Genomic DNA, 112,332 nt, shown 5'->3' with positions numbered 1-112,332 from the left:
ATGAAGGCGTCGAGCCCGGCCAGCGGCAGGCCCGGCAAGGCCAGCGCCGGCTGGGGCTGGGCCAGCCCGGCCAGCAGCAGGGCGGCGCCGTGGCAGCCGATGGCCTGGTCGTCGAGCGACGGCAAGGCCGCCAGCCCGCTCACCAGCGCCCCCAGCGCCGGCGTCAGCGCCCGCGTTCCCGGGGTGTCGAGCAGGCGGCGCGCGGCGTCGGCGCCGCTGCCCAGCAGCCGCGCCAGCGCCTCGGCATCGCACGGCACGTCCAGCACCAGGCAGGAGCTGGCGCCGTCGCCGGCGAAGGCGTGACGGCAGGCAGAGGGGATCACCGCCAGCTGTTGCGCCGCGATGCGCCCGGCGCGTCCTTCCACGTCCACCTGCAACGCGCCGTCCAGCCCGAACACCAGCTGGGCGTGGTCGTGGCTGTGGGCCTGCGTTTCGGGCAGGTAATGGCGGACGGACAGCGAGGGATTCATCAGGCGAACGGCGTAGCGATGGCGGATAGACGCTAGTCTGCCTGACAAGCGCGCCGAGGAGAACCGCGACGGCATCAGGAACGTGGCCGCCGCCGCGGCCAAGGCGTCAGCGCGGGTGAAACAACTCGCCGCACGCTGCCCTCGGCGGGGAAAAGAGCAGCGCAGCAACCGCAATGGACAGGGCGTACATGAAGATCAAGTCCGAGCGAATCTCCACCGGAGACTCGCCCGTACAGGGCAGCGCATGCGCCCCGATCAGGGACGCGCGGCCGATTGATTCACGCATGCTCGGGCCGGCTGATCCGCCCACTGCAACAGGCTCGCCAGCAGCGCGCGCAGCACCGGCTGCACGCGCGCCGCTCGCACCTCGTCGTAGGCGTACGGCGCCTGCTCTTCCATGTAGGCGGCGAGCGACAGCTCGAGCTGGATCGCGTGCACGCCGTCGCCCGGCTGGCCGTAGGCACGGGTGATGTAGCCGCCCTTGAAGCGGCCGTTCAGCACCGCGCTGTAGGCCGGGAAACCCTGCGCCACCGCCAGCAGGCGCTCGCCCAGGCCCGCGCCGCACGAGGCGCCGCCGGCGCTGCCCAGGTTGAAGTCGGGCAGGCGGCCCTCGAAGAAGCGCGGCACCTCGGAGCGGATCGAGTGCGCCTCCCACAACAGCGCCACGCCGTGCTCGGCCTTGATGCGTGCCAGCTCGTCCTGCAGCGCCTGATGGTAGGGGCGCCAGTAGTGCTCGACGCGGCGCTCGATCTCGGCGCTGTCCGGCTCTTCGCCGGCGCGGTACAGCGGCACCTTGGCGAAGGTGTCGACCGGGCACAGTCCGGTGGTGTCCTGGCCCGGGTAGAGGTTGGCGTTGTCCGGCGGGCGGTTGAGGTCGACGACGTAGCGCGAGTAGCGCGGGATCAGGATCGACGCGCCCAGCGCGGCGGCGAAGTCGTACAGCCGCGGCAGGTGCCAGTCGGTGTCGTCCAGCTCGGCCGCCACCGGCGCCAGTGCGCCCGGCGAGTTCGGCCGGCAGCTCGGTGCCGACGTGCGGCATCGAGATCAGGAGCGGCGCGCTGCCGCGCTGCAGGGTGTAGATCGGGGTATCCATTATTCGAATTCCGTCCCAAATGGTTGAGGATCAGAACCTGTTCACGATCTGTCGCGAGCGGCTCGCAGCGGGGTGAAGAGCCGCACAGAAACCGGAATGGACATGACGTCCATGAGGGTTTCGCATCGCTGAGCAAATCACTGCGTGCCAATCTTCGATTGGCTCAGCGATAGATTTGCACGAAGAGCACATGAACTCCGATCAGAGATCGCGCAGCAAGATCGTGGCAGGTTCTCAGCCCAAGAGTTCGGCCAGGGCTTCCTGATAGCCCCGCGCCGCGGCCGCCTCGGAAACGTGGCGCCGCTCGGTGACGATGCGCCGCCCGCCGGCGTAGACGTCGCGGATCGGCGTCTCGCCGTGCTGGCAGAACACCAGCCCGGCCAACAGCTGCGACTCCGCGCGCTGTGCCAGGTTGGGGTGCTCGGCGTCGAGCACCAGCAGGTCGGCACGCTGCCCTAGCGCCAGACCGGCCACCGGCCGGCCGGTCGCCAGCGCGCCGCCGGCCACCGCCTGGGCGTAGAGCCGGTCCGCCACCAGCGGGGCGTCGGCGCTGGCGAGCGCGTTGCGGCGCCGGTCGCGCAGGCGCTGGCTGTATTCCAAGAGGCGCAGTTCCTCGACCAGCGACACGCTGACGTGGCTGTCCGAGCCGATGCCCCAGTTACCGCCGGCGGCGAGGTAGGCCACGCCGTCGAAGATGCCGTCGCCGAGGTTGGCCTCGGTGGTCGGGCAGATGCCGGCCACCGCACCGCTCGCCGCCAGGTCGGCGGTTTCGTCCGGCGTCATGTGGGTGGCGTGCACCGTGCACCAGCGCTCGTCGAGCGGCTGGTTGTCGAGCAGCCAGCGCACCGGACGCTTGCCCAGCTCGGCGACGCAGTCGTCGACCTCCTTGGTCTGCTCGGCGATGTGGATGTGGATCGGTGCGCCCGGGTCGGCGCCGTGCAGGCCGCTGCGCAGCGCCTCCAGCGTGGCCGGCGTGACGGCGCGCAGCGAATGCGGCGCCACGCCGTAGCGCAGGCCGGCGTGCTGCGGATGGTCGCGGCGCAGGCGAGCCAGCAGATCGAGCATCCAGTCGGTGCTGGCGATGAAGCGTGCCTGCTCCGGCAGCGGCGGCTTGGCGCCAAAGCCGCTTTGCTGGTACAGCACCGGCAGCAGCGTGAGGCCGATGCCTGCGTCGGCGGCGGCGGCGATCAGGCGCTCGCCATGCTCGGCCGGGTTGGCGTAGGGCTTGCCGTTGGCGTCGTGGTGCACGTAGTGGAACTCGCACACCGAGGTGTAGCCGGCCTTGGCCATCTCGACGTAGAGCTGGCGCGCCACCGCCTCCAGCGTGTCCGGCGTCAGCCGCGCGGCGAAACGGTACATCAGGCTGCGCCAGCTCCAGAAGCTGTCCTGCGGGTGGCCGAGGTACTCGGTCAAGCCCGCCATGGCGCGCTGGAAGGCGTGCGAGTGCAGGTTCGGCATGCCGGCGATCACCGGCCCGGCGGCGCGCTCGACCCCGGCGGGCAGGGCCGCGTCCGGCTCGACGGCGGTCAACAAGCCGTGCGCGTCCCAGGAGAGCAGCACGTTACGGCGCCAGCCCTCGGGCAGCAGCGCGCGTTCGGCAAACAGGGAGTGGGTGGAAAGTGTCATCGGCCAACCTCAAGAACGGTCTGAAGGGGTGTGCGGCAGCAGGCGGATGCTGACGGCGAGCAGCGCGCCGTCGCCTTCCACGCGGCAGGCGCGCGCGGCGGCGGTGTCGAGGCGCAGGGTGTCGTCGGCGTCCAGCGCAATCGGCGCGTCATCGCCGAGCGATACCTCGACCCGCCCCTGCGCGCAGAACAGCAGCGCCAGGTCGCCGTCGAGCACGTGCCGGCCGGCCCCCTGCCATACCTCGACACGGCCCCGGGCGGCGTCGCGGCGCAGCATCAGGTTGAAGTCGCGCGTAGCGCCGCCGGGCAGGGTGGCGTCGATCGGCGTCTCGCCGGCAAAGGCGGCCAGCTCGAGCGGGCGGCGTAGCGCGTGCCGCGTGCCGTCGTCCTGCTGCAACACCATGCCGTCGCCGGAGAGCAGCACCAAGGTGCGGTCGACGCCGGGAAAACGCGAGAACGGCCCGGCCGCCGCGACGTCGGCCAGGCTCACGCGCCAGACGAAATCGTCCATGCCGGCCCCCTCGGGGAACACGGCGATCTCGCGCGTCACCCCGCCGCCGTTCTTCCACGGCCGCGCCTGCAGCGCCGCAGCGCGGATCAGCGTGTAGCGAGGGGGCGACCCGGCACCGTCGCCGTGTCGCCGGCGTCGTGCTGCGGCTTGCTCATCTGGCTTCTCCCGTCGGGCAACCGCCAGGGCGCCCTAATGTCTATACAAGTTCAGCCAGTGTAGCGCAGCTCTATTGTCTATACAAGTACGCCACCACCGTGCCGGTGCGCCGGCAGCCAGACCGGGAAAAGCCGCCTCAGAAGCGCCCGCTGAACTGGAAGCGCGAGCCCGGGTGCCACAGCATGACGTCGGTCGCCACCTGATCGTGCGCCCAGGTGCGGCGGTGCAGCACCAGGCAGGGGTCGCCGATCTCCATCTGCAGGCGATGGCGCGCCACGGCGTCCGGCAGACGCGCGGTGATGACGTACTCGGCGCGCTGCAGTGCCGCCTCGCGCGTCATGTATTCGTTGGGGGTGATGGTGTGGAAGTCCTGCTCGAGGTAGTGCGGGTACAGACGCGGATTGACGAAACGGTCTTCCAGCTGGATCGGCACGCCGTTCTCGAAATGCACGATGCGCGAGTGGAAGGCGTAGGCGTCGGCCGGCAGTTCCAGCGCCGCCAGCGCCTTGGTGTCGCTGGTGCGCTCCAGGATCAGCACCTCGCTGCTGTGCTGGTCGCCGCGGCCCTTGATCTCCTCGGCGATGCTCTTGATCTCGATCAGCGTCGACTGGTACTTCTGCCCGGTGACGAAGGTGCCCGCCCCCTGCACCCGGTTGAGCACCTGCTCGGCGGTCAGCTCGCGCAGCGCGCGGTGCACCGTCATGCGCGACACCCCGAACTGCTTGACCAGCTCGTGCTCGGACGGGATCAGGCTGTCCATCGGCCAGGCGCCGCTCTCGATCTGGCGGCGGACGTAGTCCTTGATTTGCGCGTAGGCGGGAACGGGTTTGGTAGCGGTGCTGGACATGGAGGCGCGCTCTCGGCGTAAGGAAACGATGTCCGACACTATAGCACGCGTCCAACTTGTCTAGACATACCCGCCCCCGGCCGCCGGGCTTCGGCCAACCCGGCGCGCCGCTAGTCGCGGCGGCGCAGCTTGATCGTCAGCGTCAACCCGCCCTCGCCGTCGTCCAGCGAGTGGAAATTCTGCAGACCGAGCGAGGACGGCAGCAGCATGCTCACGCCGTGCCCCACCCCCACCTTGCTCAGGGTACGCTCCAGGCGCCGCGCCATGCCCTGCGCCGGCACCGCCGCCTCGTCGTCGAGCGCGAAGCCGTACGACTCGGCCGCGCTGTCGAAAGCCCGGTCGACCTGCTGGCGCGGCACGAAGCGCTCCGCCACCTCGCTCACCTGGCCCGCCGACACCGCCTCTTCCGCCTCGGCACAGCGCCAGGCATTCGTCCTTGAAGCGCGCCTGCGCCAGCGGGTCGTCGATCTCGCCGGAGATCTGCTCCAGCACCTCGGCCACCATGCGGCTGCGCGAGGCTGTATCCGGCACGCGCAGCGCCTGCAGGAAGTCGTCGAGCCAGAACTTGGCCTGCTGACCCAGGCGGTCCACGGCGTACACCGTCGGCCCGTGTTCCAACAGCAGCGCGCCCTTGTCGATCAGGCGCGGGTTGATGCCGGAGGCGTGGCCGAGATCGAACACCGCCCCCGACTCGATCACGGTCAGGAAATCGTCGCGAATCTCCGACTTGAACACCCCCAGCGCGCGCTGCGGCTCGTCGCCGTCGGCGAGCCCGGAAAACAGCACCACCAGGAGGTCGCCGGCGCTGATGTTGGGATGCTGCGAGCGCGCGTAGAGGTGGCGCGCGATGCGCCGCGACAGCTCGAGAAAATCCAGCTCGCCGCGGAAGAACTGGCGCGAGTAGTGATAGAGCTCGTTGAGGTTGAGGTCGGACTCGTGCACGAACTGGTACTTCTTCTTATCCGACACGATGCCCTTGAGGTAGCCGTCGAGGATCAGCGCCGACACCCCGTCGTCGGCCGCGGTGGTGCGCTCCGACAGCTGCAGCGGCTCGCCGCGCGCCGGATTACCCACGCGATGCACCACCAGCCGCTCCACCCTCGCCTCACCGATCACCATGCCCGTCTCCCTGTTCGCCAACGAGCCGCGATTATTGCCGCCGCCTCCGCCCGTGGCAAGCGGCGCGCTCACGCGGCACGGGGCGACGGGCGGTATCGCGTCATGGCCGCGAGCAGGCCGAAACTCAGCACCGCCGAACAGTAGAAATAGCCTGCCGGCCCGAGTCCGTCCATGAACAGCGACACCAGCAGCGGGCCGGCGATGCCGCCGGCGGCAAACGCCAGCAGCAGCACCGAACTGGTATCGATGCGCGACTCCGGCGGCATCACGTCGTTGACGATGGCACTGGCGACGCCGTACAGGGTGAAGGTGACGCTGACGTAGGCCAGAATCAGCCACAGCATCCACGCTGTCTTGCCGCTCAGCGCAATCGCCAGGGCGATGGCGCCGATGGCCAGGCACAGCCGCGCCAGCAGCGTGCGCCGGTCCACCTTGTCGGACAAGCGCCCCACCGGCCACTGCAGCGACAGCGCCGCCAGCATCGACAAGCCCATGAACTCGGCGATGTCCGCCTCGCCGTAACCGTGACGCGCGAAGAACACCGGGATCATGGTGTAGAACGCCCCGCTCAGGCAGCCCGCCACCAGCGTCGCGCCGAGCCCGATCGGCGCCAGCCGTGCCATCTGACGCACCGTGGCAAGCAGGCGGAGGATGGTTTCGAGCAGATTGGGCGATACCCCCAGATGCGTCCCCGGCGTGGTCAGCGTCACCGGAATCGCCGACAGCGCGAACAGGATGCCCACCACGCTGAACAGGCTGCCGCTGGCCGACAACGGCACGTTCAGCAGCCACTGCCCGGCGCTGATGCCGAGATAGCCCGTGATCATGTACACCGACATCACCTGGCCGCGCAGATGGTTGGCGGCGCAGCCGTTGAGCCAGCTCTCCATCACCATGAAGATGCCTACCAGCGCCATCCCGGTCAGCAGGCGGCACAAGGCCCACAACCAGGGGCTGACCCCGAGCGACTGCGCCAGCGCCACGCAGGTGATGGTCGCCGCCATCACGGCGAAGGCGCGATGATGACCCACCTGGCGGATCAAGCCGCCGCAGGCGAAGGTGCCGGCGAAGAAGCCGACGTAATACAGCGACTGGATCAGGCCGGTCAGCGTGGTGGACAGACCGCTGCCGATCAGGCGCAAGGCGGTCAGCGTGGTGAACAGGCCGTTGCCGGCCATCAGGATGGTATAGCCCAGCAGCAACGCCGCCACCGAGCGCAAGACGGTGCGCCAGCCACCCACGGCCGACGCCTGTACAGGAAAAGTCGTCATCAGGAATACAAACCAAAAGCCCCCGCCCGGGCGGGGACGCATTGCAAAGACGCGCACGCCCATCCCGCCCGCGGCCACCCTCGGGCCAGCGGCGGCCGGACAGGCGTAGACATGCCCTCATCATGGCCCTTGTTTCGCCAAAGACATGTCTCAAAACGACGACTTATTGCCTTGCGCCGACCTTCGTTCCCCCGCCGCGTTCACCGCCAGCGCTGCCGCAGGCGGCGCCAAAGGCCGAACGCCACCACCAGGGCGGCGATCAGCAGCAACGCCCCCTCCTCGTAACGCTTGATGTCGGCAAACAACCATTGCAGCGCGTGCCCGAACAGGAAACCGGCACCGGCGACCAGCAGCGCCCAGAGCGCCGCGCCGATCAGGTTGAGCACGGCAAAACGCCACACCGGCACCCCGCTCATGCCGATCGCCATCGGCCCGACCACGCGCAGCCCGTACAGGAAACGCACGCCGATGATCAGCGCGGCGTGAAACCGCTGCAGCAACCGGCTCGCCCGCTGCGCCCCCGGCTTCCAGCGCGGGAAACGCTCCAGCAGCGCCGTACCGTAGCGCCGCCCCAGCAAAAAGAAGGTCTGGTCGCCGAGCGTGCCGCCGCACAAGGCGAACGCGACCACCCAGAAAAACGACAGATAACCCTGGTGCGCGGCAAAGCCCGCCAGCACCAGCACGGTCTCGCCTTCCAGCAGCGCCCCGACGAACACCGCCAGGTAACCGTACTGCGCGAGCAACTGGGTCAATGTCATCGCCTATCCCCCGCCTGGCCACCATCCGGCCCCGGCACCGGAAAAGTCACCCCGGCCGGACCCGCCGTCCGCGCCGGCCGCCCAGCAGCAGCAAGGCCGACAGCGCGAACACCGCCCCGGCGTAGAAGGTCGTGGCCGAGCCGTGCACCTGCCACAGCCAGCCCGCGATCACGCTGGCAAACAACATGCAGCCTCCGCTCACCAGGTTGAATACGCCGAACGCCGTGCCCTTCAGCCCGCCCGGCGTGGTGTCGGCCACCAGCGTGGCCAGGATGCCCTGGCTGAACCCCATGTGCAGCCCCCACAGCGCCACGCCGGCCAGCAGCCCCGCGACCGAGCCCGCCCGGGCCAGCACCAGGTCCGCCAGCACCAAGAACAGCAGGCCCACGCCCAGCAAGGCGGTGCGGCTCATGCGGTCCGACAGCCGGCCCACCGGATAGGCCGCCAGGCTGTAGACCAGCGACATCACCACCATCACCGCCGGCACCCAGGTGGCCGACAAGCCCAACTGCTGGGCGCGCAGCACCAGGAACGCCTCGCTGAAGCGGGCCAGCGTGAACACCGCGCCGATCCCCACCACCCACCAGTACGATGCCGGAAACTCGCGCAGCACGCGCCAGTGGATCGGCGAGCGGAAACGATGCGCCGACGGGCCGTGCCCGGGCTCGTCCACCCCGGCCACGATCAGCGCCACCGCCACGGCGGCGGGCGCCACCGCGAACCACAACACCAGCGGAATATTGCCGGCGAAAGCCGCCATCAGCGCGATCGCCAGCAAGGGGCCGAGAAACGCTCCCACCGTGTCCATCGACTGGCGCAGGCCGAAACAGGCGCCGCGAATCTCAGCCGGCGCGATATCGGCCACCAGCGCATCGCGCGGCGCCCCCCGGATACCCTTGCCGATGCGGTCGAGAAAGCGCGCGACGAACACCGTTTCGGCCGAGGTGGCGAGCGGAAACAGCGGCTTGGTCAGCGCCGCCAGCCCGTAGCCCGCCAGCAGCAGACCCTTGCGCCGGCCGATGAAATCGCTGATGGCCCCGGAGAAGATCTTGACGATCAGGGCGGTCGCCTCGGCGATGCCTTCGATCACCCCGATGGTCAGCGCACTGGCGCCGAGCGTCCCGGCCAGGAACAGCGGCAGCAGGCTGTGGGTCAGCTCCGACGACACGTCCATGAACAGGCTGACAAAGCCCAGCGCCCACACCGTGCGGGGTATCGCGGGCGTCGCCACGGGCATTTTCAGCGCGCCGGGCTGGCGCGAGGGTTGGGTCGACATGCGAGGCGCCTCGAAAAAGAAGTGGCTGTCCGGTCCGGCCACGGAAGGCCCGCCGGCCCTGGCGCAGCGGCCCTCCCCGGGGCGTTCGCGGCAGCCAGCCGTTGCAGGCGAAGTGTAGGCAAGACGCGAAACGAACTCAAACACGGAAGGCAGGTGCCTGGCCACGCGGCGGCGCCCAGGCGCTCACCGTCCCTGTCCTGCCAGCTGCTGTCCCAGGAAATCCAGGAAACAGCCAATGCGCGCCGCCAGCCCGGTGTTGCGGTAGTACACCGCGTGGATCGCCTGCCAGGTCTCGATCGTGGCGTCGGCCAGCACCTCGACCAGCGCGCCACGGCGGCGGTCCTCACCGGTCATGAAATCGGACAGGCAGGCGATGCCCTGCCCTGCCAGCGCGAGCTGACGCACGGTCTCGCCGCTCGATGCCGACAACGCCGGGGTGATGACATAGCCCGACGACTCCTGCCGCCGCAGCGGCCAGGTGTTGAGCGACGACGGCGTGGTGAAGCCGATCAGCGCATGCCGCGCCAGCTCGTCGACCTGCTGCGGCACGCCGTGCCGTTCCAGATAGGCCGGCGCCGCCACCAGCCTCAGCCGGAACTGCCCGAGCGGCCGCGCGTGCAGCGAGGAGTCCTGCAACGTGCCGATGCGGATCGCCACGTCGGTGCGCTGCTCCAGCAGGTCGATGATCTCGTCGCTGGTATTCAGCTCCAGCTCGATCTCCGGGTAGCGGGCACGAAACGCCCCCACCAGCGGCACCACCGCGTGCAGCATGAACGGCGAGGCGGCGTTCACGCGCAGCCGCCCGGACGGCCGCTCGCGGCGGATCGCCATCTGCTCCTCGGCCTCGTCGATGGCGCCGAGGATGCCGCGGACGTGGGACAGGAACAGCCGCCCCTCCTCGGTCAGCTCCAGCCGGCGCGTGGTGCGGTTGAGCAAGGTGGTGGCGAGCTTGCCTTCCAGCCGGCTCAAGGCCCGGCTCACCCCGGACGTGGTCTGCCCCAACTGCTCGGCCGCCGCCGTGATCGAACCGGCATCGACCACACGGACAAAGGCCAGCAGCTCTTCGGTCGTGCTCTTCATCGTTGACTTTCAGTCAAATATCTTCTGCATCAGACCGTATTTTTCTGCAAGAGTAAAGCCGCGACACTCTGCACTCCTCATCCAACCGGAGTGCTCATCATGCCGATCGCCCTCTTGGCGCTGACCATCAGCGCCTTCGCCATCGGGACCACCGAATTCGTCATCGTCGGGCTGATTCCGACCATCGCCGCCGACCTCAAGGTCAGCCTGCCCTCGGCCGGCCTCTTGGTCAGCCTCTACGCGCTCGGCGTCGCCGTCGGCGCCCCGCTCTTGACCGCGCTCACCGGCCGGCTGCCGCGCAAGCAACTGCTGCTGGCGCTGATGGCGCTGTTCACCATCGGCAACCTGCTGGCCTGGCAAGCGCCGGGCTATGCCTCGCTGATCGTCGCCCGCGTGCTGACCGGGCTGGCGCACGGCGTGTTCTTCTCCATCGGCTCCACCATCGCCACCGGCCTGGTGCCCAAGGACAAGGCCGCCAGCGCCATCGCCACCATGTTCACCGGCCTCACCGTGGCGCTGGTCAGCGGCGTGCCGCTGGGCACCTTCATCGGCCAGCACTTCGGCTGGCGCGAAACCTTCCTCGCGGTCTCCGCGCTGGGTGTGATCGCCTTCGTCGGCAGCCTGCTGTTCGTGCCCGCCACCATCCGCCACAGCCCGCCGGCCTCGCTGCTGCAACAGCTCGGCGTGCTGCGCCAGCCGCGCCTGTTGATGGTGTACGCCAAGACCGCGCTCGGCTACGGCGGCTCCTTCGTCGCCTTCACCTTCCTCGCCCCCATCCTGCAGCAGGTCTCCGGCTTCAGCGCCGGCGCGGTCAGCCTGGTGATGCTGGTCTACGGCGTCTCGGTCGCCATCGGCAACATTTGGGGTGGCCGCCTCGCCGACCGCCACGGCCCGATCCACGCCCTGCAGCGCATCTTCCTGCTGCTGGCCGGCGTGCTGTTGCTGCTGACCTTCACCGCCCCCCACCCCTGGCTGGCGCTGGCCACGGTGCTGCTGTGGGGCGCGGTGGCCTTCGGCAACGTGCCCGGCCTGCAGCTCTACGTGGTGCAACAGGCCGAACGCCACGCCCCGCACGCGGTGGACGTCGCCTCCGGTCTCAACATTGCCGCCTTCAACCTGGGCATCGCCGGCGGCGCCTGGGGCGGCGGGCTGATCGTGGCACACGCCGGCCTGATGACCACACCCTGGGTCGGCGCGCTGGTGGTGGTGCTGGCGCTCGCCATCACCCACTGGAGCGGCCGCCTGGACCGCCGCGCCGGCCAGACCACCAGTGTCACCGCCTCGTGATACCGGCGGCATCACGCCTAGCCTTCCCTTGACCGCTCACTACTTAAGGAGATTGTTCATGACCCTTCCCGCCCTCGGACTCGGCACCTTCCGCCTGCAAGGCCAGCACGTCATCGACTCGGTGTCGATGGGCCTCGAGCTGGGTTACCGCCACATCGACACCGCCCAGATCTACGGCAACGAGGCCGAGGTCGGCCAGGCGCTGGCGCACAGCGGCGTGCCGCGCGACGAGGTCTTCGTCACCACCAAGGTGTGGACCGAGCACCTCGGCCGCGACCAACTGATCCCCAGCCTGAAGCAAAGCCTCGACAAGCTGCGCCTCGACCAGCTTGACCTGGCGCTGATCCACTGGCCGTCGCCCGACGACGCCATCCCGGTGGCCGCGTACATGGAAACGTTGGCCGAAGCCAAGTCGCAGGGGCTGACGCGGCAGATCGGCGTCTCCAACTTCACCATCCGCCACCTCGAGCAGGCCATCGCCGCGGTCGGCGCCGAAGAGATCGCCACCCAGCAGATCGAGCTCCACCCCTTCCTGCAAAACCGCCAGGTGGCGGCGTTCTGCCGCGAACACGGCCTGCACCTCACCGCCTACATGCCGCTGGCCTACGGCAAGGTGATGCAGGAGCCGGTGCTGCAGCGCATCGCCGCCCGGCACGGCGCCACCCCGGCACAGATTGCCCTCGCCTGGCTGCTGCAACAGGGCTGCTCCGTGATTCCCTCCTCGACCCAGCGCGCCAATCTGGCGGCCAACCTGCAGGCGCAGGCCCTTACCCTGAGCGAGGACGAGCAGCGGGAAATCGCCACGCTGGAGCGCGGCGAGCGCCTCGCCAATCCGGACTTCGCCCCGCGCTGGGACTAGCCGGCACGCCCCCGGGCCGGGCGATCACGCCCGGCTTGCCCTGTCCGTATCTCGCCCTCCCGTAAGCGGCGCGCCGGGCAAACCCGGCGCACCGGCTAGAGCGTCGTCGCCAACTGGTGCAGCTCGGCCACGGTCATCGTGAACACCAGCGGGGTATCGCCCTCGTTCGCATAGTGATGGGGAACGTCCGTCCTCGCCACCGCCGAGCACCCCGCCGGGACGATCAGGTCGGTTTTATCCACCCTCATCGTCAATTGCCCCTGCTCCACATGGAACAGCTCGAAGGTTCCCTGCGGATGCCCGGGCGATTCAAACACCTCCCCCGGCTGCAGCTCCCAGCGCCACAGCTCGATCATGTTGGGCCCCGTGGTGCCCGCCAGCAGGCGGGCCGAGCCCCCCTTGGGGCCCGTCCACAGCGTCGGGATGTCCTGGCCCTCGATCAGTCGTGCCGCAGGAGCGCTGGCCACGTCCACGATATCCGCCACCGAAACGCCGAGCGCCGCCGCGATCTTGCAGAGAATGGCGATGCTGGGATTGGCGATGCATTTCTCGATCTCCACCAGCATGCCCTTGCTCACGCCCGCGCGCCGCGAGAGTTCGTCCAGCGACAGTTTCTGTTTTTTTCGATGTTGTTTGAGCTTGGCGGCGACCGCCTGGCTGACGGAGTGGACATCGGCACCCGAGTCGGTCGATATATTGACTTTTTTGGTCATTGGTCGGCAAAATGGAATAAATCGGTCACTAAAGGATTCTCCGATGTTCCCCGTCACGCCGTCAATCGATCCCGCCATCGCCACCCTGGCCCCCGGGTTCCGCGCCCTCAGCATCAGCGTCGAAGCGGCTCCCATCGTCAATCCAGGGCTGGCGGCCGAGGCCCTGAGCCGTGCCTGCCGCTCGCTGGCAGCCACCAGACCAGCCTGGGCCGAGGCGCATCTATCGGCCTGGGCCGAGATGTTCCGGCAGTTCGGCGCCAAGCCGCAGCGCACCCCGTGCTCGGCCGAAGCCTTGTGCAAGCGGGTGCTGCGTGACGGCAGCCTGCCGAGCATCGACCCGGTGGTCGACCTGTACAACGCCATCAGCATCGACTACGCCGTCCCGGTCGGCGGCGAAAACTTCGCCGCCTACGTCGGGGCACCCCGGCTGGTCATCGCGGATGGCACGGAACGCTTCGACACCCTGAAAGACGGCGCGCCGGCCCATGACTCCCCCGAGGCCGGGGAAGTCGTGTGGCGTGACGACGTCGGGGTGACGTGCCGGCGCTGGAACTGGCGCCAAGGCGTCAGAACCCGGCTGAGCACGGAGGCAAAACAGATGTGGTTCATTCTGGAGAGCTTGCCGGCGATGCCGCTGGAAGCACTGCACGAGGCGGGCGATCGCTTGACCCAGGGGCTGCAACTCATGATGCCCGGCGCCGCCATCGAATCGACGCTGATCGGCGTCGAGCCCCGCTAACCGACACAGGAAGCCGACCATGCTGCCATCCCTCACCTTCCTGCTCGCCGCCACCCTGCTCGCCATCACGCCGGGGCCCGGCATCGCCTATGTCGTCGCCCGCACCGCGGCCGGCGGCCGGGCCGAAGGCATCGCTTCTTCGCTGGGCACCGCCGTCGGCGGCATGGTGCATGTCCTCGCGGGCGCGCTGGGCTTGTCGTTGCTGATCGCCCAGTCGGCATGGGCCTACGCGGTGGTGAAATACCTTGGGGCGGCTTATCTGATGTATCTCGGCATCCGCCTGCTGGCCTCCCGAGCAGCAAGCCCGGAAGCACCGCTCGTGCAGCGGGCCGGAGCGGGCAAGGCGTTGCGGGACGGCATCATCGTCGAAGTGTTCAACGTGAAGACCGCCCTGTTCTTCCTGGCCTTCATTCCGCAGTTCGTCTCCGCCCGGCAGCCGCTGGCCCCTCAGTTCATCCTGCACGGCACCCTCTGCGTACTGCTCAACAGCCTGGTGGACCTGATCGCCGTTGCTGCCGCCAGCCTCATTCTCGCCTCCGGCACGGCCAAGGCCGCCAAGGCGCGGCTGCTGTCCCGCCTGTCCGGCGCCACCATGCTGACGCTCGGCGTTCTGGTCGCCGTAGCGAACCGGAACGGTTAGCCCACGTCGTCCTTCTCACCCTATCGAATACAGGGCGGCGCGAGGCCGGCAGTGCGCCCGCTCGCTCAGCCCGCCATGGAGCCGATACATGTACCTGCCCGCCCATTTCAACGAGTCCCGCACCGACGCCCTGCACCAATGCATCGCACAGCACCCGTTCGGCGCCCTGATCACGCATGGCAAGAACGGACTGGATGCCAACCATATCCCGTTCGAACTGGCGGCGAATGAAGGCGAGCTGGGCGTGCTCAAAGCCCATATCGCTCGGGCCAACCCGCTCTGGCAGGACGTCGCAAACGGCGCCGAAGTGCTGGTGGTGTTTCGGGCCGGCGAAGCGTATATCTCGCCAAACTGGTATCCAACCAAACACGAGTCGCACCGACAGGTGCCGACCTGGAACTACATCGTCGTCCACGCCTATGGACGAATCCATTTCCACGATGACGAGAAGTACGTGCGCGGCGTGGTCGCCCGGCTGACCCGCAGGCACGAAGCCACGCAATCCACCCCATGGAAGATGACCGACGCGCCCAGGGACTACATTGACTCCTTGCTGCAGCGGATCATCGGGCTGCAGATCGACATCACCCGCCTCGTTGGCAAGAGCAAGCTTGGCCAAGATGAAGAAGCGCGCGACATCCTGGGGGCCGCCCATGCACTCAAAGGATGTGGAAACCATGACATGGGAGACGCGATGCTCGCCGCCATGGCCGGAAACGGGGTTAGCGTCTCCCATCCCACGGGTCTGCACGCCATGTCTCACGCATCGACTCGCAACAAAGCGTACCCAAACGTGCTCACGTCCGGAGTCTCAGCACGTCCGCCAACCTGAAAAGTAAAAAGGGGCCAATGGCCCCTTCTTTTTGGTCAGACTCCGACGAACTTTATTCGGATCCGACAGACTTTATTTGCTCCAGTCAAATAAAATATGACAAAGTCATTCTACCGTTACGGATTTGGCTAGATTGCGTGGCTTGTCCACGTCGGTGCCGCGCGCCAGCGCCGCGTGGTAGGCCAGCAGCTGCACGGGGATGGCGTGCACCACCGGGCTCAGCACGCCGACGTGACGCGGGGTACGGATCACGTGTACGCCCTCCGACTCGCTGAAGTGGCTGTCGAGGTCGGCGAACACGAACAGTTCGCCGCCGCGTGCGCGCACTTCCTGCATATTGGACTTCACCTTTTCCAGCAGGCTGTCGTTGGGCGCAATCACCACCACCGGCATGTTGCTGTCGACCAGCGCCAGCGGACCGTGCTTGAGCTCGCCCGCCGGGTAGGCTTCAGCGTGGATGTAGGAGATTTCCTTGAGCTTGAGCGCGCCTTCGAGGGCGATCGGGTAGTGCAGACCGCGGCCGAGGAACAGCGCGTCGTTCTTGGCGGCGAACTTGTCGGCCCAGGTCTTGATCTGCGGCTCGAGGTTGAGGGCGTGCTGCACGCTGCCCGGCAGGTGGCGCAACTCGTCCAGGTATTGTGCCTGCTGCTCGTCGCTGACGCGGCCGCGCACCTTGCCCAGCGTCACCGCCAGCGCGAACAGGGCGACCAGCTGAGTGGTGAAGGCCTTGGTCGAGGCGACGCCGATCTCGGCGCCGGCGCGGGTGTAGAACACCAGTTCGGAGGCGCGCGGGATGGCCGATTCACGCACGTTGCAAATAGACAGGGCAGCTGTGTGGCCGAGCGACTTGGCGTACTTCAGCGCCTCCATGGTGTCGAGCGTTTCACCCGACTGCGAGATGGTGACGACCAGGTGCTTGGGGTTGGCCCAGGCGTCGCGGTAGCGGTATTCGCTGGCGATCTCGACATCGCACGGCACGCCGGCGATGCTCTCGATCCAGTATTTGGCGGTCAGGCCAGCGTAATAGCTGGTGCCGCAGGCAAGAATCTTGACGCCTTCCAGCGTCGGCAGCAGCGCGGCAGCGTTGGGGCCGAACAACGCAGCGGTAAAGCCGGCGTCGAGTACCGCTTCGATGGTGTCCGACAAGGCCTTGGGCTGCTCGTGGATTTCCTTCTGCATGAAGTGGCTGTACGGGCCTAGCTCGAGCGAGGCCAGCGAGACGTCGGAGACGTGCACGGCGCGCTCCACCGGCTGGTCGTCCTTGTCGATCAGCTTGACGCCGTCGCGGGTGATATAGCCCAAATCGCCCTCTTCCAGGAAAATCACGCGGCGTGTGGCGGACAGGATCGCCGAGACGTCGGAGGCGATGAAGTTCTCACCGTCGCCCAGGCCCACCAGCAGCGGACAGCCCATGCGCGCGCAGATCAGCTCGTCCGGACGGTCCAGCGCGATCACGCCGATGGCGTAGGCGCCGGTCAGTTCGCGCACGGTACTGCGCACCGCCTCGAACAGGTTGGCCGAAGCCTGGTAATAGTGATGCACCAGGTGGGCGATGACCTCGGTGTCGGTCTGCGATTCGAAGCGGTAACCCAGCCCCTTGAGCCGTTCGCGCTGCGCCTCGTGGTTTTCGATGATGCCGTTGTGGACCACGGCGATCTGGCCGTGCGAAATATGCGGGTGAGCATTGGGTTCGGTCACGCCGCCGTGCGTCGCCCAACGGGTATGGCCAATGCCAAGCTGACCATCGAGGCCTTCGGCCAGGGTCGCGCTTTCCATTTCGGCGACGCGGCCGACACGGCGCACGCGGCGGATCTCGTTCCCCGCCAGCACGGCAACCCCGGCCGAGTCGTAACCACGGTATTCGAGGCGCTTCAGGCCTTCGACCAGAACCGGAACCACATTACGCGCTGCAATCGCGCCGACAATGCCACACATATCAGTCTTCCTTGCGGGGTCGCACCCCAAGCCTCCTCCGGCCATTCCCGGCCGAAGGTTACAGTTATCGCGATGTCTTCACTACCCGGGCTGCACGGTGCCGTGCCTCAGCCCTTCTTCGGCGGGCGCTGCCAGCCGGCGACCGTGGTCTGGCGCGCCCGCGCCACGGTCAGCGCCTCGGCCGGCGCGGTCTTGCTGATCACCGAACCGGCGCCGATGGTGGCGCCGTCCTCCACCGTCACCGGCGCTACCAGCATGGTGCCGGAGCCGATGAAGGCGTTGTCGCCGATCACGGTCTTGAATTTGTTGACGCCGTCGTAGTTACAGGTCACCGTGCCGGCACCGATGTTGCTGCCGCTGCCGATTTCGGCGTCACCGATGTAGGTCAGATGATTGACCTTGGAACCGACGCCGATGCGGCTCTTCTTCACCTCGACAAAATTGCCGATGTGCACCTGCTCGGCGAGTTCCGCCCCCGGACGCAGACGGGCGTAGGGACCGATCTTGCAGCCGGCGCCGACCACCGCGTCTTCCAGGTGCGAGAACGGCGCGATCTTGCTGCCGGCCGCCACCTTGACGTTCTTCAGCACGCAGAGGGCGCCGATCGAGACGCCCTCGCCCAGTTCGACCTCCCCCTCGAACACGCAGCCGACGTCGATGCTGACGTCCTGGCCGTGGCGCAGCACGCCGCGGATGTCGATGCGCGCCGGGTCGGCCAGCGTGACGCCGGCTTCCAGCAGGGCACGCGCCTGGTTCTGCTGCAGGATGCGTTCCAGTTCGGCCAGCTGCACCTTGTTGTTGACGCCGGCGGCCTGCCACGACGCCGGTACTTTCACACCATGCACGCGCACACCGTCACGCACGGCCAGTTCGATCACGTCGGTCAGATAATATTCGCCCTGGGCGTTGCCGTTGGACAACGCGCTGAGCCAGCCGGCCAGACGGGCATTCGGCAGCACCAGCATGCCGGTGTTGATCTCGCGGATGGCCTGCTGCTCGGGCGCACAGTCCTTGTCTTCGACGATGGCGCGGATGCTGCCATCATTATCGCGCACGATGCGGCCGTAGCCGGAAGGGTTGTCGAGAACATCGGTCAGCAGGGCAACCTCGTCACCGGCGGCTGCCACCAGATCCAGCAGCGTCGACTGGGTAATCAACGGAACGTCGCCGTACAGTACCAGCGTCTTGCCGTCGGCCGGCAAGGCCGGCAAGGCCATCTTCAGTGCGTGCCCGGTGCCCAACTGCTCGGCCTGCTCGGCCCAGCTCACCGCCGTTTCGCCAATCACCGCCCGTACCTTGTCGCCGCCGTGGCCGTACACCACCACCAGTGTTTCCGGGTCGAGTGAGCGGGCGGTGCGGATTACCCGCGCCAGCATCGGTTCGCCCCCGATCGGATGCAGCACCTTGGGCAGGGAGGAGTACATGCGCTTGCCTTTGCCGGCAGCGAGAATGACGATACTGAGTCGGGCCATGAGCGTTGACTATGCGTTAAACAATGAAAAAAGGCTGCCACAGATGTGGCAGCCTTGCACTATACACGATTTGCTCGCGTGCTTTTAGTGGACACGCTTTCTGAGGTAGTCGAGCGCCTTCAGCTCGGCAATCGCCACCGCCAGCGCGGCGTGGGCTTTTGCCGTGTCGAGGTCGTCGACCGACTTCTTCAACGTTTCCTCGGCGGCACGCTTGGCCTCGTTGGCACGAGCCTCGTCGATATCCTCACCGCGAATCGCCGTATCGGCCAGAACAGTGATGTGGGTCGGTTGCACTTCCATCATGCCGCCCGACACCGCCACCAATACCTCGTCCTTGGAGCCCGGCACTGTCAGACGCAGTACGCCGGGCTTGATACGGGTCAGCAGCGGCACGTGTCGCGGATACACACCGATCTCGCCTTCCTGGGCCGGAGCCACGAGGAATTCTGCCTCACCCGAGTAGATGAGCTGTTCGGTGCTGACCACTTCCACATGCATCTTGGCCATGAGCCCTCTCCTTGGTTACAGGGACTTGGCTTTCTCAGCAGCTTCGTCGATGGAGCCAACCATGTAGAACGCTTGTTCCGGCAGGTGGTCGTACTCACCGCTGAGAATGGCCTTGAAGCCCTTGATGGTGTCACGAAGCGACACGTACTTGCCCGGCGAACCGGTAAATACTTCGGCCACGTGGAACGGCTGGGAGAGGAAGCGCTGAATCTTACGAGCACGCGCCACGACCAGCTTGTCCTCTTCGGACAGTTCATCCATACCCAGAATCGCGATGATGTCGCGCAGTTCCTTGTACTTCTGCAGGGTGGTTTGTACACCACGCGCCACAGAGTAGTGCTCGTCACCTACCACCAGCGGATCCAGCTGGCGGGAAGTGGAGTCGAGCGGATCCACCGCCGGGTAGATACCCAGCGAAGCGATGTCACGCGACAGTACCACGGTCGCATCCAGGTGGGCGAAGGTGGTCGCCGGGGACGGGTCGGTCAAGTCATCGGCAGGGACGTAAACGGCCTGGATGGAAGTAATGGAACCTTCCTTGGTCGAGGTAATACGTTCCTGCAGGCGGCCCATTTCCTCGGCCAGCGTCGGCTGGTAACCCACCGCGGACGGCATACGACCCAGCAGGGCGGATACTTCGGTACCGGCCAGGGTGTAACGGTAGATGTTGTCCACGAAGAACAGCACGTCGCGGCCCTTGCCGCTTTCGTCCTTCTCGTCACGGAAATGCTCGGCCATGGTCAGACCGGTCAGCGCTACGCGCAGACGGTTGCCCGGCGGCTCGTTCATCTGGCCGTAAACCATCGCCACTTTGTCGAGGACGTTGGAGTCCTTCATTTCGTGGTAGAAGTCGTTACCTTCACGGGTACGCTCACCCACGCCGGCGAACACGGACAAGCCCGAGTGCGCCTTGGCGATGTTGTTGATGAGCTCCATCATGTTCACGGTCTTGCCCACACCGGCACCGCCGAACAGACCCACTTTACCGCCCTTGGCGAACGGACACAGCAGGTCGATCACCTTGATGCCGGTTTCCAGCAGTTCGGTCGCGCTCGACAGTTCGTCGAACTTCGGGGCCGGCTGGTGGATGGCGCGACGGGCGTCGGTGGCGACCGGACCGGCTTCGTCCACCGGGTTACCCAGCACGTCCATGATACGACCCAGGGTGGCGGCACCTACCGGCACGGAAATCCCTGCGCCGGTGTTGACTACTGCCATGCCACGCTTCAGGCCGTCCGAGCTGCCCATCGCAATGGTCCGCACCACGCCGTCGCCCAGCTGCTGCTGGACTTCAAGCGTCAGATCGGTGTCGACCAGCTTCAGGGCATCATAAACCCTTGGCATGGCATCGCGCGGAAACTCCACGTCGAGTACCGGGCCAATGATTTGTACGATTTTGCCTTGGCTCATTATCGGTTCCTAACTCAATAAACTTTTACAGTCTGTTACCGGCTTACACCGCTGCGGCACCGGACACGATTTCGGACAATTCCTTGGTAATCGCTGCCTGGCGCGACTTGTTGTACACGAGTCGCAGCTGCTTGATGGCGTTACCCGCGTTGTCGGTGGCGGACTTCATCGCCACCATACGGGCTGCCTGTTCGGAGGCCATGTTTTCGGCCACCGACTGGTACACCACCGATTCGATGTAACGCTTCACCAGGAACTCCATGACGTCTACCGCATTCGGCTCGTAGAGGTAATCCCACGAGTGCGTGTGCTCGACCACCATGTTGTCCGGGGACAGCGGAAGCAGCTGTTCCAGGGCCGGCTCCTGCTTCATCGTGTTGATGAAGCGGGAATACACGATGTAGACCGCGTCCAGTTCGCCTTCGGCGTACTGCTTCAACATCACTGTAAGCGGGCCAATCAGTTTGTCCATCTTGGGCACATCGCCCAGATGGACCGCGCTCGCCGTCACATTCAGGCGCGTGCGCTGGGCGGCAGAAAGACCTTTCTGCCCCAGGCAGCACACGTCGACCTTGATGTCGGCATCGTGCAACTCCTTCACCTTGGAGAAGAAGCGCTTGAGGATGTTGGCGTTCAAGCCACCACACAAGCCCTTGTCCGAGGTAACGACGATGATGCCGGCACGCTGGATGACGTCGCGACGGGCAAGCAGTGGATGCTCAAGATCCGCATTCGCCTGAGCGAGGTGCGCCATGACGGTACGCACCTTCTCGGCGTAAGGACGGGCAGCACGCATACGCTCTTGCGTTTTGCGCATCTTGGAGGTTGCCACCATCTGCATCGCGCGGGTGATCTTCTGCGTGTTCTGCACGCTTCGGATCTTGGTGAGAATCTCTTTTCCGACTGCCATTTCCTGAACCTTTCAGTTGACTACAACGTTGGCCGAAAGGCTCAGTTGAAGCTGTAGCCAGCCTTGAACGATTCGATCGCCTTGGCCAGTACCTTCTCGTGGTCGTCAGTCAGGTTACCGGAGGCGTCGGTCGCCTTCAGAACGTCGGCGTGGTTAGCACGGACGTAGGCCAGGAACGCGGCTTCGAATGCCAGCGCCTTCTTGACCGGTACGTCTTCGTAGTAACCCTTGTTCACCGCCCACAGCGTCAGCGCCATTTCGGCGGTCGACAGGGTGGCGAACTGCTTCTGTTTCATCAGTTCGGTAACGATCTCACCGTGCTGCAGCTGCTTGCGGGTGGCTTCGTCCAGGTCGGAAGCAAACTGCGAGAACGCAGCCAGTTCGCGGTACTGGGCCAGCGCCAGACGGATACCGCCGCCGAGCTTCTTGATCACCTTGGTCTGAGCCGCACCACCGACGCGCGATACCGAGATACCGGCGTTGATGGCCGGACGGATACCCGCGTTGAACAGGTCGGTTTCCAGGAAGATCTGACCGTCGGTAATCGAAATCACGTTGGTCGGAACGAAGGCGGACACGTCACCGGCCTGGGTTTCGATGATCGGCAGAGCGGTCAGCGAACCGGTCTTGCCCTTCACGGCACCCTTAGTCAGCTTCTCTACTTCGTCTTCGTTGATACGCGAAGCGCGTTCCAGCAGACGGGAGTGGAGGTAGAACACGTCGCCCGGGTAGGCTTCGCGGCCCGGCGGGCGGCGCAACAGCAGCGAAATCTGACGGTAGGCAACGGCCTGCTTGGACAGATCGTCGTATACGATCAGCGCGTCTTCGCCGATGTCGCGGAAGTATTCGCCCATGGTGCAGCCGGAGTACGGTGCGATGAACTGCAGCGCGGCGGCTTCGGAAGCGGCAGCGGCCACCACGATGGTGTGACCCATGGCGCCGTGCTCTTCCAGCTTGCGCACCACGTTGGCGATCGATGAAGCCTTCTGGCCGACGGCGACGTAGATACAAATGACGCCGGTGCCCTTCTGGTTGACGATCGCGTCCAGTGCCACGGCGGTCTTGCCGGTCTGGCGGTCGCCAATGATCAGCTCACGCTGACCGCGGCCGACCGGAACCATGGAGTCGATCGACTTCAGGCCGGTCTGCATCGGCTGGTCGACCGATTTACGGGCGATCACGCCCGGGGCGATCTTTTCGATCGGGGAGGACAGCTTGGCGTTCAGCGGGCCCTTGCCATCGATCGGCTGACCCAGCGCGTTCACCACGCGACCTACCAGTTCCGGACCTACCGGGACTTCCAGGATGCGGCCGGTACACTTGACTTCGTTGCCCTCGGAGATGTGCTCGTATTCGCCGAGAATAACGGCGCCCACGGAGTCACGCTCCAGGTTCATGGCGAGGCCAAAGGTGTTGCCCGGGAATTCGAGCATTTCGCCCTGCATCACGTCTGCCAGGCCATGGACGCGAACAATGCCGTCGGTCACGGAGATCACGGTACCTTTGGTACGGGTCTCGGAGCCTTCGGCCAGGTTCTGGATCTTGGCTTTGATCAGATCGCTGATCTCAGAGGGGTTCAACTGCATGATCTCTCCTAATTCTTGAGGCTTGCTGCCATGGTGTGCAGTTTGCCGCGCACGGACGCGTCGATGACGTCGTCGCCGATCAGCACCCGCACCCCGCCAAGCAGCTCGGGGGCCACATGCACGTCAAGACGTACGGACTTACCGTATTTCTTGGAAAGCATGCTGGTGAGTTCGGCCGTTTGCTCGTCGGTGAGAGGGAAAGCGCTTTCGACAGTCGCGTCGATGGCACCTTCAGCCTCGGCCTTGAGCAGCTCGAACTGGTCGGCGATGAACGGCAGCAACGTCAGGCGATGGTTCTCGACCAGCGTGCCGACGAAGCGTTTGACATCTTCGCTGGCGCGCTCACCGAGTACGCCCAGCATCAGCGCCTCAACCTCTTGTGCGGTATGTTTCGGATTGGTAACCACCTGGGCTACGTCCGGGTTGCTCACCATGGCAGCCAGCCAACCGAGCGCCTCGGACCAGGCATCCAGTCGCTGCTGCTCGGTGGCAAGGCTGTATACCGCTTGGGCGTAGGGCCTTGCTACGGTAATGAGTTCTGCCATGAGTTAATTAAAACTCCGCTTTGATGGAGGCAAGCAGTTCAGCGTGCTTGGCCTTGTCGATCTCATGGCGCAGAATCTTCTCCGCACCGGCTACGGCCAGCGAAGCCACATGCTCGCGCAAGGTCTCCTTGGCACGCAGCACTTCCTGATCGATATCGGACTTGGCATCGGCAACCAGACGGGCACCCTCGGTGCGGGCCGTTTCTTTCGCCTCTTCCACGATCTGGGAGGCACGCTTTTCAGCGGCCATCACGATTTCGGTCGCTTGCTGCTTGGCTTTGCGCAGCTCGTCGCCGGCACGCTTTTCAGCTGCTTCCAGATCCTGTTTGCCACGCTCTGCCGCGGCCAAGCCATCAGCGATACGCTTGGCACGCTCTTCCATCATGTTGGTCAGCGGAGGCCAAACAAACTTCATGGTGAACCATACCAGGATGGCGAAGGTAATCGCCTGGCCCAGTAGTGTCGCGTTGAATTCCACGCTTGTTTTCCTCCAGTGTGGTGACTACAACAACCGTTTACGCTTAAGAATTAAGCGCCAGCTTTCAGGGCAGCAACAGCAGCGGCCAGGAACGGGTTGTTGAAGGTGTACAGCATGGCAACACCCACACCGATCATGGAGATCGCATCCAGCAGACCAGCGATGATGAACAGCTTGGTTTGCAGAACCGGGATCATTTCCGGCTGGCGAGCGGAGGACTCCAGGAACTTACCGCCGAGGATGGCGAAGCCCAGAGCAGTGCCGATAGCGCCGAAGCCAATGATCAGGGCAGCAGCCAGAACGGTCATCGACTGGATCTGAGAAACGAGAGCTTCCATTTATATATCTCCTAAAAGGTATTACAAGGATGGTTGGTAAAAGGGTTTGAAAAATCGTTTAGTGGGCTTCGACCGCCAGGCTCAGGTACACCGTGGTCAGCATCATGAACACAAAGGCCTGCAGCGTGATCACCAGGATGTGGAAGATGGCCCACGGTGCGCCGAGCAGCCACTGGGCGCCCCACGGCAGCAGCGCGATCAGGATGAAGATCAGTTCGCCGGCGTACATGTTGCCGAACAGACGCAGAGAGAGCGAAATCGGCTTGGCGGCCAGTTCGACCATCTGGAAGGCGAAGTTGATCGGCGCCAGCACCAGCGCCAATACCGGGTTGTGTGCGTGGAACGGTGCGGTCAGCAGTTCCTTGCCCCAGCCGCCCAAGCCCTTGGCTTTGATCGAGAAGCCGATGATGTAGAGCACCACCGACAGCGACATGGCAAACGTGGCGTTGACGTCGGCGGACGGCACCACGCGCAGGTAGACGTGATGCGGATCGTGACCGAGGGCGGCGCCGATGTTGGCGGCGATCCACGGCAGCAGGTCGACCGGCAGCATGTCCATGGCGTTCATCAGGAACACCCAGCAGAAGATGGTCAGCGCGAGCGGCGCCACCACTTTGCTCTTGCCATGGAAGATTTCCTTGACCTGGGTATCGACCATCTCGATCAGCGCTTCGACGAACAACTGCAGACGGCCCGGATTCTCCAGCTTGGCGTTGCGGGCCACCGAGGCGAACACGCCGAGGAAGACGAAGCCGAGCAGCAGCGAGATGGAGAAGGTATCAACGTGAATGCTCCAGAAGCCGCCTTCATGCGACGAGTTCCAGAACGTCAGGTGGTGCTTGATGTACTCTGTTGCGTTGCTTGCCATTGCGCTTTCTCAATTTTTGATTAGAAGCCCGAACCAGTAGCCGGAAGTGGCTGTCATATATCCACCAAACAGTCCGACTACGGATAAATCCTTGAAAAACACCAGGGCCGCCCCAAACATCAGGAGTGTGGTGAAAAACTTCACCGCCTCGGCCTTGAAGTGCGCCTTCATCAGCACCGCCGGAGGCTCATGCCGGCGCGCGAAGGCGATCTTGCCGTAGAGCAGGGCCGGAATAATGGCACACAGCCCGCCGATCACGACCGAAACCGGGAGAATCGGGGCAAAACCGCCGATCACCGCTGCCACCAGTACCGCCACCAGGGTCAGCACCACCTGCAGGCGCACGACTCGCTTTACTTCCCGATTGATCATGTCAGCAATGCAAAAAAATCGACCGATTATAGGCTTGGGGCTTGATGCCAGTCAACAAAATCCCCAATTGACATACCCGCGCCGTTGCGAATCAGGCGCTTGATTTTGCTTGCAGTTTTGCCAGCACGACGTCGAGCTCGTCGAGACTGGCGTATTCGATCGTCAACTTGCCGTGGCCACGCGCGCCATGGCGGATGCTGACGGCGGCGCCGAGCGACTCGGACAGGGTTTCGGCGAGACGCTGGATGTCGGGGTCGAGGCGGGGTTGCGGCCTGCCCTCGGGGCGAGGCGCGTTGAGGCGCTGGATGCGGCGCTCGACTTCGCGCACCGACCAGCCCTGCTCCACCACCTGCTGCGCCAGCGCGATCTGGTCGATCACCTCGAGCGGCAACAGGGCGCGGGCGTGCCCCATTTCCAGCTGCCCCTGGTGCACCAGGGTCTGCACCGGTTCCGGTAGCGCCAAGAGGCGCAGCAGGTTGGACACGGCGCTGCGCGAGCGGCCGACGGCGTCGGCGGCGGCTTCGTGGGTCAGGCCGAATTCGTCGATCAGGCGCTGCAGGCCGCGCGCCTCCTCGATCGGGTCGAGTTCCTGACGCTGGATGTTCTCGATCAGCGCCATCGCCAGCGCGGCTTCGTCCGGCACCGACTTGATCACCGCCGGTACCTCGCTGAGGCCGGCCTTGCGCGAGGCGCGCCAGCGCCGCTCGCCGGCGATCAGTTCGTAATCGCCAAGCCCGATCTCGCGCACCACCACCGGCTGGATCACGCCCTGCACGCGGATCGAGGCCGCCAGTTCGTCCAGCGCGTCTTCGCTCATGTGCGTGCGCGGCTGGTATTTGCCCGGGCGGATGCTGTCGATGGGCAGGGTTTGCAGGCGGTCGTCCGCGCCGTCAACGGTGGCTAGGAGCGCGTCCAAGCCGCGCCCGAGTCCTTTGAGTTTGGCCATGTGTCAGTGCGAGAGTGAGGGGGTTGCGGATTCTAGCCGAGCCGTCAGCTCGGCGGCCAGCGTCAGATAGGCCTGGGCGCCGCGCGAGTTGCGGTCGTAGATCAGCCCGGGCAGGCCGTGGCTGGGCGCTTCGGCCAACCTGACGTTGCGTGGGATGACGGCGTCGAACACCTTGTCGCCGAAATGGCGCGCCAGTTGTTGCGACACCTGCTGCGACAGGTTGCTGCGCGCGTCGAACATGGTGCGCAACAGGCCGAGGATTTCGATCTTGGGATTGACCGCGACGCGCACCTTGCGCAGCGTGGTGACCAGGTCGGACAGGCCTTCCAGCGCATAGTATTCGCACACCATCGGGATCAGCACGCTCTCGGCGGCCACCAATCCGTTCAGGGTGAGCAGGTTAAGCGACGGCGGGCAGTCGACGAAGATGTAGTCGTACTCGCCCAGCACCTCGCTCAGGGCGTTCTTCAGCCGCGCCTCGCGCGCCAGTTCGTGCACCAGTTCCAGCTCGGCACCGCCGACGTCTCGGTTGGCCGGCAGCACGTGGTAACCGCCTTCCTTGGCCGGCTGGCGCGCCTCGGCGACGCCGACGTCGCCCAACAGCACCTGGTAGACCGAGGTGGCGAGCGAGCCCTTGGCGATGCCGCTGCCCATGGTGGCGTTGCCCTGCGGGTCGAGGTCGACGATCAGCACACGCCGCCCCATCTCCGCCAGGCCGGCGGCCAGGTTGACCACGGTGGTGGTCTTGCCGACGCCGCCTTTCTGGTTGGCGACTGCGATCACGCGGCAGGTCATTGCGCCACGATCCTCACCAGATGACGCTCGGCGTCGAGACCCGGCACGGTGAGCGGCAGTACTTCCGCCACGGCGAAGCCTTCCGGCAACAGCGCGATTTCCTCGTAGGGGTAGACGCCCTTCATCGCCACGTACTGGCCGCCCGGAGCCAGCAGGTGGCGGGTGAGCTTGACGAACTCGGCCAGCTCGGCGAAGGCGCGACTGGTGATGCGGTCGAATTTCTGTTCCGGCTGGTAGGCTTCGACGCGGTTGGTCACCACCTCGACGTTGTCGAGCTTGAGCTCGATCACCGCCTGACGCAGGAAGGTGGTCTTCTTGTGGTTGGAATCAAGCAGCACCACCTGGAGGTCAGGGCGGGCGATCGCCGCCGGGATGCCCGGCATGCCGCCGCCGGAACCGACGTCCAGCAGGCGCGTGCCGCCGGCCAGCTGCGGCACCAGCGTCAGGCTGTCGAGCAGGTGGTAGCTGACCATGCGCTCTTCTTCGCGCACCGCGGTCAGGTTGTAGGTCTGGTTCCACTTGGCCAGCAGCGCGAGATAGGACTCGAGCCGGGCGATTTGTTCTTGGGTCAGGTCGAGCTTCAGCTCGGCCAGGCCGTGAGTCAGTTCTGCAGTATGTGTCATGCGGTTTTTTTCGCGTCGGCAAAGCCGCGTTTAAGGTGAACCATGAGGAGGGCGACCGCGGCCGGGGTGATGCCCTGGATGCGCGAGGCCTGGCCCAGGGTTTCCGGGCGCTGGCTGTTGAGCTTCTGCTGCACCTCCTTCGACAGCCCCTTGACCAGGCTGTAGTCGATGTCGGCCGGCAGGCGCACGTCCTCGAGATTGTCGCGGCGGGCCAGCTCGTCGTTCTGGCGGTCGATATAGCCCTGATATTTGACCTGAATTTCCACCTGCTCGGCAACCGCGCCGTCATCCACGCCGCCACCGGCTTCGGCCAACGTCATCAGCGCGGTGTAGCTGACGTCGGGGCGCTTGAGCAGGTCGTGCAGGTTGTATTCGCGTTCGATCGGCTTGCCGAGCAACTGCGCCACGGCGGCCATGTCGACCTTGGCCGGGTGCAGGTAGGTGGTTTTCAGGCGTGTCTTTTCCGCCTCGACCGCGTCGCGCTTGCGGCAGAAGGCGTCCCATTGCGCATCGCCGACCAGGCCCAGCCGGCGGCCGGCCTCGGTCAGGCGCAGGTCGGCGTTGTCTTCACGCAGCTGCAGGCGGAACTCGGCGCGGCTGGTAAACATGCGGTAGGGCTCGGACACGCCCTTGGTGATGAGGTCGTCGACCAGCACGCCGAGGTAGGCTTCGTCGCGGCGCGGGCACCAGCCGTCCTGGTCGCGGCTGTACAGCGCGGCGTTGAGGCCGGCCAGCAGACCTTGCGCCGCGGCCTCTTCGTAGCCGGTGGTGCCGTTGATCTGACCGGCGAAGAACAGGCCCTGGATGCTCTTGGTTTCGAGCGTGGACTTCAGTCCGCGCGGGTCGAAGTAGTCGTATTCGATGGCGTAGCCGGGACGCAGGATGTGGGCGTTCTCCATGCCGCGGATCGAGCGCACCGCCGCCAGTTGGATGTCGAACGGCAGGCTGGTCGAGATACCGTTGGGGTAGAGCTCGTGAGTGGTGAGCCCTTCCGGCTCCAGGAACACCTGGTGGCTGTCCTTGTCGGCGAAGCGGTTGATCTTATCTTCGATCGACGGGCAGTAGCGCGGGCCGACGCCTTCGATCACCCCGGTGAACATCGGGCTGCGCTCGAAGCCCGAGCGGATGATGTCGTGGGTGCGCTCGTTGGTGTGGGTGATCCAGCACGGCAGCTGCAGGGGATGCAGGCTGCGGCTGCCGCGGTAGGAAAACACCGGTTCCGGGGTATCGCCCGGCTGCTCTTCCATCACGGAAAAGTCGACCGTGCGGCCGTCGATGCGCGGCGGCGTGCCGGTCTTGAGGCGGCCCACCGGCAGGTCGAGCTCGCGCAGGCGCGCGCCCAGCGTCGAGGCCGCGGCATCGCCGGCGCGGCCACCGGTGTAGTTTTCCAGCCCGACGTGAATCTTGCCGGAGAGGAAGGTGCCGGCGGTGAGCACCACGGTCTTGGCGCGGAAGGTGATGCCGATCGCGGTGATGGCGCCGGCGACACGGTCGCCCTCGATCAAGAGGTCGTCCACCGGCTGCTGGAACAGCGTCAGGTTGTCCTGGTTTTCCAGCACGTGGCGGATCGCCGCCTTGTACAGCACGCGGTCGGCCTGGGCACGGGTAGCGCGCACCGCTGGGCCCTTGGAGGCGTTCAGGGTACGGAACTGGATGCCGCCGATATCGGTGGCCAGCGCCATGGCGCCGCCCAGCGCGTCGACTTCCTTGACCAGGTGGCCCTTGCCGATGCCGCCGATCGACGGGTTGCACGACATCTGGCCCAGCGTCTCGATATTGTGGGTCAGCAGCAGCGTGCTGCACCCCATGCGGGCCGCCGCCAGGGCCGCCTCGGTACCGGCGTGGCCGCCGCCTACCACTATTACATCGAAGGTTGTCGGATAAATCATGGCTGGTGAGCGCGCTGCGAACGAAAAACGGCGTATTTTACGTCAAAACCGCTGTTCTGATAAGTGATTGATTTGCTTGATTCTCCCTGTCACGGCGGCGACCACGCACCGTCACGCCACTGTCATCGCGACGACACGGCTTCGTCAAACAGGCGCTTTAGCATGGTCCTCACGTCACGAGGGAGACCACCCCATGCTGCTCAACGAAAGCCTCGCCACCCGCAGCAAGCCACGCCTGAGCGTGCGGCTTGCCGATAACCCGCAGGACATCCGCCGCGCCCAGAAGCTGCGCTTCGACGTGTTCGCCGGCGAAATGGGCGCTCGCCTGAGCTCCCGCCACCTCGGCATCGATTGCGACGACTACGATGCGTTGTGCGCCCACCTGATCGTCGAGGACGCCACTAGCGGCATGGTGGTCGGCACCTACCGCATGCTGCCGCCGGCGGCGGCGCGGCGCGCCCCCGCCTCTACTCCGAACACGAGTTCGATCTCGGCCGGCTGGCGCATGTGCGCGACCGCCTGCTCGAAGTCGGCCGCTCCTGCGTGCACCCGGACTTCCGCTCCGGCGCGGTGATCGCTTTGCTGTGGGCCGGACTCGCCGACTACGTGCAGCAGCAGGGCTGCGATTACCTGGCCGGCTGCGCCAGCGTCAGCCCGGCCGACGGCGGCCACCAGGCGGTCAGCCTGTACCGGCAGATCGAGGCCAAGCACCTGGCGCCGGCGGAATGGCGCGTCACCCCGCACCTGGCGCTGCCGCTCGACCGCGTGCGCGACGACGCCGCACCGGCGCCGCTGCCGCCGCTGATCAAGGGCTACCTGCGCGCCGGTGCCTTCGTCTGCGGCGAGCCGGCCTGGGACCCGGACTTCAACTGCGCCGACTTTTTCATGCTGCTGCCGATGGATCGTCTCAACGGCCGCCACAGCCGCCACTTCGTCGGCTGAGACCGCCACATCGCTCCCACAGGTTGGCCGAAGCCGCTTCGGCCAACCTTTTGCGCTTGGAGCGGTGAAAGCGCGCGCGCCAGGGCCTACAATGGCGCCATGCAGCCCTACACCTTCACCCCCATCGGCCTGATCCGCTCGCCGTTCAAGGAAAAATTCGGCATCCCGCGCCAGCCGGCGCTGGCCAAGTCGGCCCGCATGACGCTCCAGCTGCTGCCTCCGTTCGACCAGCCCGACACCGTGCGCGGCCTCGAGGCGTTTTCCCACGTCTGGCTGCAGTTCGTGTTCCACGACACACTGGCGCGCGGCTGGTCGCCGCTGGTACGCCCGCCACGCCTGGGCGGCAACGCCAAGGTCGGCGTCTTCGCCAGCCGTTCCACCCACCGCCCCAACCCGCTCGGGCTGTCGCTGGTGCCCTTGCTCGGCATCGACACCACCGACGGCGTGACACTGCAGCTGGCCGGCGCCGACCTGCTCGACGGCACGCCGGTGCTCGACATCAAGCCCTACATCCCCTTCGTCGAGGCGGTGCCCGACGCCCTCGGCGGCTTCGTCGACGGCCCGCCGCCGACGCTGACGGTGCGCTGGAGCGACACCGCACGGCAGCAGCTCGCCAGCCAGCCGGCCGCGCCCGAACTGGCCGCCCTGATCGAGGAGGTGCTGGCGCAAGACCCGCGCCCGGCCTACCAGGACGACCCGGAGCGGGTCTACGGCGTGCGCCTCTACCATAGCAACGTGCGCTTCCGCATTGCCGCGGGCGTCGCCGAAGTACTTGAAATCGCCACCGTCGCCCCGAACTAACCGATGTTGCATTGATCATATCGAGGCAACACACCCCCTCTCACTGGAGAAACAGACATGACACCGCGTGCGAAGACGACCGTACTCGCCTTCACCCTGGTTACCCTGCTGGCGGCCCCGTTCAGCGAAGCCGCCCGCCTCGGCAAGAGCCGCAGCTCCGGCATGATGCGCTCGGCGCCGACCCCGTCCTACCAAGCCCCCGCGCCACGCCCGCTGCCGAGCGCACCGGCGCCAGCCCCGGTCAAGAAAGGCCCGGGTATCGGCACCGCCATCGCCGCCGGTGCCGCCGGCGCCGCCGCCGGCTACATGCTCGGCTCGGCCATGCACAACAACAACGCCCCCGCCTCGGCGCCGGCCACGCAACCGGCCGGCTCGAGCATTCCGTGGGGCACCATCGCCCTGCTCGGCCTGCTGCTGGTCGGTGGCCTGATGCTGTTCCGCCGCAAGGCCGGCAATCCGGCCGGCCAGCTGCCGCAAGCGGCCGGCGTGCCGAATGGCATGGCCCATGAAGCGGCCCGCTTCGAGCCGATTCCGAAGATCGGCTCCGGTTTTGGCACGACGCCGTCGTACGGCGGCGCGCCGCTGGCGGCTTCCAGCCTGGCCCGCCTGCCGGACGGCACTGAAACGCCGAACTTCCTGCGCCAGGCCAAGGCCACCTTCCTGCACCTGCAGAGCCTGAACACGCCGGACAGCCTGGAAGAAATCCGCAAGTACCTGACCCCGGACCTGTTCGAGGCCCTGCGCGCCGACATCGCCGGCAACGACGACGTGGCCGACTTCCCGCAGCTCGATTGCCAACTGATCGAGGCGGTCGAAGAAGGCGGCCGCTACATCGCCAGCGTGCGCTTCTCCGGCAGCGTCAGCGAGACGGTCAACGCCGCCGCGGTGCCGTTCGGCGAAACCTGGCACTACGTCAAGGACAAGAGCGGCAGCCGCTGGCTGCTGGCCGGCATCCAGCAAGACTGAGCGGTCTGAATCGCCAAGCAGAACGGGCGCCATGCGGCGCCCGTTTTTCATTTGCCCCCCGACTGGGCTAGACTGGAATACCGTTTGCTTGATAGCGCAGACAGGAACCAAGGATAGTGCTCGATGACCCTCTCTGCCCCCCCGACACCCAGCTTTGCCGGCCTGACCCTCGGCAGCCACTTCCAGCCGATCTACAGCTTGCCGCACCGCCGTACCGTGGGCATGGAGGCGCTGCTGCGCGCCAGCCGCGACGACAAGCCGCTCAACCCGATTGACGCCTACCAGGGACTCGACTCGTTAGAGCAGCGCCACCAGCTGGACCTGGCCGTGTGCCAGCACCACATCCGCGGCTTCAACACTTTCCCGCACGAAAACCGCTGGCTGTTCCTCAACATGGACGCGGCCTCGCTGGCGCAGCCGGCCCATGCCGAAGCGCTGGCCAGCCGCATCATCCAGGCCGGCCTGCCACCCTCCAGCGTGGTGCTGGAAGTCCCCGAGCACGCGCTGGAATCGCAGGAGCGGCTGATCGACTGCGTCAAGCTGCTGCGCCAGGCCGGCTTTCTGATCGCCATCGACGACTTCGGCGTCAACCACTCCAACCTGGACCGGGTGTGCATGCTCGAGCCCGACCTGGTGAAGTTCGACCGCAACCTGCTCAGGAGCGCGGCCAACCAGTCGCGCACGCGCAACCTGCTGCCCCGTCTAGTCCACTTGATGCACGAAATTGGTGCACTGGTGGTCGAGGAAGGCATCGAAACCGAGAAGGACGTGCTGATCGCGCTGGAATCCGGCTGCGACCTGGTCCAGGGCTACTACATCTCGCGCCCGCACGACCAGCCGGAAAACGATAGCGTGATCACCCCGCGCATCGATGCGCGCTGGGACGAACTGATGGTGCGCGAGCTGCTCAAGCGCAAGCTGACGCGGCGACAACTGGAGCTGGCACGGCAATCCTTCGTGCAGACCGCCATCGCGCTGATGCAGGGCACGCCGTTCCTGCACGCCGCCACGCCGATGCTGAACATGCCGGACGTGATCCGCTGCTTCCTGCTCGACAGCGCCGGCCGCCAGATCGGCCAGAACCTCAACTCGCTGCAGCCGCCGGCGCCGGAAGACCCCAAGCTGGCCCCGCTGACCGACACCACCGGGGCGATCTGGTCTCGCCGCGCCTACTTCCAGCACGCCATCGACCAGCCCGGTGTGCTGTACATGAGCGATCCCTACCTGTCGATGACCGACACCCGCAACTGCGTGACGCTGTCGATGGCGATCGAGATCGACGAGGCGATGCACGTGCTGTGCGCCGACGTGCTGGTGGCGCGCAACTGAACGGATCGGCCCTGCCGACGCAAAAACGGACCGCCACGCGGTCCGTTTTTCATGGTGAAACCGTGCCGCCTCAGGGCTGCACTTCGCTGATGTATTCGAACAGCGTCACCACTTTCTGTACCCCGGAGGTCTGGCTCACCACCTTGGCAGCGGCCTCGCCCTCGGCCTGGGTGACCAGGCCCATCATGTAGACCACGCCGCGCTCGGTCACGATCTTGATGGTCTGCGGCGAGAAGCCCTTGCCGTCGAACAGGCGGGTACGAACCTTGGTGGTGATCCAGGTGTCGTTGTTGCGCTCGGACAGTGCCGAGGAACCTGCCACCACGGTATGGTTGTAGACCTTGCGCACGTTGGGCGTGCCGCGCACGATCAGCTCGGCCTGCTCGCGTGCCGCTTCCGAGGGCACTTCGCCGCTCATCAGCACGGCACGGTTGTAGCTGGCGATGTTGACGTGGGCCGAGGGCAGCTTGGCGTTCACCTGGTCCGAGGCCTTCAGCTCGATGGCCTGGTCATCGATATAGGCCCCGCTGGTACGGCGATCGGTCGCCACCGCCGCCCCCGCCGCTGCGCCGCCCACCACGAGCGGCACGCAGGCGCTCATCCCCACGCTCAGCAGGGCAACGCTGGCCAGCAGCACGAGTTTGCGTCGCATGTCATTCTCCTCCCAGCAGCATGTAGTCGATGGCGTCGCACAGGGCGTGGATCAGCAGGATGTGAACTTCCTGGATACGCGCAGTACGCGAAACCGGCACGTTGAGCTGGATGTCGTCGGCGCTGAGAATCTCGCCGATCTTGCCGCCGTCCTTGCCGGTCAGCGCGATCACCCCCATGCCACGCTCGTGGGCGGCGTAGATGGCCTCGATGACGTTGGCCGAATTGCCGGAGGTGGAAATCGCCAGCAGCAGGTCGTTGGTATGGCCCAGCGCGCGCACCTGCTTGGAGAACACCATGTCGAAGTCGTAATCGTTGCCGATGGCGGTCAACGCCGAGCTGTCGGTGGCCAGCGACAAGGCCGCCAGACCCGGGCGCTCCTTCTCGAAGCGGCCGACCATCTCGGCGGCAAAGTGCTGGGCGTCGGCCGCGGAACCGCCATTACCGCAGGCCAGAATCTTGCCTTCGTTCATCAGGCAGGCCACCATCCGTTCCGCCGCGGCGGCGACGGCCGGCGACAGCTGCTCCATCGTCTCCTGCTTGGCCGCGATGCTTTCCAGAAAGTGTCCGTTGACGCGTTCGATCAGGTCCATGTCCATCCTTTTGTATCCGACGTAGCTTACGCCAGTATGTTCTTGAGCCATTCGGGGGCTCCGTTACCGTGCGACAGCACGGCGTCAAAGCGGCAGGGGGCGTCGATACCCCTGGAACTGAGGTAGACCCCTGCCGCCAGCGTGAGTTTCCGCAATTTGGCCGGCGTGATGCTGGCGCCGGCGCCGCCGAAGCGCTGATCGGCACGGTGACGCACCTCGACGAATACCCAGTATTCGCCCTCGCGCATCACGAGGTCGATCTCACCGCCCTTGCACTGCCAGTTGCGTTCGACCAGCCGCAGCCCCTGCTGCTGCAGGAAAGCCAGCGCCCGGTCTTCTGCCTGCCGGCCCAGTTCGTTCATTGCAGGCCACCCGCGCCGAGCACCGCCAGCGGCAGCTGGCGGGTGAACTGGCGGTCGCGCCCGAGCTGGAGGTCGCCGGTCACGCCGTCCAGACGCAGCGCAGCCGGACTCGCCTTGGGGTTGGCCAGCAACACTGCCAGCCGGTAGGCGTCGATGCCCAGCGCGTAGAGGCGCTCGGTCTGCATCGTCAGCGCGCCCTCGGGACGCGGGTAGCGTCTGACCGCCTCATGCTGCGGCAACAGGAACCACGGCATGTCGATCAGACGCACGTTGTTGAGCGCCGCCGACGGATGGCGGCTGTTCAGCTGCGAGGTGGCATACACCGGCAGATCGGCAGGCAACGCCTGCTTGACTCCCGCCGCCTCGCTATCGTCGACGGCGAGAAATACCGCGTCACCCTGCGCCGCGGCGGCCGATAGTGTCGCCTGATCGGCACCGGCCAGCTCCACCACCCGTGGGCTCTTGCCACCCAGCGCCTGCCAGCGCTCGGCGAAGGCCTTGCGCAGCCGTGCCGACAAGGCATCTTGCGACGCCACCAGCAGCGGGTTGCGCCGTCCGTCGTCGTACATCACCCCGGCCATCTGCTGTGCCTCGCCCTCGACGACCAAGGCCAGGCTGTAGAGCTTGGGATTGGCCGGCATGCCGCGATCCAGCGCGTTGAGCGCCAGCGTCGGCACTTTCACCAGCGGCGCCACGGCGGCAATAGCGGGCCGCGTCAGCGGGCCGATCACGACGTTGACGCCGTCGGCCAATGCCGTCTGGTAGCGTGCGGCCACGTTGTCCTCGTCCGCGGCCACCACCACCACGTCGGCCTTGTCGTCGACCGCGGCGGCGGCTTCGATGCCCTGGCGCACCACCTCGGCGGCTTCGCCGAGACGGGCGGACCCGAGCGGCAGCAGCACGCCGATGCGCGGCCCGGTACGCGGCGCCGGCGCGACGACGGGCTTGGCCGCGGGGACGGCCACCGGGTGCGGTGCGCTGGCAGCGGCTCTGGCCTTGAGCGGCGCCGCGTTGAGTTGGATGATATAGTCCGGTACCTGTGCTTGGGCCACGCCCAGCCAGGCCGTCAACACGCCAACCAACAGCGAGGCCATTCTTTGCATACGTCGTTTGCTCACTTGCTTGAATCTGCTCGGGAAAGTTTTACTCGCGGCACATTATATGTGGTGGCCACGCCCATTGGAAATCTGGCCGACATCACCGCCCGCGCCCTGGCCGCCTTCAGCGTGGCGGATGTGATCTGCGCCGAGGATACCCGTGTGACCGGCCACCTGCTGTCGGCCTACGGCATCAGTGCCAAGCTGGTGAGCCTGCGCGAGCATAACGAGCGCGCCATGGCCGAGCAGGTGATCCGCTGGCTCGGCGAAGACAAGATCGTGGTGCAGGTGTCCGATGCGGGCACCCCGGCGGTGTCCGACCCCGGCGCCGGGTTGGCCGAAGCGGTGCACCACGCCGGGCGGCGCGTGTGCCCGATTCCCGGTCCGTCGGCAGTGGTGGCGGCGCTGTCGGCCAGCGGTCTCTCCGCGACTTCCTTCCTGTTTCACGGCTTTTTGCCGCCCAAATCGGGCGAGCGGCGCCGGGTGCTGGCGGGCTGGCGCAACGCGCCATTCTGCGTGGCCTGCTACGAGGCGCCGCACCGCCTGCTCGACACGCTGGAGGACATCGTCGTCGAACTGGGACCGGAGCGGAGGCTGATGCTGGCACGCGAACTGACCAAGACCTTCGAAACCATACGCCATCTGCCGGCCGGGGAGATGCGGGACTGGGTGGCTTCCGACAGCAACCAGCAGCGTGGCGAGATCGTGCTGATCATCGATGCCGCGCCGCCGCGGGAAGAACCGGAAGCCCTGGACGAACAGACCCTGCACACGCTGGCGGTGCTGGCCGCCGAGCTGCCCACCAAGCAGGCGGCGACGCTGGCGGCGCAGATCACCGGCGCCAACCGCAAATTGCTGTACGACCGCGCCCTTGCGCTGAAGAACGCGGACAAGGACTGACGCGCCACGCATTTACAAGCTCGATGGCATTGGGTAAACTGCCTTCTCTTTCCTGCCCGGGTGGCGAAATTGGTAGACGCAGGGGACTCAAAATCCCCCGCCGCAAGGTGTGCCGGTTCGAGTCCGGCCCCGGGCACCAGGCCTTACCAGATAAGGCTCGCAGGAAAACACGATCAAGCGCCGCAAGGCGCTTTTTTGTTGCCTGCCGCCTGCCGGTTCCGACACCCTGCCCTCTGCCAGCCGCCCTGCCCGGACCGCTAGAGATGCCCGGCATCGCCGGGGACACCGGCCCAACCGATCCTCTTTCCAGCCGCCCGGCGCCGCCCATGTGCGCCGGTTGCGCAGGCGCTCACCCCTCGCGTCGTGCCGCCGGCGGTGCCTGCATCTCCGACAAGCCGGCGGCCGCCTGTTGCACGTCCGCCGGGAAGTCCTCGAACTCCTGCACCTGGCGGATTTCGATTACCTCGTTGGCCGAAGCCGGGCAGCGCTTGGCCCAGTCGATGGCTTCTTGTCGCGACGCCACCTGGATCATCCAGTAGCCTCCGATCACCTCCTTCACCTCGGCAAAGGGTCCGTCGGTGACCGTGGGCTGGCCGCCTTCGAACGAGACGCGCGCGCCCATCGAGGGCGGGTGCAGGCCGTCGAGGGCGAGCAACACACCGGCTGTTTGCAGCGCCTCGTTGTACTTCATCATTGCCGCCACGGCCTCGGCACTCGGCATGGCGCCCGGTTCGGCGCTCTCGTAGCCCTTGGGAATCATCAGCATCATGAATCGCATCGCGTTGCTCCTTGGATGGGTTGCACAGGGAGCACGCCGCCAACGGGGTCAACCGGTCGGGTCAGCGCTCCCCGGCATGGCGATGGGGGTACGACAGAATCGACACTCACGCCGGCACGATGATCATCCACGACACGCCGAAGCGGTCGGCGACCATGCCGAAGCACGGCGAGAAGAAGGTCGGGCCCAGCGGCATCTGCACCTGGCCGCCTTCGCTCAGGGCCGCGAAGCGCTGCTCGGCCTCGCGCTGATCGACCACCGACAACGACAGGGCAAATCCCTGGAAATTCGGCTGCCCCTGGCAACGGCCGTCGGAGGCCATCACCACGCTGTCGCCGATGCGGAAGCTGGCGTGCATCACCTTGTCCTCCGACCCCGGCGGCACCCTGCCCGGTGGCAGTGGCTCGGGGCTGTCCTTGATGCGCATCAGCATCTCCACTTCAGCACCCAGGGTGCGGCGATAGAACTCGACCGCTTCTTCGCAGCGGCCATCGAAAAACAGATAGGACTGGATTTGCATGACGTCTCCTTAGGGAGAGATCGAAACGATACGGGGATGTGCCGGGGCGGGGGATACCCGGCAAGCGGCACCACGGACTGGCATGGTAGCGACGGGCAAGCTCGACCCGGATCAGGCCAGCTCGAAGCGCTCGACTCACGGCTCGCCGGCGAGAGGTCAGCGCCGTGCGACCTGTGCCAGGCACTAACTATAGACGGTGAAAATGACAGTTGGCTGACTGAATTCAGGCGGAGCAAACGGCGACCCTACTCACATGGCACGGCCGCGCATGGAACGCTTGCCCGGCAGAGCGCCCCGTATTCAGTTGCGGGCGGGTGCCATGCTGAAACTTTGGACACCGTCGAAACGCGATAATTCTTCCGCCAGTTCCGACAGCGAAGCGCCCTCGTTCTTGTTCAGCACCGTGGCGGTGAAGTGCCACTCCGGCTGACCGTCCTGGTAGCTGATCGACAGGCTGCTGCCGGCGATCTCGTAGCCGCGCTCCAGCGCGGCTCGGCGCAGGGCGTGTTCCTGCGGCACGAAGTCCTTCTGGAAGCGCAGCACCACGCCAATGGCGGGATGCGAGGGCAGCCATTGTTCCAGGCGCGAGACCAGGATCATCGACAGCGCGCAGATCACGGTGAGCAGGATGGCGGCGGCGTAGAAGCCGATGCCCACCAGCACCCCGATGGCGGAGCAGGCCCAGATCGAGGCGGCGGTGGTCAGGCCGCTGATGTTCAGGCCGTCCTTCATGATGACCCCGGCACCGAGAAAACCGATGCCGGTGACGATGCCCTGGATCACCCGGGTGGGGTCGCCGCTGCTGCTCATCATATGCCCGCCGTACCAATACCCCGGATAGCCAACCACCACGGTCAAGGCCGCCGAGGCCATGCACACCAGACCGTAGGTGCGCATGCCGGCGGCACGGCCGCGATAGGCCCGCTCGTAGCCGACGACGATGCCGAGCAACAGCGCGCCGACCAGGTTGAGCACAATCACGACGTTGACGTCGACCGAGGTTTCGGTCCAATAACCGGCAAACAGCGGGAGGGAGAGGAGATTCATGGCGATCAGCGGGCACCGTGGTGTGAAGAGTCGAATTGTATACTGCCCGCCGCCGCTCCCGGCGCCGGCCAAGTCGAGTCGTGCACCTCACACGATTTTGCAGTGCACCCAGGCGTCTTCATCGACGCCATAGAGGGCGCACAGCCGGTGGTAGCCGTCGGCGATCACCACCTTGCCGTTTGCCTCGTCGCGCACCAGCAGCAATGGCGAGAGACCCTCCCCCTTGCGAATCTTGGACCGGTCCTTTTCAACATGGGAATTACTGATGCCGAGCAGGGAGAGCTGAGAGGCACGGAAGATGTCCTTGGCCCTGAACTGCACCAGGGGCGCCGCCTGCAGGTGTTCCACCACCTCGGCCACGCGGTCTTCACGCCACAGCAAGGCAAGATAGGATGCGGCGGCGGCATAGTCATGCTCTTCCACATCGGTCAGCCAGATGATGTCGGCAGTCGAAGGTTTTGCCATTGGGGACTCCGTTTGCGCCCGGTCTGGTGATGCGCCTGTGCATGCCCGTCTTGGCAAGGCACGGGCGGGCCTTGTAGGCTGATACTCTACACACTCCCTATCCTGGTTCTGCGCGCCATGTTCCGCATCCTGCCCGACGACGATTGCCTGATCGATTCGCACTGCCACCTCGACGCGGCGGAGTTCGACGGCGTGCGTGACGAGGTCGTGGCCGAGGCGGTCGGGCTCGGCATCGGCCAGATTCTGGTGCCGGCCGTCAACCAGGCCACGTTCGCCCAGACGCTGGCGATGCGCGAACGCTACGGCTGCTGGCTGGCTTTCGGGCTGCATCCGGTCTACCTGTCGCAGCACGTGGATTCGCACCTGGCCGAACTGGAACACAGGTTGGCCGAAGACCGGCCGCTGGCGGTGGGCGAAATCGGGCTCGACTTCTACCTGCCAGACCTCGACCCGGCGCGCCAGGAAGCGCTGTTCGTGGAACAGCTCAAGCTGGCACGCAAGTATGGCCTGCCGGTGGTGCTGCACGCGCGCCGCTCGCAGGACCGGCTGCTGAAATACCTGCGCCAAGTGCCGGTCGTCGGCGGCATCGTCCACGCCTTCAACGGCAGCGAGCAGCAGGCGGCGGCCTTTCTGGCGCAGGGGTTCAAGCTGGGCTTCGGCGGCGCCATGAGCTTTCGCGGCTCCCAGCGCATTCGTCGGCTGGCCGCCACCCTGCCCTTGTCCGCGCTGGTACTGGAAACCGACGCGCCGGACATGCGCCCGGAATGGGCGCAAGAGGAACCCAACCGGCCCGCCAACATCGCGCGCTACGCCGGGCTACTGGCCGAACTGCGCGACACCACCACAGAGGCGGTACGCTCGGCAACCCGTCGCAACACGCTGGAGGCGCTCGGGCTCGGCTAACCGCGATGGCCCGGCCGCGTCCGGCCAGGGAGACGGCCTGCGGTCACACCGGCCACCCGACAAAAAAAACGCCCCCGGTGTGAAGTGCGTGCAACACGGGGGTGTCCAGAGAAAACAGCAGGAGGAAATCAGCCGCTCTTCTTGGTCGTGCTTTTCTTGGCGGGCGCTTTCTGCGGTTTGGTGGCTTCGGGCACGATGGCCGGCGGTGCATCCATCGTGGTGGAGGCCCCCAGCGTCACCGGCTGGATGGCATTCTTGTCGATGGTCGCACTCGGCACCAGCGAGGTATCGCAGGCCTGCCACTCGTCGGACGGGCTTCCGTCGAACGTGAGCGATTCCTTCGGCTTGACCTCCAGCGTTTCCAGCAGCAGGCCGGAGCTGGCCAGTTGCCGCGCTTGCGCCAACAGCAGGTCGCTCTCGGCATTGACCACGGCGCGCTTGGCGTCGTACAGCTCGTTCTCGCTGTCCAACAGGTCGAGCAGGGTACGCTGGCCGATCTCGAACTGGCTGCGGTAGGCGTCGCGCGCTTTCTCGGTGGAGAGCGAATGCAGGCGCAGTGGGTCGATCTGCTCGCCGATGCGACGGATGTCGTTGTAGGCGATCTGGACCGTCTGGTGGATGTCGCGACAGGCCTTCAGCTGCAGGTCGCGGGTTGCCTCGCGGCGCTCGGCGGAGGCCCGCAGACGGGCGCGATCGGCACCGCCACGGAACAGGTTCATGTTGAGCACCACCTCGATCACGCCGATCTTGTGCACGCCCCCCACGCCATCCAGATTGTTGGTGCGTTCATACTGGGCGCGCAGGTCGGCGGTAGGCGAGAAGGCGCCCTTGCGCACGTCCACCTCGGCCGTGGCGGCACGCACGCTCTCCACGGCGGAGAGGTATTGCGGGTTGCGCTGGAAGGCCTGCTTGAACATGTCGCTCGGTTCCTGCTTCGCGATCGTGAACGGCGCCGGCTTGCTCAGACTCATCGGCGGCGGCATGCCAACGATGCGGGTGAAACGTACCGTCACGTCGTGCAGGTTGGCTTCTTCGGTGATGAGGTTCGATTCTGCCAGCGCCAGACGACCGGTAGCCTGTTCCAGGTCGACGCGCCGCCCCACCCCGGCCGCGACCTTCTGCATCAGCTGCTGGTGAATCCCCTTGTGCACGGCGTAGTTGTACTGGGCCAGCTCGAGCAACTGGCGGTAGCGCAGCACATCGAGGTAGGCGCGCGTCGCTTCCAGTGCCTGGTTCTCCGACTCGGAGAGGAAGTCGAAATAGCTGGCACGCCGGGTATGGTCGAGCTGGCGCACCAGGTTCACGGTGGAGAAGCCCTTGAACAGGTTCTGCTGCAGCGCCGCCGACCAGCCGTAACGGTCAAAATCCTGGTTGCCCCCCGACAGCGGCGGCTCGTTGTGGTCTTCATGGGCGTACTTGTAGTTCACGTCGACGATCGGGAAGAACTCGGAACGGCCGATGCCGATTTCCTCGGTAGACTGGCGGAAAGTGCGCCACTTCACCTGGACCTCAGGATTGTTCACCACGGTATTCTCTACGGCGCTTCTTAAATCGGTCACTTCGGCACACAATGCTCCACTAGCAAAGCCCAGGCCGAGCAACGCAAGGCATATTTTTCGCAGTTTCATGGCTACGTCCTATTATGAAGATCAGTTAAGTGCTGCAAGCTCGTCTACGCCACATGCCCATTGCAACCAGGACAACGCCAAATGGCACTTTGTCATAGCCGACACCGCCGCAACGCCCAGCCAGGTCCTCGAACATGGAGAGCGCGGTCGACCCTGCTGATCTGGGCAATCATCAGTCTGGTCTCGGCTTGCGCAACGCCGAAAAGTGACGCTGCACTGGATTTTTCCCGGCAATTCCAGGCCATCCAGAAATTTGGCCCACGTGGAATCGAGAACTACGAAGCATGGCGATCGCTTATCTCTGTTTTAGGAAATCGTACTGAAAATGCCAAGGTAATTGAGGTCAACGGTTTTTTTAATCGCCGCATCCTGTTCCGCGACGACACAATCGTCTGGCATCAGGACGACTACTGGGCCACGCCGATCGAGACCCTGGGCAAGGGGGCCGGCGACTGCGAGGATTTCGTCATCGCCAAGTACATGACGCTGACCCTGCTGGGCATCCCCGCCGCCAAGTTCCGGCTGACCTACGTGCGCGCCTTGCTGGGCGGACCCGGCAGCACCCTCAGCCAGGCGCACATGGTGCTGGCCTACTACCCCACCCCGGAGGGGGAGCCGCTGGTGCTGGATAACCTGATTACCGACATCAAGCCCGCCTCGCAGCGCCCCGACCTGGTGCCGGTCTTCAGTTTCAACAATGATGGCGTCTGGATGCCCGGCAACAACGCTCGCCCGGCCGGCAACGTGCAGCGTCTGACGCGCTGGATGAACCTGCAGGAACGGATGCGGGCGGAAGGTTTTTGACATGGCGGCGAGACCGGAGGGAGGACGATGAAACGAGCCCACATGACGCTGATCGAACAGGTCTGGCTGCTGGTGGCGATGACGCTGTTCACCACCGTCCTCGCCAGCCTCACGGTCAGCCTGCTCACCGCGCGCGACTACCTGTCGCAGCAGCTGTACGCCCAGAGTGTCAGCGGCGCCAATGCCTTGGCGTTGTCGATCAACCAGTACCAGGCCGACCCGGCGATGAGCGAAACGCTGATCAACGCCACCTTCGACAACGCCCACTACCGCCTCATCCGCTGGACCGGGGTCGACGGCAAGACCCGCCTGGAACGGGTCAACCAGCAGCTGGAGGAACAGGTGCCCCGCTGGTTCCAGCAACTGCTGCCGCTCAACCCCCGCCCGGCTTCGGCCAACCTCTCCAAGGGCTGGCTGCAGGCCGGCACCATCACCGTCGAGGCGCAAACCAGCTACGCCTGGATCGCGTTGTGGCAGGGTTCGCTGCGCATGCTGGCCTGGCTGTCGCTGGCGGCGCTGCTGACCGGCGCGCTGGCCACCGTGGGCATCCGCTACATTCGCCGCCAGCTCCACCAGGTGGTCCAGCAGGCCGAGGCGATCAGCGAGCGCCGCTTCGTCACCATGGCGGAGCCCGGCACCCCCGAGCTGTCGGCCGTGGCGCGCGCCATGAATACGCTCTCCGGACGCATCAAGTCGATGCTGGACGAGGCTGCACGCCATATCGACCAGCTGCGTGCCGCCACCCTGTCCGACCCGCTGACCGGCCTGGCCAACCGTTCGCGCTTCGAAGAGCGCATGATCGGTGAACTGGCCGACCCCCAGGCCGCCGCCGAAGGCGAACTGATGCTGGTGCGGCTGCCCGACCTGGCCGAAGCCAACAAGCGGCTCGGCGGCGACGCGGTCAACCGCCGGCTCAAGCACGTGGCATCGGAGCTACAGCGGTCTGCCAGCGGCCAGAACGGCTGGCAGGCCGCCCGCCTGCGCGGCGCCGAGTTCGTGTTGCTGATGCCGGGAGCCGAACCACAAGCGGCGGAACGACTGGCCACCGAGCTGGGGGAGCGCTGGCAAGAGGCCAGCGACCCCGCCGCCGCCGGCTGGCGCGCCGCGCTCGGCCTCACCCGCTATGCGCAGCACGACACCTTGCCGGCGATCCTGCTGCGCGCCAACGAGGCCGTGACCCTGGCGGAACAACAAAGCGGCAAGAGCTGGTGCCGCTACGACCCGGATGGCGGCACGCTGCCGAGCAGCGATTTCGACTGGAACAAGCGGCTGCGCGAAGCGCTGGCCGGTCATGCCTTCCGCCTCGCCTTCTACCCGGTGGTGAATGGCGAGGGCGCCGTGATCCATCAGGAAGGCATGATCACGCTGCCACAGCACGGGGCCAGCACGCTGCGTGCCGGCACCCTCACCGCCCACGCCGCCCGTCTCGGCCTGAGCCCGGCGCTGGATCAGGAAGCCATCGAGCAAGCCCTGCTCTCGCTGGCCGGGCAGCGTGTCATCGCCGTCAACCTGAGCGCGCCCTCGCTGGATGTCCCCTACGCCTTCACCGAGACGGTACGTGACCGGCTGCAGGCCAGCCTGCCCCAGGGCAAGCTGGCGCTGGAATGGCTGGAGCCCGGCCTGGCCGAACGCTGGCCCGCGTTCCAGGGCTTCTGCCGCTCGATTCGGCCGCTGGGCGTGCGCATCGGGCTGGAGATGACCGGCGAGCACTTCAACCTGCTGGCCCGCTTGCACGAGGTGTCACTCGACTACCTGGTGATCGACGGCGCGCTGATCCGCGGTGCCGAGAGCGACCCCGGAGCGCAACTGCTGCTGTCCAACCTGCTGCAGGTGGCACGCATGCTCGACCTCGAGGTGTACGCCAAGGGCGTGACGACCTCGGCGGAGGGCAGCCAGTTGCTGCGCGCCGGCGTGGACGGCATCACCGGGCCGGGGGTGAGCGCGGCCTGAGCCGCCAGTCGTCCTCCCGGCAAAGAAAACGGGCCTCCGCAGGGAGGCCCGTGACGATGAGGCTGAATCGTCTCAGATGAAGTGGGTTTGCACGGTGTTTTCGACGTTGATCGTCACCGTCGAGCCGCTGACATCGAGGTGGAACTGGACATAATCCACCCCACCGATGTTGACCGTCGTTCCCGCCGGGGCCGTGGCCGGGTCGACAACGTCGATGTTCACCGCATCACCGCTCTGGCCACGCACAAACAGCGTGTGATCGGCGTTGTTGGTGAAGTTGAGCACATCCTCCGGCCGCAGCTGCAGTGTGGTATTGGTTGCCGCCCCGTTCATCTGCAACTGTTCGACATCGCTCAGCTTGGCGCCGGTCAGGTCCACCAGCCCGGCGGTGTCGAAGCGCACGGTATCCACCCCCTGGCCGCCATCGATGGTATCGCCGATACCGTAGATCAACAGATCGTTGCCATCGCCCCCCACCAGCACCGCATGGCCGATCGAGCCGTCCAGGGTATCGTCGCCACCGTAGCCGAAGACGTAGGGATGGCTCGACGTGGCCGTCAGGGTGTTGGCGCTACCATCTCCAAGCAGACTGACGTCGGACGGATAGAGCGTGGCGTCGATCTGGCTCGCCACGGTGTCGCCGTCGCCATCGCTCGCGGTAATCCCGAACGACAGGTCGATCGGCTGTGACGGCACCGTTTCGGAGTAGGAGAAGGCGCCCAGCGAGAAGGTGTGGGTGTCGGTGGCGCCGGCCACGTTCACCGCGCTGAAGGTATCGGTGGAGGTGATCTGGTAGCTCCAGCCATCGTGCATGCCGGTGATCAGGACGCTATTGCCGATATCGGTGATGGTCAGCCCCTGCGTGCCGTTGGCCACGACGTTGTGGTTGGCGTCGTAGATCGTGATGTTGGACACGCTGAGATCAAGCTGGCTTTCCCCGCTGTCCGTCGTGCCGTACGTCTGGTCGTTATCGGCCACGATCGCCGTCAGCGTCAGGTTGGCGGTCGCCGATGCGCTGCCGGTGATGTACACCAACTGCTCGAAGCCGGACACCGTATTGTGGTCGGTGTAGCTATAGCCGTTCTTGTCGACAACCAGCCCGTTGACGAAATCCAGCCGCACATTGTCGGTGCTGCTGAGGCTCTGGCCGCCGCCGACCCCGATGTCATCCTGGTCGGTATTGACCGTGCCCGAGGTCGACGACAGGATCACGTCCTGCGTCGTCCCGCCGACATCCAGCAACCCCTTGATCGTGACGTTGCCGCCGCCGACGCTGGACAGGCTGGTGACTTCCACCGCCGCCGGGCCGCTCGACAGGATACCGAAGGTGGTCAGGGAGTAGCTGTCGGTGAGCGGATCGATATCGACGGTAAAGCCGATATCGCCCGTCGCCGTCTTGGCCACCAGGATGGTCTGGTCGGCCCCATAGAAGAGGAACAGATCCGCCCCGTCCAGCCGCAACTGATTGCCGTGCGCATCCAGCGCCGCCATGCCCTCGGTGATATTGAACACCACGTTGCCCAGACCGTCGGCACCGGTGTGGCCGGCAAAATTCAGCTCATCGGTGACGCTATGGCTGGTAGCGGTCTGGTCGACCATATGGGCGGTGTCCGGGGTGAAAACGGACGGCACGTCGTCGACGATGGTGATGCTGAGGGTGTCGGTCGCGCTGCTGCCGTCGACGTCCCGTACCACCACACTGGTGTTGTCCAGCAGGGTATTGTTGCCGTCGCCGCTGGCGTGCGTTTCCGCCGTGTTCAGCGTGTAGGTGTAGCTCACCACCCCGGTGGCCGGGTCGAACCCGGTGATGGTGATGGTGCTGCCCAGCGCCGTGGTGATGGTGGTGTTCGCCGTCAGCGCGTTGTTGTCGACCACCTTCACCCCGCCGATGACGATTTCGTCCAGGCCGTCGGCCGCCGTCACCTTGAAGGTGCCGCTCACGCTTTCGGTGGTCGCGCTCGGGTCGCTGCCGATGCTCAGCGCCGCTTCGTAGACCGTGCCTTCGCCGCCCTGCGCCGCCGGCGTCAGGTCGCTGATGGTGACGCCGTCGTCGGTGCCGTTGATGGTGATGGTGAGCGTGCTGGCCGACGGGTCGCCGTCGGCGTCCTGCATGCCGTAGCTGAAGCTGTCGGTGAGGTGCTCGCCGGCACTCAACCCCTGCACCGTGGCGTTGCTGTTGTTCAGGGTGTAGGTGTAGCTGCCGTCGGCGTTCAGTGTCAGCGTGCCGTACAGCCCGGCAATCGCCACGCCCACGTTGGCCGAAGCGCCGTTCACGCTGGTCACCGTGGCCGGGCTGTCGGCGCCCAGCGTGTCGTTGGTCAGCACGTTGGCGCTGGCCGTTAGCGTGCCGTCTTCGGTCACGCTCGCCGTGTCCGGATGCGCCGTCGGCACGTCGTCGACGATGTTCACGCTCAGCGTGCCGTTGGTGCTGCTGCCGTCCACATCGGTGGCGGTGACCGCCACGTTGTCGAACAGGCTGTTGTTGCCGTCGCCGCTGGCGTGCGTTTCCGCCGTGTTCAGCGTGTAGGTGTAGCTCACCACCCCGGTGGCCGGGTCGAACCCGGTGATGGTGATGGTGCTCCCCAGCGCCGTGGTGATGGTGGTGTTCGCCGTCAGCGCGTTGTTGTCGACCACCTTCACCCCGCCGATGACGATTTCGTCCAGGCCGTCGGCCGCCGTCACCTTGAAGGTGCCGCTCACGCTTTCGGTGGTCGCGCTCGGGTCGCTGCCGATGCTCAGCGCCGCTTCGTAGACCGTGCCTTCGCCGCCCTGCGCCGCCGGCGTCAGGTCGCTGATGGTGACGCCGTCGTCGGTGCCGTTGATGGTGATGGTGAGCGTGCTGGCCGACGGGTCGCCGTCGGCGTCCTGCATGCCGTAGCTGAAGCTGTCGGTGAGGTGCTCGCCGGCACTCAACCCCTGCACCGTGGCGTTGCTGTTGTTCAGGGTGTAGGTGTAGCTGCCGTCGGCGTTCAGTGTCAGCGTGCCGTACAGCCCGGCAATCGCCACGCCCACGTTGGCCGAAGCGCCGTTCACGCTGGTCACCGTGGCCGGGCTGTCGGCGCCCAGCGTGTCGTTGGTCAGCACGTTGGCGCTGGCCGTTAGCGTGCCGTCTTCGGTCACGCTCGCCGTGTCCGGATGCGCCGTCGGCACGTCGTCGACGATGTTCACGCTCAGCGTGCCGTTGGTGCTGCTGCCGTCCACATCGGTGGCGGTGACCGCCACGTTGTCGAACAGGCTGTTGTTGCCGTCGCCGCTGGCGTGCGTTTCCGCCGTGTTCAGCGTGTAGGTGTAGCTCACCACCCCGGTGGCCGGATCGAACCCGGTGATGGTGATGGTGCTCCCCAGCGCCGTGGTGATGGTGGTGTTCGCCGTCAGCGCGTTGTTGTCGACCACCTTCACCCCGCCGATGACGATTTCGTCCAGGCCGTCGGCCGCCGTCACCTTGAAGGTGCCGCTCATGCTTTCGGTGGTCGCGCTCGGGTCGCTGCCGATGCTCAGCGCCGCTTCGTAGACCGTGCCTTCGCCGCCCTGCGCCGCCGGCGTCAGGTCGCTGATGGTGACGCCGTCGTCGGTGCCGTTGATGGTGATGGTGAGCGTGCTGGCCGACGAGTCGCCGTCGGCGTCCTGCATGCCGTAGCTGAAGCTGTCGGTGAGGTGCTCGCCGGCACTCAACCCCTGCACCGTGGCGTTGCTGTTGTTCAGGGTGTAGGTGTAGCTGCCGTCGGCGTGCAGTGTCAGCGTGCCGTACAGCCCGGCAATCGCCACGCCCACGTTGGCCGAAGCGCCGTTCACGCTGGTCACCGTGGCCGGGCTGTCGGCGCCCAGCGTGTCGTTGGTCAGCACGTTGGCGCTGGCCGTCAGCGTGCCGTCTTCGGTCACGCTCGCCGTGTCCGGATGGGCCGTCGGCACGTCGTCGACGATGTTCACACTCAGCGTGCCGTTGGTGCTGCTGCCGTCCTTGTCCGTCGCCGTGACCGCCACGTTGTCGAACAGGCTGTTGTTGCCGTCGCCGCTGGCGTGCGTTTCCGCCGTGTTCAGCGTGTAGGTGTAGCTCACCACCCCGGTGGCCGGATCGAACCCGGTGATGGTGATGGTGCTCCCCAGCGCCGTGGTGATGGTGGTGTTCGCCGTCAGCGCGTTGTTGTCGACCACCTTCACCCCGCCGATGACGATTTCGTCCAGGCCGTCGGCCGCCGTCACCTTGAAGGTGCCGCTCATGCTTTCGGTGGTCGCGCTCGGGTCGCTGCCGATGCTCAGCGCCGCTTCGTAGACCGTGCCTTCGCCGCCCTGCGCCGCCGGCGTCAGGTCGCTGATGGTGACGCCGTCGTCGGTGCCGTTGATGGTGATGGTGAGCGTGCTGGCCGACGAGTCGCCGTCGGCGTCCTGCATGCCGTAGCTGAAGCTGTCGGTGAGGTGCTCGCCGGCGCTCAACCCCTGCACCGTGGCGTTGCTGTTGTTCAGGGTGTAGGTGTAGCTGCCGTCGGCGTGCAGTGTCAGCGTGCCGTACAGCCCGGCAATCGCCACGCCCACGTTGGCCGAAGCGCCGTTCACGCTGGTCACCGTGGCCGGGCTGTCGGCGCCCAGCGTGTCGTTGGTCAGCACGTTGGCGCTGGCCGTCAGCGTGCCGTCTTCGGTCACGCTCGCCGTGTCCGGATGGGCCGTCGGCACGTCGTCGACGATGTTCACGCTCAGCGTGCTGGTCGAGTTGCTGCCATCCACATCGGTGGCGGTGACCGCCACGTTGTCGAGCAGGCCATTGTTGCCGTCGCCGCTGGCGTGCGTTTCCGCCGTGTTCAGCGTGTAGGTGTAGCTCACCACCCCGGTGGCCGGGTCGAACCCGGTGATGGTGATGGTGCTCCCCAGCGCCGTGGTGATGGTGGTGTTCGCCGTCAGCGCGTTACCCGAGACGATCGTGACCCCGCCCACCGTAATGGTGTTGAGTCCATCGAGGGCGGTCACTGCGAAGGTGCCCGTGAAGCTGGTCGCAGCCCCCGGCGTGCTGCCGCCCGCCAGACCGGCCTCAAACACCGTACCCTCGCCACCCTGCGCCGCCGGGGTCAGGTCGCTGATGGTGACACCATTGTTCACCGAGAGGGCCGGCAAGGTGCCGCCCAGATCGTTCTGCTGTACGTTCGCGATATCGAAACTACCCACCAGTCCGATATCGGTCAGCCCCTCGGTGATGCGTGCCAGGCGGATGAAGGTGAGCCCGCCATCCTCGCCACCGGCCCCGCTCAAGCCGGCTGCGGCTGGCGCCAAGGCCGCGAAGGGGTCCTGGCCAGACTCGAGCGCCTGCAGAATGGCATTGGTATCCGCGGCGGCCTGCTGATCCACCGACGGCGCCTGCAGCGCCGCTTCATGGGTATCGGGAACGGCTTGGGGATTGAGGATGGACTCGTCCAGGCCGACCAGCCGCCCTCCTTCGATGACCAGAGAGTCGCCGCTGGCCGTGAGCAGAACGGCGGAACCATCGGCATCCGCCACGATCCGCTCACCAACATGGACGATGTCACCCGCCTTGAGCAGGCGTACTTCACCCTGGCCATTGATGACTCTGACGGAGCCGTGGACACTATCGACCTTGGCTTCGCCCGACACGGCGATTTCGCTGGAAACATGCGTCGTGATGGCCATGGTGCTTCTCCCTATACTCGATGAATGGATACCGTAAGCATAGGAGGCCGATCAACAAGTTCTTATTGTACTGAAGGGCAATCACCCGACTAACTTCGCACCTTCAGCAGCAATTGCAAACGGTCGGAAACATCGAGCTTTTCAAACACCGCGCTCAGGTGCGCCTTGACGGTGCGCTCACTGATGCCCATTTCTCGGGCGATGAGCTTGTTGCTGGCACCGGTCAGCAGTTGCTCCACGACCTCCTGCTCCCGCACGCTGAGCGCATCGCGCCAGCCATCCACCGTCGGCTTCTCCGGGATGACACGGGACAGGGTGCCGATCATCTGCGCCATCAGCGCCGCGCCGACCCACACCCCGTCATTGAGGACGGTATCGACCATCAGCCGCAGCATGACCGCCGGCGACAGCGTATGCCCGTAGCCGCGCACGCCAAGTCCGAACAGGTGCAGGCCCTGTTGCTCCTGCGGGGCATCGGCCAGCACCAACGGCCGGCATCGCCGGGCGAGCGCTTGCCAGTCCGCATCGCTACGCGGTGCATGCGGCCATGCCAGGTCCAGCAACAGGGGAACGGTCGGCGCCTCTCCGACCAGTTGCCGGCCCAGGTGGTCGCTATCGTCCACTATCACCGGGTCGTCGTCGGCCAGTGCCTCCGTCCAGCGTTGGCACAAATACAGACTCGAGGTCGCGAGCAGGATCGTCACGGCCTTACCTCTCGGTCATGGCATAGCTATGGGCACGCAGCACCGGTTTGAGCAGATAGGACAGGATGCTCTTCTTGCCGGTCATGATGTCCACCTCGGCCACCATGCCCGGAATGATCGGGCGCGACACACTCCCCAAATAAGACTTGCGCGTCCGCACCCGCACCAGATAGAAGGCGTTGCCCTTGTCGTCGGTGACGGTATCGGCGCCGATCTGCTCCAGCGTGGCGTCGAGCCCTCCGTAGATCGCGAAATCATAGGCCGTGAAGCGGACGAAGGCTTTCTGCCCCGGGTGCAGGAAGGCGATGTCACGCGGCAGGATGCGAGCCTCCAGCAACAGCGTGTCTTCCGTCGGCACGATTTCGACGATGTCCTTGCCCGGCTGCACCACGCCACCGATGGTGTTCACCAGCAGCTGTTTCACCGTGCCGTTGACCGGAGAGCGCAACTCGGCCAGCTTCACCCGGTCGTTCAGCGCCACCCGGGTTTCGGTCAGGCTGCTCAGCTTCCCCAGGGTCTCGGACAACTCGGCGCTGGCCTGGTTGCGGAACGACAGCTCCACCTCCTCGATCTTGCGCTGCGCTTCGGCGATGGCCGCCTGGATCTTGGGAATCTGCGCCGCCGCCATGTCGCGCTCACCGCGGAAGCGACTGACATCACGTTCCAGCCGCAGCAGGTCGACATCGGACACGGCCCCGCTGTCCTTGAGCGGGCGGGTCACCTGCAGCTCCTTGGTGGTGTAGCCGAGCCCCTGCTCGGCCTGTTCCCGCCGCGCCCGCACTTCCACCAGCTCCTGGTTGCGCTGCGCCAGCTGCTCGCGGGCGATCGACACGTTGGCCTCGAGCTCGCGCCGTTTCGAGCCGTACAGCTCCAGCTCGTGCGCCCCGATGTCGGGTGCTTCGCGTTGTACCTCGGGCGGCACCACGAAGGCCCGTCCGTCGGTGATAGCGCGCAGCCGCGCCGCCTTGGCCAACAGTGACAGATACTGTGCGCGGTTCTCGTTGAGCGATGATTCGAAACGGGTGCTGTCGATCTTCAATAACAGCTGGTTCTTCTGCACCCGATTCCCCTCGCGCACCAGGATCTCCGACACCACCCCGCCGTCCAGGCTCTGGATGCGCTGAATCTGGCTGGAGGGCACCACCTTGCCCTCGCCGCGCGCCACTTCGTCCACCTGGGCCAACGACGCCCACACCAAACCGGCAAACACGATCGCCAGCAGCAGCCAGACAAAGAAGCGCGGCCGCACCGGCTGCTGCTCCAGAATCGCCCAATCGGCATCGGCGGCAAAATCCTGCCGCTCCCGCAGATCACGCGCACTGATCCAGTCTAGCCAGCACTCCAACCAGGCCGGCCCCAGCCCCCCTCCGCGCCCGACAGCCGCACCCGCAGCCAATGACGCCAACCGCGACCCTCGCTCATAGCCCTCTCCCCAGCCGCCCTTCCTTGAGCGCCTCCAGCACCTGCTGCTTCGGACCATCCGCCACCACCTGCCCCTGATCCAGCACGATGAGACGATCGACCAGATCGAGCAGCCCCGCGTGATGCGTTACCAGCACCATGGTCCGTCCCTGCGCCAGCTTGGCCAGCGACTGCTTCACCTTGGTCTCGCTGGCGCTGTCCATATTGCTGGTCGGCTCATCCAGCAGCAGGATGCGCGGCGCGTTGACCAGTGCCCGCGCCAGGCACACCGCCTTGCGCTGTCCCCCGGACAGCGACTCGCCACGCTCGCCGATCAGCATGTCGTAGCCTTGCGGATGATGGTTGACGAAATCGCTCAGCCCGACCATCTCGGTGGCGGCAACCACGCTGGCATCGTGGACGAAGCTCGACCCCATGGTGATGTTCTGCCGCAGCGAGCCATAGAACAGCAACGGATCCTGCGCCGCATAGCCGACGTGGCGCCGCAATTCGGCTGGGTCGAGCTGCTGGATATCGATGCCATCGACCCGTACCGCCCCCTCGGTCGGCGAGTACAGCCCCATCATCAACTTCTGCAGCGAGCTCTTGCCCGAACCCACCCGGCCCAGCAAGGCCACCCGCTCGCCAGCCTTGATGCGGAACGACACATCCTTCAGCACCGCCTGCTGCGTGCCCGGGTAGACGAAACTGACGTTGTTGAACTCGATCTCACCGACAAACTGCACGCGATGGAAGAAAGGGGTGTCACTGTCGCGCTCCACCGGCATCTTCATCAAGCCCTCCAGCGACGTCAGGGCGTTGCGTGCGTTGTGGTATTGCGTCAAGAGCCCAGCCACCTGCCCCATCGGCGACAGCGCACGGCTGCTGAGCATCATCGCCGCGATCAGTGCCCCCAGGCTGGCGTCCCCATTGATGATGGCGTACACCCCGACGATCAGGATGCCGACCACGATCACCTGCTGCTGAAACGAAGCAAAGTGACTCGCCAGCGACGACAGCACCTTGAGCCGGGTACCGATCTGGGCCAGGAACAACGTGGCCGCCTCCCAGCGCCGCTGCTGCTCGCCCTCGGCACACTGCGTCTTGATCGCCTCGAGCCCGACCAGGGCCTCCACCAGGTAGGCGTTGCGCTGCGCCGCCGCCTTGAAGCTGTCCTGCGTCAGCGACTGCATGCGCGGCTGAATCAACAGCGCCGCGCCGAGAATCAGCACCATCGCCAGAGACAGGGGCAGCAGGAACCACGGGGATATCCAGGCGATCACCGCCATGAACAGCAACACGAAAGGCAGATCGACGAAGGCCGTCACGGTGGCTGAAGCGATGAAATCGCGCACCTGCTCGAAGGCGCGCAGATTGGCGGCAAACGCGCCGACCGAAGCCGGCCGGGCATCGAAGCGCAGACCGACGACTTTTTCGAAGATCAGGGAAGACAGCATGACATCGACCCGCTTGCCGGCGATATCGATCAGGTAGCTGCGCGTCATGCGCAGCAGGAAGTCGAACAGCAGCACCAGCCCCAAGCCGAGCGCGAGCACCCACAGGGTATCGGTGGCCCGGTTCGGCACGACGCGGTCGTAGACGTTCATGGTCACCACCGGCGTCGCCAGCGCGAACAGATTCAGCAAGGTGGCCGCCACCAAGGCATCGCGGTACAGCGGACGGCACTCCAGCAGCGCCTGCCAGAACCAGTGGCGCGTGCGCACCCGGCCCAGTTCGGGAGCACGCGGTTCGAAGCGGAAACGGGGACGAACGAAGATGGCATAGCCGAGATACCGCCCATCGAGCTCTTCGCGCGCCATGGTCATCTCGCCGTCGCTCAAGGCACCCAGGCTGATACGGGCAGAGCCGTCATCGTTCCAGCCCCACAGCAGGCAGGCATCGTCATCCTTGAGCAGCAATACCGCTGGGAGCAGATGCTGGTCTATCGTGTCGAGCGGGCGCCGGCTCACGCGCGAGGCGAGGCCGGTGCGCCGCGCGGCGCGACCGAACAAGGCCGGCGTCAGCCGATTGTTGGAGAGCGGGATGCCCGCCACCAACGCCTCGTGCGTGGTCGTCACGCCATGAATGCGCGTCAGCTGGAACAGGCATTCCAGCAGCGGATCCACATGCACGGACCTCGGGGATATCCCGATGTCCTTGATGGAAGCGCTATCCATCTCCTACCCCCTATTGGCCACATTACCTGACTGAATCGTTATTACTGTTTCAGTCAGTTATAGGACATTCCAGAAGGGTAAGGCAGGACAATTATGTATTTTTTTGGGATTGGCTGGAGCGAACGAAAAAGATGACGAAGCCGAAGAACAACACCGTCAGCATGACCTCCACGCCGGCCAGCTGTTGCGAGAGCCCGGCGTCGGCCCAGGCCCGCATCACGCCTTCGGCGAAGAAGGCGAGGATGAACATGCTCGACCACTGGTAAGTGTAGATGCGCCCCTTGAGCACCCCCATCAGCGGCGCCAGCAGCACCACGGCCTTCAAGGCCAGCAGCGAGCCGCCCGGACGCAAGGGAGCCAGCCACAGCTCCCAGCCCAGGGTCAGCAGGATCAGGGCGATCAGACTGACGATCGCCCCCCAATGAAAGAAACGTACACTCATGCGGTCTCGCGCTTGGGCTGACGCCCGAAGAAAATGGCCATGATAATGCCGAACTCGTACAGCAACCACAGAGGCAGCGCCAGCATGATCTGCGACAACACGTCGGGCGGCGTCACCACGGCGGCGACGACAAAAGCTCCGACGATGACGTAGGGGCGGCCGGCCCGCAGTTTCTCCACCGTCACGATGCCCATGCGCGTCAGGAGGATCACCACGATCGGCACCTCGAAGGTGACGCCGAAGGCGACGAACATGCCGAGTACGAAGGACAGGTACTTGTCGATGTCGGTCATCATCGCCACCCCTTGCGGGGTCACCGAAGACATGAAGCCGAACACCACCGGGAACACCAGGAAGTAGGCAAAGGCCATGCCGGTGAAAAACAGCACCACGCTGGACACCACCAGCGGCAGAATCAGCCTTTTCTCGTGGGCGTACAGGCCCGGGGCGACGAAGGCCCAGATCTGATACAGGGTATTGGGCAGCGAGATCAGGAACGCCACCAGCATGGTCACCTTGACCGGCACGAAGAACGGCGCAGTGACGTCGGTGGCGATCATGTTGCTGCCGCTGGGCAGCACGTCAAGCAAAGGCTTGGCCAGCAGGTGGTAAATGTCGCCGGACCAGTGAAACAGGGCCAGAAACACAATCAGCAGACCGGCGGCGGCACGCACCAGGCGCGTGCGCAGTTCGATCAGATGCGCCAGGAGAGGCTGTTCGTTCATTCGCGCGTTTCGGCAGGAGGGGTGGCGGGTTTCACCGGAGGACTGTCGAACAGATCCAGCTGGTTTTCATCGTGGACCACGGCAGGCGCGGCGCCCGGCTCGGTGCTGTCACCTTCGCGAGCGGCCGCAAACAGATCGGCGCCCAGCGCCGCATCCGGCTCGGGAGAGTGCGGAGCAATCGAGGAGTGGGCGGAATCGAGCACTGCGGTGGCCTCGTCACCGACTGCACGCACGGCCGCGACATTCTCCTGCATCACACCTTCAACCTCCTTCATCTCGGTCTCGATGCTCTGCCGGAACGAAGCAGCCGCGTTCTGTACCTCCTGCTGCAGCGAGGCGAGGCCGGTCAGGTCGGCCTGCTGGTGGATGTCGGCCTTGACGCTGGCGACGAAGCGCTGCGCCCGGCCGATCAGGGCCCCCAGGGTGCGCGCCACCGTCGGCAGCTTTTCCGGCCCCAGGACGACCAGCGCCACCACGCCAATCAGCAGCAGCTCGCCAAAACTGATCTCAAACACCGCGCAGTCCGCCGCTTACTTCTTCTCGGACTCGCCGTCGATAACGCGGCCAGCCGGTTTGTCATCCTTCTCGGTCTCGCCCTTCATGCCTTCCTTGAAACCGCGCACGGCGCCGCCGAGATCCTCGCCGACGTTACGCAGCTTCTTGGTGCCGAAGATCAGGACCACGACCACCAACACGATGAGCCAGTGCCAAATGCTGAAAGAACCCATGATGACTTCCCTTTACTTAATACGATCGTTCAGGCCGCGCGCGCTGGACGGCGCCGCGGTCATGTTGCTCAGGCCTTGTGGCCGAACACATGGATATGCAGGTGAAACACTTCCTGGCCGCCGGCGCGGCCGGTGTTGATGCCGGTCTTGAAACCGGCGGCCAGCCCCTGCTCGCGCGCCAGCTTGGGAACGTGCGCCAGCAGGCGGCCCAGCATGGCCTCGTGCTCCGGGCCACACTCGGAGAGCGACGCCACGTGCTGCTTCGGAATGATCAGGAAGTGCACCGGGGCGATTGGCCGGATGTCGTGGAAGGCGAGCACGTCGTCGTCTTCGTATACCTTGTCGCAGGGAATCTCGCCGGCAGCAATCTTGCAGAAAAGGCAGTCACTCATGTCCACAAATCCTTGGATATCAGGCGGTCGGGGTACGGGAGGCTTTTTCGTCGATGCCGGAAATGCCCTCGCGGCGCTTCAACTCCATCAGCACGTCCTCGGCACGCAGGCCATGATAGGTGAGCAGCACCATCGAGTGGAACCACAGATCGGCCACTTCGCGCACCAGGTGCAGCTTGTCCTTGTCCTTCGACGCCATCAGGGTTTCGGCGGCCTCTTCGGCGACCTTCTTCAGGATGGCATCCTCGCCCTTGTGGAACAGCGAAGCCACGTAGGAGGACTGCGGACTGGCTTCGCGCCGGGCTTCCAGCGTGTCGCCGATCGTTTTCAGCACGTCAATGCTCATGGTGTCGGGGTTCCTGTGCGGTTAATCCGGCAAGTATATGTCGATTCTGTTACCGGCCGTTAACAAAGGTCGAGCAGGGTTATCCTAGGTCAAACATCGGCCGGGAAGCCCGGTTCAATGCTGGTGGTAGATGGCGTCGGGGTCTTTCAGCACCTCGTCCACCACCACCCAGCCGCCATTCTCGTAGCGGCGGTAGAAGCAGCTTTCCCTGCCGGTATGACAGGCAATGCCGCCGGCCTGCTCCACCTGCATGGTGACCACGTCGCCGTCGCAGTCGAGGCGCAGTTCCTTGACGCTTTGCAGATGGCCCGACTCCTCGCCTTTCTTCCACAGGCGCTGACGCGAGCGGCTCCAGTAATGGGCGATACCGGTATCGGCGGTGAGCTGCAGCGACTCGCGGTTCATCCACGCCACCATCAGCACACGGCCGCTGCGGGCGTCCTGGGCGATGGCCGGCACCAGGCCGTCCTCGTCCCACTTCACTTCATCAAGCCAGTTCATCTTTGCTTCCATTCTTTCGGTCTGGCTTACAGCCGCACTTCGATACCGGCGGCCTGCATCGCTTCCTTGGCCTCGCGCACGGTGTATTCGCCAAAGTGGAAGATGCTGGCGGCCAGTACCGCATCGGCCTTGCCTTGCTTGATGCCGTCGACCAGATGCTGCAGGTTGCCGACACCGCCCGAGGCGATCACCGGAATGTTCACGCCCTCGGACACGGCGCGGGTCAGAGGCAGGTTGAAGCCGATCTTGGTACCGTCACGGTCCATGCTGGTGAGCAGAATCTCGCCGGCGCCCAGCTCCTGCATCTTCTGCGCCCACTCCACCGCGTCGAGCCCGGTGCGGTTGCGTCCACCGTGGGTGAACACTTCCCAGCGGTCGTTCTCAGGCGTCACCGCCTTGGCGTCGATGGCGACCACGATGCATTGGCTGCCGAACTTGTCTGCGGCCTCTTTCACCAGTTCCGGGTTGGTCACGGCGGCGGTGTTGATGCTGACCTTGTCGGCGCCGGCGTTGAGCAGGCGGCGAATGTCCTCGACCTTGCGCACGCCCCCGCCCACTGTCAGCGGGATGAACACCTGTTCGGCGACCGACTCGATCACGTGCAGGATGATGTCGCGATCGTCGGAACTGGCGGTGATGTCGAGGAAGGTCAGTTCGTCGGCACCCTGTTCGTTGTAACGACGGGCAATTTCCACCGGGTCGCCGGCGTCACGCAGTCCGACGAAGTTGACCCCTTTCACCACGCGGCCGGCAGTGACGTCGAGGCAGGGAATGAGGCGTTTGGCTAAAGGCATGGGCGAGTGCTACCACGGCAAGACGGGACACCCCGTCACCAGCCACATGACTGGTGCGGCAGTGCCCCGCAAATCAATTAGACGCTCAACTCGTCGGCCAGGTTCTGGGCCTGGGCGAAGTCGATGCTGCCTTCGTAAATGGCGCGGCCGGTGATGGCACCTTCGATGCCTTCGCCTTCCACCGCGCACAGCTGCTTGATGTCGTCGAGGTTGGTCAGGCCGCCGGAGGCGATCACCGGAATGGTCAACGCCTGCGCCAGCTTGACGGTAGCCTCGATGTTGACGCCGTTGAGCATGCCGTCGCGACCGATATCGGTGTAGATCACCGAGGCCACGCCGTAATCCTCGAAGCGCTTGGCCAGATCGATCACATTGTGCTGGGTGATCTTGGCCCAGCCGTCGATGGCGACCATGCCGTCCTTGGCGTCGAGGCCGACGATGACCTGTCCGGGGAAGGCATCGCAGGCATCGTGCAGGAAGCCAGGGTTCTTCACCGCGGCGGTGCCGATGATGACGTACTTGAGACCCATGCCGAGATAGGCATCGATGGTGTCGAGATCACGGATGCCGCCGCCGAGCTGTACCGGCAAATCCTCGCCTACCTCGGCGAGAATGTCGCGGATCACCGCCAGGTTCTTCGGCTTGCCGGCGAAGGCGCCGTTGAGATCCACCAGATGCAGGCGGCGGGCGCCCTGATCACGCCAGTGCACGGCCACCTGGACCGGGTCGTCCGAGAACACGGTGGCATCTTCCATCACGCCTTGCTTGAGGCGGACACACTGACCATCCTTGAGGTCGATTGCGGGTATGAGCAACATGGTGCTGAGTGATTTGTCGGTAAGTTAGACACTGCCGTCCCAGGCGAGGAAGTTCTTCATCATCTGAAGTCCCGCGCGGTGGCTCTTTTCGGTGTGAAACTGGGTCGCGAACACGTTGTCGCGCCCCACGATGCAGGAAAACCGGCCGGGGTATTCGCTCTCGGCCAGGGTCAGGCCGGGGTCGGCCGGGGCAAAATGGTAGCTGTGCACGAAGTAGAAGCGCTCGCCGTCGTCGATGCCGGCGAACAGCGGGTGCGACCGGGTTTGGAACACCCGGTTCCAGCCCATGTGCGGCACCTTGAGGCGATCGCCGTTGGCGTCGACCATACCGTCGGCAAAACGCACCACGTTGCCGGCAAACAGCCCGAGACCGGGGGTATTCCCCTCCTCGCTGTGCTCGAACAACAGCTGGGCGCCAACGCAGATGCCAAAGAACGGCTTGCTCTTGGTGGTTTCGATCACCGCTTCGGCCAAGCCGTAGCTGTTCAGTTCGCGCATGCAATCGGGCATGGCGCCCTGCCCCGGAAACACCACCTTGTCGGCCTTGACGATGGCCTCGGGATCGCGCGTCAGAAACACCTCGGCGCCGACCTCGTTGACGGCCTCGACGGATTTCAGCACGGAATGCAGGTTGCCCATGCCATAGTCGATAACGGCGACTTTCATGCGGTCAATGTCCCCTTGGTGGACGGCGTCACGCCGGCCATGCGTTCGTCGAACTCGACCGCCATCCTGAGCGCCCGGCCAAAGGCCTTGAACACGGTCTCGGCCTGGTGGTGGCTGTTGACGCCGCGCAGGTTGTCGATGTGCAGCGTCACCATCGAGTGGTTGACGAAGCCGTGGAAGAATTCGGAGAACAGGTCGACGTCGAAACCGCCGATGGCGGCGCGGGTGAAGTCGATGTGGTACTGCAGGCCGGGACGGCCGGACAGATCGATCACCACGCGCGAGAGCGCCTCGTCGAGCGGCACGTAGGCGTGGCCGTAGCGGCGGATGCCCTTCTTGTCGCCGATGGCCTTGGCGAAGGCCTGGCCGAAGGTGATGCCGATGTCCTCGACGGTGTGATGGGCATCGATGTGCAGATCGCCCTTGGCGACGATTTCGATGTCGATCAGGCCGTGGCGGGCGATCTGGTCCAGCATGTGGTCGAGGAACGGCACGCCGGTATCGAAATGGGAGTGGCCGGTGCCGTCCAGGTTGAGGCTGACGGTGATCTGGGTTTCCAGCGTATTACGGGTAACGGTAGCGGTGCGCATGGTCATTCGAAATAGGCGTTAAGCGCGGCAAGTACCGCGGAATTCTCGTCCGGCGAGCCGACGGTGAAGCGCAGGCAATGCGCGAGCAAGGGATGGGCGCCGTGCAGGTTCTTGATCAGGATGCCCTGCTGACGCAGGTAGTCGAACAGGGCCAGGGCGTCCGGGACGCGGACCGTGAGGAAATTGGCCTCGCTCGGGAATACGGTGCAGGCTGGCCACTGTGCCAGCGCTTCGGCCAACCTGGCGCGCTCGCGGCGCAGTTCGCTGGCCTGGGCGTTGAACACGTCCATGTGCTTGAGCGCCACCTTGGCGGCCACCTGGGTCAGCACGTTGACGTTGTACGGGGGGCGCACCTTGTCGAGTTCGGCGATCCAGTCCGGGGAACCGGCGGCGTAGCCGAGGCGGATGCCGGCCAAACCGAGCTTGGACAGCGTGCGCATCACCAGCAGGTTGTCGACGCGGCCGGCGAGATCCATGAAGCTGTCGTCGGCGAAGGCCTGGTAGGCCTCGTCGACCACCACCAGCCCCGGCGCGGCGTCCAATACCGCCAACACGTCTTCACGCGGGAAGCGGTTGCCGGTCGGGTTGTTGGGGTAGGACAGGAACACCACGGCAGGCTGGTGCCGTTCGATTGCGGCCAGCATCGCCGGCAGGTCGAGGGCAAAGTCGGCTTTGAGCGGCACGCCGACGTACTCCAGCCGGGAGAACAGCGCGTTCATCTTGTACATGACGAACGACGGCTCGGCGGCCAGCATCACCGCGCCGGGCTTGGCCAAGGCCTGTGCCACCATCGTGATGATTTCATCGGAGCCGTTGCCGAGCAGCACCTCGGCCGCCGCCGGGATGGCGAAGGCGTGCTTGAGCTGCTGCTTCAAGCCGCCCCCATGCGGATCGGGATAGCGGTTGATCAGCGCGTCGGCCAGCGCCTGCCCCAGTTCCGCGCGCAGCGGTTGCGGCAGGCGGTAGGGGTTTTCCATGGCGTCGAGCTTGATCAGGCCCGAGGCATCGGCGACATGATAGGCCCCCATCGCGGCGATTTCAGGGCGGACCAGGTGTTGTGCAGACAGTTTCATCTCGATTCCACGAACCGGCCGATCACGGCCGGGACGCTGCGGCCCGGCATGGGGCCGGCTCAGGGTGGCGACAAGTCGTCATCGTACCGCGTTCGTTCCGATTGGGCTACTCGGGGACGGCCTTGCCCGCCTCATTTATCCAGCCGGAATTCGGCGGCGCGGGCGTGGGCGGTCAGGCCTTCGCCGTGGGCCAGCACGCTGGCGATCTGGCCGAGCTGCTGCGCGCCGGCGTGCGAGACGCGGATCAGGCTGGTGCGCTTCTGGAAGTCGTACACCCCGAGCGGGCTGGCGAAGCGCGCGGTGCGGCTGGTCGGCAGCACGTGGTTGGGGCCGGCGCAGTAGTCGCCCAGGCTCTCGGAGGTGAAGCGGCCCATGAAGATGGCGCCGGCGTGCTTGAGGCCGGGCAGCCAGGTTTCCGGCTCGGCCACCGACAACTCCAGGTGTTCCGGGGCGATGTAGTTGGCGATGGCGCAGGCCTCGGCCAGGTCCATCACCTCGATCAGCGCGCCGCGGTTGCCGAGGCTGGCCTCGATGATGGCGCGGCGCGGCATGGTCGGCAGCAGCTTCGCGATGCTGGCCTCGACCTGGGCGATGTAGTCCGCCGACGGACACAGCAGGATGGCCTGGGCGATCTCATCGTGTTCGGCCTGGCTGAACAGGTCCATGGCGATCCAGTCCGGATCGGTCTCGCCGTCGCAGATCACCAGGATTTCGGACGGACCGGCCACCATGTCGATGCCCACCACGCCGAACACGCGGCGCTTGGCGGCGGCGACGTAGGCGTTGCCGGGGCCGGTGATCTTGTCGACCTGCGGCACGCTCTCGGTGCCGTAGGCCAGCGCGGCGACGGCCTGCGCCCCGCCCACGGTGAACACCTTGTCGACGCCGGCGACGTAGGCGGCGGCCAGCACCAGGTCGTTCCTTTCGCCGCCCGGCGTCGGCACCACCATGATGATCTCGCCCACGCCGGCGACCTTGGCCGGCAGCGCGTTCATCAGCACCGAGCTGGGGTAGGCGGCCTTGCCGCCCGGCACGTAGATGCCGACGCGGTCGAGCGCGGTAACTTGCTGGCCCAGCAGCGTGCCGTCCTCGTCCTCGTAGCTCCACGACTGCATCAACTGCTTCTCGTGGTAGCGTCGCACCCGCGCGGCGGCGGCTTCCAGCGCCTCGCGCACGTTGGCCGAAAGACGGTGGTAGGCGGCTTCGAGCTCGTCGCGCGACAGCGTCAGGCCGGCCATCGAGGCGGCATCGGTGCGGTCGAAGCGGTTGGTGTACTCCACCAGCGCCGCGTCGCCGCGCGCCTTGACGTCGTCGCAGATGGCGGCCACGGCGGCATCGACCGCCGGGTCCTGCGCGGTTTCAAACGCCAGCAGCGCCTTCAGGCGCTCGGCAAAATCGGCTTGGGAGGAAGAGAGTCGCAGCATGCTGGTTCCGTTTCTGGCTCAGGCCGGCACGGCCGAGGCGAAGGCATCCAGCACCGGCTGGATGGTGTTGTATTTCAGCTTCAGCGCGGCCTGGTTCACCACCAGTCGCGAACTGATGTCGAGGATGTGCTCGACCGCCAGCAGGTTGTTGGCGCGCAGGGTGCCGCCGGTGGACACCAGATCGACGATGGCGTCGGCCAGGCCGACCAGCGGCGCCAGTTCCATCGAGCCGTACAGCTTGATGATGTCGACGTGCACGCCCTTCTGCGCGAAGTGCTCGCGGGCGATCTTGGGGTACTTGGTGGCCACCTTGAGGCGCGCGCCGTGCTTGACGGCACCGTCGTAGTCGAAGCCGTTCTGCACCGCCACCATCATCTTGCACTTGGCGATGTTGAGGTCGAGCGGCTGGTACAGGCCGGCGCCGCCGTGCTCGATCAGCACGTCGCGCCCGGCGATGCCGAGGTCGGCGGCGCCGTACTGCACGTAGGTCGGCACATCGGAGGCACGCACGATGACCAGGCGCACGTCCGGATGGTTGGTGCCGATGATCAGCTTGCGCGAGGACTCCGGGTCTTCGGCCGGAACGATACCGGCGGCGGCCAGGAGCGGCAGGGTTTCTTCAAAAATGCGGCCCTTGGACAGGGCAATCGTCAGCGTCATGGCGAGGCTCAGGCAATCAATATTCAGTAAGGTTGGGCATCAGGGCATCAGGGCGCGGCGTTCGCGCTCGAGCTGGCCGACGTAACGCTGGATCAGGTTTTCCATGGCGGTCGGCAGCTGCTGGAAGGCGCAACCGATGCGCAGCGCATCCTGTCCGTTACGGCGCTGGACCGGCAGGCGGTGGCGCACTTCGAGGCGGACCTGCAGCACGCCCAGCGGCTTGAGGTCGAGCGAGCAGTCGTAGTACACCTGCCCGACGTCGAAACCCGCCGTGGACGGCGACGGCAGCCAGAACGACAGGCCGCCCAGGCTGATGTCGAACAGCGGCAGGTCTAGCGTGTGCTGCGGGTAGTCGACGATGCGGCAGATCACCGGGTTGGCGACCGGGGTCTGGATGCGGAAGAACTCGCGCCGCTGCAGCTTGATCACCTGCTCCGGCAGGTCGACCTCGAACGCCGGGCGTCCGTCCAGCTCGATGCGGCGTGGCTGACCGGTGACGAACTGGGTTTTCACACCGTCCGGCGAGCAGACGAAGACGTTGCGCTCGCTGGCCAGGAATTGCTCGTTGACGCCGGGTTCGGCCCCCCAGTCCAGCGTCAGGGTGCCGTTCTGGGCGTCGACGCCGAGGATACGGGTGAGGATGAAGGTGCGGCCCTTGTTGGAAAACACCGTCACCATATGCCCCTGCTGGGCAATGCTGCGCAGATGATGGGCAATCTCGACCGGCGATGCCAGGGTGTAGTTGGCCAGGTCCAGCGTGTCACTGGGGGCGACCGGGCTATCGGAGCGGTTTTCTTCGGTCACAATCACGACTTTCGGTATCTTCGGCGGCGCATCGACGCCCATTTTAGCGTATTAGCTCTTTTATATCATGAGCCAGATCGGCCGCGGGCAAACCGTAAGGCAGATAGACGCGCAATTGTCCGCTCCGATCGAACAAATAGGCGCCGGCGCTGTGGTCCACGCTGTAGCCGCCGCCCGGCTCGGCGCGCTTCTGCGCCACGATCTTGAAGCGTGCCTCGACCTCGCGTACGGCCTCGGGCGAGCCGCTCAGGCCGATGAAGCGGGGATCGAAATGCGGCACGTAGCCGGCCAGCAGCGCCGGGGTATCGCGCTCGGGGTCGACGGTGATGAACAGCACCTGGACCTGGTCGGCCTGGGGGCCCAGCAGTTTCATCGCCGAGGCGAATTCGAGCATGGTGGTGGGGCAGACGTCGGGACAATGGGTATAGCCGAAGAACAGCGCCACCACCTTACCCTTGAACTCGCTGAGCGAACGGGGTTTGCCGGTGTGATCGGTCAGGGTGAAGTCGCCGCCGAACTTGACGCCGGCAATATCGGTACCCTTGAATTCCGCCTTCGGGGTGTCGGGAGAACAGGCCAGCAGCGAAGCCAGCAACAAGCACGTCAGCAGTCTGACTATGAATGCGCGCATCAGTACGGAGCAATCCACCAGTAGTGATCGATCAGCAGGGCCGCAAACAGCCAGGTCAGGTACCAGATCGACCAGGTGAAGGTGCGGCGCGAGAGGGCGTCAGCATACTGGCGATGGAGATGGGCGGCAAGCCAGATAAAACGGGCGTTGAGCATGACAACGGCGACAAGGTAGAGCAGGCCTGCCTCGCGCAATGCGACCGGGAGCAGCGTCACCCCGGCCAAGAGGCAGGCATAGAGCAGGATGGACAGGGTGGTGAAACGGATGCCGTGGGTGACCGGCAGCATCGGCAGGCCGGCGCGGGCGTAGTCGTCGCGGCGGTACAGCGCCAGCGCCCAGAAGTGCGGCGGGGTCCAGGTGTAGATGATCAGGAACAGCACCAACGGCAGCGCGCTGATGTCGCCGGTGACGGCCGCCCAGCCCAGTACCGGCGGCATGGCGCCGCTGGCACCGCCGATCACGATGTTCTGCGGGGTGTTGGGCTTGAGCAGCAGGGTATAAACGATGGCGTAACCGACGAAGGTGGCCAGCGTCAGCCAGGCGGTGAGCGCGTTGACGAAGGCCACCAGCAGCGCCATGCCGAAACCGCCGGCGCCGAGCGCCACCAGCAGCGTCTCCAGCACGCCGGCCTCGCCGCGCGCGGTGGCGCGCCAGGCGGTACGGCGCATACGCGCGTCAACGGTGCGCTCGACCAGGCAGTTGACCATCGCCGCCGCCCCGGCCACCAGCGCGATGCCGAGCGTGGCGGGAATCACCAGGTTGGCCGAAGGCAGTTCGGGCGTGGCGAGGAACATGCCGATCACGGCGCAGAACACGATCAGCGCTACCACGCGCGGCTTGGCCAATTGCCACAAGGCGCGAACGTGGCTCCGGGTGAGGTCGCGGCTCAGCGTCGTCATTGCAGGCTCCTTTTGTCGGTCAGGCCGTGGTGCAGCCGGACGGACAGCGTGGGCAGCGCCGGCAAGGAGCGCCAGCGGCATTGCGCGGCGAGCAGCACCGTCACCGACAGCAACAACAATGCCCCGGCGTTGTGCGCCACCGCCAGCGGCAGCGGCAGTTGCAACAGCACATTGGCGATGCCCAGCGCCACCTGCAGCAGCCAGGCCCCCAGCAACAGCAACAGCGACGGACGCAGCGCAGCCTGGCGCCAGCCCCCCAGCACCAGTGTCCACACCAGCACGGACACCAGGGCCGCGCCGGCACGATGCAACCAGTGGATGGCGATCAGGTTGGCGCTGTCGAGCGGAGTGCCGTCCGGTGCCATGCCCAGCTCCCGCCACAGATGGAAGGCGTGCTCGAAGCGCATCGCTGGCGGCAGCCAGGCGCCATTGCAGGTAGGAAAGCCCTGGCAGGCCAGCGCGGCATAATTGGACGAGACCCAGCCGCCGAGCGCGATCTGCAGCAGCACCGCCAGCACCAGCATCCACGCCAGCCCGGTGACGGCATGGGGCGCCTCGACAGCCGGCCGACGCAGGCCGAACCACAGCAGCCCGGCGGCGATGCTCATGCCGCCGATCAGGTGCAGCGAGACGATGGCGGGCTTGAGCAACAGGGTAACGGTCCACATGCCGAGCAGGCCCTGCACCACCACCCCGGCGAGCAACAGACTGGCCGGAAGCCGCTCGTGACGCCGCCGCCAGGCCAGCACGGCCGTGAGCAGGATGACCAGCCCCAGCGAGGCCGCCAGGTAGCGATGCAGCATTTCCTTCCACGCCTTGGGCAGGCTCACCGGGCCGTCGGGGTTGGCCACGGCGACCTGTTGGATGGTGTCGGCGGCATGGTGGGGCGAGAGCTGGCCGTAACAGCCTGGCCAGTCGGGACACCCCAGGCCGGCGTCGGACAAACGCACGTAGGCGCCGAACGGCACCACGAGACAGGCCAGCAGGATGGCGAAACCGATGAGCTTTCTCATGTCTCCCCTTTCGGACGGGTTTCCCGTCGTGGTCAGCACCGTTTGGCCCACCAGGCCGGGCAGCGCAGGCAGCGGTTCTGGCGGCTACCGGCCCGCGCCAAGCCACAGGCCGTGAGTCTTGCGCGCCCGGACCCGGCACGCGGCGCCCGCGCTCAGCCCAGACCGTTATTGGTCTTGAGCAGGCGGGTCAGTTCGCGGATGACCGGCCCCGGCTCGGCCTGATCGGGGTAGAACATCACCTGGTTGCCCAGGGGATCGATCAGGTAGTAGCCGTCGCGACGCAAGGCAGCGGCGGGGTCGAGCGGCAGCCCGAGCAGCCCCGCCGGCAGCGGGCCGGCACCTGGCGTGCGCAGCTCGACGCGCTGCATCCGCGTGAAAGCCTCCCCCTGCGCGGCATGGATCTGCCGCAGCACGAAACGCCGCTGCTTGCAGTCATCGGAACAGCGCCCGGCCTGCACCGTCAGCAGCACCCACTTGCCCCGGGGCCACCCCTCCTGCCGCGCGCTGGCCAGCGGCGCCACCTGCAGCAGCTGGCCGTAGCTCTTGCCCCCGGCCGGCGGCATCAGGTAGTACGCCGGGTAGGACCCCAGCACCGGGCTGATGCAACACAGGGCGATCAGGAACAGCTTGAGGCGGCCCCGGCGTCGCGGCACCGCGCCCCCGGCACGGGCGGGCTGGCCATCGATGGGCAATGACATCATGTGCGCCTCCACAACAGCACCGACCCTGCTATCAGGCATAGCCCAAGCAGCAGCCATTGCAAAGCGTAGCCATAGTGGCGACGGGGATCGAAGGGGGGACGGGCGGGCCAGGCCCGCAACGGCGCGGTGGTCTCACCCAACACCACCACCCCGCCGCGCAAGGGCCGGCCCACGCGCCGGGCTAATTGAACCGGATCGACGTCGTCCACCCGGCCCTGGGTGCCACGCATCGCGCCGGGTAGCGTGAAGCGCTGCGGCAAGGGCATCCAGCGCCCATCCAGTCTGGCGGGCAATGGCGGCAGCGGCGTGCCTGCCCGTGCGTCTGCCAGCCACCCCCTATCCACCAGCACCGCCGAGCCATCGGCCAGCGCCAGTGGCACCAACACCCTCACCCCCGGGCGGCCCTCCAGCAGCGAGTTGGCCAGCAGCAATGACGCTGCCATCGGCCGGCCTTGCAGCTGCACCCAGCTCATGTCCGGCACGGCGGACAGCGCTCGCGTCTGCAGGGGCTCTGCCGGACGCCGTGCCGCCGCGTCGAACGCCGCCAGTTGGGCGGAGCGAACCTCGCCTCGCTGCCATTGCCAGACAGAGAGGAGGCCGGGCACGCCGGCCAGCAGGACCAACCCCAGCGCCTGCCAAGCCCGGGACTTTCGTCTAGGCTTACAAGAGGACACTGGTAAAGGGGGACCGGATATGAAACTGCTCGTGCTCGTTCTGCTCGCCTGCATCATCCTCACCCTGTTCTGGGGCTTGAACGGCCTGTTGCGCAGTGAGCCCGGCTCGCAACGCGTAGTGCGCTCGCTGACGCTCCGGGTCGGGCTGTCGATCGGCCTGTTCTGCCTGCTGATTCTGGGCGCGCTGTTCGGCTGGTGGCGCCCCCATCACCTGTGAGTTCCGCTCGTTCGGCCAACCCTGAGGTTGGCCGAAGAATAAAGGCACTGGCCGGCGCTCCCTAGAGCCAGTACACCAGGGTAAACAGCAGCAGCCACACCACGTCGACGAAGTGCCAGTACCACGCCGCCGCCTCGAAGGCGAAATGGTGCTCGGGGTTGAAATGCCCCCGCATCACCCTCAGCCAGACCACCGCCAGAATGATCGCCCCCAGCAGCACGTGCATGCCATGAAAGCCGGTCAGCATGTAGAAGGTCATGCCGTAGGCACCCGAGGCCAGCGTCAGGTTCAGCTCGTGCATGGCGTGGCGGTATTCGTAGGCCTGCAGGCTGAGAAACAACACCCCCAGCATGACCGTCATGCCCAGGCCGACGATCAGTGACGCGCGTTTGCCCTGGATCAGCCCCCAGTGCGCCCAGGTCAGCGTGGCGCCCGACGACAGCAGGATCAGCGTATTGATGGCCGGGAGCCCCCACGCCGCCATCGCCTGGTAAGGTTGGGTGATGCCGGGCCCGGTGGACAAGGGCCATGCGGCGGCGAAATCCGGGTAGAGCAGCTTGTGTTCGAAATTTCCGAGCTCGGGCACCGAGATCGTGCGCACGTAGAACAGCGCACCGAAAAAAGCGGCAAAGAACATCACCTCGGAGAAGATGAACCAGCCCATCCCCCAACGGAACGAGGTGTCCTCCTTGCCGTGATACTCCCCTTTCAGGCTCTCGCGGATGACGTCGCCAAACCAGCCGAACAGCATGTAGAACAGGATGGCGAAGCCGACCCCCAGCGACACCTTGCCAAAACCGACGCCATTGACCGCCAGTGCCGCGCCCAAGCCCAGGCAGAACAGCGCCAGCGCCCCCACCACCGGCCAGCGCGAGGGTTGTGGCACGAAGTAATGCGTTTGATGCGAGACCGATTCCATGCCCGTTCTCCTGTAGATGACTCACTCCCCGCCCCAGCTGGAACGAGGACGGCCCGGCCGCGCGGAAGAGCAGCGACAGCCCCCCCCGCTCAGCAGCCCCGGCAACGCGCCGAGCGCCATGCTTCGCCGCAGGCCGCCGCCCGCCTTGGCACGTCCAGACCCGTCGACGTCAGCGGGTCACCAGCGACACCAGCAGTAACAGCCCGCCGATGAAACATGCCAGCAGCAGCAGCGCGGCCACCGCGATCTGCCAGAAGCGCAGTGTGACGTCCTGCCGTGCCGCCTTGCCCTTGCGGATGCCGAGAAACGCCGACAACACCGCCGACACCCCGGCCAGCCATTTCACGGCGTCCCCTGCCCTGGCACGTCGAACACGCTGTAAGCCAGCGTGATCTCGCCGATCTCGGCTGGCATGGCGCGGTCGATCACGAACACCACCGGAAAGCGCCGGGTCTCGCCGGGTTTGAAGACCTGCTGGCGGAAACAGAAACACTCCAGCTTCTTGACGTAATTACCCGCCGCCGCCGGCAGGTAGCGCGGCACCGCCTGGCCGGTGACCTCGCGGTTACTGGCGTTGGTGATCTCGTAGTCGACCCGCACGAATTCGCCGCGCGGCGCCGCCATCTGCCCCACCAGCGGCCTGACCTGCCACGGCAGGCCCGCCTGCACCGTGGCGTCGAAGCGCAGGCGCACCGGCGCCGCCGTGACCGCCGGATCACTCGCCACTGCCGCCGGCGCCGGAGCATCGGCCTTGACCAGCTGGTTGATGCCGGTCACCTCGCAGATCACCCGGTACAGCGGGATCAGCGCCCAGGCGAAGGCGAACATTACGCAGGCGATGACGCCCAGTTTCAGCAGCAGTACCCGGTTATCCGCTCGGCTCGATTCCGCCATACTTCCCGCTCAGTGATGAGCGCCCCCGTCATGGAATGAATCACGCCATTATCGCCCGCCTCCACGTGCGGCGCCTCGACGAAGCTGTGGTAAGGCGCCGGCGTCGGGATCTGCCACTCCAGCGTCTCGGCCCCCTCCCACGGCTTGTGCGGCGCCGCACTGGCCGTGCCGGATCGAGCGCAGCATGTTGTAGAGGAAAATCAATTGCCCCAGGCCGAAGCAGAAGGCACCGATCGAGGCGATGCGGTTGAAATCGGTGAACTGCAGCGCGTAATCGGGGATGCGCCGCGGCATGCCGGCCAGGCCGAGGAAGTGCATCGGGAAGAAGGTGACGTTGAACCAGACCATCGACCACCAGAAGTGGAGCTTGCCGAGCGGTTCCGAGTACATCTTGCCGGTCATTTTCGGAAACCAGTAATAGATCGCCGCGAACAGGCTGAACAGGGCGCCCGCCACCAGCACGTAATGGAAGTGCGCCACCACGTAATAGGTATCCTGCAACTGGATATCCACCGCGGCCACCGACAGGGTCACGCCGGACAGGCCGCCGATGGTGAACAGACAGACGAAACCGACCGCGAACAGCATCGGCGTCTCGAAACTCATCGACCCCTGCCACATGGTGCCGATCCAGTTGAACACCTTCACCCCGGTCGGCACCGCGATCAGCATGGTGGCGTACATGAAGAACAGCTGGGCGGTGGCCGGCATGCCGGTGGTGAACATGTGGTGCGCCCACACCATGAACGACAGCACGGCGATGGAGCTGGTGGCGTACACCATCGAGGTGTAGCCGAACAGCGGCTTGCGGCTGAAGGTCGGGATGATGTGGCTGACGATGCCGAACGCCGGCAGCGCCATGATGTACACCTCGGGATGGCCGAAGAACCAGAAGATGTGCTGGTACATCACCGGGTCGCCGCCGCCGGCGGCGTTGAAGAAATGGGTGCCGAAGTGGCGGTCGGTCAGCACCATGGTCACCACCCCGGCGAGTACCGGCATCACCGCGATGATCAGGTAGGCGGTAATCAGCGAGGCCCAGGCGAACATCGGCATCTTCATCATCGTCATGCCCGGCGCGCGCAGGTTGAGGATGGTGACGATGATGTTGATCGAGCCCATGATCGAGCTCACGCCGAGGATGTGGATGGCGAAGATGGTCAGGTCCATGCCCATGCCCATCTGCGTGGCCAGCGGCGCGTACAGCGTCCAGCCGGCGGCGGCGGCGCCACCGGGCACGAAGAAGGAAATCAGCAGCAGCGCCGCCGCCGGCGGCAGCAGCCAGAAACTCCAGTTGTTCATGCGCGCAAACGCCATGTCCGGCGCGCCGATCATCAGCGGCAGCAGCCAGTTGGCGAGCCCGGTGAAGGCCGGCATGATGGCACCGAACACCATCACCAGGCCGTGCAGCGTGGTGAGCTGATTGAACAGCTCCGGCTGGAAGAATTGCAACCCCGGCTGGAACAGCTCGGCGCGGATGCACAAGGCCATCACCCCGCCCGACAGGAACATGGTGAACGAGAACCACAGGTACATCGAGCCGATGTCCTTGTGGTTGGTGGCAGCCAGCCAGCGCCAGAGGCCGGTCGGCTTGCCGTGTGCGTGGGGAGCGTGTCCCGCCGTGGTGCTGATCGCCATGCTCGTCCTCCTGATTCCCCTGCCGTCGCGGTCAGGGCGGGCTTTATGCCTTGCCACCGCGCGCCGCCTTGATGTCCTTGGGTTGCACCACGTCGCCGGTATGGTTGCCCCAGGCATTGCGCTCGTAGGTGATCACCGCCGCGATGTCGGTGTCCGACAGCTGCTTGCCCCAGGCGGCCATCGCCGGGTTGCGCTTGCTGCCGTTGAGCACGATGTCGATATGCGCCGGCTTGTCCTTGGTGGCGATGGGGGAGCCGTCCAGCGCCGGAAACGCGCCCGGAATCCCCTTGCCGTTGGCCTGGTGGCAGGCCACGCAGTTCTGCTGAAACACTTTCTCGCCGCGCGCCTTGAGGTCGGCCAACGCCCACACCTTGTTGGGGTCGTCGGCACTGGCGGCCGCCAGCTTCTTCCTGGCGGCGAGCCACACGGCGTAATCCTCCGGCGTCCGGGCATCGACCACGATCGGCATGAAGCCATGGTCCTTGCCGCACAGCTCGGCGCACTGCCCGCGGTACACTCCCGGCTTGTCGACCAGGAACCAGGCGTCACGCACGAAACCGGGAATGGCATCCTGCTTCACCCCCAGCGACGGCACCCACCAGGAGTGGATCACGTCGTTGGCGGTGAGCAGCAGCCGCACCTTCTTGCCGGTCGGCACCACCAGCGGCTCGTCCACCTCCAGCAGGTAATGCGTGCCCTTGGCCGAAGCACTGTGCAGCGCCTCGGTCGGCGTCGCCAGATGGCTGACGAAACCGACACCGTCGTCCAGGTAGTCGTAGCGCCACTTCCACTGGTAGCCGGTGATCTTGATGGTCATGTCCTCGGCGCGCGTGCTCTTTTGCGCCAGCACCGCCTTGGTGGCCGGCCACGCCATGCCGACCAGGATCAGGAACGGGATCACGGTCCAGATGATTTCGACGGTGGTGTTTTCATGGAACGGCCGGGCCCGGTGCCCGAGCGATTTGCGGTGGCGCAAGATGGCGTAGAACATCACGCCGAATACCACGATGAAGATGGTGACCGTGATCAGCAGCAGCAGGCTGTGCAGGTCGTAGATCTGGCGCGCCACCGGGGTCACCGGCGGCTGGAAGGTGAAGTCGGCAGCGTACACGGTACCGACCCCACCCAACATGGACAGCAGGATACGCTTGCCGGACATCGCGTCCCCCTTGTATACCTAGGCGGCCCACGTCGGACCGAAGCAGACATGCCGACCTTTTCGCGCGCCGGCTATTATCGATAGTAGGAAAAAGCACCCGGAAAACAAGAACATGTCATGACGCACTGCAATATGCAGGGCATGAAAAAGGCTTCGGCCAACCTTTCACGGTTGGCCGAAGCCTTGTTGATACGGGCAAAGCGCCGGCACGGCGCCCGCCCTCAGCCTTCGTAGGGAATCTCCAGCAGCAGCGGCGCGGCGATGTGCGCCTGTAGCGTGGCAAGGTTCTCGGCGTACGCCGCCTGCTCCGGCACCACGCGGTTGGCCACCCACCCGGCCAGCGGCAGGCCGGCGGCTTCGATCGCCCGCACCGTCAGCAAGGCATGGTTGATGCAACCCAGCCGCATTCCCACCACCAGGATCACCGGCAGCCGCAGCACCTGCGCCAAGTCCTTCATGAACAAGCGCTCGGTCAGCGGTGCCAGCCAGCCGCCCGCCCCCTCCACCAGCACCACATCCGCCGACTCGGCCAGACGCCGGTAGTGCGCGCCGATCACCTCGAGTGAGATGTCCACCCCGGCCTGGCGTGCCGCGATATGCGGCGAAATCGGCGGCAGGAAACGGTAGGGGTTCATCAGCTCGAGATCGGTCTGGCCGGTCGCGGCCACCAGGCGTTCGACGTCGCTGTTGCTCCAGCGACCGTCCGGCAACACCTCGCAACCCGACGCCACCGGCTTCATCGCCAGCACGCGCTGGCCCTCGGCCCGCCAGCGTTCGATCAGCTTGACGGCGGCATGGGTCTTGCCGATGTCGGTATCGGTTCCGGTGACGAAATAGCCTTGCATGCTAAGTCCTTGTTCGAGAAGTAGCCGTCGTGCCGAACGTCACACCCTGGACACGACAAAGGGCGACCCCTCGTGAGGGTCGCCCGGCCTGCCAATCAGGGTTGCCGATTCGCGGCTAGAAATGGTGGGGACGCGGTAACGTCACACCTCGCCTTGCGGATTAACGCGCTCCAACTTGCTGGCCAGCTTGTTGAGTGCGGAAAGATAAGCCTTGGCACTCGCGACGATCACGTCGGTATCGGCACCCTGGCCGTTGACGATGCGGCCATCGCGCGCCAGACGCACCGTCACCTCGCCCAGCGACTCGGTGCCCTTGGTCACGGCGTTGACCGAGTACAGCTCCAGTTCGGAATCGCTCTTGGCCACGCTCTCGATCGCCTTGAACACCGCGTCCACCGGGCCGGAACCGCTGCTGACGGCACGCTGCTCGGCACCGCGCTCATTGAACACGATCTCGGCCCGCGGCAGTTCGCCGGTCTCGGTATTGACCTTGAGCGAGACGAACTTGAACTCTTCCTGGTCGATCGCCACCATCTCGTCCGACACCAGCGCCTGCAGATCCTCGTCGAAAATCTCGCGCTTCTTGTCAGCCAGCTCCTTGAAGCGGGCGAAAGCGGCGTTGAGCGCCTCCTCGCTGGACAACACGATGCCCAGTTCCGCCAGCTTGGTCTTGAAGGCGTTGCGGCCGGACAGCTTGCCCAGGGTCAGACGGTTGGTGGACCAGCCCACGCTCTCCGCCGACATGATCTCGTAGGTCTCGCGATGCTTCAGCACGCCGTCCTGGTGGATGCCGGACTCATGGGCGAAGGCGTTGGCGCCGACGATGGCCTTGTTCGGCTGCACCGGGTAGCCGGTGATGGTCGACACCAGCTTGGACGACGGCACGATCTGGGTGGCGTCGACACGGGTATCGACGGCAAAAATGTCCTTGCGGGTGCGCACCGCCATCACGATTTCTTCCAGCGCGGCGTTGCCGGCGCGCTCGCCCAGACCGTTGATGGTGCACTCCACCTGGCGCGCCCCGCCCAATACCGCGGCCAGGCTGTTGGCCACCGCCATGCCCAGGTCGTTGTGGCAGTGCGCCGACCAGATCACCTTGTCGCCGCCCGGGGTCTTGGCGATCAGCTCGCGGAAGAACGCCTCGGTGACACGCGGCACGGCGTAACCGACGGTATCCGGCACGTTCAGCGTGGTGGCGCCGGCCTCGATCACCGCGCCGAAGATACGGGCGAGGAAGTCGATATCGGAACGCAACGCGTCCTCGGCCGAGAATTCGACGTCGTCGGTATACTCGCGGGCAATCTTCACCGCCTTCACCGCCGCCTCGACCACCTGGTCCGGCGTCATGCGCAGCTTCTTCTCCATGTGGATCGGGCTGGTGGCGATGAAGGTGTGGATGCGGCCCTTGGCGGCCGGCTTGATCGCCTCGCCGGCGGCGCGCACGTCGCGCTCGTTGGCCCGCGCCAGCGAACAGACGGTGGACTCCTTGATCACTTCGGCGATGGCGTGGATGGCGTCGGCGTCACCGGGGCTCGCCGCCGCGAAGCCAGCCTCGATCACGTCCACGCCCAGGCGTTCCAGCTGGCGGGCGATGCGGATTTTCTCTTCCTTGGTCATCGAGGCGCCGGGGCTCTGCTCGCCGTCGCGCAAGGTGGTGTCGAAGATGTACAAACGATCGCCCATGTTGAAACCCTTCCCTTGTCCCGGCACCACCGCGGTGCCGCTCAGATAGTCGTTGAAGTCGAATCTTCTGCCCTGGCTGGCGGCCAGTTGCGCCAGCTTGTTCAACTGGGCGAGCGGCAGACTGCCGCGCTCGCGCCACTTGTAAATCGCCGCGCGGGAGACCGGTTCGTCCGGAAACGCCGCGTTCAGCGCCTCAGCCAACTCGCTCGGTCCGCCAAAGTTGGCGATCAGACGCTCAATGTCCAATTGCATGCCCAGCTCCTGCTGCGTTATGGGTTTCACAATACTGACAGCACGACACAATGTCAAACATAAACGTCCAACTTTTCGAACATGAACTCATTCCGGTGTGTCCAATCAACAAATATTGGACATTTAGTCCAACACGATTCGACAGTAAACCGCCCACGCCTCTCCACGAACGCAAAAAAGGCGGCCAAGGCCGCCTTTTTTGCCGCATCCCGCAATGACTCGCTTACTGCTCCGGAGAGGCCACGCTGCTCCCGCTCTTGTTGCGCGACAGGCCGAGCAGCGCCATCACGTAACCGGACAGGCCATAGCCGACGAAGAAGCCGAACAGCACCAGCGGCGGCTTCGACACCAAGAGCAGGATCACCAGCACCACCACCAGCATGGCGACGAACGGCACCTTGCGGCGCAGGTGAATCTCCTTGAAGCTCCAGAACTTGACGTTGGTCACCATGGAGATGCCGGCGAAGGCGGTAAAGCCCAGCGCCACCCAGGGCAGGATCGCTAGGTCGTTGTAGCCGTACTCGTGGCAGATCCACACCAGCCCGGCCACCAGCGCCGCCGCCGCCGGGCTCGGAATACCGGTGAACCAGCGCTTGTCGGCGGTGCCGATCATGGTATTGAAGCGCGCCAGGCGCAGTGCGGCGCCGGCACAATAGATAAAGGCCACCATCCAGCCCAGCTTGCCCAGCCCGCGCAACATCCACTCGTACGCCACCAGGGCCGGCGCCACGCCGAAGCTGACCATGTCGGAGAGGCTGTCGAACTCCGCGCCGAAGGCGCTCTGGCTGTGCGTCAGCCGCGCCACACGGCCGTCCAGCCCGTCCAGCACCATGGCGATGAAGATCGCCATCGCGGCGTACTCGAAATTCTTGTTCATGCCCTGCACCACGGCGTAGAAACCGGCGAACAGCGCGGCCAGCGTGAACAGGTTGGGCAACAGGTAAATGCCCTGGCGCCGGAGCGTCGGCTTTTCCCGGCTGGGTGTGACAGAAGTCTGCATCTTCACTTTCCGCAGAATACAACGGCACCAAGGCACCGTTGCGGTTGGTATCAACGAATCGGCTTACGATCTTTTGACGGATGGCAGCGGCCCGACACGTGGCCGACGGCATGACAGCCAGGGTCGACCCCGCCAAGGACACGTCCGCGCCGGACAAGGCGCAAAGAGATGCCCGCCTTACCCGCTCCAGCGGACCACACGAAGAGCGCTAACCGGTTCTTAGCCGGCTATTGTAACGCGAGCGGCGCGGCGGGCGTGCAACACCTTGTCAGCCTTGCCAGTCCAGCCAGCGCGGCTGGCAGGCGAATAGGCTATACTTTGCCGCTTTGACCGAACTTTTGGGAACCCGTCCTTGTCAGAGCGCCTCTTCGTCCTGCTGCAGCACCTGCTGCCCAAGCTCCTGATCACTCGCCTGTTCGGTTTCGTCGCGCGCCAGCGCGCTGGCGCCCTGACACAGTGGATGATACGCCGCTTCATTGCCCGCTACGACGTCAACATGGCAGAAGCCGCAGCACGCCAACCCGGTGCCTATACCAGCTTCAATGATTTCTTTACCCGCGCCTTGCAGCCCGGCGTGCGCCCGCTGGCGGCGACGCGGCTGGTCTGCCCGGTGGATGGCGCCATCAGCCAGTTCGGCCACATCGAGCGCGACCAGATCTTCCAGGCCAAGGGTAAATCCTTCAGCAGCACCGCCCTGCTCGCCGGCGACACGGCGCTGGCGCGCCAGTTCGACGACGGCCTGTTCGCCACCATCTACCTCAGCCCGCGCGACTACCACCGCATCCACATGCCGTGCGATGGCCGCCTGCTGTCGATGAGCTACGTACCGGGCGAGCTGTATTCGGTCAACCCGGCCACCGCGCGCGGCGTCGACGCGCTGTTCGCGCGCAACGAGCGCGTGGTGTGCCATTTCGACTCGCCGCACGGCCCGTTCGCGCTGGTGCTGGTGGGCGCCACCATCGTCGGCAGCATGGCCACGGTGTGGCACGGCGTGATCAACCCGCCACGTAGCGCCGACGTGCGCCACTGGGACTACCGCGACCAGGACATCACCCTGAAACAGGGCGAGGAGATGGGACGCTTCCTGCTCGGCTCCACCGTGGTGCTGCTGTTCCCGCAGGGACCGCTGCAGTTCAACGCCGACTGGGCACCCGGCCGCGCGGTGCGCATGGGCGAGGCCATGGCCGACTGAGTGCCGGCGAACGAACCGACCGACGATACTTCCTGACCAGGCGGCAGCGGCTCCGCCGCTGCCGCGCTCGCCCCCTCTCCTGCCACGCTCAACACGGGCTTGCCGGCCAGAGCAAGCGCCGCATCCCACCTGCAGTTCCGCCCGGTCGCACCTCGCTGCAACGCGCCCGCACCGAAGGCACTGCTCGGCTTCCGGGCAAGAAAAAAGGCCGGGGAAACCCCGGCCTCACTAGCCAAACTGCACGTCAATCAGTTCTTGGACTGGTCCACCAGTTTGTTCTTGGCGATCCACGGCATCATTGCACGCAGTTCGGCACCAACGGTCTCGATCGGATGCACGGCGTTCAGGCGACGGCGAGCGGTCATGCTCGGGTAGTTGGTCTTGCCTTCCAGGATGAACATCTTGGCGTATTCACCCGACTGGATGCGGTACAGCGCTTTTTTCATCGCTTCCTTGGTGGCGGAGGTCACCACTTCCGGACCGGTCACGTACTCGCCATACTCCGCGTTGTTGGAGATGGAGTAGTTCATGTTGGCGATGCCGCCTTCGTACATCAGGTCGACGATCAGCTTCAGCTCGTGCAGGCACTCGAAGTAAGCCATTTCCGGAGCGTAACCGGCTTCCACCAGGGTTTCGAAACCGGCTTTCACCAGTTCAACCGCGCCACCGCACAGCACAGCCTGTTCACCGAACAGGTCGGTTTCGGTTTCTTCGCGGAAGTTGGTTTCGATCACGCCACCCTTGGTGCCGCCGTTGGCCGCAGCGTAGGACAGGGCGATGTCGCGGGCCTTGCCGGACTTGTCCTGGTACACGGCGATCAGGGTCGGCACGCCGCCGCCCTTGACGTATTCGGAGCGCACGGTGTGGCCCGGGCCTTTCGGGGCAACCATGACCACGTCCAGGTCGGCGCGCGGCACGATCTGATTGTAGTGCACGTTGAAGCCGTGGGCGAAGGCCAGTACCGCACCTTGCTTCAGGTTCGGCTCGATGTCCTTGCGGTACACGTCCGGCTGCGACTCGTCCGGCAGCAGGATCATGACGACGTCGGCTTCCTTCACTGCCTCGGCAACTTCCTTCACCTGATGACCGGCAGCAACTGCCTTGTTCCAGGAAGCGCCGTCCTTGCGCAGGGCCACGGTGACGTTGACACCGGAGTCCTTCAGGTTCTGGGCGTGAGCGTGGCCTTGCGAGCCGTAGCCGACGATGGTCACTTGCAGACCCTTGATGATCGACAGATCGGCGTCCTTGTCGTAAAACACTTTCATTTTTTGTCTTTCCCTTCAGCCAGACGGAGATGACTCCGTCCGTATTGATCGATTTATCAGATTTTCAGAACCCGCTCACCGCGGCCAATGCCGGATGCGCCAGTACGAACCGTCTCCAGGATCACTGTGCGGTCGATCGCCTCGATAAAGGCATTCAGCTTGTCGCTCGTACCAGTCAGCTCGATGGTGTAAGTCTTTTCCGTCACGTCGATGATGCGACCGCGGAAGATATCCGCCATGCGCTTCATTTCTTCCCGGTCTTTGCCGGTAGCGCGCACCTTGATCAGCATCATCTCCCGTTCGATGTGCTCGGATTCGTTGAGGTCTATCACCTTGACCACCTCGATCAGCTTGTTGAGCTGCTTGGTGATCTGCTCGATAACGTCGTCGGAGCCGTGCGTGACGATCGTCATGCGCGACAGTGTCCGGTCCTCGGTCGTGGACACCGTCAGGGAGTCGATATTGTACGCCCGGGCCGAAAACAGGCCCACTACGCGGGAAAGAGCCCCCGCTTCATTCTCCAGAAGAATGGAAAGAATATGTCGCATTTGTCCGCCCTTCAATCAGCACAGGTTGCCGTAGTCGCGTTCGGCATCCGGCTCGTCGGTTTTCCTCATATGCGGCGGCAGATCCATTTCGTCCAGACCTTTGCCGTTGCCTATCATCGGGAACACGTTTTCCGACTGATCGGTACGGAAATCCAAGAACACCAGGCGTTCCTTCAGCGCCGGGCTGAAGGCTTCGCGCAGCACCGGCTCGACGTCGGCCGGATTCTCGATCTTGAAGCCGACGTGGCCGTAGGCCTCGGCGATCTTGACGAAATCCGGCAGCGCGTCCATGTACGACTCGGAGTAGCGCGTACCGTAGAAGAACTCCTGCCACTGACGCACCATGCCCAGGTAACGGTTGTTCAGGCTGACGACCTTGACCGGGGTGTGGTACTGCTTGGCGGTGGACAGCTCCTGGATGTTCATTTGGATCGAGCCCTCGCCGGTGATGCAGGCGACGGCCTTGTCCGGGTTGGCCAGCTGGGCGCCGATGGCGGCCGGCAGGCCGAAGCCCATGGTGCCGAGGCCACCGGAGTTGAGCCACTGCTTGGGCCGGTCGAACTTGTAGTACTGCGCCGCCCACATCTGGTGCTGGCCGACGTCGGAGGTGATGATGGCATCGCCGCCGGTGATTTCGTACAGCTTTTCCACCACGTATTGCGGCTTGATCAGCTCGTTGGAGGGAGCATACAGCAGCGAATTGGGCGCGCGCCATTCCTCGATCTGCTTCCACCACGCCGCCAGCGCAGCCGGATCGGGCTTCTTGCCGCTTTCCTTGAGCTGGTCGAGCATGTCGCGCAGCACGTACTTGACGTCGCCGACGATAGGCACGTCGACCTTGACGCGCTTGGCGATGGAAGACGGATCGACGTCGATGTGGACGATCTTCTTCGGCTTGGACAGGAAGTGCGACGGCACGCTGATCACGCGGTCATCAAAGCGGGCACCCACGGCAATCAGCACGTCACAGTTCTGCATCGCCATGTTGGCTTCGTAGGTGCCGTGCATGCCGAGCATGCCGAGGAACTGCGGATCGCTGCCCGGATAGGCGCCCAGGCCCATCAGGGTGTTGGTACACGGCAGCCCGAGCGAGCGCACCAGTTCGGTGACTTCCTGCTCCGCCGCGCCCTGCACCGCGCCGCCGCCGACGTAGACGTAGGGGCGCTTGGCTTCCAGGAGCAGGTTGACGGCCTTGCGGATCTGGCCCGGATGGCCGCGCAGCACCGGCACGTAGGAGCGGATGCTGACGCTTTCCGGATAGTGGAACTCGGCCAGCTTCTGCGTCACATCCTTGGGGATGTCGACCACCACCGGACCGGGGCGACCGGTCTTGGCGATGTAGAACGCCTTCTTGATGGTTTCCGCCAGCTCGTTGATATCCTTGACCAGGAAGTTGTGCTTCACGCACGGCCGGGTAATGCCGACCATGTCGACTTCCTGGAAGGCATCCAGACCGATGGCCGGCGTCGGCACCTGGCCAGACAACACGACCATCGGAATCGAGTCCATGTAGGCGGTGGCAATGCCGGTCACGGCATTGGTCGCGCCCGGACCGGAAGTGACCAGTGCCACGCCGACCTTGTCGCTGGAACGCGAGTAGGCGTCGGCGGCATGCACCGCTGCCTGCTCGTGCCGCACCAGAACATGCTTGAACTGGCTCTGCTTGAAGATGGCATCATAAATTTCTAGTACCGCGCCGCCGGGGTAGCCGAAAACGAACTCGACTCCTTCTTCCTGCAGGCAGCGGACTACGATCTCCGCGCCCGAAATCTGCATCGTTGCCTCTTTTATGTGGTGGTTTTGTCCCGTTATAGCCTCTGACCTTAGCGTATCTTGGAAAGACCGGTCAAGGGCTTTTGTGCACATGCAAAATCCACGCAAATCCAATGGTTAAGGCGCCCCCGGGGGCGGGTATCCGCCTCCATCGGGCTCTGCTACCATGGCGTTCTGACAGCGTGCGGAATGATCGCGCGCCCTTGCCCCGACCAACCATACCCGTTTTCGGCATGACATCTTCCCTGACCACCCCCGGCTTGACCCGTCGCCTGTGTTGCCTGCTGTACGAACTGTTGCTGATGCTGGCGGTGCTGCTGCTCGCCTCGGCCCTGTTCACCCCGCTCAAGGCCTGGCTTGGCGCCTCGTTCTGGCTCGAGCAGCTGTTCCGCCTGTTTCTGGCGGCGGCGCTGTTCGGTTATTTCGGCCTATCGTGGGTACGGCGCGGCCAGACGGTGGCGATGAAGACCTGGCGCATCAAGCTGGTGGGGCGCGACGGCGGGAGCGTGGGGTGGCCACAGGCGCTGGGGCGCTATCTGGTGGCGCTGGCGCTGTTCGTCGGCCTGCCGCTGTTGAGCTACCTGGGCTGGGAGCGCGCCCTCGGCCACACGCCCGAGGCGCGCTGGCTGCCGCTGCTGTGGTGGTTGATCCCGTTCCTGGCGGCGTTCCACGACAAGGAGCGCCAATTCCTGCACGACCAGCTGGCCGGCACGCGCCAGGTCCTGCTGCCGCCGCGCCAGAAGGCGTAACGCCGGGCAAGACCGGCCCCGCCTCACGACGCCAGGGTGCGGGCGGGGCCAGGACAAAACGCTTCGGCCAACCTTTGAAGGTTGGCCGAAGCGTTTTCGTTTCCTCACCCCGCCAAGCCGGCGTCGGGCTGCAGTAGCCGGCCCGCTACATAGGTGGCGGCGACGGCGCGGTCGTCGCCCAGGATCATCTGCACGAACAGCGCCTCCTCGATGTCCCGGACGTAGCGCATGCGAAAGTCGATCAGCGGGGTGGAACGCAGGTTGAGTACCACCAGGTCGGCCTCCAGTCCGACCTCGATCGACCCCACCTTGTCCGCGATGCCGAGCGCCTCGGCACTGCCGCGCGTGGCGAGGTAGAACGCCTGCGGCGCCGACAGCGCGACACCGTGCGTCTGCGCCGCCTCGTAGGCCGAGCGCATGGTCTGCAGCATCGAGAAGCTGGTACCGGCGCCCAGGTCAGTGGCCAGTCCGACCCGCACCGGGCGCGGCACCGCGCGGGCGCGGCGCAGGTCGAAGCTGCCGGAGCCAAGAAAGGCATTGGAGCTGGGGCAATGCGCCAGGCTGGCGCCGCTGTCGTAAAGCAGCTGCAGTTCCTCTTCCTGCAGATGGACGCCGTGACCGTACACGGCGCGTGGCCGCAACAGGCCGTAACGCTGGTAGACCGCGGTGTAGTGCGGGGAGTCCGGGTGCAGCGACTTGACCCAGGCGATCTCGCCCGGCGTCTCCGCCAGGTGCGACTGGATCGCCATGTCGGGGTATTCCGCCGCCAGCGCCCCCAGCGCCTCCAACTGCGCCACCGACGAGGTCGGCGCGAAGCGCGGGGTGATGGCGTACTCGGCGCGGCCGCGGCGGTGCCAGCGTTCGATCAGCGCCTTGGACTCGGCGTAGGCGCGCTCGGCGTTGTCGAGCAGTTCGGCCGGGGCGTACTGGTCCATGCAGACCTTGCCGGCCAGCAGCCGCATCTGGCGCCGCTCGGCCGCCTCGAACAGGGCGTCGACGGAGTCCGGGTGGACGGTGCAGAACACCGCCGAGCTGGTCACGCCGTGGCGCAGCTGCTCGGCGAGAAACACCTCGGCCACCTCGGTGGCGTGCGACTTGTCGGCGAACGCCTGCTCGGTGACGAAGGTGTAGTGGTTGAGCCAGTCGATCAGCTGCTCGCCGTAGGCGGCGATCATCTCGGTCTGCGGATAGTGCACGTGGCAATCGATGAAACCGGGCAGGATCAGGTGGTCCGGGTAGTGGGTCACGGCGACGTCGGCGCCGAGCGCGGGCAGCAGCGTCGGCGCCGGCCCGACGGCGGCGACGCTGCCCGCCTCGATCACCACCACGCCGTCCGACTCGTAGTACATGCCGGCCTCGACGCCGGCCAGCAGCGGATCGCGGCGGAAGGTGAGCAGCGCCCCCCGTATGGCGGTTTTCATGCCGGGCTCCTTAGAACATCGTCCGTGCTTCATCATGGCAGTTCGCGTCGGCAGGCGCCCATGAAAAACGCCACCGGGCGGTGGCGTGCGGGAAGACGACTCAGTCCTGGGTGGCGCCCGACTCCAGCCGGGCGGTGCGCAGCGCCGCCGGCGGCTGCCACTGCCAATGGGCGCGCAAGGCGCCCAGCACCAGGTTGGGGTACTCCGGCCGGCCGAGGCTGCCGTTGTAACGTCCCAGCGCGCGGAACAGGTTGCCCCGCTCCAGGTCGAGGTAGTGGCGTAGGATGGTGCAGCCGTAGCGCAGGTTGGTGGTGAGCTCGAACAGGTTGTGCTCGCTGTTGCCGATGTGGCGCACCCAGAACGGCATCACCTGCATCAGCCCGCGCGCACCGGCGCCGGAGATGGCGTACTTCTTGAAGCCGCTCTCGACCTGGATCAGCCCCAGCACCAACTGCGGGTCGAGGCCGGCGCGGCTGGCCTCGTACTGAATGGCGGTGAGCAGACGCTGGCGCATCCAGGCATCGGGGATGCGTTTTTCCAGGCGGCGCGACATCTCGGCGAGCCAGGCCTGGCCTTCGCGGGCGTCGTCGAACACCAGCCGGGGCGCATTGGCGTCGTTCACCGAGCGACGCATTGCCGAGGCGACGTTGGCCGACAACGCTTCCTCGCGCTGCGCGCCGGCCCACGCCGGCACTGCCGCGCACAGCGCCAGCGCCAGGAGAACGGCCCGTCCCTCGCGCCACGCCCCTTGTCTCAGCCGGCGTGCAAGCGCGCCGAACGGGCGACTCAGCGTCGTACGGCGCGGCCGGCAAGGCGAGACGGCGGAACGAGCGACAACAGGCATCACTTACCCAGTTTGGCTAGCACATGCTCCAGAATAGCATCGACAGCCATGCCAGTGGCTTCGCTGTCGCGGCGGTGCTGGTATTCCACCTTGCCTTCCTTCAGGCCGCGGTCGCCGATGGTGACGCGGTGCGGCACGCCGATCAGCTCCCAGTCGGCGAACATCGCGCCCGGGCGCTCACCGCGGTCGTCGAGGATGACGTCCACGCCGTTGGCGACGAGATCGGCGTAGAGCTGGTCGGCGGCGACCTTGACCTCGGCCGAGCGGTCGTAGCCGACCGGGCACAGCACCACGGTGAACGGTGCGATGGCGTCCGGCCAGATGATGCCCTTGGCGTCGAAGTTCTGCTCGATGGCGGCGCCCAGGATGCGGGTCACGCCGATGCCGTAACAACCCATCTCGAAGAACTTGGGCTTGCCGTCTTCATCGAGGAAGGTGGCGTTCATCGCCTGGGAGTACTTGGTGCCGAGGTAGAACACGTGGCCGACCTCGATGCCGCGCTCGATGGCCAGCACGCCCTTACCGTCCGGGCTCGGGTCTCCGGCCACCACGTTGCGGATGTCGGCGACGATCGGTTCCGGGCAGTCGCGGCCGAAGTTGACGCCGGTGAAGTGCTGGTCGTCCTCGTTGGCGCCGGTGATCATGTCGGCCATCTTGGCCACGGTGCGGTCGGCGTAGACCTTGCCCGGGAAGTTGACCGGACCGAGCGAACCCGGGTTGGCACCGAAGGAGGCACGGATGGCGTCCGGGCTGGCGAAGGTGAGCGGGCTCTTCACCCCATCCAGCTTGCCGGCCTTGACCTCGTTCAGTTCGTGGTCGCCACGCACCAAGAGCAGCACCGGCTGGCCGTCTTCGCCGTCGCCGTCCACCACGATGGCCTTGACGGTCTGTTTGATGTCGGCCTTGAGGAAGTCCACCAGGTCGGCGATGGTCTTGACCTTCGGGGTGTACACCTTTTCCATGGCGGCACCCGGCGCCGGACGCTCGCCGGACGGGGCCACGGCTTCGGCCAGCTCGATGTTGGCGGCGTAGTCGGAGTCCGGGCAGTAGATGATGGCGTCTTCGCCGGTGGCGGCGATCACCTGGAATTCGTGCGAGCGGTCGCCGCCGATGGCGCCGGTGTCGGCCGCTACGGCGCGGTAGGTCAGGCCGATGCGGTCGAATATCTTGCAGTAGGCGGCGTACATGTTGTCGTAGCTGACGCCGGCGGCGTCGGCGCTGCGGTCGAAGGAGTAGGCGTCCTTCATGGTGAATTCACGGCCGCGCATCACGCCGAAACGCGGGCGGCGCTCGTCGCGGAACTTGGTCTGGATCTGGTAGAAGTTCTTCGGCAACGCGCGGTAGCTCTTCAGATCGCCGCGGATCAGGTCGGTGACGACTTCCTCGGAGGTCGGCTGGATCACGAAGTCGCGCTCGTGGCGGTCCTTGAAGCGCAGCATTTCCTCGCCCATGGTGTCCCAGCGCCCGGTTTCCTGCCACAGCCCGGCCGGCTGCACTATCGGCATGATCACCTCGATGGCGCCGGCGCGGTTCATTTCCTCGCGCACGATCGCTTCCACCTTGCGCAGGCTCTTGAGCCCCATCGGCATCCACGAGTAGATGCCGGCGGCGGCCTTGCGGATGAAGCCGGCGCGCAGCATCAGTTTCTGGCTGACGATGTCGGCGTCGGCGGGAGCTTCTTTCAGGGTGGAGATGAAAAACTGCGAGGCGCGCATGGCGGGATGTCCTTGGAAATTCCGATAAATGGCATTGATTGTAGCGGTTTGCGCCGCCCGGGGGAAGCGGCGCGCCGCTCCCGAGCGCCGCCGGCCCTGGCGCCGTTTCCCGGCCTGTGGCAGGCTCCCGACAGAATCCCCGACATGCCGGGACAATTACCGGCCTGCTCTTTGCACTGTCACGGCACAGGAGTAAGCTTCGCGCTCGTTGACCATCTACCGCACTGCAGCAACCTTCCGCGCAACACGGCTTGCTGCCATAAAAACGGCAAAAAAACAGACCATTATGCAAGCACACAGCAAGCAGGCGCTGGCGGGCATCACCCTCGCTGCACTGGGCGTGGTGTACGGCGACATCGGCACCAGCCCGCTCTATACCCTTAAAGAATGTTTTGCCGGCCACGGCTTGCCGGTTACCCCGGGCAACGTGCTCGGCATCCTGTCGATGATTTTCTGGTCGCTGCTGTTCGTGGTGACGCTCAAGTACGTGATCTTCATTCTCAAGGCCGACAACCGCGGCGAGGGCGGCATCATGTCGCTGATGGCGCTGGCCCGCCAGGCCGCCTCGGGCAAGCGGCGCGGCCTGGTCGTGGTGCTCGGGCTGTTCGGCGCCGCGCTGTTCTACGGCGATGCCATCATCACCCCGGCAATTTCAGTGCTGTCCGCCGCCGAAGGGCTGGAAGTGATCAAGCCGGAGCTGGAAGCCTACGTGCTGCCGATGTCGATCGTGGTGCTGATGGCGCTGTTCCTGATCCAGCGCTTCGGCACCGCCAGCGTCGGCATGCTGTTCGGACCGGTCATGCTGCTGTGGTTCGGTACGCTGGGCGTGCTGGGGCTGATGCAGATCGCCGCGACGCCCCAGGTACTGGCCGCGCTCAACCCCCTGTATGCCTTCGACTTCCTGGTCAAACACGGTCACGACGCCTTCCTGGCGCTGGGCGCGGTGGTGCTGGCGCTGACCGGGGCCGAGGCGCTGTACGCCGACATGGGGCATTTCGGCAAGAAGCCGATCCGCCTGGCCTGGTTCAACCTGGTGCTGCCGGCGCTGCTGCTCAACTACTTCGGCCAGGGCGCCCTGCTGATGACGGACCCGTCGGCGATCCGCAACCCGTTCTACCTGCTGGCGCCGTCCTGGGCGCTGATGCCGCTGATCATCCTCGCCACGCTGGCCACCGTGATCGCCTCGCAGGCGGTGATCTCCGGCGCCTACTCGCTGACGCGCCAGGCGATCCAGCTGGGCTACTGCCCGCGCATGGGCATCCTGCATACCTCGGCCAAGGAGATCGGCCAGATCTATATGCCGTTCGTGAACTGGGGGCTGCTGGTCGCCGTGATGGTGGTGGTGCTGGCGTTCAAGTCGTCCGGCAACCTGGCCGCCGCTTACGGCATCGCGGTGACCGGCACCATGCTGATCACCACGCTGCTGGCCTATATCGTGGCGCGCGCCAACTGGGGCTGGCCGCAGCCGCTGGCGCTGGCGGTGACCTCATTCTTCCTGGTGATCGACACCGGCTTCTTCAGCGCCAACGCGCTCAAGCTGTTCTCCGGCGGCTGGCTGCCGCTGTTGATCGGGCTCGCGGTCTTCACGCTGATGGCAACCTGGAAGCGCGGCCGCGAGATCCTGGTCGAGCGACTGACCGAACACGCCATCCCGCTCGACAGCTTCGTCGAGAACATGGAGTCGTTCCCGCCCAGCCGGGTGCAGGGCACCGCGGTGTTCCTGACCAGCACGCTGCAGGGCGTCCCTCACGCCCTGCTGCACAACCTGAAACACAACAAGGTGCTGCATGAACGCATCGTGTTGCTGACGATGCAAGGCGAGGACGTGCCCTACGTGGCACCGGCGGAGCGGGTACGCATCACCCGCCTGTCCAATTCGTTCTGGCAGGTCGAGGCGTTCTACGGCTTCCAGGAGACGCCGAACGTGCAGGAAATCCTCGACCTGTGCGCCCGGCAGGGCCTGGAATTCGAGGTGATGGACACCTCGTTCTTCCTGTCGCGCGAGACGCTGCTTTCCACCGCGCGCCCCGGCATGGCGCGCTGGCGCGAGCAGCTGTTCGTGTGGATGAGCAAGAACGCGCTGAGGGCGACCGACTTCTTCCACATCCCGACCAACCGCGTGGTGGAGCTGGGTGCGCAGATCGAGCTGTAGTGCCCCTCCTCTCCGAACACACAAAACGGCCGCTCAGCGGCCGTTTTGCATGCACCAGATTAATCAAAAATAAAACCCATAGAGCCATCCCAGTAGGCGAGCGAGCCCAGGCAGGTTGAGCGCCGGCAGCGCACAGGAACCGGAATGTACTCAAAGTACATGAGGATTCCGCATCGCTGAGCCAATCTCTGCGTGCCAATCTTCGATTGGCTCAGCGATGGATTGGCACGCAGTCTGCCGGCGCTCAAGAGGCGAAGGCGCAGCCGCCTAATGGGATAGGCGCTCACTCGGCCGGCAGGTCCACCAATCTTCTCAGCCGCGCCCAGTCGAAGAACGGACCGGGATCGGTCTTGCGCCCCGGCGCGATGTGTTCGTGGCCGGTCATGCCGGCCAGACCCAGTTGCTGCTTGAGCAGGCGCGCCAGCGCAATCAGGGTGCGGTACTGGGCGTCGGCGAACGGCTCGAAGTCGCAGCCCTCCAGTTCCACTCCGAGCGAGAAATCGTTGCAGCGCTCGCGCCCGCGCCAGCTCGACACCCCGGCGTGCCAGGCGCGCTCGGTGACCGGGACGAACTGCACCAGCTCGCCGTCGCGGCGGATGAAGAAATGCGCCGAGACGCGCAAGTGGTGGATGGTGGCGTAGTAGGGATGCGCCGCGGGGTCGAGGCTGTTGGTGAACAGCTGTTCCACGCCCGGCCCGCCGTAGCAGTACGGCGGCAGGCTGATGTTGTGCACCACCAGCAGTTCCGTCGCCACCCCGGCGGCGCGCGCGTCGCGGTTGGGCGAGGGGCAGTGGCGCGCCTCGGGCACCCAGCCCGCAGCGTCGAGCGACAGCGCCGGCAGCGCCGCCTCGTCGGGCGGGCGGCGGTAGCCCAGCCGCCACAGCGCCAGCCCACCCGGCGTGTGCCAGCGCTGCTCCGGCACGAAGCCGGCCTTGCCGTAGAGGCGCAGCGCCGCGGCGTTGCCCTCGGCGGTATCCACCGTGACGCGCGGCGCGAGCGCCAGCAGCGCGTTCACCAGGCGGTAGCCCCAGCCCTGGCCGAAATGGGCGGGATCGACCACGATGCGCTGGATATGCACGCCGTCGCCCTCCTCCTCGTACACCAGCAGGCCGCGCAGCTCGGCACCCTCGAACGCGGCGAGCTGACGATAGGGGCAGGCCGTCACCGCCGCTGCACCGTCCCACAGCAACGGCAGGTCGGGCGGTTCGCCGAGCCACGCCAGTTCCACGCGGTGGGCCGCCAGCTGCAGGCGGAACGCGGCTTCCGCCAAACCAGGCTCGGCCAGATCGGGAGGGCGTACGACGAAGGGTTGGTCCATGGGAAGACTCTTGGTAACGAGCGGGAGACGCGGCGCCACCGCCGGGCGCACACCCCGTCATTGTGGTGCAGAAGCACGGCGCCGGCCAGTCTGCCCGGCGTTTCTTGAGCGCGGTCATGGCCCCGCGCAGCGGGCTCGGGCACACTGGACGCCTGCCATCCCACCAGGACCCCGCCATGCTGCGACTCGACAACCTCGGCCAGAACGCCGCCCCCAGCTTCGACGCGCCGCTGGAGATGCTCGGCGCCTGCCACGACAAGGTGCGCCACTTCTGCAGCCTGCTCGACAAGCTGCCCGGCTATCTCGCCGAACAGGGCGTCACCCCGGCGCTGCAGAGCTCGGTGGCGGGCATCCTGCGCTACTTCGACGTGGCTGGCCCGGCGCACCACGCCGACGAGGAAGACGAGCTGTTCCCGCTGCTGCGCCAGCGCCTGCCGGATACCGACACGCCGTTGGCGCGGCTGGCGGCCGATCACGTCATGTTCGGCCAACGTTGGCAGGTGTTGCGGCGGCAACTGCTGGCACTGCAGGACGGCTCGGCGACGCGGGTCGACGCCGAAGCCATCCACGCCTTCACCACGCATTACCGCAGCCATGCCCAGCTGGAGGAGGACTGGCTGTTTCCGCTGGTCGCCACCACCCTGAGCGAGGACGAACTGCGCCAAGCCGGGCAGCGCATGGCGGCGCGGCGGCAGCAGCCGAGCTGAGGCTTCGGCCAACCTTTTCCAACAAAAAAACGGGATGGCATGCCATCCCGTTTTTTTGTTGATTAGGCCCGCGGGCGTGGAGTCCCTCCCAGTAGGCGAGCGAGCCCAGGCAGGTTGAGCGCCGGCAGCGCACAGGAACCGGAATGTACATAGCGTACATGAGGATTCCACATCGCTGAGCGAATCAAAGATTCGCACGCAGTCTGCCGGCGCTCAAGATGCGAAGGCGCAGCCGCCTAATGGCGAGACTCTCAGGCGGTCAGCTCCAGCAGCGCCTGGTACGACTCGACGAACAGCTTGAGGCCGTCCTGCTGCAGCTTGTCGCCAACGGCGGCCAGGTCGATGCCGGAGGCGCCGACGCGGTGCAGCGTCATCATGGCGTCTTCCAGCCCGCGCGGCAGGGTCTCGGCAGCCGCGCCATGATCGCGGAACGCCGCCAGCGTGGCGTCCGGCACGGTGTTAACGGTTTCCTGGCCGATCAGGCTCTCGACGTACAGCACGTCGGAGTAGGCGGCATTCTTGGTGCCGGTGCTGGCCCACAGCAGGTACTGCGGACGCGCCCCGGCGGCGCGCAGCGCGGCGAATTCGGCGCCGTGGAAGCGCTGCCGGTAGCGCGCGTAGGCCGCCTTGGCCAGCGCCACCGCCACCTTGCCCTGCAGTTCCGGCGCCAGCTGCGCATCGAGCAGGCTGTCGACGCGCGACAGGAAGAAGCTCGCCACCGCCTTGACCGGCTTGACGTCGTTGCCGTCCTCCAGGCGCTGCTGCAGGCCGGCGAGATAACCGTCCCACACCGCCTCGACTTGGGGCAGACTGAACAGCAGCGTGATGTTGACGTTGACGCCCTCGCGCGTCAGCGTGCGCAGCGCGGCCACCCCGGCGGCGGTGGCCGGAATCTTGATCATCAGGTTGGGTCGGGCCACCACCTGCCACAGCCGGCGCGCCGCGGCCAGGGTGCCGGCGGCATCGTTGGCCAGCAGCGGCGACACTTCCAGGCTGACGTAGCCGTCGTCGCCGGCACTGGCGTGGTACTGCGCCGCCAGCAGGTCGCAGGCGGCCTGGATGTCCGGGATCACCAGCGCCTCGTAGCACTGCTCGGCGTCCAGCGCGCGCAGTTTCAGCGCGGCCAGGTCTTCCTGATAGCGCGGATCGCTGGCGATGGCCTTGTGGAAGATGGTCGGGTTGGAGGTCACGCCGGCGATGCCGTCTTCCTCCACCAGGCGCGCCAGGGTGCCGGAGGCCAGCAGTTCACGCGACAGGTTGTCCAGCCAGATACGTTGGCCGAAGGGACGGATGGCTTGCAGGCGGTTCATGGCGTACTTCCCGGTTGGTTGAGGGGATGATCGATGACAACAGGAAGATCATCTTAGCGCGGCACGACGGCCCGCGCCAAGGACAGGATCGAGCGCTCAGACCGCTTCCGGCTCGGCCATCTGGGTGCGGTTGAACACCACGCTGAAGGTGCTGCCGCGCTCCGGCTCGCTGTGCACCTCGAGGCGCGCCTGGTGACGCGCCACCACGTGCTTGACGATGGCGAGGCCGAGCCCGGTGCCGCCGTTGCCGCGCGAGCGGCCGCGGTCGACGCGGTAGAAGCGTTCGGTGAGGCGCGGGATGTGCTCGCGCGGGATGCCGATGCCGCTGTCCTTGACCGAGAACACCAGCTTCTCGCCCTCCTCCTTCCAGCACAGCGTGACGTCGCCGCCGTCCGGGGTGTAACGCACCGCGTTGGACACCAGGTTGCCGAACGCCGAGTGCAGCTCCTGGACATTGCCCCACAGCCACAGCGGCGTGTCGCGCTGCAGCCGGATCTGGTGACGCCCTTGCGACAGGCCTTCGGCTTCGACCATCAGCGTGTCGAGCAATTCGCTCATGTTGACCTTCTCGTTGGCGGCGTTCTTCGGGCTGTTCTCCAGCCGCGACAGGATCAGCAGATCCTCCACCAGGCTCTGCATGCGGCGCGACTGCTCCATCATCATCGGCAAAAACTGGCGCAGCAGCGCCGGGTTGTCCGGCATGTCGGAGAGCGTCTCGAGGAAGCCGCCGATCACCGTCAACGGCGTGCGCAGCTCGTGCGAGACGTTGGCGACGAAGTCGCGGTGCACCGTCTGCACCCGCTCGAGCTGGGTGATGTCGCGCGACAGGATCAGCTTGCGGGTGGAGTCGAACGGCACCAGCTGGATGCTCAGCACCCGCTCGTTGGGCTGGGAGGAGCGCAGGATCAAGGGCTGGCTGAAACTGTCCGCCTTCATGTAGGCGTTGAACGCCGGCTGGCGGATCAGGTTGAAAATCTGGTTGCCGACGTCGCGCTTGCGGTCGAGCCCGAAGTGCTCCACCGCCATCGGGTTGAGCCACTCGATGCGGTCGTGCTCGTCCAGCACCACCACGCCGTCCGGCATCGCCTCGCCGGCGTTGATGAAGCGCTCCACGGTCTTGGTCAGCTTGCGCTTGCTCTGGCTTTGCATCTTGCTCTGCCGATACAGCGTGATGAACACCGTGTGCCAGGCACCGAAACCGTCCGGCACGCGTTCGGCCGAGGGGTGCTGCAGCCAGCGCAGCAGCAGCGCCAGGTGATAGAGATGGAAGGCCAACCAGCCGCCCAGGCCGATGCTCAGCACCAGCAGGGCGTCGAGCGCGCCGGAGGCCCACCAGAACCCCAGCCCGAGCAGCACGATGGCCACCAGCCAGAGCAGCGTACGCTGTGCAAATTCGCGCAAAAAAGCCTACCTCACTGTTGCGTGGAGAAGCGGTAGCCGGTACCGCGCACGGTCTGGATCAGGCCGTCGTGCCCGGTCGCTTCCAGCGAGCTGCGCAGGCGGCGGATGTGCACGTCGACGGTGCGCTCCTCGACGAACACGTGGTCGCCCCACACCTGGTCGAGCAGCTGCGCGCGCGAGTGCACCCGTTCCGGGTGGGTCATGAAGAAGTGCAGCAGGCGGAATTCGGTCGGGCCGAGGTCGATCGGATTGCCATCGGTACTGACGCGGTGCGTCGCCGGATCGAGCCGCAGGCCCTTGACCTCGACCGCGTCGTCGGTCATTTGCGGCGCACGGCGGCGCAGCACCGCCTTGATGCGCGCCAACAGCTCGCGCGGCGAGAACGGCTTGGTGATGTAGTCGTCGGCGCCGGTTTCCAGCCCGACGATCTTGTCCTGTTCGTCGGAGCGCGCGGTCAGCATGATGATCGGCACCTGGCGCGTGCGCTCGTCGGCACGCAGGCGCTTGGCGATGTCGATGCCGGAGCCGCCGGGCAGCATCCAGTCCAGCAGCACCAGGTCCGGCAAGGCATTCTTGACCAGCATCAGCGCGGCCTCGGCGGTGCTGGCGCGCAGCACATGGTGGCCGGCCTGGGTCAGGTTGAACGCTATCAGTTCCTGAATGGCCGGTTCGTCTTCAACGAGCAGAATGTTCGCAGGCATGATGATCCATTGGCAGAGAGTCTGCCCAGAGGATAAGAAGCGGGGATTACAGAAATATGACATTTCCCGGGAAATGCCAAGTCACGGTAACAAAGTCGGGGGAAACAGGCAAAAAAACAGGCCTGTCGCAAGACAGGCCTTGAAGGATCGTCGTCAATACTAAAGAGAAATGACTTGAGACCGGGGACAAAGAGATCACCAGAACAGCGACCGCTCCCGACGCATCGGGCACACCTCGGGGGGTTCACGTATCCAGTCCAAGGAGTGCGCCGCCGTCCCGCGGGACCGCAGCGCGCTGCCTCATCACGGGACGTATTGTACGTAGGCGGAGGGGCCGAATTAATAAGAAAACCGTCGATTTACCGAGGTATAATTTTCGTTTCAACGCATATTTCCGGCTAACGCCTTCGAATCCAAAGTGGACAAATTCGATCACAAGATTCTCGCCGCACTGCACGAAAATGCCCGTCTCAGCTTCGCCGAGCTGGCACGACGGGTGAACCTGTCGGCCCCCGCGGTGGCCGACCGCATCGACAAGCTGGAGCGCGCCGGCATCATCACCGGCTACCACGTCGGGGTCGACCTGGCGCGGCTGGGCTTTCCGATCCAGTGCGTGATCGAGCTGACGGTGAAACACCTGGAGTTCTACGCCGTGCTGGGCCGGCTCAAGGATGTGTCTGGCATCGTGTCGTGCGAGTCGATCACCGGCAGCAGCGGGCTGCTGCTGAAGGTAGCGGTGGACACGATGGCGGCATTGCAGACGCTGATCGCCGAGCTGATGCAGTACGGCGACACCAAGACCTCGATCGTCATCGACACCCCGATCACGCCGCGCCTGCCGCCGCTGCCGGTGGATTAGGCCGGGCGCGGCTCGGCCTTCTTCCAGCCGATCAACACCACGCCCGCTACGATCACCACCAGCGCGCCCAGCTCCTGGCGGCCGACCTGCTCGCCGAGAAACAGCACGCCCAGCAGCACGGCGATCACCGGGTTGACGTAGGCGTAGCTGGTGGCAGTGGCCGGGCTGACGTTGGCCAGGAGGTAGAGATAGGCGCTGTAGGCGATCAGCGAGCCGAACACCACCGGGTAACCCAGCGCCAGCCAGCCTTCGAAGGTCGGCACCGCCGCCAGGCGTTCACCGCTCGCCACGCTGGCCAGCAGCAGCGCCACGCCGCCCATCAGCATCATCATGGCGCTCGCCATCAGTCCGCCCGGCTGCGGCAGGTGCTTGCTCCAGGCCGAGCCGAGCGCCCAGCCGGCGCAGGCCAGCAACAGCAGGATGCCGCCCAGCGGGCTCAGCGACAGGCTGCTGCCCATGTTGAGCAGCGCGATGCCGGCCAGGCCCAGCCCCATGCCGGCCCATTCCAGCGGGCGGGTGCGCTGCCCGAACAGCCGGGCGCACAAGGTGGTGAACAGCGGCACCGTCGCCACCATCAGCGCCGCCACGCCGGACGACACGCTCTTCTGCGCCACCGTCACCAGACCGTTGCCCATGCCCGGCATCAGCACGCCGAGCAGGGTGGAGCTGCCGAGCTGGCGCCAGTTCGGCAAGGCCTCGCCGCGCCACAGCAGAAACGACGCCAGCACGGTGCCGGCGATCACGAAGCGCACCCCGGCCATCAACAGCGGTGGCCACGAGTCGACGGCGACGTGGATGGCGAAGTAGGTCGAGCCCCAGATCAGGTAGAGCGACAGCAGGGCGGCAAGGGTAAGAGGAGGCACGCGGCGCGGGGACATGGCAGGACATCGCATCGGAAACAGGATGACATCATCCCACTGCCGGCACGAAATACAAGGCGGGTGGACGCGACAAGACTGTTCGCCCAGGCGAACAGTGGCTTCGGCCAACCTTGGCGGCTAGGCCGAAGCCGGTATCGCGGGCAGGTTCTCAGCGCGTGGCGAGACGCTGCAGGATGTTGGAGAACTCTTCCATGAAGGTGTCGAAGCGCGACGCCAGGCGGTCGACGTCGGCGGCGAAGCGGTTGTACGCCACCACCGCCGGAATCGCCGCGAACAGGCCGATGGCGGTGGCCACCAGCGCCTCGGCGATGCCGGGCGCCACCGTCGACAGCGTCGCCTGGCCGGCGTTACCGAGCCCGATGAAGGCGTGCATGATGCCCCACACTGTGCCGAACAGGCCGATGTAGGGGCTCACCGAACCGACCGTGGCGAGGAACGAAGTGTGGCTGTCGAGGCGGTCGAGTTCGCGCTGGGCGGCGGCGCGCATGGCGCGGCGTGCCCCGTCCATGATGTCGGACAGCTCGGCGCCGCTACGGCCGCGCTGCTTGAGGAACTCGGCGAAGCCGGACTGGAAGATACGCTCCATGCCGACGGTGTCGCCCTGCTGGCGTGCATCCTCGTACAGCCGGTTGAGGTCGGTGCCGCCCCAGAAATTCTGCTCGAAGCTTTCGCTGTGGCGCCGTGCCGAGCGCAGCGTGCCGAGCTTGCTGATGATCAGCGTCCACGACAGCACCGACAGCAGCGCCAGCCCCAGCATGACCAGTTGCACCACCAGGCTGGCGTTCAGGATCAGGCTCATGAAAGAAATCGGTTGCAAAGCTAGTTCCTCGTTACAAACGGCGCGTGCGCTTCAGCGCAGCACGCGGCCGGTTTCAAAATCGATGATGGTGGAGGGACGGCGGCTGCCGCCGATGCGTCCCGGCAACGTCAAGACCGCGGCACCGAAGGCGCGGCGGCAGGCTTGTGCGGTTTTCAGCGACGTCTGCCCGGCGCGGTTGGCCGAGGTCGACACCAGCGCCGTCCCCAGCGCGCGGCACAGCGCCGCCGCCTCGCCGTGCGCGGTCACCCGCACCGCGATCTTGTCGTGCCGCCCGCGCAGCAGCGGCGAGACGCGCGGCGAGGCCGGCAGCAAAAAGGTATAAGGACCAGGCCAGTAGCGGGCAAGTTCCGCTTCCTCGGCCGCCGACAACGGGCGGATCAGCGGACGCACCTGCGCCAGCGAGGCGGCAATCACGATCAGGCCCTTGTGGTTGGGGCGTGCCTTGAGCGCCAGCACGCGGCGGATCGCTGCAACATTGAACGGATCGCACCCCAGGCCGAAACAGGATTCGGTGGAATAGGCCAGCACGCCGCCCTGCTGCAGCACAGCCCTGGCCCTCCGCAACAGCGCAACGGCGGGCAGGCGCGGCAAGGCCCGGCGCCCACGCGGCGGGGTAAGAGGACGACTCATGACGATGGGGGTGACGACAAAAGCGCCATTCTAGCAGAGCCGCCGCCGCCCCGGCGGCGGTGTCCCGCAAAACCCGGCCGCGTCAATGCAGGTAGCGGTCGACGATCTTCTGTATCACGCCTTCCTCGCGCATACCGCCGAGGCTGGTGTTGAGCTTCTGGATCAGCGCGTCGTCGGTGGACTTGTTGCAGGCGAGATAGAGCTGCACCGTCTTGAAGGTGAGCACGGGGTGGATGCCGACCTGCTTCTGCTGTGCCGCGAGATACGCGCCCTGGTACTTGCCGGTGGCCCAGTAGTCGATGCGGCCGTCGGCCAGCTTGCGCATGTTGAGCATGTCGGCCGGCACCAGTTCGACGCGGTAGCCGTTGCTCATCAGGAACTGGGCGGTGGCATCGCCGACGTAGCCGCCCAAGAGGTAGGGGCGGACGTCTTCCAGTGCGCGCACCGGGCGCGTGTCGTCGTTGCGCGCGAACAGCACCCAGGGGTTGTCGACCAGCGGTCCGACCCACTTGAACTGCGCCTCGCGATCCTCGCTGCGGGTGGTGGAGTAGACGCAGGTGGCGGGATTGTCGCGCGCGTTGGTGAAGGCCCACACCCACTGCTGCAGCTCGATGGTGTAGGGCACGCGGGCGCGTTTCATCATCTCGCGCACGATATCGGTCGACAGCCCCACCACGCTGCCGTTCTTGGCGCTCATGTTGTAGGGAGGGTACGACTCGGTGAGCACGCGCAAGGGTTTGGGAGCGGCGCCGGCATGGCCGGACAGGGCGAACAGCGCACACAGGGCGGCGATCAGGTAGCGACGGGCCATGATAAGCTCCTGTTTCCACGGATGATTCAGTATGGCCCATGGCGCGGCGCTGCCAATGAAAAACGGCACCCGAGGGTGCCGTCTAATGCCTTGGAGCAGGTATGGCTTGTGAAAGAAACCCTCCCACGAGGATTCCCTGTGCTCAGGTCCGTGGCGCCAAAGCCGGTTCGCCCCAAAGAGGCGAGTAACGATGCCGCCGTACACATGGTGCGGCGAGCATCACAGGGCCGGAATTGGAGCGTGCCGTCGCTTTATCCACAAGCGCACCGTTCTCAGCCGCGCCGGTGCAACGCCTTGCTGCCGATGTCGCGACGCAGCTGCTTGCCGGCGAAGCGGATCTGGTCGGCCACGGCGTAGGCCTTGCCCTGCGCCATGCGCACGCTGTCGCCCAGGCCCACCACGCACAGCACGCGGCCGCCGTTGGTGACCACGCGGCCTTCGGCGTCGAACGCCGTACCGGCGTGGAACACCACGGCGTCGTCGTCGCTGGCCTTGGACAGGCCGTCGATCAGGTCGCCCTTGCGCGGGCTTTCCGGGTAGCCTTCGGCCGCCAGCACCACGCCCAGCGCCACGCGCCGGTCCCACTCCGCCTCGACGCGGTCGAGCTGGCCGTTGACGCCGGCTTCCAGCAGCACGGTGAAGTCGGACTTCAGGCGCGCCATGATCGGCTGGGTTTCCGGGTCGCCGAAGCGGCAGTTGAACTCGATGGTGAACGGGTTGCCGTCCTGGTCGATCATCAGCCCGGCGTAGAGGAAGCCGGTGTACTCGTGACCGTCCTTCTTCATGCCCTGCACCGTCGGCAGGATGATCTCGCGCATCACGCGCGCGTGCACGTCCGGGGTCACCACCGGTGCCGGGCTGTAGGCGCCCATGCCGCCGGTGTTGGGGCCCTCGTCGTTGTCCTTGAGGCGCTTGTGGTCCTGGCTGGTGGCCATGGCCAGCACGTGCTCGCCGTCGACCATGACGATGAAGCTGGCTTCCTCGCCTTCCAGGAAGTCCTCGATCACCACGCGGGCGCCGGCGCTGCCCATCTTGTTGCCGACCAACATGTCGTCGATGGCGGCGTGCGCCTCGTCCAGCGTCAGCGCCACCACCACGCCCTTGCCGGCGGCCAGTCCGTCGGCCTTGATCACGATCGGGGCGCCCTTGCCGTCGACGTAGGCGTGCGCCGCGGCGGCGTCGGTGAAGGTCTCGTAGCCGGCGGTGGGGATGCCGTGGCGCTTCATGAACGCCTTGGCGAAGTCCTTGGAGCTTTCCAGCTGCGCGGCGTACTGGGTCGGGCCGAAGATCTTCAGCCCTTCGGCGCGGAAGGCGTCGACCACGCCGGCGGCCAGCGGCGCTTCCGGACCAACCACGGTGAGCTCGATCTTCTCCTGCTTGACGAAGGCGATCAGCTCCGGAATCGCGCTGATCGCCACGTTGGTCAGGTGCGGGTCGAGTTCGGTGCCGGCGTTGCCGGGCGCGACGAATACCTTGGACACGCGCGGCGACTTGGCGATACGCCAGGCCAGGGCGTGTTCGCGCCCGCCGGAACCGATAACCATCACTTTCATCTGTGTTTCCTCAATCTTTCAATGACGGTGCCCGGACCAGGCCGGGCACACTCAAAACCGTAACGGGCGAACAGGAAGACCACGTTGCCGTTGCCTTTGCCGCCGGGGATGTAGGTCCCCATCAACGCCAGCCGCTTGTACTGCACCGACGCCAGCGGCAGCACGCCCGGCACCGGGAAGTAATGCAGGGTGTCCGAGCGCGAGGTGAGGAAGGCGGTGAAACCGAGCCCGGCCTGCCAGTTCTCGCTGAAGTGGTGCCGGCTCTGGTAGGCGTAGCCGGCGATCGGCTCGGGATCGTTGTGCGAGTCGAGAAAGGCCATGGCGTAGAGGCCATGCCAGTCGCCGTCGTCGTCGACCAGACCGCGCCCCAGGCCGAAACCCCAGGCCTGTTCGTTGAACGAGTTGATCTTCTCCGGCCGGTAGGCGCTGCGCAGATGGTAGGCGTAGCCGGGCAGGTAGACCTCGCCCTGCCCTTGTTGCCACACCTGATCGACGCGGCGGCAGGCAGCGTCGAGCCAGCCGTCGCCGTCACTGCAGCCCCAGGCCGGAACGGCGCTGGCCAGCAGCAGGGTGAACAGGACGGGGCGGCTCATGGCGGTCATGTGAGGCCGAAGCGCGCTTCGGCCAACCTTTCTCGTGGTTCGCCGCGCTTAGTGGCGGAAGTGGCGCACACCGGTCAGCACCATGGCGATGCCATGCTCGTCGGCGGCGGCGAACACTTCCTCGTCGCGCATCGAACCGCCCGGCTGGATGATGGCCTTGATGCCCTGCTCGGCGATGACGTCGATGCCGTCGCGGAACGGGAAGAAGGCGTCCGACGAGGCCACCGCGCCCTGCAGCGTCAGGCCGGCGTCCTGGGCCTTGCGCGCGGCGATGCGGGTGGAGTCGACACGGCTCATCTGGCCGGCGCCGATGCCGGCGGTCTGGCCATTCTTGCAGAACACGATGGCGTTGGACTTGACGTACTTGGCGACGCGCCAGGCGAACAGCAGGTCGCTCATTTCCTGCTCGGTCGGGGCGCGCTTGGTCACCACCTTGAGCTCGTCCAGGCCGACGTTGCGGATGTCCGGGGTCTGCACCAGCACGCCGCCGCCGACACGCTTCAGTTCAAAGCGGTTGGCACCGGCTTCCAGCGGAATCTCCAGCACGCGCACGTTCTTCTTGGCGGCGATGACGGCCTTGGCCTCGTCGCTGAAGGCCGGGGCGATCAGCACTTCGAGGAACTGGCCGGTCACGGCTTCCACGGTTTCGGCGTCGACCGGGCGGTTGAAGGCGATGATGCCGCCGAAGGCCGAGGTGGTGTCGGTGGCGAACGCCAGCTTGTAGGCGGTCAGCGGATCGGCCGCCACGGCCACGCCGCACGGGTTGGCGTGCTTGACGATGACGCAGGCCGGCTGCTCAAAGGTCTTCACCGCTTCCCACGCCGCGTCGGAATCGGCGATGTTGTTGTAGGACAGTTCCTTGCCCTGCAGCTGGCGGTAGTTGGCGATGGAGCCGGCGGCCGGGTCGAGGTCGCGGTAGAAGGCGGCGGCCTGGTGCGGGTTCTCGCCGTAGCGCATGTCCTGCACCTTGACGAACTGGGTGTTCAGGCGGTTCGGGAAGGCGGTGCGTTCCGGCACCCCGGCCAGCGAGCCGGCGGCCAGGCTGGTCAGGTAGTTGGAGATGGCGCCGTCGTAGGCCGCGGTGTGGGTGAACGCCTTCTTGGCCAGCTCGAAGCGGGTGGCCTTGGACAGCTGGCCGTCGTTGGCCTTCAGCTCGTCGGCCAGGGTGGCGTAGTCGGCCGCGTCGGTGACGATGGCGACGTGCGCCCAGTTCTTGGCGGCGGAGCGCACCATGGTCGGGCCGCCGATGTCGATGTTCTCGATGGCGTCTTCGAGCGGGCAGTCCGGGTTGGCGATGGTGGCTTCGAACGGGTACAGGTTGACGCACACCAGGTCGATGTTGCCGATGCCGTGTTCGGCCATCTTGGCCACGTGCTCGGGCAGATCGCGTCGGCCGAGGATGCCGCCGTGCACTTTCGGATGCAGCGTCTTGACGCGGCCGTCCAGCATCTCGGGGAAGCCGGTGTAGTCGGACACTTCGGTCACCGGCACGCCGGCTTCGGCCAGCAGCTTGGCGGTGCCGCCGGTCGACAGGATATGCACGCCGAAGCCGGCCAGGGTCTGGGCGAATTCGAGAACGCCGGTCTTGTCGGAAACGCTGATCAGCGCACGTTCGATCTTGGTCATCGTTAATCTACCACTCAAGGAAGTCATAAAAATCCGAAAGCAGGCGCCCGGTGACGGAGGCCTGCTTTCCCATTCTAGATCAGGTCGTAACTCTTCATTTTCTTGCGCAGCGTGTTGCGGTTGAGCCCCAGCAACTCCGCCGCGCGCGTCTGGTTGCCCTGGGTGTGCGACAGCACCACCTCGAGCAGGGGCCTCTCCACGCAGGCCAGCACCATGTCGTAGATGGCCGAGGGCACCTCGCCGTCGAGATCGCGGAAGTATTGCTCCATGGCCAGCCGTACCGACTGGGAAATGTGATCGTTGTTCTGCATGGTTTTTGTTCTGTCGTCAGTTATCTGAGCGCGGTCTCAGCCCGCCAGGGCCTGGTCCGCGCCCCCCATGGCTTCCACGTACTCGAGGCGCTCGGAGGCGCCGGCCAGCCGATCGAAGTAGTCCGCCACCGCGGCGCGCTGCCCGACGGTGTCTTCCAGCCGGTACATCGCCTGGCGGAACTCGTTGGAGCCGCGCAGGCCGCGCGTGTACCAGGCGATGTGCTTGCGCGCGATGCGGCAGCCGGAGTACTCGCCGTAAAAACCGTACAGCTCGTCCAGGTGCTCCAGCAGCAGCTGGCGGATTTCCGCCACCGTCGGCGCCGGCAGGGTTTCACCGGTTTCGAGGTAATGCTGGATCTCACGGAAAATCCACGGCCGCCCCTGCGCGGCGCGGCCGATCATGATGGCGTCGGCGCCGGTGTAGTCGAGCACCTGGCGCGCCCGCTCGGGCGAGTCGATGTCGCCGTTGGCGATCAGCGGGATCGAGATCGCCTGCTTCACGGCGCGGATGGTGTCGTACTCTGCCGCGCCGTGGTACATGTCCTCGCGCGTGCGGCCGTGCAGCGCCAGCGCGGCGATGCCGCAATCTTCGGCCAAGCGCGCCACCCTGAGCGCGGTCTTGTGCTCGCGGCTCCAGCCGGTACGGGTCTTCAAGGTCACCGGCACGTCCACCGCCTGCACCACAGCCTCGAGGATGCGCCCCACCAGCGCCTCGTCGCGCAACAGCGCGGAGCCGGCGGCAACGTTGCACACCTTCTTGGCCGGGCAGCCCATGTTGATGTCGATGATCTGCGCGCCCTGCTCGACGTTGAGGCGCGCCGCCGCCGCCATCTGCGCCGGATCAGCGCCGGCGATCTGCACCGAGATCGGCTCCACCTCGCCGTCGTGGTTGGCGCGGCGCAAGGTCTTGGCGGTGGTCCACAAGGCCTTGTTGGAGGTGATCATCTCGGATACCGCCATCCCCGCCCCCAGTCGCTTGCACAGCATGCGGAACGGGCGGTCCGTCACCCCGGCCATGGGCGCGACGATGAGCCGGTTCTTCAGGGTGTACGGTCCGATGCGCATCTGTTTTATCAAGGATTTAGCGGCGAGAGGGCGGCATTGTAATGCTTTTTGCCCGGCGGGTAAAAAACATTTTGCCTACTTTTTGAGCAGGCTCGATAGCGGCGGAATTAAGGGCGCGCGTGCGGCCGGCGTGCGCGCCCAAGCGGGTCGAGCGCTGCCGCCTCATGACATGGCGCGGGGAGGGGGACGGGGAGTCAGTCGGTAAGCCGGGTTCTGTCGTGGACAGTCATTCCTCTAGGCCGACCATTGCTGGCCGGCTCAAGCAACCTACCCGGGGACAACGCGAGCCACGTTAGCGCCCCCCTATTTGGTCTTGCTCCGGATGGGGTTTAGCCTGCCGTCGCGTGTTGCCACGGACGCGGTGCGCTCTTACCGCAGGCAGGTTTCCCCGCCCGTCCGGCCCGGCTTGCGCCTGACCGGTACACCTTTTCACCCTTGCCTGATCCCTGTTGCCAAGGCCATCGGCGGTTCAGCTCTCTGTTCCACTTTCCATCGCCTCGCGGCGTCCGGTCGTTAACCGGCATCCTGCTCTGCGGAGCCCGGACTTTCCTCCCCGTGCCTGAAGGCACGCGGCGACTGTCTGGCTGACTCCCCGCGTTGCCATTTTACCTCAGAACCCGGCCAAGCCTGAGGGATATTTTCGCGGGCCGACATCATGAAGAAGGTATAATCCGTCACCCCCCCACCGGTTTTTCTCCATGCAGCTTACCCAGGAACGGCTGGCGCATTTGCAGCTGGCCGGCACACTGCTCATCATCTTCCTGCTCGCAGGCAGCCTGACCGGCTATTTCCTGTACAGCCAGGAGCAAGATTTCGCGCGCGCCCAGCAGCAACAGGAGCAGGAGGTTCTGAAGGACGTCGAGGCCGACCTGCGCGCCCACGGCGAGCAGGCGGCCGCGCTGCTGGAGTCGCTGCGCCATCAGACCGAAAGCACGCTGGAACGCCGCCTGCGCCATCAGGTCGACCAGGCCTACACCCTCGCCGAGGGCCTCTGGCAACAGCAGCACGACCGACTGCCGCCCGACCAGCTGCGCGCCCTGATCCGCGAGACGCTGCGCCCGCTGCGCTTCTTCGACGGCCGCGGCTATATCTTCATCGACACCCTGGACGGCCGCTGCGTGCTGCTGCCGACGGCGCCGGAACGGGAAGGCAGCTCGCTGCTCGACAACCGCGACGACCGGGGCACCTACATCATGCAGAACCTGCTACGCGTGGTGAAGCAGCCGTCCGGCGCCGGGTTCACGCGCTATCGCTGGTTCGCGCCGGGCAGCACCGTGATGGCCGACAAGATCGCCTACGCGCGGCGCTTCGAGCGCTTCGGCTGGCTGATCGGCGCCGGCGAATACATCGCCAGCGTGGACCAGGACATGCAACGGCAGGGCCTGACCGTGCTGGGCGGCAGCGTGCGCGACCGCAACGACCAGCTGCTGATCCTCGACGCCGCCGGCCGGGTGCTGCTGTTCCCCGGCCAGCCGCAATGGCAGGGACGCGACTACCGCCAGCTGCCCGGCGCCATCGCCCGTTCGCTGGCCCGCGTCCTGGAACACGGCCCGCGCACCGAGAACACCTCGATCCTGCTGCCGGGTACCGGCTCGGCCGCACCGCAGAGCCAGCCGGCCTACGTCCTGCAGCTACCGGGCTGGGGCTGGACGCTGATCAGCACCGCCTCGCTGTCCGAGCGCATGCAGGCCGAGCGCCTGAGCCGGCAACAGTCGCTGCGGCGCGAACTGGCCGGCAAGATCAGCGCCACCGGGCTGATCACGCTGCTGGCGCTCTTCAGCGCGGTGTTGTTCTCGTGGTGGCTGAACCGCTGGATCAAGGGGCTGATCGCGCACTATCACCGCGACCTGGAACACAGCCTGGAGGAACTGGGCGAGCGCTCGCGCGACCTATTACTGTCGCGCTTCATGGTGGACCATGCCAGCGACGTGGTGCTGCTGCTCGACGAGGACGGCGCGCCGCGCTACCTCAACGCCGCCGCGGCCGCCTTGCTGGGCGACGACCCGGCCCAGCGCGGGCCACGCCTCGCCGCGCTGCTGCCGCCGTCGAGCCAGCCGTTGCCGCTGACCTACGAAACCGTGCTGGACAACGTGCCGTTCGAAGTCAGCCTCACCAGCATGCAGTACCAAGACCACGCCTACCGTTCGCTGCGCGCGCGCGACATGAGCCGGCGCCAGCAGGCGGAGCAGCAGCAGCGGCTGGCCGCCAAGATCTTCGACACCAGCAGCCAGGCCATCGTGATCAGCGACGCCAGCAACCACATCGTCATGGTGAACCGCGCCTTCACCGACATCACCGGCTACTCGGCGCAGGAGGCGATCGGCCGGCAGCCGTCACTGCTGTCGTCCGGGCGCCAGCCGCCGGCCTTCTACCAGAAGATGTGGCAGCAGCTGGCGCAGCGCGGCCACTGGGCCGGGGAAATCTGGAACCGGCGTAAGAACGGCACCATCTACCCGGAATGGCTGAGCATTTCGCTGCTCCGGAACGAGGCGGGACAGGTCAGCCACCACGTGGCGCTGTTCTCCGACATCAGCGAGCGCAAGGAGCAGGAAGCCCACATCCGCCACATGGCCGAGCACGACTTCCTCACCGACCTGCCCAACCGCGCGCTGATCCACGACCGGCTGGCGCAGGCCATCCGCGCCGCCGCGCGCCAGAAGAACCGGCTCGCCGTGCTGTTCCTCGACCTCGACCACTTCAAGAACATCAACGACACCTTGGGCCACGCCCACGGCGACGAGCTGCTCAAGCAGGTGGCGCAGCGCCTGCAGCACACGGTGCGCGGCAGCGACACCGTGGGCCGCAACGGCGGCGACGAGTTCGTGCTGATCGTGCCCGAGCTGGCTTCTCCGGCCGAGGCGGCACAACTGGCGCAGCGCCTGCTCGACGACCTGCGCCGGCCGTTCCAGATCGACGGCCAGGCGCTGGCGATCAGCACCAGCATCGGCATCAGCCTCTTCCCCGACAACGGCAGCGAGCTTCAGGAGCTGCTGGTCAGCGCCGACCTGGCGATGTACCACGCCAAGGCGCAGGGGCGGAATCGCTACCAGTTCTTCACCCCGGAGCTGAACGCCCAGGTGGCGGAGCGGCTGACGCTGGAAAACCACCTGCGCCAGGCCCTGGAGCGGCAACAACTGTACCTGGTTTACCAGCCGCAGTTCGCCATCGACAACCGGCGCCTGGTCGGCTGCGAAGCGCTGCTGCGCTGGCAACACCCGGAGCAGGGGCTGATCTCGCCGGCACGCTTCATCCCGCTGGCGGAAGAGACCGGCCTGATCGTGGAGATCGGACGCTGGGTGCTGGACGAGGCCTGCCGCCAGGCCGCCGCCTGGCTCGCCGCCGGCACCCCGCTGCGGGTGGCGGTGAACGTCTCGGCCCGGCAGCTGGGCCAACCGGATCTGCTCGCCGAAGTCGAGGCGGCGCTGACGCGCCACCGCCTGCCCAGCTGCTGGCTGGAGCTGGAAGTGACCGAGAGCACGCTGATGGAGGACGCCGAGCAGGCGGTACGCCACCTGCAGGCCTTCAAGGAACGGGGCATCCACCTGGCGGTGGACGATTTCGGCACCGGCTATTCCAGCCTGACCTACCTCAAGCGCTTCTCGCCCGACCTGATCAAGATCGACCGCGCCTTCGTGATGAACCTGCCCGACAACCGCGACGACGCCGCCATCGTCAGCGCCATCGTGCAGCTGGCCGAGGCGCTCGGCATGCAGACCCTGGCGGAAGGCGTGGAAAGCGAGGAACAGCTCGACTTCCTGGCCCAAGCCGGCTGCGACGTGGTGCAGGGCTACCTCACCGGGCGGCCGCAAAGCGCTGACGCGCTGACGGCGCAGCTGGCCGGGGCAAACTCAGTCGAAGCGTAGCGTATAGCGCGTTTCCAGCGAGGCGGTGGTGCCGGCGCGCAGCACCAGCGACCAGCCCTTGGACAACTGGTAGGACATCTTGAGCGCCTGGCTGGCGCTGGCGATGCCGTATTCGTAACCGAGGTAGAGGGTGCGCGTCAGCTGCCGCCCCACCGTCACCACCTGCTCCGCCGGGCTCACCGTGCCGTCGGCCAGAGTCTTGCCTTGCTGGTTGACCAGGCCGAGGTCGTCGAACAGGCCGATGCGGTCGTTGATGGTGCCGGCCAGCAGCGCCCCGGCAGCGGCGGCCAGCGAGGCGTCGTCGCTGCCGCCCACCGAGGCGCGCCCGAGCACCAGCCAGGACAGCTTGTCGCGCTCCGACAGCGCCTCGTCGGCGATCAGGCGCACGCTCGGCGCGGCGACGCTGCCGCCCACTTCCACCCCGGCCCCGACCGGCGACAGGCGACGCTTGGCGCGCACGTTGAGCGCCGGGTTGTCGAGCGAACCGGTGAAGGTGATGGTGCCGTATTCGATGTCGAGATCCTGGCCGTAGGCCTTGTAACGCCCCTTCACCACGCGCACCTGGCCACGCGCCGCCGGCGCCTCGCCGGGCGCGGCGCTGACGTGCACCACCCCGCTCAATTCCACGTCCAGCCCCTGCCCGGTGAAGCGGAAACGTTCGCCCAGGTCGAGGTCGAGGCGCACCGTCACCGGCAGCGTGGCCAGCGCCGACGGCGGCGGCGCCTCGCGCCCGACCACATGCACGTCGTCGGACAGCTGCGGCGTGCCCTGCTTGGGCAACTCCACCCGCCCCTGGTCGGCGCGCAGGCGTCCCGTCAGCGTGAGCTTGTTGTCGACGAACAGGATGTCGCTGTCGCCGGAGACCACCAGCCGGCGATTGGGACGGTCGAACACACTGAAGCGCTTCAGGCTCAGCCGCACCGTGGCGTCGGGACCGCGGTCCTTGAGGTCGAGCGCGCCGCTCGCCAGCGCCTCGCCCTCGCCGCTGGCGAAACGCAGCCGGTCAAGCAGCAGGCGACGCCCGTCCAGGCGCGCCTCCAGCACGCCTTCGGCCAACCTCAGCCCGGTCTTGCGGTCGGCGAACAGCAGCCCCTTGCCGTCGAGGCGGCCGTAGGCCAGCGGCGCGGCGAGCGGGCCGCTCAGGGTGACGTTGGCGGCCAGCTGCCCGCCCAGCTCCAGGCCCGGCCCGGCCAGCCCGGCCAATGCCTTCAGCGCCGGCACCTCGAGCCGCAAGCTGGCGGCGAGCGGGGTGCGGCCGTCGATGCCGCCCGCCAGCGGCAGCGCGCCGTTGCCGCTGGCGTTGAGGTAGCGGCTTTGCAGTTGCAGCTCGAGCTGGGCGCGGTTGGCGTCGAGGCGCAGCCCGAGCCGGCTGGTGCCGAGTTCCAGCGCCAGCGGGCGGCCGTTGCTGCCGGGCAGCCAGACGTCGCCGCCGACACGTTGCAGGTTGAGCTGGCCCTGCGGCACGCCGCGCCCGGACAACGCCCAGTCGCCGGACACCACCAGCGTCTGCTGCAGCGGCAGCGCCAGCAGCGGCGCCAGCTCGGCGAGGCGGAGGCCGGCCGCCCGGCCGCGCGTGTTCAACAGGCCGCTGGCATCGCGGCGCAGTTGCTGCAGTTCGACCTGCCCCCCCAGCATGGCCAGCCGTGCCGCGCCCAGCTCCAGCCGCTGCGGTCCCACGCTCAGGCTGGCCGGGGCGAGCAGCGTCAGGCCGGGTTGGCCGGCCAGCTGCAGTGTCTGCAGCGTGCCCTGCCATTGCGTGGAGCCCGCCGCCAGGCCGCCGTTGGCGCGCAGCGCCAGGGTGTAGGGGCGCTGCTTGAGGGTGAGCCGGCCATCCAGCTCGATACGGTGGCGGTTGCGCTGGCCGACGGCGTTGAGGCGCAGCGTGCTGGCGCCGAACTCGCCCAGCCGCAGCTGCTGGGCGGCGAGCTGCACGCGGAACGGGCTGGCGGTGTCGGCCTGCAGTTCGCCCGCCAGCGTCAGCGCCTCGACGCCGACGCCGCCCGGCAGCGCCAGCCGTTCCGCCTTGAGGTTGGCCGACAGCAGCGGCAATTTGGGCGTGCCGGCGAGATCGAGCTGGCCGCCGATACGGCCGGTGAAACCGGGCCCCAGCAGGCGCAGGTTGGGGGCGTCGATCAGCAGCTTCAGCCGGTCGCCCGCCGCGCCGTAGGCGCCGGCGGCCTGCAGGCGGTTGTCAGCCAGGCGCAGGTCGGCGTCGAGACGTTTGAGACGGCCCGGCTGCAGGTCCAGCTCGGCGCGACCGGTCAGCGGCGCGCCGGAGAGCCGGCTCGGGGCGAACTGCAACCGCAGCGTGGCGGCGAGCGGGGCCGCCAGCTGCCCGCGCGCCGTCAGCCGGGCGTTGAGGTCGCCGGCCGGCGCCCCCTTGAGGAAGCGCGCCGGGTCGGCCTTTTCCAGTGCCCCGGACAGTTCGAAGCGGCGCGCCTGCTGCAGCTCGACGCGGCCACTCAGCGCCAGCCGACCGCCGCCGGCGGTAAGTTGCAGGTGCTCCAGCCGCAGTGCCTGGGCCGTCCCCGGCTCCCGCGCCAGGCGCACCTCCAGCGCCAGCTGCCGGCTCTGCAGCGCCGCGCTCAGCGTCGGCTGCGCCGGGGTCCCGCCCAGGGTCAGCGTGCCGCCCACGGTCTGGTCCGGCGCGCTGGCGTGCAGGGCGCGCAGCGCCACGTCCTGCAGCCGCGCCGTGAGCGCCAGCGCCTGCGCGTCGAGGGTCCCGCTCAGCGCCACCCGGCCGCCGCCGGCCAGCTGCGCCTGCAGCGCGTTCAGCGTCAAGCGTTGGCCACGGACGCGGAATTCGCCGGCGAGGAAGGCCAGCGGCAGTTGTCCGGCAGACAGCGCGCCGGCCTCGCTGTTGATCAGCGACAGCCCGCCCGCCACCGTGGCGCCGGCGGCCGGCTCGGCGTACACCGCGAAGTTGAGCCGCGCCTTGGGCCAGGACGGCTGCAGTGCCTGGGGATTGACGCCGCCGACACGCACGTCGAGGCGGCGGAAACGGTTCAGCGCCGACGCGGCGAACGGATCGAAGCGTCCGGACACCTCGGCCAGCAGCCCGCGTCCGGCAACGGTGCCGCGGACCTGCAGATCGGCCAGGCTGCCCGCCAGGGCGAGGTCGGCCTTGATCGCCACCTGCTCCAGCGTGCCGCGCGCCGAGAGCGTGCCGGAGAGCGCGAACGGACGGGCATCGGCCAGCGTCAGCGCCGCGCCGCCGCCGCCCCACGGCGAGTTCAGCCGCGCCAGTTGCACCTGGTGCCGCCCCCCTTGGTAGCGGTAGGTGCCGGCGACATCGTACAGGCGCACGTCGCCCGGCAGCAGCGTCAGGCTGGCAAGCGCGAAGCGGTCCAGCACCACCGTCAGTGGCAGGGCCAGCGACGCCGGCAGTTGCGGCGGCGCGGCAGGCGCGGCGGCGGCCAGGCTGGTCAGCCGCACGTGCCCCAGCTCCAGCCGCGTCAGGTGCAGCGTGCCCCGCCACAGCGCCGAGGGCTGCCAGTCGAGGCGCAGCCGCTCCACCTCGAGCCGCTGCGCCGGGTCCTGCCAGCGCAAGCGTTGCAGCTCGAAACCCTGCCACAGCGTGCCGCGCACCGCGCCCACGCCGAGCCGGCCGTGGCTGAAGCGGGCCGCGCTCTGCCAGGCCCAGGCGAAGCCCTGCTCGCTGGCCGTGACCCAGCCGGCCAGCGCCGCCAGCGCCAGCAGCAGCGCCAACGCGCCGGCCGCCAGCCAGCGCAGCGGCCGCCAGCCACGGTGCGGCGGCGGGTTGGCCGAAGCCGGAGTGTCGTCAGGAGAATCGGGATGCGCTTGCGTCATGGCGTGGTATCAGAAGGCCAGCCCCAGGCTCAGGTACCAGCGGATGCCGCCATCTTGCTGCGCCTTGGCGATATCCAGCGCCAGCGGCGCCACCGGGCTCATCCAGCGCAGGCCGACGCCGTTGCTGTGCTGCAGCGAAAAGTCCTGCCAGCGGTCGGCGGCGTTGCCGGCGTCGTGGAACAGCGCCACGGACCAGTCGCGACTGACCGGGATCTGATATTCCAGGCTGCCCACCGCCATCACCCGCCCACCCAGCACCGAGCCATCCGGACCGGGCAGGCCCAGGGCGAGGTAGTCGTAGCCGCGCACGCTGGT

General features: G+C 66.2%; 107 protein-coding genes, 1 tRNA gene, 1 other RNA gene and 2 pseudogenes (2 of these 111 running past the window's edge). 21 read left to right on the top strand and 90 right to left on the bottom strand.

Features of this window, described 5'->3' with window-relative positions; genetic code table 11:
• The 10 genes from ABKF58_RS07045 to ABKF58_RS07000 form a co-directional block, all read right to left on the bottom strand.
• Window positions 1-470 carry the 5' portion of an AraC family transcriptional regulator gene (locus ABKF58_RS07045; RefSeq protein WP_482583947.1) on the bottom strand. 310 nt of this gene lie to the left of the window's left edge, so 470 of the gene's 780 nt are visible here — the first part of the coding sequence; it begins with the start codon at window positions 468-470; its stop codon lies off the left edge, out of view.
• A 255-nt stretch (window positions 471-725) separates the two neighbouring features.
• On the bottom strand, window positions 726-1,454 hold the full coding sequence (hutG, locus tag ABKF58_RS07040) for an N-formylglutamate deformylase (RefSeq protein ID WP_482583946.1): 729 nt from the start codon (window positions 1,452-1,454) through the stop codon (window positions 726-728).
• Window positions 1,455-1,797: 343 nt separating this feature from the next.
• Window positions 1,798-3,189 (bottom strand): formimidoylglutamate deiminase, encoded by a 1,392-nt coding sequence (locus tag ABKF58_RS07035; RefSeq protein WP_482583945.1) that lies wholly within the window; start codon window positions 3,187-3,189, stop codon window positions 1,798-1,800.
• Window positions 3,190-3,198: 9 nt separating this feature from the next.
• Window positions 3,199-3,738, bottom strand: a complete 540-nt coding sequence (locus ABKF58_RS07030) for a HutD/Ves family protein (protein ID WP_482583944.1) — start codon at window positions 3,736-3,738, stop codon at window positions 3,199-3,201.
• A gap of 253 nt (window positions 3,739-3,991) precedes the next feature.
• Window positions 3,992-4,702 carry a histidine utilization repressor gene (hutC, locus tag ABKF58_RS07025; RefSeq protein ID WP_008952179.1) on the bottom strand — a complete coding sequence of 237 codons (711 nt, stop codon included), beginning with the start codon at window positions 4,700-4,702 and terminating at the stop codon, window positions 3,992-3,994.
• 60 nt (window positions 4,703-4,762) lie between these two features.
• Window positions 4,763-5,821: a nucleoid-associated protein gene (locus ABKF58_RS07020; protein WP_482583943.1), complete on the bottom strand. Its 1,059-nt coding sequence runs from the start codon at window positions 5,819-5,821 to the stop codon at window positions 4,763-4,765.
• 68 nt (window positions 5,822-5,889) lie between these two features.
• On the bottom strand, window positions 5,890-7,092 hold the full coding sequence (locus tag ABKF58_RS07015; RefSeq protein ID WP_482583942.1) for an MFS transporter: 1,203 nt from the start codon (window positions 7,090-7,092) through the stop codon (window positions 5,890-5,892).
• A gap of 200 nt (window positions 7,093-7,292) precedes the next feature.
• Entirely contained in the window at window positions 7,293-7,850 is a 558-nt protein-coding gene (locus ABKF58_RS07010; RefSeq protein ID WP_482583941.1) for a DedA family protein, read from the bottom strand.
• A gap of 46 nt (window positions 7,851-7,896) precedes the next feature.
• Window positions 7,897-9,126 carry an MFS transporter gene (locus ABKF58_RS07005; protein ID WP_014088583.1) on the bottom strand — a complete coding sequence of 410 codons (1,230 nt, stop codon included), beginning with the start codon at window positions 9,124-9,126 and terminating at the stop codon, window positions 7,897-7,899.
• Between the two features lie 183 nt (window positions 9,127-9,309).
• Window positions 9,310-10,206, bottom strand: a complete 897-nt coding sequence (locus ABKF58_RS07000; RefSeq protein WP_482583940.1) for a LysR substrate-binding domain-containing protein — start codon at window positions 10,204-10,206, stop codon at window positions 9,310-9,312.
• Window positions 10,207-10,305: 99 nt separating this feature from the next.
• On the opposite strand from ABKF58_RS07000, the gene ABKF58_RS06995 reads away from it, so the two are divergent.
• Both ABKF58_RS06995 and dkgB read left to right on the top strand, forming a co-directional pair.
• Entirely contained in the window at window positions 10,306-11,493 is a 1,188-nt protein-coding gene (locus ABKF58_RS06995; RefSeq protein ID WP_482583939.1) for an MFS transporter, read from the top strand.
• A gap of 58 nt (window positions 11,494-11,551) precedes the next feature.
• Window positions 11,552-12,352, top strand: coding sequence for a 2,5-didehydrogluconate reductase DkgB (gene dkgB / locus ABKF58_RS06990; protein ID WP_482583938.1), 801 nt, complete (start codon window positions 11,552-11,554; stop codon window positions 12,350-12,352).
• 95 nt (window positions 12,353-12,447) lie between these two features.
• Here the strand turns inward: dkgB and ABKF58_RS06985 are convergent, their stop codons facing one another.
• Window positions 12,448-13,065, bottom strand: coding sequence for an XRE family transcriptional regulator (locus ABKF58_RS06985; protein WP_482583937.1), 618 nt, complete (start codon window positions 13,063-13,065; stop codon window positions 12,448-12,450).
• A 43-nt stretch (window positions 13,066-13,108) separates the two neighbouring features.
• On the opposite strand from ABKF58_RS06985, the gene ABKF58_RS06980 reads away from it, so the two are divergent.
• The 3 genes from ABKF58_RS06980 to ABKF58_RS06970 all read left to right on the top strand — a co-directional run bounded on the left by ABKF58_RS06980 (window position 13,109) and on the right by ABKF58_RS06970 (window position 15,276).
• Window positions 13,109-13,804 (top strand): B3/B4 domain-containing protein, encoded by a 696-nt coding sequence (locus ABKF58_RS06980; protein ID WP_482583936.1) that lies wholly within the window; start codon window positions 13,109-13,111, stop codon window positions 13,802-13,804.
• A 19-nt stretch (window positions 13,805-13,823) separates the two neighbouring features.
• Window positions 13,824-14,444: a LysE family translocator gene (locus ABKF58_RS06975; protein WP_482583935.1), complete on the top strand. Its 621-nt coding sequence runs from the start codon at window positions 13,824-13,826 to the stop codon at window positions 14,442-14,444.
• 88 nt (window positions 14,445-14,532) lie between these two features.
• Window positions 14,533-15,276: an FMN-binding negative transcriptional regulator gene (locus ABKF58_RS06970; RefSeq protein WP_482583934.1), complete on the top strand. Its 744-nt coding sequence runs from the start codon at window positions 14,533-14,535 to the stop codon at window positions 15,274-15,276.
• Window positions 15,277-15,381: 105 nt separating this feature from the next.
• Here ABKF58_RS06970 and glmS read toward each other — a convergent pair whose 3' ends face one another.
• From glmS to mnmG, 15 genes are all read right to left on the bottom strand, one after another.
• Window positions 15,382-17,211: a glutamine--fructose-6-phosphate transaminase (isomerizing) gene (glmS, locus tag ABKF58_RS06965; protein WP_482583933.1), complete on the bottom strand. Its 1,830-nt coding sequence runs from the start codon at window positions 17,209-17,211 to the stop codon at window positions 15,382-15,384.
• Between the two features lie 107 nt (window positions 17,212-17,318).
• Entirely contained in the window at window positions 17,319-18,683 is a 1,365-nt protein-coding gene (gene glmU, locus ABKF58_RS06960) for a bifunctional UDP-N-acetylglucosamine diphosphorylase/glucosamine-1-phosphate N-acetyltransferase GlmU (protein ID WP_482583932.1), read from the bottom strand.
• An 84-nt stretch (window positions 18,684-18,767) separates the two neighbouring features.
• Window positions 18,768-19,190 carry a F0F1 ATP synthase subunit epsilon gene (locus tag ABKF58_RS06955; protein WP_008952164.1) on the bottom strand — a complete coding sequence of 141 codons (423 nt, stop codon included), beginning with the start codon at window positions 19,188-19,190 and terminating at the stop codon, window positions 18,768-18,770.
• 15 nt (window positions 19,191-19,205) lie between these two features.
• A complete protein-coding gene (gene atpD / locus ABKF58_RS06950) occupies window positions 19,206-20,600 on the bottom strand; it encodes a F0F1 ATP synthase subunit beta (protein ID WP_482583931.1) in 1,395 nt (464 codons plus the stop codon).
• A gap of 43 nt (window positions 20,601-20,643) precedes the next feature.
• Window positions 20,644-21,510 (bottom strand): F0F1 ATP synthase subunit gamma, encoded by an 867-nt coding sequence (gene atpG, locus ABKF58_RS06945; protein WP_482583930.1) that lies wholly within the window; start codon window positions 21,508-21,510, stop codon window positions 20,644-20,646.
• Between the two features lie 41 nt (window positions 21,511-21,551).
• Complete coding sequence (gene atpA / locus ABKF58_RS06940) at window positions 21,552-23,096, bottom strand: F0F1 ATP synthase subunit alpha (protein ID WP_482583929.1); 1,545 nt, start codon at window positions 23,094-23,096, stop codon at window positions 21,552-21,554.
• A gap of 8 nt (window positions 23,097-23,104) precedes the next feature.
• Complete coding sequence (locus ABKF58_RS06935) at window positions 23,105-23,641, bottom strand: F0F1 ATP synthase subunit delta (protein ID WP_014088597.1); 537 nt, start codon at window positions 23,639-23,641, stop codon at window positions 23,105-23,107.
• A gap of 7 nt (window positions 23,642-23,648) precedes the next feature.
• A complete protein-coding gene (locus ABKF58_RS06930; protein ID WP_014088598.1) occupies window positions 23,649-24,119 on the bottom strand; it encodes a F0F1 ATP synthase subunit B in 471 nt (156 codons plus the stop codon).
• Window positions 24,120-24,169: 50 nt separating this feature from the next.
• The gene (gene atpE / locus ABKF58_RS06925; RefSeq protein WP_008952158.1) at window positions 24,170-24,457 is read right to left on the bottom strand and encodes a F0F1 ATP synthase subunit C; all 288 of its coding nucleotides are present in this window, start codon (window positions 24,455-24,457) and stop codon (window positions 24,170-24,172) included.
• 58 nt (window positions 24,458-24,515) lie between these two features.
• Window positions 24,516-25,325 (bottom strand): F0F1 ATP synthase subunit A, encoded by an 810-nt coding sequence (atpB, locus tag ABKF58_RS06920; protein WP_482583928.1) that lies wholly within the window; start codon window positions 25,323-25,325, stop codon window positions 24,516-24,518.
• Window positions 25,326-25,334: 9 nt separating this feature from the next.
• Window positions 25,335-25,697 carry an ATP synthase subunit I gene (locus tag ABKF58_RS06915; RefSeq protein WP_014088600.1) on the bottom strand — a complete coding sequence of 121 codons (363 nt, stop codon included), beginning with the start codon at window positions 25,695-25,697 and terminating at the stop codon, window positions 25,335-25,337.
• Between the two features lie 91 nt (window positions 25,698-25,788).
• Complete coding sequence (locus tag ABKF58_RS06910; protein WP_482583927.1) at window positions 25,789-26,643, bottom strand: ParB/RepB/Spo0J family partition protein; 855 nt, start codon at window positions 26,641-26,643, stop codon at window positions 25,789-25,791.
• Window positions 26,644-26,646: 3 nt separating this feature from the next.
• Window positions 26,647-27,438: a ParA family protein gene (locus ABKF58_RS06905; RefSeq protein ID WP_482583926.1), complete on the bottom strand. Its 792-nt coding sequence runs from the start codon at window positions 27,436-27,438 to the stop codon at window positions 26,647-26,649.
• Entirely contained in the window at window positions 27,435-28,061 is a 627-nt protein-coding gene (gene rsmG / locus ABKF58_RS06900; protein ID WP_008952153.1) for a 16S rRNA (guanine(527)-N(7))-methyltransferase RsmG, read from the bottom strand. The genes ABKF58_RS06905 and rsmG overlap by 4 nt, the downstream gene beginning before the upstream one ends.
• A complete protein-coding gene (mnmG, locus tag ABKF58_RS06895) occupies window positions 28,058-29,950 on the bottom strand; it encodes a tRNA uridine-5-carboxymethylaminomethyl(34) synthesis enzyme MnmG (RefSeq protein ID WP_482583925.1) in 1,893 nt (630 codons plus the stop codon). The genes rsmG and mnmG overlap by 4 nt, the downstream gene beginning before the upstream one ends.
• Before the next feature lie 193 nt (window positions 29,951-30,143).
• Between mnmG and ABKF58_RS06890 the strand changes: the two are divergent.
• From ABKF58_RS06890 to ABKF58_RS06875, 4 genes and pseudogenes are all read left to right on the top strand, one after another.
• Window positions 30,144-30,892 (top strand): annotated as a pseudogene (locus ABKF58_RS06890) (GNAT family N-acetyltransferase).
• A gap of 99 nt (window positions 30,893-30,991) precedes the next feature.
• Window positions 30,992-31,693: a tRNA (N6-threonylcarbamoyladenosine(37)-N6)-methyltransferase TrmO gene (gene tsaA / locus ABKF58_RS06885; protein WP_482583924.1), complete on the top strand. Its 702-nt coding sequence runs from the start codon at window positions 30,992-30,994 to the stop codon at window positions 31,691-31,693.
• Window positions 31,694-31,750: 57 nt separating this feature from the next.
• Window positions 31,751-32,659 carry a Tim44 domain-containing protein gene (locus ABKF58_RS06880; RefSeq protein WP_482583923.1) on the top strand — a complete coding sequence of 303 codons (909 nt, stop codon included), beginning with the start codon at window positions 31,751-31,753 and terminating at the stop codon, window positions 32,657-32,659.
• A gap of 123 nt (window positions 32,660-32,782) precedes the next feature.
• Window positions 32,783-33,988: a sensor domain-containing phosphodiesterase gene (locus ABKF58_RS06875; RefSeq protein ID WP_482583922.1), complete on the top strand. Its 1,206-nt coding sequence runs from the start codon at window positions 32,783-32,785 to the stop codon at window positions 33,986-33,988.
• Between the two features lie 70 nt (window positions 33,989-34,058).
• On the opposite strand, the gene ABKF58_RS06870 is transcribed toward ABKF58_RS06875, so the two are convergent.
• The 4 genes from ABKF58_RS06870 to ABKF58_RS06855 are packed head-to-tail and all read right to left on the bottom strand — an operon-like array spanning window position 34,059 to window position 36,697.
• Window positions 34,059-34,640, bottom strand: coding sequence for a BON domain-containing protein (locus tag ABKF58_RS06870; RefSeq protein WP_008952147.1), 582 nt, complete (start codon window positions 34,638-34,640; stop codon window positions 34,059-34,061).
• 1 nt (window position 34,641) lies between these two features.
• The gene (locus ABKF58_RS06865) at window positions 34,642-35,232 is read right to left on the bottom strand and encodes a phosphoheptose isomerase (RefSeq protein ID WP_008952146.1); all 591 of its coding nucleotides are present in this window, start codon (window positions 35,230-35,232) and stop codon (window positions 34,642-34,644) included.
• A 26-nt stretch (window positions 35,233-35,258) separates the two neighbouring features.
• A complete protein-coding gene (locus ABKF58_RS06860) occupies window positions 35,259-35,594 on the bottom strand; it encodes a YraN family protein (RefSeq protein ID WP_008952145.1) in 336 nt (111 codons plus the stop codon).
• Entirely contained in the window at window positions 35,591-36,697 is a 1,107-nt protein-coding gene (locus ABKF58_RS06855) for a penicillin-binding protein activator (RefSeq protein WP_482583921.1), read from the bottom strand. Before ABKF58_RS06855 ends, ABKF58_RS06860 begins: the two co-directional genes overlap by 4 nt.
• A 60-nt stretch (window positions 36,698-36,757) precedes the next feature.
• On the opposite strand from ABKF58_RS06855, the gene rsmI reads away from it, so the two are divergent.
• Together rsmI and ABKF58_RS06845 are read left to right on the top strand one after the other, a co-directional pair.
• Window positions 36,758-37,591 (top strand): 16S rRNA (cytidine(1402)-2'-O)-methyltransferase, encoded by an 834-nt coding sequence (gene rsmI, locus ABKF58_RS06850; protein ID WP_482583920.1) that lies wholly within the window; start codon window positions 36,758-36,760, stop codon window positions 37,589-37,591.
• 54 nt (window positions 37,592-37,645) lie between these two features.
• Window positions 37,646-37,730 (top strand) — tRNA-Leu (locus tag ABKF58_RS06845).
• A 210-nt stretch (window positions 37,731-37,940) separates the two neighbouring features.
• Here the strand turns inward: ABKF58_RS06845 and ABKF58_RS06840 are convergent.
• The 4 genes from ABKF58_RS06840 to ABKF58_RS06825 form a co-directional block, all read right to left on the bottom strand.
• Window positions 37,941-38,369, bottom strand: coding sequence for a YciI family protein (locus ABKF58_RS06840; RefSeq protein WP_014088613.1), 429 nt, complete (start codon window positions 38,367-38,369; stop codon window positions 37,941-37,943).
• 106 nt (window positions 38,370-38,475) lie between these two features.
• Window positions 38,476-38,889, bottom strand: a complete 414-nt coding sequence (locus tag ABKF58_RS06835) for a VOC family protein (protein WP_008952141.1) — start codon at window positions 38,887-38,889, stop codon at window positions 38,476-38,478.
• Between the two features lie 300 nt (window positions 38,890-39,189).
• Entirely contained in the window at window positions 39,190-39,936 is a 747-nt protein-coding gene (locus ABKF58_RS06830) for an MgtC/SapB family protein (protein ID WP_482583919.1), read from the bottom strand.
• 87 nt (window positions 39,937-40,023) lie between these two features.
• Window positions 40,024-40,401, bottom strand: coding sequence for a hypothetical protein (locus tag ABKF58_RS06825; RefSeq protein ID WP_014088616.1), 378 nt, complete (start codon window positions 40,399-40,401; stop codon window positions 40,024-40,026).
• A 117-nt stretch (window positions 40,402-40,518) separates the two neighbouring features.
• On the opposite strand from ABKF58_RS06825, the gene ABKF58_RS06820 reads away from it, so the two are divergent.
• A complete protein-coding gene (locus tag ABKF58_RS06820; RefSeq protein WP_482583918.1) occupies window positions 40,519-41,304 on the top strand; it encodes a TatD family hydrolase in 786 nt (261 codons plus the stop codon).
• A 128-nt stretch (window positions 41,305-41,432) separates the two neighbouring features.
• Here the strand turns inward: ABKF58_RS06820 and ABKF58_RS06815 are convergent, their stop codons facing one another.
• Window positions 41,433-42,932 carry a TolC family outer membrane protein gene (locus ABKF58_RS06815; RefSeq protein WP_482583917.1) on the bottom strand — a complete coding sequence of 500 codons (1,500 nt, stop codon included), beginning with the start codon at window positions 42,930-42,932 and terminating at the stop codon, window positions 41,433-41,435.
• An 81-nt stretch (window positions 42,933-43,013) separates the two neighbouring features.
• Between ABKF58_RS06815 and ABKF58_RS06810 the strand changes: the two genes are divergently transcribed.
• Both ABKF58_RS06810 and ABKF58_RS06805 read left to right on the top strand, forming a co-directional pair.
• Entirely contained in the window at window positions 43,014-43,736 is a 723-nt protein-coding gene (locus ABKF58_RS06810; RefSeq protein ID WP_008952136.1) for a transglutaminase-like cysteine peptidase, read from the top strand.
• Between the two features lie 27 nt (window positions 43,737-43,763).
• Complete coding sequence (locus ABKF58_RS06805) at window positions 43,764-45,686, top strand: bifunctional diguanylate cyclase/phosphodiesterase (protein ID WP_482583916.1); 1,923 nt, start codon at window positions 43,764-43,766, stop codon at window positions 45,684-45,686.
• Between the two features lie 72 nt (window positions 45,687-45,758).
• Here ABKF58_RS06805 and ABKF58_RS06800 read toward each other — a convergent pair whose 3' ends face one another.
• The 24 genes from ABKF58_RS06800 to ABKF58_RS06685 form a co-directional block, all read right to left on the bottom strand.
• Window positions 45,759-51,320, bottom strand: coding sequence for a retention module-containing protein (locus tag ABKF58_RS06800; protein WP_482583915.1), 5,562 nt, complete (start codon window positions 51,318-51,320; stop codon window positions 45,759-45,761).
• Between the two features lie 89 nt (window positions 51,321-51,409).
• Window positions 51,410-52,024, bottom strand: a complete 615-nt coding sequence (locus ABKF58_RS06795; protein ID WP_482583914.1) for a helix-turn-helix transcriptional regulator — start codon at window positions 52,022-52,024, stop codon at window positions 51,410-51,412.
• 4 nt (window positions 52,025-52,028) lie between these two features.
• Window positions 52,029-53,369: an HlyD family type I secretion periplasmic adaptor subunit gene (locus ABKF58_RS06790; RefSeq protein ID WP_482583913.1), complete on the bottom strand. Its 1,341-nt coding sequence runs from the start codon at window positions 53,367-53,369 to the stop codon at window positions 52,029-52,031.
• Window positions 53,370-53,442: 73 nt separating this feature from the next.
• A complete protein-coding gene (locus ABKF58_RS06785) occupies window positions 53,443-55,602 on the bottom strand; it encodes a type I secretion system permease/ATPase (RefSeq protein ID WP_008952129.1) in 2,160 nt (719 codons plus the stop codon).
• A gap of 91 nt (window positions 55,603-55,693) precedes the next feature.
• Window positions 55,694-56,044: a DUF2069 domain-containing protein gene (locus ABKF58_RS06780; protein ID WP_008952128.1), complete on the bottom strand. Its 351-nt coding sequence runs from the start codon at window positions 56,042-56,044 to the stop codon at window positions 55,694-55,696.
• Window positions 56,041-56,769, bottom strand: a complete 729-nt coding sequence (gene tatC, locus ABKF58_RS06775) for a twin-arginine translocase subunit TatC (protein ID WP_008952127.1) — start codon at window positions 56,767-56,769, stop codon at window positions 56,041-56,043. The genes ABKF58_RS06780 and tatC overlap by 4 nt, the downstream gene beginning before the upstream one ends.
• On the bottom strand, window positions 56,766-57,284 hold the full coding sequence (gene tatB / locus ABKF58_RS06770) for a Sec-independent protein translocase protein TatB (protein WP_482583912.1): 519 nt from the start codon (window positions 57,282-57,284) through the stop codon (window positions 56,766-56,768). Before tatB ends, tatC begins: the two co-directional genes overlap by 4 nt.
• 15 nt (window positions 57,285-57,299) lie before the next feature.
• A complete protein-coding gene (gene tatA / locus ABKF58_RS06765; protein WP_008952125.1) occupies window positions 57,300-57,497 on the bottom strand; it encodes a Sec-independent protein translocase subunit TatA in 198 nt (65 codons plus the stop codon).
• A gap of 68 nt (window positions 57,498-57,565) precedes the next feature.
• Window positions 57,566-57,889, bottom strand: a complete 324-nt coding sequence (locus ABKF58_RS06760) for a histidine triad nucleotide-binding protein (RefSeq protein WP_008952124.1) — start codon at window positions 57,887-57,889, stop codon at window positions 57,566-57,568.
• A 19-nt stretch (window positions 57,890-57,908) separates the two neighbouring features.
• Window positions 57,909-58,235: a phosphoribosyl-ATP diphosphatase gene (locus ABKF58_RS06755; RefSeq protein WP_008952123.1), complete on the bottom strand. Its 327-nt coding sequence runs from the start codon at window positions 58,233-58,235 to the stop codon at window positions 57,909-57,911.
• A gap of 114 nt (window positions 58,236-58,349) precedes the next feature.
• The gene (hisI, locus tag ABKF58_RS06750) at window positions 58,350-58,736 is read right to left on the bottom strand and encodes a phosphoribosyl-AMP cyclohydrolase (RefSeq protein WP_014088624.1); all 387 of its coding nucleotides are present in this window, start codon (window positions 58,734-58,736) and stop codon (window positions 58,350-58,352) included.
• Between the two features lie 26 nt (window positions 58,737-58,762).
• Window positions 58,763-59,530, bottom strand: coding sequence for an imidazole glycerol phosphate synthase subunit HisF (hisF, locus tag ABKF58_RS06745; RefSeq protein ID WP_008952121.1), 768 nt, complete (start codon window positions 59,528-59,530; stop codon window positions 58,763-58,765).
• 77 nt (window positions 59,531-59,607) lie between these two features.
• Window positions 59,608-60,348, bottom strand: a complete 741-nt coding sequence (gene hisA / locus ABKF58_RS06740) for a 1-(5-phosphoribosyl)-5-[(5-phosphoribosylamino)methylideneamino]imidazole-4-carboxamide isomerase (RefSeq protein ID WP_014088625.1) — start codon at window positions 60,346-60,348, stop codon at window positions 59,608-59,610.
• A 24-nt stretch (window positions 60,349-60,372) separates the two neighbouring features.
• The gene (gene hisH, locus ABKF58_RS06735) at window positions 60,373-61,014 is read right to left on the bottom strand and encodes an imidazole glycerol phosphate synthase subunit HisH (RefSeq protein WP_482583911.1); all 642 of its coding nucleotides are present in this window, start codon (window positions 61,012-61,014) and stop codon (window positions 60,373-60,375) included.
• Window positions 61,011-61,604, bottom strand: a complete 594-nt coding sequence (hisB, locus tag ABKF58_RS06730) for an imidazoleglycerol-phosphate dehydratase HisB (protein ID WP_040652113.1) — start codon at window positions 61,602-61,604, stop codon at window positions 61,011-61,013. The genes hisH and hisB overlap by 4 nt, the downstream gene beginning before the upstream one ends.
• 2 nt (window positions 61,605-61,606) lie before the next feature.
• The gene (gene hisC, locus ABKF58_RS06725; RefSeq protein ID WP_482583910.1) at window positions 61,607-62,677 is read right to left on the bottom strand and encodes a histidinol-phosphate transaminase; all 1,071 of its coding nucleotides are present in this window, start codon (window positions 62,675-62,677) and stop codon (window positions 61,607-61,609) included.
• Between the two features lie 131 nt (window positions 62,678-62,808).
• Window positions 62,809-64,101, bottom strand: a complete 1,293-nt coding sequence (gene hisD, locus ABKF58_RS06720) for a histidinol dehydrogenase (RefSeq protein WP_482583909.1) — start codon at window positions 64,099-64,101, stop codon at window positions 62,809-62,811.
• Window positions 64,102-64,119: 18 nt separating this feature from the next.
• On the bottom strand, window positions 64,120-64,761 hold the full coding sequence (gene hisG / locus ABKF58_RS06715; protein ID WP_014088629.1) for an ATP phosphoribosyltransferase: 642 nt from the start codon (window positions 64,759-64,761) through the stop codon (window positions 64,120-64,122).
• A gap of 39 nt (window positions 64,762-64,800) precedes the next feature.
• Window positions 64,801-65,571 carry a flagellar brake protein gene (locus ABKF58_RS06710; RefSeq protein ID WP_232503502.1) on the bottom strand — a complete coding sequence of 257 codons (771 nt, stop codon included), beginning with the start codon at window positions 65,569-65,571 and terminating at the stop codon, window positions 64,801-64,803.
• A 37-nt stretch (window positions 65,572-65,608) separates the two neighbouring features.
• The gene (locus ABKF58_RS06705; RefSeq protein WP_294865556.1) at window positions 65,609-66,196 is read right to left on the bottom strand and encodes an SCO family protein; all 588 of its coding nucleotides are present in this window, start codon (window positions 66,194-66,196) and stop codon (window positions 65,609-65,611) included.
• The gene (gene cyoE / locus ABKF58_RS06700; RefSeq protein WP_014088632.1) at window positions 66,196-67,095 is read right to left on the bottom strand and encodes a heme o synthase; all 900 of its coding nucleotides are present in this window, start codon (window positions 67,093-67,095) and stop codon (window positions 66,196-66,198) included. The genes ABKF58_RS06705 and cyoE overlap by 1 nt, the downstream gene beginning before the upstream one ends.
• A complete protein-coding gene (locus ABKF58_RS06695) occupies window positions 67,092-68,108 on the bottom strand; it encodes a COX15/CtaA family protein (protein WP_482583908.1) in 1,017 nt (338 codons plus the stop codon). The genes cyoE and ABKF58_RS06695 overlap by 4 nt, the downstream gene beginning before the upstream one ends.
• 152 nt (window positions 68,109-68,260) lie before the next feature.
• On the bottom strand, window positions 68,261-68,809 hold the full coding sequence (locus ABKF58_RS06690) for a hypothetical protein (protein ID WP_482583907.1): 549 nt from the start codon (window positions 68,807-68,809) through the stop codon (window positions 68,261-68,263).
• Window positions 68,806-69,432, bottom strand: a complete 627-nt coding sequence (locus ABKF58_RS06685) for an SURF1 family cytochrome oxidase biogenesis protein (protein WP_482583906.1) — start codon at window positions 69,430-69,432, stop codon at window positions 68,806-68,808. Before ABKF58_RS06685 ends, ABKF58_RS06690 begins: the two co-directional genes overlap by 4 nt.
• 70 nt (window positions 69,433-69,502) lie before the next feature.
• On the opposite strand from ABKF58_RS06685, the gene ABKF58_RS06680 reads away from it, so the two are divergent.
• The gene (locus tag ABKF58_RS06680) at window positions 69,503-69,700 is read left to right on the top strand and encodes a DUF2909 domain-containing protein (protein WP_008952108.1); all 198 of its coding nucleotides are present in this window, start codon (window positions 69,503-69,505) and stop codon (window positions 69,698-69,700) included.
• A gap of 61 nt (window positions 69,701-69,761) precedes the next feature.
• On the opposite strand, the gene ABKF58_RS06675 is transcribed toward ABKF58_RS06680, so the two are convergent.
• The 8 genes from ABKF58_RS06675 to pssA all read right to left on the bottom strand — a co-directional run bounded on the left by ABKF58_RS06675 (window position 69,762) and on the right by pssA (window position 78,090).
• A complete protein-coding gene (locus tag ABKF58_RS06675) occupies window positions 69,762-70,619 on the bottom strand; it encodes a cytochrome c oxidase subunit 3 (protein ID WP_482583905.1) in 858 nt (285 codons plus the stop codon).
• Window positions 70,620-70,788: 169 nt separating this feature from the next.
• Window positions 70,789-70,965: a DUF2970 domain-containing protein gene (locus tag ABKF58_RS06670; RefSeq protein ID WP_014088637.1), complete on the bottom strand. Its 177-nt coding sequence runs from the start codon at window positions 70,963-70,965 to the stop codon at window positions 70,789-70,791.
• A complete protein-coding gene (locus ABKF58_RS06665; RefSeq protein WP_482583904.1) occupies window positions 70,962-71,513 on the bottom strand; it encodes a cytochrome c oxidase assembly protein in 552 nt (183 codons plus the stop codon). The genes ABKF58_RS06670 and ABKF58_RS06665 overlap by 4 nt, the downstream gene beginning before the upstream one ends.
• A gap of 48 nt (window positions 71,514-71,561) precedes the next feature.
• Window positions 71,562-73,151, bottom strand: a complete 1,590-nt coding sequence (ctaD, locus tag ABKF58_RS06660; protein ID WP_482583903.1) for a cytochrome c oxidase subunit I — start codon at window positions 73,149-73,151, stop codon at window positions 71,562-71,564.
• Between the two features lie 43 nt (window positions 73,152-73,194).
• Entirely contained in the window at window positions 73,195-74,310 is a 1,116-nt protein-coding gene (gene coxB / locus ABKF58_RS06655; protein ID WP_008952103.1) for a cytochrome c oxidase subunit II, read from the bottom strand.
• A gap of 221 nt (window positions 74,311-74,531) precedes the next feature.
• On the bottom strand, window positions 74,532-75,155 hold the full coding sequence (bioD, locus tag ABKF58_RS06650) for a dethiobiotin synthase (protein WP_482583902.1): 624 nt from the start codon (window positions 75,153-75,155) through the stop codon (window positions 74,532-74,534).
• A 141-nt stretch (window positions 75,156-75,296) separates the two neighbouring features.
• Window positions 75,297-77,090 (bottom strand): 2-isopropylmalate synthase, encoded by a 1,794-nt coding sequence (locus ABKF58_RS06645; protein ID WP_482583901.1) that lies wholly within the window; start codon window positions 77,088-77,090, stop codon window positions 75,297-75,299.
• A gap of 223 nt (window positions 77,091-77,313) precedes the next feature.
• On the bottom strand, window positions 77,314-78,090 hold the full coding sequence (gene pssA, locus ABKF58_RS06640; protein ID WP_482583900.1) for a CDP-diacylglycerol--serine O-phosphatidyltransferase: 777 nt from the start codon (window positions 78,088-78,090) through the stop codon (window positions 77,314-77,316).
• Window positions 78,091-78,442: 352 nt separating this feature from the next.
• Here pssA and asd point away from each other — a divergent pair, with 352 nt between their 5' ends.
• Window positions 78,443-79,282: an archaetidylserine decarboxylase gene (gene asd / locus ABKF58_RS06635; protein ID WP_482583899.1), complete on the top strand. Its 840-nt coding sequence runs from the start codon at window positions 78,443-78,445 to the stop codon at window positions 79,280-79,282.
• Between the two features lie 248 nt (window positions 79,283-79,530).
• On the opposite strand, the gene ilvC is transcribed toward asd, so the two are convergent.
• The 3 genes from ilvC to ilvB are packed head-to-tail and all read right to left on the bottom strand — an operon-like array spanning window position 79,531 to window position 82,871.
• Window positions 79,531-80,547, bottom strand: a complete 1,017-nt coding sequence (ilvC, locus tag ABKF58_RS06630; RefSeq protein ID WP_014088644.1) for a ketol-acid reductoisomerase — start codon at window positions 80,545-80,547, stop codon at window positions 79,531-79,533.
• Between the two features lie 56 nt (window positions 80,548-80,603).
• Window positions 80,604-81,095 carry an acetolactate synthase small subunit gene (gene ilvN, locus ABKF58_RS06625; RefSeq protein WP_008952097.1) on the bottom strand — a complete coding sequence of 164 codons (492 nt, stop codon included), beginning with the start codon at window positions 81,093-81,095 and terminating at the stop codon, window positions 80,604-80,606.
• Window positions 81,096-81,110: 15 nt separating this feature from the next.
• Complete coding sequence (gene ilvB / locus ABKF58_RS06620) at window positions 81,111-82,871, bottom strand: biosynthetic-type acetolactate synthase large subunit (protein WP_008952096.1); 1,761 nt, start codon at window positions 82,869-82,871, stop codon at window positions 81,111-81,113.
• A 230-nt stretch (window positions 82,872-83,101) separates the two neighbouring features.
• Between ilvB and ABKF58_RS06615 the strand changes: the two genes are divergently transcribed.
• Window positions 83,102-83,617, top strand: a complete 516-nt coding sequence (locus tag ABKF58_RS06615; RefSeq protein ID WP_008952095.1) for an RDD family protein — start codon at window positions 83,102-83,104, stop codon at window positions 83,615-83,617.
• A 104-nt stretch (window positions 83,618-83,721) separates the two neighbouring features.
• Here the strand turns inward: ABKF58_RS06615 and guaD are convergent, their stop codons facing one another.
• The 3 genes from guaD to ABKF58_RS06600 all read right to left on the bottom strand — a co-directional run bounded on the left by guaD (window position 83,722) and on the right by ABKF58_RS06600 (window position 87,597).
• Window positions 83,722-85,038 (bottom strand): guanine deaminase, encoded by a 1,317-nt coding sequence (gene guaD, locus ABKF58_RS06610; protein ID WP_482583898.1) that lies wholly within the window; start codon window positions 85,036-85,038, stop codon window positions 83,722-83,724.
• Between the two features lie 100 nt (window positions 85,039-85,138).
• Window positions 85,139-85,882 (bottom strand): lytic transglycosylase domain-containing protein, encoded by a 744-nt coding sequence (locus ABKF58_RS06605; protein ID WP_482583897.1) that lies wholly within the window; start codon window positions 85,880-85,882, stop codon window positions 85,139-85,141.
• On the bottom strand, window positions 85,882-87,597 hold the full coding sequence (locus ABKF58_RS06600) for a proline--tRNA ligase (protein ID WP_482583896.1): 1,716 nt from the start codon (window positions 87,595-87,597) through the stop codon (window positions 85,882-85,884). The genes ABKF58_RS06605 and ABKF58_RS06600 overlap by 1 nt, the downstream gene beginning before the upstream one ends.
• A 286-nt stretch (window positions 87,598-87,883) precedes the next feature.
• Between ABKF58_RS06600 and kup the strand changes: the two genes are divergently transcribed.
• The gene (gene kup / locus ABKF58_RS06595; protein WP_482583895.1) at window positions 87,884-89,749 is read left to right on the top strand and encodes a low affinity potassium transporter Kup; all 1,866 of its coding nucleotides are present in this window, start codon (window positions 87,884-87,886) and stop codon (window positions 89,747-89,749) included.
• A 283-nt stretch (window positions 89,750-90,032) separates the two neighbouring features.
• On the opposite strand, the gene ampD is transcribed toward kup, so the two are convergent.
• Both ampD and ABKF58_RS06585 read right to left on the bottom strand, forming a co-directional pair.
• Window positions 90,033-90,581 (bottom strand): 1,6-anhydro-N-acetylmuramyl-L-alanine amidase AmpD, encoded by a 549-nt coding sequence (ampD, locus tag ABKF58_RS06590; protein WP_482584338.1) that lies wholly within the window; start codon window positions 90,579-90,581, stop codon window positions 90,033-90,035.
• Window positions 90,582-90,725: 144 nt separating this feature from the next.
• Window positions 90,726-91,067: pseudogene (locus ABKF58_RS06585) on the bottom strand (GNAT family N-acetyltransferase); the annotation flags it as partial.
• Between the two features lie 176 nt (window positions 91,068-91,243).
• Between ABKF58_RS06585 and ABKF58_RS06580 the strand changes: the two are divergent.
• Window positions 91,244-91,774: a hemerythrin domain-containing protein gene (locus tag ABKF58_RS06580; RefSeq protein ID WP_482583894.1), complete on the top strand. Its 531-nt coding sequence runs from the start codon at window positions 91,244-91,246 to the stop codon at window positions 91,772-91,774.
• Window positions 91,775-92,025: 251 nt separating this feature from the next.
• Here ABKF58_RS06580 and tal read toward each other — a convergent pair whose 3' ends face one another.
• From tal to phoB, 3 genes are all read right to left on the bottom strand, one after another.
• Window positions 92,026-93,084, bottom strand: a complete 1,059-nt coding sequence (gene tal, locus ABKF58_RS06575) for a transaldolase (protein WP_482583893.1) — start codon at window positions 93,082-93,084, stop codon at window positions 92,026-92,028.
• A 96-nt stretch (window positions 93,085-93,180) separates the two neighbouring features.
• The gene (gene phoR, locus ABKF58_RS06570) at window positions 93,181-94,485 is read right to left on the bottom strand and encodes a phosphate regulon sensor histidine kinase PhoR (RefSeq protein WP_482583892.1); all 1,305 of its coding nucleotides are present in this window, start codon (window positions 94,483-94,485) and stop codon (window positions 93,181-93,183) included.
• An 11-nt stretch (window positions 94,486-94,496) separates the two neighbouring features.
• Complete coding sequence (gene phoB / locus ABKF58_RS06565) at window positions 94,497-95,186, bottom strand: phosphate regulon transcriptional regulator PhoB (protein WP_008952086.1); 690 nt, start codon at window positions 95,184-95,186, stop codon at window positions 94,497-94,499.
• 418 nt (window positions 95,187-95,604) lie between these two features.
• On the opposite strand from phoB, the gene ABKF58_RS06560 reads away from it, so the two are divergent.
• Window positions 95,605-96,045, top strand: coding sequence for an Lrp/AsnC family transcriptional regulator (locus ABKF58_RS06560; protein WP_482583891.1), 441 nt, complete (start codon window positions 95,605-95,607; stop codon window positions 96,043-96,045).
• On the opposite strand, the gene yedA is transcribed toward ABKF58_RS06560, so the two are convergent.
• The 10 genes from yedA to rnpB all read right to left on the bottom strand — a co-directional run bounded on the left by yedA (window position 96,042) and on the right by rnpB (window position 104,936).
• Window positions 96,042-96,923, bottom strand: a complete 882-nt coding sequence (gene yedA, locus ABKF58_RS06555) for a drug/metabolite exporter YedA (protein ID WP_482583890.1) — start codon at window positions 96,921-96,923, stop codon at window positions 96,042-96,044. The genes ABKF58_RS06560 and yedA overlap by 4 nt on opposite strands.
• 151 nt (window positions 96,924-97,074) lie before the next feature.
• Window positions 97,075-97,725: a protein TolQ gene (gene tolQ / locus ABKF58_RS06550; protein WP_008952083.1), complete on the bottom strand. Its 651-nt coding sequence runs from the start codon at window positions 97,723-97,725 to the stop codon at window positions 97,075-97,077.
• Between the two features lie 51 nt (window positions 97,726-97,776).
• Complete coding sequence (gene tsaC / locus ABKF58_RS06545) at window positions 97,777-98,292, bottom strand: L-threonylcarbamoyladenylate synthase type 1 TsaC (RefSeq protein WP_294865706.1); 516 nt, start codon at window positions 98,290-98,292, stop codon at window positions 97,777-97,779.
• Window positions 98,293-98,458: 166 nt separating this feature from the next.
• Window positions 98,459-99,187 carry a substrate-binding periplasmic protein gene (locus tag ABKF58_RS06540; protein ID WP_482583889.1) on the bottom strand — a complete coding sequence of 243 codons (729 nt, stop codon included), beginning with the start codon at window positions 99,185-99,187 and terminating at the stop codon, window positions 98,459-98,461.
• Between the two features lie 272 nt (window positions 99,188-99,459).
• The gene (gene purD, locus ABKF58_RS06535; RefSeq protein ID WP_482583888.1) at window positions 99,460-100,740 is read right to left on the bottom strand and encodes a phosphoribosylamine--glycine ligase; all 1,281 of its coding nucleotides are present in this window, start codon (window positions 100,738-100,740) and stop codon (window positions 99,460-99,462) included.
• Window positions 100,737-101,333 (bottom strand): lipid IV(A) palmitoyltransferase PagP, encoded by a 597-nt coding sequence (pagP, locus tag ABKF58_RS06530; protein ID WP_482583887.1) that lies wholly within the window; start codon window positions 101,331-101,333, stop codon window positions 100,737-100,739. Before pagP ends, purD begins: the two co-directional genes overlap by 4 nt.
• Before the next feature lie 57 nt (window positions 101,334-101,390).
• A complete protein-coding gene (purH, locus tag ABKF58_RS06525; protein WP_482583886.1) occupies window positions 101,391-102,968 on the bottom strand; it encodes a bifunctional phosphoribosylaminoimidazolecarboxamide formyltransferase/IMP cyclohydrolase in 1,578 nt (525 codons plus the stop codon).
• Window positions 102,969-103,042: 74 nt separating this feature from the next.
• Window positions 103,043-103,279 carry a helix-turn-helix domain-containing protein gene (locus ABKF58_RS06520; RefSeq protein WP_008952077.1) on the bottom strand — a complete coding sequence of 79 codons (237 nt, stop codon included), beginning with the start codon at window positions 103,277-103,279 and terminating at the stop codon, window positions 103,043-103,045.
• A 36-nt stretch (window positions 103,280-103,315) separates the two neighbouring features.
• The gene (dusB, locus tag ABKF58_RS06515) at window positions 103,316-104,344 is read right to left on the bottom strand and encodes a tRNA dihydrouridine synthase DusB (protein ID WP_482583885.1); all 1,029 of its coding nucleotides are present in this window, start codon (window positions 104,342-104,344) and stop codon (window positions 103,316-103,318) included.
• A 186-nt stretch (window positions 104,345-104,530) separates the two neighbouring features.
• Window positions 104,531-104,936: RNase P RNA component class A (gene rnpB / locus ABKF58_RS06510), an RNA gene on the bottom strand.
• A 106-nt stretch (window positions 104,937-105,042) separates the two neighbouring features.
• Between rnpB and ABKF58_RS06505 the strand changes: the two genes are divergently transcribed.
• Entirely contained in the window at window positions 105,043-108,207 is a 3,165-nt protein-coding gene (locus ABKF58_RS06505) for a bifunctional diguanylate cyclase/phosphodiesterase (protein ID WP_482583884.1), read from the top strand.
• On the opposite strand, the gene ABKF58_RS06500 is transcribed toward ABKF58_RS06505, so the two are convergent.
• Window positions 108,193-112,017, bottom strand: a complete 3,825-nt coding sequence (locus tag ABKF58_RS06500) for a translocation/assembly module TamB domain-containing protein (RefSeq protein WP_482583883.1) — start codon at window positions 112,015-112,017, stop codon at window positions 108,193-108,195. The genes ABKF58_RS06505 and ABKF58_RS06500 overlap by 15 nt on opposite strands.
• Before the next feature lie 9 nt (window positions 112,018-112,026).
• A protein-coding gene (locus ABKF58_RS06495) for an autotransporter assembly complex protein TamA (RefSeq protein ID WP_482583882.1) crosses the window boundary here: on the bottom strand, window positions 112,027-112,332 show its end. It continues 1,464 nt past the right edge of the window; only the last 306 of its 1,770 coding nucleotides appear in the window; its start codon lies beyond the right edge, outside the window; it ends in the stop codon at window positions 112,027-112,029.

Source organism: Pseudogulbenkiania sp. AW2-16, from assembly GCF_056824575.1.
The sequence above is the reverse complement of the archived record's forward strand: the minus strand, read 5'-3'. Positions and strand labels throughout refer to the sequence as shown.

Bases quoted from the DNA above. Each gene is read 5' to 3' on its own strand.
- ilvB (WP_008952096.1), bottom strand. From the start codon at position 82,871: ATGCAGATTTCGGGCGCGGAGATCGTAGTCCGCTGCCTGCAGGAAGAA.
- dusB (WP_482583885.1), bottom strand. From the start codon at position 104,344: ATGCGCATCGGACCGTACACCCTGAAGAACCGGCTCATCGTCGCGCCC.
- ctaD (WP_482583903.1), bottom strand. From the start codon at position 73,151: ATGGCGATCAGCACCACGGCGGGACACGCTCCCCACGCACACGGCAAG.
- purH (WP_482583886.1), bottom strand. From the start codon at position 102,968: ATGACCAAGATCGAACGTGCGCTGATCAGCGTTTCCGACAAGACCGGC.
- ABKF58_RS06905 (WP_482583926.1), bottom strand. From the start codon at position 27,438: ATGACCTGCCGCGTGATCGCAGTCGCCAACCAGAAAGGCGGCGTCGGC.
- ABKF58_RS06910 (WP_482583927.1), bottom strand. From the start codon at position 26,643: ATGGCCAAACTCAAAGGACTCGGGCGCGGCTTGGACGCGCTCCTAGCC.
- hisG (WP_014088629.1), bottom strand. From the start codon at position 64,761: ATGACGCTGACGATTGCCCTGTCCAAGGGCCGCATTTTTGAAGAAACC.
- ABKF58_RS06755 (WP_008952123.1), bottom strand. From the start codon at position 58,235: ATGAGCATTGACGTGCTGAAAACGATCGGCGACACGCTGGAAGCCCGG.
- glmS (WP_482583933.1), bottom strand. From the start codon at position 17,211: ATGTGTGGCATTGTCGGCGCGATTGCAGCGCGTAATGTGGTTCCGGTT.
- ABKF58_RS06985 (WP_482583937.1), bottom strand. From the start codon at position 13,065: ATGACCAAAAAAGTCAATATATCGACCGACTCGGGTGCCGATGTCCAC.
- phoB (WP_008952086.1), bottom strand. From the start codon at position 95,186: ATGCCTGCGAACATTCTGCTCGTTGAAGACGAACCGGCCATTCAGGAA.
- rsmG (WP_008952153.1), bottom strand. From the start codon at position 28,061: ATGACACATACTGCAGAACTGACTCACGGCCTGGCCGAGCTGAAGCTC.
- pagP (WP_482583887.1), bottom strand. From the start codon at position 101,333: ATGAGCCGCCCCGTCCTGTTCACCCTGCTGCTGGCCAGCGCCGTTCCG.
- ABKF58_RS06605 (WP_482583897.1), bottom strand. From the start codon at position 85,882: ATGCCTGTTGTCGCTCGTTCCGCCGTCTCGCCTTGCCGGCCGCGCCGT.
- hisH (WP_482583911.1), bottom strand. From the start codon at position 61,014: ATGAAAGTCGCCGTTATCGACTATGGCATGGGCAACCTGCATTCCGTG.
- ilvN (WP_008952097.1), bottom strand. From the start codon at position 81,095: ATGCGACATATTCTTTCCATTCTTCTGGAGAATGAAGCGGGGGCTCTT.
- ABKF58_RS06840 (WP_014088613.1), bottom strand. From the start codon at position 38,369: ATGCGATTCATGATGCTGATGATTCCCAAGGGCTACGAGAGCGCCGAA.
- ilvC (WP_014088644.1), bottom strand. From the start codon at position 80,547: ATGAAAGTGTTTTACGACAAGGACGCCGATCTGTCGATCATCAAGGGT.
- atpB (WP_482583928.1), bottom strand. From the start codon at position 25,325: ATGGCAAGCAACGCAACAGAGTACATCAAGCACCACCTGACGTTCTGG.
- ABKF58_RS06505 (WP_482583884.1), top strand. From the start codon at position 105,043: ATGCAGCTTACCCAGGAACGGCTGGCGCATTTGCAGCTGGCCGGCACA.
- atpA (WP_482583929.1), bottom strand. From the start codon at position 23,096: ATGCAGTTGAACCCCTCTGAGATCAGCGATCTGATCAAAGCCAAGATC.
- ABKF58_RS06980 (WP_482583936.1), top strand. From the start codon at position 13,109: ATGTTCCCCGTCACGCCGTCAATCGATCCCGCCATCGCCACCCTGGCC.
- atpD (WP_482583931.1), bottom strand. From the start codon at position 20,600: ATGAGCCAAGGCAAAATCGTACAAATCATTGGCCCGGTACTCGACGTG.
- ABKF58_RS06500 (WP_482583883.1), bottom strand. From the start codon at position 112,017: ATGACGCAAGCGCATCCCGATTCTCCTGACGACACTCCGGCTTCGGCC.
- ABKF58_RS06830 (WP_482583919.1), bottom strand. From the start codon at position 39,936: ATGAATCTCCTCTCCCTCCCGCTGTTTGCCGGTTATTGGACCGAAACC.
- ABKF58_RS07015 (WP_482583942.1), bottom strand. From the start codon at position 7,092: ATGACGACTTTTCCTGTACAGGCGTCGGCCGTGGGTGGCTGGCGCACC.
- ABKF58_RS07035 (WP_482583945.1), bottom strand. From the start codon at position 3,189: ATGACACTTTCCACCCACTCCCTGTTTGCCGAACGCGCGCTGCTGCCC.
- tatA (WP_008952125.1), bottom strand. From the start codon at position 57,497: ATGGGTTCTTTCAGCATTTGGCACTGGCTCATCGTGTTGGTGGTCGTG.
- guaD (WP_482583898.1), bottom strand. From the start codon at position 85,038: ATGAAAACCGCCATACGGGGGGCGCTGCTCACCTTCCGCCGCGATCCG.
- ABKF58_RS06675 (WP_482583905.1), bottom strand. From the start codon at position 70,619: ATGGAATCGGTCTCGCATCAAACGCATTACTTCGTGCCACAACCCTCG.
- atpE (WP_008952158.1), bottom strand. From the start codon at position 24,457: ATGGAAGCTCTCGTTTCTCAGATCCAGTCGATGACCGTTCTGGCTGCT.
- ABKF58_RS06690 (WP_482583907.1), bottom strand. From the start codon at position 68,809: ATGATGTCATTGCCCATCGATGGCCAGCCCGCCCGTGCCGGGGGCGCG.
- ABKF58_RS06935 (WP_014088597.1), bottom strand. From the start codon at position 23,641: ATGGCAGAACTCATTACCGTAGCAAGGCCCTACGCCCAAGCGGTATAC.
- ABKF58_RS07005 (WP_014088583.1), bottom strand. From the start codon at position 9,126: ATGTCGACCCAACCCTCGCGCCAGCCCGGCGCGCTGAAAATGCCCGTG.
- ABKF58_RS06695 (WP_482583908.1), bottom strand. From the start codon at position 68,108: ATGAGAAAGCTCATCGGTTTCGCCATCCTGCTGGCCTGTCTCGTGGTG.
- ABKF58_RS06870 (WP_008952147.1), bottom strand. From the start codon at position 34,640: ATGCGACGCAAACTCGTGCTGCTGGCCAGCGTTGCCCTGCTGAGCGTG.
- ABKF58_RS06540 (WP_482583889.1), bottom strand. From the start codon at position 99,187: ATGGCCCGTCGCTACCTGATCGCCGCCCTGTGTGCGCTGTTCGCCCTG.
- bioD (WP_482583902.1), bottom strand. From the start codon at position 75,155: ATGCAAGGCTATTTCGTCACCGGAACCGATACCGACATCGGCAAGACC.
- hisB (WP_040652113.1), bottom strand. From the start codon at position 61,604: ATGCGCACCGCTACCGTTACCCGTAATACGCTGGAAACCCAGATCACC.
- hisF (WP_008952121.1), bottom strand. From the start codon at position 59,530: ATGCCTTTAGCCAAACGCCTCATTCCCTGCCTCGACGTCACTGCCGGC.
- ABKF58_RS06995 (WP_482583939.1), top strand. From the start codon at position 10,306: ATGCCGATCGCCCTCTTGGCGCTGACCATCAGCGCCTTCGCCATCGGG.
- ABKF58_RS06810 (WP_008952136.1), top strand. From the start codon at position 43,014: ATGGCACTTTGTCATAGCCGACACCGCCGCAACGCCCAGCCAGGTCCT.
- ABKF58_RS06780 (WP_008952128.1), bottom strand. From the start codon at position 56,044: ATGAGTGTACGTTTCTTTCATTGGGGGGCGATCGTCAGTCTGATCGCC.
- ABKF58_RS06705 (WP_294865556.1), bottom strand. From the start codon at position 66,196: ATGCGCGCATTCATAGTCAGACTGCTGACGTGCTTGTTGCTGGCTTCG.
- ABKF58_RS07020 (WP_482583943.1), bottom strand. From the start codon at position 5,821: ATGGTGATCGGTGAGGCGAGGGTGGAGCGGCTGGTGGTGCATCGCGTG.
- ABKF58_RS07010 (WP_482583941.1), bottom strand. From the start codon at position 7,850: ATGACATTGACCCAGTTGCTCGCGCAGTACGGTTACCTGGCGGTGTTC.
- ABKF58_RS06970 (WP_482583934.1), top strand. From the start codon at position 14,533: ATGTACCTGCCCGCCCATTTCAACGAGTCCCGCACCGACGCCCTGCAC.
- ABKF58_RS06865 (WP_008952146.1), bottom strand. From the start codon at position 35,232: ATGGACCTGATCGAACGCGTCAACGGACACTTTCTGGAAAGCATCGCG.
- coxB (WP_008952103.1), bottom strand. From the start codon at position 74,310: ATGTCCGGCAAGCGTATCCTGCTGTCCATGTTGGGTGGGGTCGGTACC.
- ABKF58_RS07000 (WP_482583940.1), bottom strand. From the start codon at position 10,206: ATGAAGAGCACGACCGAAGAGCTGCTGGCCTTTGTCCGTGTGGTCGAT.
- tal (WP_482583893.1), bottom strand. From the start codon at position 93,084: ATGAACCGCCTGCAAGCCATCCGTCCCTTCGGCCAACGTATCTGGCTG.
- ABKF58_RS06835 (WP_008952141.1), bottom strand. From the start codon at position 38,889: ATGCAAATCCAGTCCTATCTGTTTTTCGATGGCCGCTGCGAAGAAGCG.
- ABKF58_RS06645 (WP_482583901.1), bottom strand. From the start codon at position 77,090: ATGCAATTGGACATTGAGCGTCTGATCGCCAACTTTGGCGGACCGAGC.
- tsaA (WP_482583924.1), top strand. From the start codon at position 30,992: ATGCAGCCCTACACCTTCACCCCCATCGGCCTGATCCGCTCGCCGTTC.
- ABKF58_RS06615 (WP_008952095.1), top strand. From the start codon at position 83,102: ATGACATCTTCCCTGACCACCCCCGGCTTGACCCGTCGCCTGTGTTGC.
- ABKF58_RS06880 (WP_482583923.1), top strand. From the start codon at position 31,751: ATGACACCGCGTGCGAAGACGACCGTACTCGCCTTCACCCTGGTTACC.
- ABKF58_RS06600 (WP_482583896.1), bottom strand. From the start codon at position 87,597: ATGCGCGCCTCGCAGTTTTTCATCTCCACCCTGAAAGAAGCTCCCGCC.
- ABKF58_RS06760 (WP_008952124.1), bottom strand. From the start codon at position 57,889: ATGAGTGACTGCCTTTTCTGCAAGATTGCTGCCGGCGAGATTCCCTGC.
- kup (WP_482583895.1), top strand. From the start codon at position 87,884: ATGCAAGCACACAGCAAGCAGGCGCTGGCGGGCATCACCCTCGCTGCA.
- ABKF58_RS06580 (WP_482583894.1), top strand. From the start codon at position 91,244: ATGCTGCGACTCGACAACCTCGGCCAGAACGCCGCCCCCAGCTTCGAC.
- ABKF58_RS06825 (WP_014088616.1), bottom strand. From the start codon at position 40,401: ATGGCAAAACCTTCGACTGCCGACATCATCTGGCTGACCGATGTGGAA.
- pssA (WP_482583900.1), bottom strand. From the start codon at position 78,090: ATGCAGACTTCTGTCACACCCAGCCGGGAAAAGCCGACGCTCCGGCGC.
- ABKF58_RS06955 (WP_008952164.1), bottom strand. From the start codon at position 19,190: ATGGCCAAGATGCATGTGGAAGTGGTCAGCACCGAACAGCTCATCTAC.
- ABKF58_RS06860 (WP_008952145.1), bottom strand. From the start codon at position 35,594: ATGAACGAACTGGGCCGGCAGGCAGAAGACCGGGCGCTGGCTTTCCTG.
- ABKF58_RS06520 (WP_008952077.1), bottom strand. From the start codon at position 103,279: ATGCAGAACAACGATCACATTTCCCAGTCGGTACGGCTGGCCATGGAG.
- ABKF58_RS06815 (WP_482583917.1), bottom strand. From the start codon at position 42,932: ATGAAACTGCGAAAAATATGCCTTGCGTTGCTCGGCCTGGGCTTTGCT.
- mnmG (WP_482583925.1), bottom strand. From the start codon at position 29,950: ATGATTTATCCGACAACCTTCGATGTAATAGTGGTAGGCGGCGGCCAC.
- dkgB (WP_482583938.1), top strand. From the start codon at position 11,552: ATGACCCTTCCCGCCCTCGGACTCGGCACCTTCCGCCTGCAAGGCCAG.
- tolQ (WP_008952083.1), bottom strand. From the start codon at position 97,725: ATGAGCCTGATCCTGAACGCCAGCCTGGTGGTGCAACTGGTCATGCTG.
- ABKF58_RS06785 (WP_008952129.1), bottom strand. From the start codon at position 55,602: ATGGATAGCGCTTCCATCAAGGACATCGGGATATCCCCGAGGTCCGTG.
- tatC (WP_008952127.1), bottom strand. From the start codon at position 56,769: ATGAACGAACAGCCTCTCCTGGCGCATCTGATCGAACTGCGCACGCGC.
- ABKF58_RS06805 (WP_482583916.1), top strand. From the start codon at position 43,764: ATGAAACGAGCCCACATGACGCTGATCGAACAGGTCTGGCTGCTGGTG.
- ABKF58_RS06820 (WP_482583918.1), top strand. From the start codon at position 40,519: ATGTTCCGCATCCTGCCCGACGACGATTGCCTGATCGATTCGCACTGC.
- ABKF58_RS06915 (WP_014088600.1), bottom strand. From the start codon at position 25,697: ATGATCAATCGGGAAGTAAAGCGAGTCGTGCGCCTGCAGGTGGTGCTG.
- atpG (WP_482583930.1), bottom strand. From the start codon at position 21,510: ATGGCAGTCGGAAAAGAGATTCTCACCAAGATCCGAAGCGTGCAGAAC.
- purD (WP_482583888.1), bottom strand. From the start codon at position 100,740: ATGAAAGTGATGGTTATCGGTTCCGGCGGGCGCGAACACGCCCTGGCC.
- glmU (WP_482583932.1), bottom strand. From the start codon at position 18,683: ATGGCCCGACTCAGTATCGTCATTCTCGCTGCCGGCAAAGGCAAGCGC.
- hisD (WP_482583909.1), bottom strand. From the start codon at position 64,101: ATGCTGCGACTCTCTTCCTCCCAAGCCGATTTTGCCGAGCGCCTGAAG.
- hutC (WP_008952179.1), bottom strand. From the start codon at position 4,702: ATGTCCAGCACCGCTACCAAACCCGTTCCCGCCTACGCGCAAATCAAG.
- hisA (WP_014088625.1), bottom strand. From the start codon at position 60,348: ATGTTGCTCATACCCGCAATCGACCTCAAGGATGGTCAGTGTGTCCGC.
- ABKF58_RS06665 (WP_482583904.1), bottom strand. From the start codon at position 71,513: ATGGCGGAATCGAGCCGAGCGGATAACCGGGTACTGCTGCTGAAACTG.
- ABKF58_RS06800 (WP_482583915.1), bottom strand. From the start codon at position 51,320: ATGGCCATCACGACGCATGTTTCCAGCGAAATCGCCGTGTCGGGCGAA.
- hisI (WP_014088624.1), bottom strand. From the start codon at position 58,736: ATGAACTGGCTTGATGAAGTGAAGTGGGACGAGGACGGCCTGGTGCCG.
- ABKF58_RS06855 (WP_482583921.1), bottom strand. From the start codon at position 36,697: ATGCAAAGAATGGCCTCGCTGTTGGTTGGCGTGTTGACGGCCTGGCTG.
- ABKF58_RS06680 (WP_008952108.1), top strand. From the start codon at position 69,503: ATGAAACTGCTCGTGCTCGTTCTGCTCGCCTGCATCATCCTCACCCTG.
- hisC (WP_482583910.1), bottom strand. From the start codon at position 62,677: ATGAAACTGTCTGCACAACACCTGGTCCGCCCTGAAATCGCCGCGATG.
- cyoE (WP_014088632.1), bottom strand. From the start codon at position 67,095: ATGACGACGCTGAGCCGCGACCTCACCCGGAGCCACGTTCGCGCCTTG.
- ABKF58_RS06875 (WP_482583922.1), top strand. From the start codon at position 32,783: ATGACCCTCTCTGCCCCCCCGACACCCAGCTTTGCCGGCCTGACCCTC.
- yedA (WP_482583890.1), bottom strand. From the start codon at position 96,923: ATGTCCCCGCGCCGCGTGCCTCCTCTTACCCTTGCCGCCCTGCTGTCG.
- ABKF58_RS06975 (WP_482583935.1), top strand. From the start codon at position 13,824: ATGCTGCCATCCCTCACCTTCCTGCTCGCCGCCACCCTGCTCGCCATC.